This window comes from Pelomonas margarita (assembly GCF_043555875.1).
GTDB lineage: Bacteria > Pseudomonadota > Gammaproteobacteria > Burkholderiales > Burkholderiaceae_C > Pelomonas > Pelomonas margarita.
Genome location: NZ_JBIGHW010000001.1, coordinates 497,704 through 613,046, shown reverse-complemented (window position 1 = coordinate 613,046; position 115,343 = coordinate 497,704). Strand labels below are relative to the sequence as shown.

86 protein-coding genes (1 of these 86 running past the window's edge) are annotated in these 115,343 nt (G+C 68.8%); 23 read left to right on the top strand and 63 right to left on the bottom strand.

The window, feature by feature from the left end; translation table 11 throughout:
• The 36 genes from coaBC to ACG0Z3_RS02505 all read right to left on the bottom strand — a co-directional run.
• Positions 1–328: the start of a bifunctional phosphopantothenoylcysteine decarboxylase/phosphopantothenate--cysteine ligase CoaBC gene (coaBC, locus tag ACG0Z3_RS02680; protein WP_394395032.1), read on the bottom strand. Its footprint begins 875 nt before the window's first position; 328 of the gene's 1,203 nt are visible here — the first part of the coding sequence; its start codon is at positions 326–328; its stop codon lies beyond the left edge, outside the window.
• A complete protein-coding gene (gene trmB, locus ACG0Z3_RS02675; RefSeq protein ID WP_394395030.1) occupies positions 328–1,029 on the bottom strand; it encodes a tRNA (guanosine(46)-N7)-methyltransferase TrmB in 702 nt (233 codons plus the stop codon). Before trmB ends, coaBC begins: the two co-directional genes overlap by 1 nt.
• The gene (gene deoA / locus ACG0Z3_RS02670) at positions 1,029–2,339 is read right to left on the bottom strand and encodes a thymidine phosphorylase (protein ID WP_394395028.1); all 1,311 of its coding nucleotides are present in this window, start codon (positions 2,337–2,339) and stop codon (positions 1,029–1,031) included. Before deoA ends, trmB begins: the two co-directional genes overlap by 1 nt.
• A 9-nt stretch (positions 2,340–2,348) precedes the next feature.
• Positions 2,349–3,113 carry a deoxyribose-phosphate aldolase gene (deoC, locus tag ACG0Z3_RS02665; RefSeq protein WP_394395026.1) on the bottom strand — a complete coding sequence of 255 codons (765 nt, stop codon included), beginning with the start codon at positions 3,111–3,113 and terminating at the stop codon, positions 2,349–2,351.
• The gene (locus ACG0Z3_RS02660) at positions 3,110–3,946 is read right to left on the bottom strand and encodes a purine-nucleoside phosphorylase (RefSeq protein WP_394395025.1); all 837 of its coding nucleotides are present in this window, start codon (positions 3,944–3,946) and stop codon (positions 3,110–3,112) included. Before ACG0Z3_RS02660 ends, deoC begins: the two co-directional genes overlap by 4 nt.
• A gap of 8 nt (positions 3,947–3,954) precedes the next feature.
• Positions 3,955–4,371: a cytidine deaminase gene (gene cdd / locus ACG0Z3_RS02655; protein ID WP_394395022.1), complete on the bottom strand. Its 417-nt coding sequence runs from the start codon at positions 4,369–4,371 to the stop codon at positions 3,955–3,957.
• Entirely contained in the window at positions 4,371–5,336 is a 966-nt protein-coding gene (locus tag ACG0Z3_RS02650; RefSeq protein WP_394395021.1) for an ABC transporter permease, read from the bottom strand. Before ACG0Z3_RS02650 ends, cdd begins: the two co-directional genes overlap by 1 nt.
• Positions 5,336–6,439: an ABC transporter permease gene (locus ACG0Z3_RS02645; RefSeq protein ID WP_394395018.1), complete on the bottom strand. Its 1,104-nt coding sequence runs from the start codon at positions 6,437–6,439 to the stop codon at positions 5,336–5,338. Before ACG0Z3_RS02645 ends, ACG0Z3_RS02650 begins: the two co-directional genes overlap by 1 nt.
• Positions 6,436–7,971, bottom strand: a complete 1,536-nt coding sequence (locus ACG0Z3_RS02640; RefSeq protein WP_394395016.1) for an ABC transporter ATP-binding protein — start codon at positions 7,969–7,971, stop codon at positions 6,436–6,438. Before ACG0Z3_RS02640 ends, ACG0Z3_RS02645 begins: the two co-directional genes overlap by 4 nt.
• Positions 7,972–7,979: 8 nt before the next feature.
• Complete coding sequence (locus ACG0Z3_RS02635) at positions 7,980–8,966, bottom strand: BMP family lipoprotein (RefSeq protein WP_394395015.1); 987 nt, start codon at positions 8,964–8,966, stop codon at positions 7,980–7,982.
• Positions 8,967–9,089: 123 nt separating this feature from the next.
• A complete protein-coding gene (locus tag ACG0Z3_RS02630; RefSeq protein WP_394395014.1) occupies positions 9,090–10,439 on the bottom strand; it encodes an MATE family efflux transporter in 1,350 nt (449 codons plus the stop codon).
• A gap of 146 nt (positions 10,440–10,585) precedes the next feature.
• Positions 10,586–10,927 (bottom strand): hypothetical protein, encoded by a 342-nt coding sequence (locus ACG0Z3_RS02625; RefSeq protein WP_394395013.1) that lies wholly within the window; start codon positions 10,925–10,927, stop codon positions 10,586–10,588.
• 63 nt (positions 10,928–10,990) lie between these two features.
• The gene (locus ACG0Z3_RS02620) at positions 10,991–12,661 is read right to left on the bottom strand and encodes an ATP-binding protein (protein WP_394395012.1); all 1,671 of its coding nucleotides are present in this window, start codon (positions 12,659–12,661) and stop codon (positions 10,991–10,993) included.
• Position 12,662: 1 nt separating this feature from the next.
• On the bottom strand, positions 12,663–13,637 hold the full coding sequence (locus ACG0Z3_RS02615; RefSeq protein ID WP_394395011.1) for a type 1 periplasmic-binding domain-containing protein: 975 nt from the start codon (positions 13,635–13,637) through the stop codon (positions 12,663–12,665).
• A gap of 90 nt (positions 13,638–13,727) precedes the next feature.
• A complete protein-coding gene (locus ACG0Z3_RS02610) occupies positions 13,728–15,812 on the bottom strand; it encodes a TonB-dependent receptor plug domain-containing protein (RefSeq protein ID WP_394395009.1) in 2,085 nt (694 codons plus the stop codon).
• Positions 15,813–15,843: 31 nt separating this feature from the next.
• The gene (locus ACG0Z3_RS02605; protein WP_394395006.1) at positions 15,844–16,653 is read right to left on the bottom strand and encodes a citrate synthase family protein; all 810 of its coding nucleotides are present in this window, start codon (positions 16,651–16,653) and stop codon (positions 15,844–15,846) included.
• A complete protein-coding gene (locus ACG0Z3_RS02600) occupies positions 16,650–17,432 on the bottom strand; it encodes a citrate synthase family protein (RefSeq protein WP_394395005.1) in 783 nt (260 codons plus the stop codon). The genes ACG0Z3_RS02605 and ACG0Z3_RS02600 overlap by 4 nt, the downstream gene beginning before the upstream one ends.
• Complete coding sequence (locus ACG0Z3_RS02595; RefSeq protein WP_394395003.1) at positions 17,429–19,258, bottom strand: thiamine pyrophosphate-binding protein; 1,830 nt, start codon at positions 19,256–19,258, stop codon at positions 17,429–17,431. The genes ACG0Z3_RS02600 and ACG0Z3_RS02595 overlap by 4 nt, the downstream gene beginning before the upstream one ends.
• A 283-nt stretch (positions 19,259–19,541) precedes the next feature.
• Positions 19,542–20,786, bottom strand: a complete 1,245-nt coding sequence (locus tag ACG0Z3_RS02590; RefSeq protein WP_394395000.1) for a M20/M25/M40 family metallo-hydrolase — start codon at positions 20,784–20,786, stop codon at positions 19,542–19,544.
• A 37-nt stretch (positions 20,787–20,823) separates the two neighbouring features.
• Positions 20,824–22,206, bottom strand: a complete 1,383-nt coding sequence (locus tag ACG0Z3_RS02585; RefSeq protein ID WP_394394997.1) for a putative bifunctional diguanylate cyclase/phosphodiesterase — start codon at positions 22,204–22,206, stop codon at positions 20,824–20,826.
• An 8-nt stretch (positions 22,207–22,214) separates the two neighbouring features.
• Complete coding sequence (locus ACG0Z3_RS02580) at positions 22,215–22,958, bottom strand: GGDEF domain-containing protein (RefSeq protein ID WP_394394995.1); 744 nt, start codon at positions 22,956–22,958, stop codon at positions 22,215–22,217.
• The gene (locus tag ACG0Z3_RS02575) at positions 22,951–23,340 is read right to left on the bottom strand and encodes a DUF1987 domain-containing protein (protein WP_394394993.1); all 390 of its coding nucleotides are present in this window, start codon (positions 23,338–23,340) and stop codon (positions 22,951–22,953) included. Before ACG0Z3_RS02575 ends, ACG0Z3_RS02580 begins: the two co-directional genes overlap by 8 nt.
• Before the next feature lie 26 nt (positions 23,341–23,366).
• Positions 23,367–23,936 (bottom strand): SiaB family protein kinase, encoded by a 570-nt coding sequence (locus tag ACG0Z3_RS02570; RefSeq protein WP_394394991.1) that lies wholly within the window; start codon positions 23,934–23,936, stop codon positions 23,367–23,369.
• A gap of 5 nt (positions 23,937–23,941) precedes the next feature.
• Positions 23,942–25,180 carry a SpoIIE family protein phosphatase gene (locus ACG0Z3_RS02565; protein ID WP_394394989.1) on the bottom strand — a complete coding sequence of 413 codons (1,239 nt, stop codon included), beginning with the start codon at positions 25,178–25,180 and terminating at the stop codon, positions 23,942–23,944.
• 141 nt (positions 25,181–25,321) lie between these two features.
• A complete protein-coding gene (locus ACG0Z3_RS02560; RefSeq protein WP_394394987.1) occupies positions 25,322–26,005 on the bottom strand; it encodes a response regulator in 684 nt (227 codons plus the stop codon).
• On the bottom strand, positions 26,002–28,671 hold the full coding sequence (locus tag ACG0Z3_RS02555) for a DUF4118 domain-containing protein (RefSeq protein ID WP_394394985.1): 2,670 nt from the start codon (positions 28,669–28,671) through the stop codon (positions 26,002–26,004). Before ACG0Z3_RS02555 ends, ACG0Z3_RS02560 begins: the two co-directional genes overlap by 4 nt.
• Positions 28,668–29,639 (bottom strand): magnesium and cobalt transport protein CorA, encoded by a 972-nt coding sequence (locus ACG0Z3_RS02550; RefSeq protein WP_394394983.1) that lies wholly within the window; start codon positions 29,637–29,639, stop codon positions 28,668–28,670. Before ACG0Z3_RS02550 ends, ACG0Z3_RS02555 begins: the two co-directional genes overlap by 4 nt.
• 7 nt (positions 29,640–29,646) lie before the next feature.
• A complete protein-coding gene (locus tag ACG0Z3_RS02545) occupies positions 29,647–29,778 on the bottom strand; it encodes a hypothetical protein (RefSeq protein WP_394394981.1) in 132 nt (43 codons plus the stop codon).
• 3 nt (positions 29,779–29,781) lie between these two features.
• Positions 29,782–30,408, bottom strand: a complete 627-nt coding sequence (gene kdpC / locus ACG0Z3_RS02540) for a potassium-transporting ATPase subunit KdpC (protein ID WP_394394979.1) — start codon at positions 30,406–30,408, stop codon at positions 29,782–29,784.
• 11 nt (positions 30,409–30,419) lie between these two features.
• Positions 30,420–31,139, bottom strand: a complete 720-nt coding sequence (locus tag ACG0Z3_RS02535) for a TorF family putative porin (protein ID WP_394394978.1) — start codon at positions 31,137–31,139, stop codon at positions 30,420–30,422.
• Positions 31,140–31,159: 20 nt separating this feature from the next.
• Entirely contained in the window at positions 31,160–33,211 is a 2,052-nt protein-coding gene (gene kdpB, locus ACG0Z3_RS02530) for a potassium-transporting ATPase subunit KdpB (protein ID WP_394394977.1), read from the bottom strand.
• The gene (gene kdpA, locus ACG0Z3_RS02525; protein ID WP_394394976.1) at positions 33,208–34,914 is read right to left on the bottom strand and encodes a potassium-transporting ATPase subunit KdpA; all 1,707 of its coding nucleotides are present in this window, start codon (positions 34,912–34,914) and stop codon (positions 33,208–33,210) included. The genes kdpB and kdpA overlap by 4 nt, the downstream gene beginning before the upstream one ends.
• Entirely contained in the window at positions 34,911–35,003 is a 93-nt protein-coding gene (locus tag ACG0Z3_RS02520; protein ID WP_394394975.1) for a potassium-transporting ATPase subunit F, read from the bottom strand. The genes kdpA and ACG0Z3_RS02520 overlap by 4 nt, the downstream gene beginning before the upstream one ends.
• Positions 35,004–35,181: 178 nt before the next feature.
• Positions 35,182–35,886 (bottom strand): riboflavin synthase subunit alpha, encoded by a 705-nt coding sequence (locus tag ACG0Z3_RS02515; protein ID WP_394394974.1) that lies wholly within the window; start codon positions 35,884–35,886, stop codon positions 35,182–35,184.
• Positions 35,887–36,201: 315 nt separating this feature from the next.
• Complete coding sequence (locus tag ACG0Z3_RS02510) at positions 36,202–37,407, bottom strand: ammonium transporter (RefSeq protein ID WP_394394972.1); 1,206 nt, start codon at positions 37,405–37,407, stop codon at positions 36,202–36,204.
• 144 nt (positions 37,408–37,551) lie between these two features.
• Positions 37,552–37,914: a Spx/MgsR family RNA polymerase-binding regulatory protein gene (locus tag ACG0Z3_RS02505; protein WP_394394970.1), complete on the bottom strand. Its 363-nt coding sequence runs from the start codon at positions 37,912–37,914 to the stop codon at positions 37,552–37,554.
• A gap of 24 nt (positions 37,915–37,938) precedes the next feature.
• Here ACG0Z3_RS02505 and ACG0Z3_RS02500 point away from each other — a divergent pair, with 24 nt between their 5' ends.
• Positions 37,939–38,670: a leucyl/phenylalanyl-tRNA--protein transferase gene (locus tag ACG0Z3_RS02500; RefSeq protein ID WP_394394969.1), complete on the top strand. Its 732-nt coding sequence runs from the start codon at positions 37,939–37,941 to the stop codon at positions 38,668–38,670.
• Positions 38,667–39,401, top strand: a complete 735-nt coding sequence (locus tag ACG0Z3_RS02495; protein WP_394394967.1) for an arginyltransferase — start codon at positions 38,667–38,669, stop codon at positions 39,399–39,401. Before ACG0Z3_RS02500 ends, ACG0Z3_RS02495 begins: the two co-directional genes overlap by 4 nt.
• A gap of 10 nt (positions 39,402–39,411) precedes the next feature.
• On the opposite strand, the gene ACG0Z3_RS02490 is transcribed toward ACG0Z3_RS02495, so the two are convergent.
• A complete protein-coding gene (locus ACG0Z3_RS02490) occupies positions 39,412–40,674 on the bottom strand; it encodes a pyridoxal-dependent decarboxylase, exosortase A system-associated (RefSeq protein WP_394394966.1) in 1,263 nt (420 codons plus the stop codon).
• The gene (locus tag ACG0Z3_RS02485) at positions 40,671–42,260 is read right to left on the bottom strand and encodes an acyl-CoA ligase (AMP-forming), exosortase A system-associated (RefSeq protein WP_394394965.1); all 1,590 of its coding nucleotides are present in this window, start codon (positions 42,258–42,260) and stop codon (positions 40,671–40,673) included. The genes ACG0Z3_RS02490 and ACG0Z3_RS02485 overlap by 4 nt, the downstream gene beginning before the upstream one ends.
• A 121-nt stretch (positions 42,261–42,381) precedes the next feature.
• Here ACG0Z3_RS02485 and ACG0Z3_RS02480 point away from each other — a divergent pair, with 121 nt between their 5' ends.
• Genes ACG0Z3_RS02480 through ACG0Z3_RS02450 form a run of 7 tightly spaced genes read left to right on the top strand, consistent with a single transcriptional unit; the run spans position 42,382 to position 48,195 of the window.
• Positions 42,382–42,636: an acyl carrier protein gene (locus ACG0Z3_RS02480; protein ID WP_394394964.1), complete on the top strand. Its 255-nt coding sequence runs from the start codon at positions 42,382–42,384 to the stop codon at positions 42,634–42,636.
• 4 nt (positions 42,637–42,640) lie between these two features.
• Entirely contained in the window at positions 42,641–43,822 is a 1,182-nt protein-coding gene (locus ACG0Z3_RS02475; RefSeq protein ID WP_394394962.1) for a DegT/DnrJ/EryC1/StrS family aminotransferase, read from the top strand.
• Positions 43,819–44,865, top strand: coding sequence for a GNAT family N-acetyltransferase (locus ACG0Z3_RS02470; protein ID WP_394394961.1), 1,047 nt, complete (start codon positions 43,819–43,821; stop codon positions 44,863–44,865). The genes ACG0Z3_RS02475 and ACG0Z3_RS02470 overlap by 4 nt, the downstream gene beginning before the upstream one ends.
• Positions 44,862–45,662, top strand: coding sequence for a hydrolase 2, exosortase A system-associated (locus ACG0Z3_RS02465; protein WP_394394959.1), 801 nt, complete (start codon positions 44,862–44,864; stop codon positions 45,660–45,662). The genes ACG0Z3_RS02470 and ACG0Z3_RS02465 overlap by 4 nt, the downstream gene beginning before the upstream one ends.
• Entirely contained in the window at positions 45,659–46,519 is an 861-nt protein-coding gene (locus tag ACG0Z3_RS02460; protein ID WP_394394957.1) for a hydrolase 1, exosortase A system-associated, read from the top strand. Before ACG0Z3_RS02465 ends, ACG0Z3_RS02460 begins: the two co-directional genes overlap by 4 nt.
• Positions 46,516–47,268, top strand: a complete 753-nt coding sequence (locus tag ACG0Z3_RS02455) for a hypothetical protein (RefSeq protein WP_394394955.1) — start codon at positions 46,516–46,518, stop codon at positions 47,266–47,268. The genes ACG0Z3_RS02460 and ACG0Z3_RS02455 overlap by 4 nt, the downstream gene beginning before the upstream one ends.
• Positions 47,269–47,280: 12 nt before the next feature.
• Positions 47,281–48,195, top strand: coding sequence for a glycosyltransferase family 2 protein (locus tag ACG0Z3_RS02450; RefSeq protein ID WP_394394954.1), 915 nt, complete (start codon positions 47,281–47,283; stop codon positions 48,193–48,195).
• A 67-nt stretch (positions 48,196–48,262) separates the two neighbouring features.
• Here ACG0Z3_RS02450 and ACG0Z3_RS02445 read toward each other — a convergent pair whose 3' ends face one another.
• Genes ACG0Z3_RS02445 through ACG0Z3_RS02435 form a run of 3 tightly spaced genes read right to left on the bottom strand, consistent with a single transcriptional unit; the run spans position 48,263 to position 51,830 of the window.
• Positions 48,263–49,372, bottom strand: coding sequence for a glycosyltransferase family 4 protein (locus ACG0Z3_RS02445; protein ID WP_394394953.1), 1,110 nt, complete (start codon positions 49,370–49,372; stop codon positions 48,263–48,265).
• A complete protein-coding gene (locus tag ACG0Z3_RS02440; RefSeq protein WP_394394952.1) occupies positions 49,369–50,796 on the bottom strand; it encodes a GMC oxidoreductase in 1,428 nt (475 codons plus the stop codon). Before ACG0Z3_RS02440 ends, ACG0Z3_RS02445 begins: the two co-directional genes overlap by 4 nt.
• The gene (locus tag ACG0Z3_RS02435; protein ID WP_394394949.1) at positions 50,793–51,830 is read right to left on the bottom strand and encodes an NAD-dependent epimerase/dehydratase family protein; all 1,038 of its coding nucleotides are present in this window, start codon (positions 51,828–51,830) and stop codon (positions 50,793–50,795) included. The genes ACG0Z3_RS02440 and ACG0Z3_RS02435 overlap by 4 nt, the downstream gene beginning before the upstream one ends.
• A 225-nt stretch (positions 51,831–52,055) precedes the next feature.
• On the opposite strand from ACG0Z3_RS02435, the gene ACG0Z3_RS02430 reads away from it, so the two are divergent.
• The 5 genes from ACG0Z3_RS02430 (at position 52,056) to ACG0Z3_RS02410 (ending at position 58,462) form a co-directional block, all read left to right on the top strand.
• Complete coding sequence (locus tag ACG0Z3_RS02430; protein ID WP_394394948.1) at positions 52,056–53,033, top strand: glycosyltransferase family 2 protein; 978 nt, start codon at positions 52,056–52,058, stop codon at positions 53,031–53,033.
• Positions 53,033–54,487, top strand: a complete 1,455-nt coding sequence (locus tag ACG0Z3_RS02425) for an oligosaccharide flippase family protein (RefSeq protein WP_394394947.1) — start codon at positions 53,033–53,035, stop codon at positions 54,485–54,487. The genes ACG0Z3_RS02430 and ACG0Z3_RS02425 overlap by 1 nt, the downstream gene beginning before the upstream one ends.
• On the top strand, positions 54,484–55,464 hold the full coding sequence (locus tag ACG0Z3_RS02420) for a glycosyltransferase family 2 protein (RefSeq protein ID WP_394394946.1): 981 nt from the start codon (positions 54,484–54,486) through the stop codon (positions 55,462–55,464). Before ACG0Z3_RS02425 ends, ACG0Z3_RS02420 begins: the two co-directional genes overlap by 4 nt.
• Before the next feature lie 193 nt (positions 55,465–55,657).
• Positions 55,658–56,767: a GNAT family N-acetyltransferase gene (locus ACG0Z3_RS02415; RefSeq protein WP_394394944.1), complete on the top strand. Its 1,110-nt coding sequence runs from the start codon at positions 55,658–55,660 to the stop codon at positions 56,765–56,767.
• Positions 56,768–56,782: 15 nt separating this feature from the next.
• Positions 56,783–58,462, top strand: coding sequence for an asparagine synthetase B family protein (locus ACG0Z3_RS02410; RefSeq protein WP_394394943.1), 1,680 nt, complete (start codon positions 56,783–56,785; stop codon positions 58,460–58,462).
• Between the two features lie 6 nt (positions 58,463–58,468).
• Here the strand turns inward: ACG0Z3_RS02410 and ACG0Z3_RS02405 are convergent, their stop codons facing one another.
• From ACG0Z3_RS02405 to ACG0Z3_RS02380, 6 genes are read right to left on the bottom strand one after another with little or no spacing between them, the layout of a single operon-like run.
• Positions 58,469–59,428, bottom strand: a complete 960-nt coding sequence (locus tag ACG0Z3_RS02405; protein WP_394394942.1) for a polysaccharide deacetylase family protein — start codon at positions 59,426–59,428, stop codon at positions 58,469–58,471.
• Entirely contained in the window at positions 59,428–60,744 is a 1,317-nt protein-coding gene (locus ACG0Z3_RS02400) for a putative O-glycosylation ligase, exosortase A system-associated (protein ID WP_394394941.1), read from the bottom strand. The genes ACG0Z3_RS02405 and ACG0Z3_RS02400 overlap by 1 nt, the downstream gene beginning before the upstream one ends.
• Positions 60,737–61,933 carry a glycosyltransferase family 4 protein gene (locus ACG0Z3_RS02395; RefSeq protein ID WP_419964725.1) on the bottom strand — a complete coding sequence of 399 codons (1,197 nt, stop codon included), beginning with the start codon at positions 61,931–61,933 and terminating at the stop codon, positions 60,737–60,739. The genes ACG0Z3_RS02400 and ACG0Z3_RS02395 overlap by 8 nt, the downstream gene beginning before the upstream one ends.
• Before the next feature lie 5 nt (positions 61,934–61,938).
• A complete protein-coding gene (locus ACG0Z3_RS02390; RefSeq protein ID WP_394394938.1) occupies positions 61,939–63,153 on the bottom strand; it encodes a glycosyltransferase family 4 protein in 1,215 nt (404 codons plus the stop codon).
• A complete protein-coding gene (locus ACG0Z3_RS02385) occupies positions 63,150–64,466 on the bottom strand; it encodes a nucleotide sugar dehydrogenase (protein ID WP_394394937.1) in 1,317 nt (438 codons plus the stop codon). The genes ACG0Z3_RS02390 and ACG0Z3_RS02385 overlap by 4 nt, the downstream gene beginning before the upstream one ends.
• 19 nt (positions 64,467–64,485) lie before the next feature.
• Entirely contained in the window at positions 64,486–66,405 is a 1,920-nt protein-coding gene (locus ACG0Z3_RS02380) for an XrtA/PEP-CTERM system amidotransferase (RefSeq protein WP_394394934.1), read from the bottom strand.
• 223 nt (positions 66,406–66,628) lie between these two features.
• Between ACG0Z3_RS02380 and ACG0Z3_RS02375 the strand changes: the two genes are divergently transcribed.
• Positions 66,629–67,009, top strand: a complete 381-nt coding sequence (locus ACG0Z3_RS02375; RefSeq protein ID WP_394394932.1) for a GtrA family protein — start codon at positions 66,629–66,631, stop codon at positions 67,007–67,009.
• Positions 67,010–67,091: 82 nt separating this feature from the next.
• On the opposite strand, the gene ACG0Z3_RS02370 is transcribed toward ACG0Z3_RS02375, so the two are convergent.
• From ACG0Z3_RS02370 to ACG0Z3_RS02300, 15 genes are all read right to left on the bottom strand, one after another.
• Positions 67,092–68,600, bottom strand: a complete 1,509-nt coding sequence (locus ACG0Z3_RS02370) for an ArnT family glycosyltransferase (RefSeq protein ID WP_394394930.1) — start codon at positions 68,598–68,600, stop codon at positions 67,092–67,094.
• 100 nt (positions 68,601–68,700) lie between these two features.
• On the bottom strand, positions 68,701–69,858 hold the full coding sequence (locus tag ACG0Z3_RS02365) for a TIGR03088 family PEP-CTERM/XrtA system glycosyltransferase (RefSeq protein WP_394394929.1): 1,158 nt from the start codon (positions 69,856–69,858) through the stop codon (positions 68,701–68,703).
• A gap of 20 nt (positions 69,859–69,878) precedes the next feature.
• Positions 69,879–71,753, bottom strand: coding sequence for a hypothetical protein (locus ACG0Z3_RS02360; protein WP_394394928.1), 1,875 nt, complete (start codon positions 71,751–71,753; stop codon positions 69,879–69,881).
• Positions 71,754–71,776: 23 nt separating this feature from the next.
• Positions 71,777–72,715, bottom strand: a complete 939-nt coding sequence (locus ACG0Z3_RS02355) for a glycosyltransferase family 2 protein (RefSeq protein ID WP_394394927.1) — start codon at positions 72,713–72,715, stop codon at positions 71,777–71,779.
• 389 nt (positions 72,716–73,104) lie between these two features.
• A complete protein-coding gene (locus ACG0Z3_RS02350) occupies positions 73,105–74,385 on the bottom strand; it encodes a nucleotide sugar dehydrogenase (RefSeq protein WP_394394924.1) in 1,281 nt (426 codons plus the stop codon).
• A 47-nt stretch (positions 74,386–74,432) separates the two neighbouring features.
• Complete coding sequence (xrtA, locus tag ACG0Z3_RS02345; RefSeq protein ID WP_394394922.1) at positions 74,433–76,007, bottom strand: exosortase A; 1,575 nt, start codon at positions 76,005–76,007, stop codon at positions 74,433–74,435.
• Positions 76,001–77,191, bottom strand: a complete 1,191-nt coding sequence (locus ACG0Z3_RS02340; RefSeq protein WP_394394920.1) for a TIGR03087 family PEP-CTERM/XrtA system glycosyltransferase — start codon at positions 77,189–77,191, stop codon at positions 76,001–76,003. The genes xrtA and ACG0Z3_RS02340 overlap by 7 nt, the downstream gene beginning before the upstream one ends.
• Positions 77,192–77,280: 89 nt before the next feature.
• Positions 77,281–78,330, bottom strand: a complete 1,050-nt coding sequence (locus ACG0Z3_RS02335) for a FemAB family XrtA/PEP-CTERM system-associated protein (protein WP_394394919.1) — start codon at positions 78,328–78,330, stop codon at positions 77,281–77,283.
• The gene (locus tag ACG0Z3_RS02330; protein ID WP_394394916.1) at positions 78,331–79,218 is read right to left on the bottom strand and encodes an XrtA system polysaccharide deacetylase; all 888 of its coding nucleotides are present in this window, start codon (positions 79,216–79,218) and stop codon (positions 78,331–78,333) included.
• Between the two features lie 17 nt (positions 79,219–79,235).
• Entirely contained in the window at positions 79,236–80,333 is a 1,098-nt protein-coding gene (locus ACG0Z3_RS02325) for an XrtA/PEP-CTERM system-associated ATPase (RefSeq protein WP_394394915.1), read from the bottom strand.
• Between the two features lie 86 nt (positions 80,334–80,419).
• The gene (locus ACG0Z3_RS02320; RefSeq protein ID WP_394394913.1) at positions 80,420–81,967 is read right to left on the bottom strand and encodes a TIGR03016 family PEP-CTERM system-associated outer membrane protein; all 1,548 of its coding nucleotides are present in this window, start codon (positions 81,965–81,967) and stop codon (positions 80,420–80,422) included.
• Positions 81,948–82,943: an XrtA-associated tyrosine autokinase gene (locus ACG0Z3_RS02315; RefSeq protein WP_394394912.1), complete on the bottom strand. Its 996-nt coding sequence runs from the start codon at positions 82,941–82,943 to the stop codon at positions 81,948–81,950. The genes ACG0Z3_RS02320 and ACG0Z3_RS02315 overlap by 20 nt, the downstream gene beginning before the upstream one ends.
• Position 82,944: 1 nt before the next feature.
• The gene (locus ACG0Z3_RS02310) at positions 82,945–84,537 is read right to left on the bottom strand and encodes an XrtA system polysaccharide chain length determinant (protein ID WP_394394911.1); all 1,593 of its coding nucleotides are present in this window, start codon (positions 84,535–84,537) and stop codon (positions 82,945–82,947) included.
• A 74-nt stretch (positions 84,538–84,611) separates the two neighbouring features.
• Entirely contained in the window at positions 84,612–85,199 is a 588-nt protein-coding gene (locus ACG0Z3_RS02305; RefSeq protein WP_394394909.1) for an XrtA/PEP-CTERM system exopolysaccharide export protein, read from the bottom strand.
• 284 nt (positions 85,200–85,483) lie between these two features.
• Complete coding sequence (locus ACG0Z3_RS02300; protein WP_394394908.1) at positions 85,484–86,365, bottom strand: ThiF family adenylyltransferase; 882 nt, start codon at positions 86,363–86,365, stop codon at positions 85,484–85,486.
• Positions 86,366–86,479: 114 nt separating this feature from the next.
• On the opposite strand from ACG0Z3_RS02300, the gene ACG0Z3_RS02295 reads away from it, so the two are divergent.
• From ACG0Z3_RS02295 to ACG0Z3_RS02265, 7 genes are all read left to right on the top strand, one after another.
• Positions 86,480–87,559, top strand: a complete 1,080-nt coding sequence (locus ACG0Z3_RS02295) for a nitroreductase family protein (RefSeq protein WP_394394906.1) — start codon at positions 86,480–86,482, stop codon at positions 87,557–87,559.
• Positions 87,559–88,815 (top strand): glycosyltransferase, encoded by a 1,257-nt coding sequence (locus ACG0Z3_RS02290; RefSeq protein WP_394394904.1) that lies wholly within the window; start codon positions 87,559–87,561, stop codon positions 88,813–88,815. The genes ACG0Z3_RS02295 and ACG0Z3_RS02290 overlap by 1 nt, the downstream gene beginning before the upstream one ends.
• Positions 88,816–88,913: 98 nt before the next feature.
• Positions 88,914–89,534: a guanylate kinase gene (gmk, locus tag ACG0Z3_RS02285; protein ID WP_394394903.1), complete on the top strand. Its 621-nt coding sequence runs from the start codon at positions 88,914–88,916 to the stop codon at positions 89,532–89,534.
• 25 nt (positions 89,535–89,559) lie between these two features.
• On the top strand, positions 89,560–89,763 hold the full coding sequence (rpoZ, locus tag ACG0Z3_RS02280) for a DNA-directed RNA polymerase subunit omega (RefSeq protein WP_268166323.1): 204 nt from the start codon (positions 89,560–89,562) through the stop codon (positions 89,761–89,763).
• A gap of 76 nt (positions 89,764–89,839) precedes the next feature.
• On the top strand, positions 89,840–92,104 hold the full coding sequence (locus ACG0Z3_RS02275; protein WP_394394901.1) for a RelA/SpoT family protein: 2,265 nt from the start codon (positions 89,840–89,842) through the stop codon (positions 92,102–92,104).
• Between the two features lie 267 nt (positions 92,105–92,371).
• Positions 92,372–96,244 (top strand): TonB-dependent receptor domain-containing protein, encoded by a 3,873-nt coding sequence (locus ACG0Z3_RS02270; RefSeq protein WP_394394899.1) that lies wholly within the window; start codon positions 92,372–92,374, stop codon positions 96,242–96,244.
• A gap of 21 nt (positions 96,245–96,265) precedes the next feature.
• Positions 96,266–97,807 carry a tetratricopeptide repeat protein gene (locus ACG0Z3_RS02265; RefSeq protein WP_394394897.1) on the top strand — a complete coding sequence of 514 codons (1,542 nt, stop codon included), beginning with the start codon at positions 96,266–96,268 and terminating at the stop codon, positions 97,805–97,807.
• A gap of 460 nt (positions 97,808–98,267) precedes the next feature.
• Here the strand turns inward: ACG0Z3_RS02265 and greB are convergent, their stop codons facing one another.
• A complete protein-coding gene (greB, locus tag ACG0Z3_RS02260; protein ID WP_394394895.1) occupies positions 98,268–98,837 on the bottom strand; it encodes a transcription elongation factor GreB in 570 nt (189 codons plus the stop codon).
• Between the two features lie 264 nt (positions 98,838–99,101).
• Here greB and ACG0Z3_RS02255 point away from each other — a divergent pair.
• On the top strand, positions 99,102–115,343 hold a 16,242-nt coding region (locus ACG0Z3_RS02255), incomplete at its 3' end, for a PKD domain-containing protein (protein WP_394394893.1).

The following is a 115,343-nucleotide window of genomic DNA, read 5'->3' as shown; positions in this document are numbered from 1 at the left end:
TGATGAGGTCGTCCGCCCTGCCCTGTGCCAACGCGGCGATGGCATCGGCGCTGGCGGGCGCCACCAGCATCATGTCGGCCTCGCGGCTGAGCTGGATGTGGGCCATGTTGTTGTCGGGCCGCGCGTCCCACTGCGAGGTGTAAACGGGGCGGCCGGACAGTGCCTGCATCGTCACCGCCGTGATGAAGGCTTCAGCGCCCTCGGTCATCATGACCTGCACGGTCGCGCCGCCCTTCACGAACAGGCGCGTCAGCTCGGCGACCTTGTAGCCGGCGATGCCACCGGTCATTGCGAGCAGGATGTGTTTGCCGTGCAGGGGACTCGTCATCACTTCTTCCTGAACACCAGGTCCCACACGCCATGCCCGAGCTTGATGCCGCGGTTCTCGAACTTGGTCAGCGGCCGGTAGGCGGGCTTGTCGGCATAGCCTGGCGCCGTGTTGGCCAAGGCGAGCTCGGCGGACAGCACCTCCAGCATCTGCTCGGCGTAGGGCTGCCAGTCAGTGGCGCAATGCAGGTAGCCGCCAGGCTTGATGTGCTTCACCAGATTGGCCACGAACGGCGCCTGGATCAGGCGGCGCTTGTTGTGGCGCTTCTTGTGCCAGGGATCGGGGAAGAAGATGTGCACGCCGTCCAGCGCGGCTTCGCCAATCATGTCGCGCAGCACCTCCACCGCGTCGTGCTGGACGATGCGGATGTTGCCGATGTCGCGCTCGCCAATCAGCTTGAGCAAAGCACCGACGCCGGGCTCGTGGACCTCGCAGCCGATGAAGTCATGTTCGGGCAGCGTCTGCGCGATGTCGGCAGTGGCGGCGCCCATGCCGAAGCCGATCTCCAGCACCAGCGGCGCGCTGCGGCCGAAGGTGGCGGCGGTGTCAAGCCGCTCGACCTTGTAGGGCAGCACGAACTTCGGGCCGAGTTCGGCCAGCGCCTTGATCTGACCCGTGCCCATGCGGCCGGGCCGCGTGACGAAGCTCTTGATCGGGCGGTGCTGCGGATCCTGCGGTGGGTTGCTGTTCTGTTCGTCCATCAGCCGATTGTCGCCATGACCATGGGTGCGGCGGCCACATCGGCATCGCCAAGCGCCACGGCAGCCAGGTAGGACGCGATCGCGCGGTCGGCCGCGGCCTCGTCGGCTGCATGGATCAGCGCCAGCGGCTCGCCGGCCGCGACGCGCGTACCGATGGGCTGAACGGCCGAGAAGCCGACGCGCATATCGATGGCATCACCCGCCTGGCGGCGGCCGCCGCCCAGCTCGACGATGGTCACGCCCAGGTCGCGCGTGGCCATGGTGGTGATGACCCCGGCGCGCGGCGCCTTCACGGCCTTCACCACCGGCGCAGCGGCCAGGTAGGCCGACGGGCGTTCCATCAGGTCGGCCGGACCGCCCAGGGCCACGACCATCTGAGCGAACTTCTCGGCAGCGGCGCCGGAGTCCAGCGCGGCCTGCAGCTTCACGCGCGCGGCCGCCGTGTCCGGGGCCAGCTTGCCCAGCACCAGCATCTCGGCACACAGCGCCAGCGTCACCTCGTGCAGACGCGGCTCGCGGTACTCGCCGGTCAAGTAGCGGATGGTCTCCAGCACCTCCAGCGCGTTGCCGACATCGGTACCCAGGATCTGGTTCATGTCGGTGATCAGCGCGCGCGTCTTCAGGCCCGCACCGCCGGCCACCGCCACGATGCTCTCGGCCAGCTCCTGCGCGAAGGCGGGTGTGGACGCGAACGCGCCGTTGCCGCACTTGATGTCCATCGCCAGGCATTCCAGGCCGGCGGCCAGCTTCTTGGACAGGATGGACGCCGTGATCAGCGGCACGCTCTCGACAGTGGCTGTCACGTCACGCGTGGCGTAGAAGCGCTTGTCGGCAGGCGCCAGGTCAGCCGTCTGGCCGATGATGGCGCAGCCCAGCGAGCGCACGAGCTGGTCGAAGCGCGCCGGATCGGGCGTGGTCGTGTAGCCAGGGATGGCTTCTAGCTTGTCCACCGTGCCGCCGGTGTGGCCCAGACCACGCCCGGCAATCATGGGCACATAGCCGCCGCAGGCCGCCACCATGGGCGCCAGCATCAGGCTCACCTTGTCGCCCACGCCGCCACTGCTGTGCTTGTCCAGCACCGGGCCGGGCATGTCGGGCCACAGCATGACGCGGCCAGAATTCATCATCGCGCGCGTCAGCAGCACGGCTTCGTCTCGGCCCATGCCCTTGAGGAACACAGCCATGCCGAGCGCGGCGACCTGGCCTTCGCTCCAGGAGTTGTCGACGAGGCCGCGGACGAAATGGTTGATTTGCGCTTCGTTCAGCGCCTGGCCGTCGCGCTTGGTGCGGATGATTTCTTGGGCAAGCATGGGAGGAGTTCAGTAAGCCGCCTGGGTGGCGGTGGAGGCCGCGCCAACAAGCACGGCCTCGATGTCGGTCAGCAGGCCGCTGGCGCCGAAACGCAGGCGCTGCGGGTTCAGCGCAGCAGCGCCGAGCGCGGCTTCGGTCTGGGCGATGTAGCCGGCGGCGTCGGCCACCGAGCGCACGCCGCCCGAGGCCTTGAAGCCGGCCGACGGCAGGCCGCTGGCCTGGATTTCCTTCAGCATCACAGCGGCCGCGGCCGGCGTGGCGCCGGTAGCGGTCTTGCCGGTGCTGGTCTTGACGAAATCAGCCCCGGCCGCCAGCGCCAGGCGCGTGGCCTGAGCGATGCGCTCGGGCGTGGCCAGCTCGCCGGATTCGATGATGACCTTCAGCGTCAGCGGCCGGCTGGCGAAGCGCACCTCGGACAGGAACTCGGCAACCTCGGTGGACTGCCCGGCCTGCAGGGCGCGCCAAGGCAGCACGACGTCGACCTCGTCACCGCCGGCCTGCGCGATGGCGGCCACGTCGGCAAGGGCGCGCGGCACATCCAGCGCGCCATCGGGGAAGTTGGCCACAGCAGCCACCTTGACGGCAGCCGGCAGCGCCGCACGCGCCTGCGCCACGAAGCGCGGCCACACGCAGACGGCGGCCACGGGGCCGTGCGCTGTCTGCGCGCGGCGGCACAGAGCGTCGATGTCCGCGACGGTGTCGCCGTCGTTCAGGCTGGTGAGGTCCAGGCAGGCCAGCGCCGTGCGGGCCGCCGCCTTCAGGTCCTGGCTCACAGCGCCACGTCCTTCAGGCTGGCCACCAGCGCGGCCAGGAAGGCCGACGCACGCTCGCCGGACATCTGCGCCTGCTTCAGGGTCAGGTCGTGCGTCAGCGCCTCGGCGGACAGGCCGGCGGCCATGTTGGTCATCAGCGCGATGCCCATCACCTTCAGGCCGGCATGGCGGGCCAGGATGGTCTCGGGCACGGTGCTCATTCCCACGGCATCGGCGCCCCAGGCGGCAAACATGCGGATCTCGGCCGGCGTCTCAAACTGCGGGCCTAGCGCCCAGCAATAGGTACCCTCGCCCAGCATCAGGTTCTCGCGCTTGGCCAGTTCGAGCGCGTGCTTGCGCAGAGCGCCGTCATAGGCGTTGACCATGTCGACGAAGCGGTGACTGCCCTGCTCGCCGACGAGCGGGCTGCGCTGCGGCGCGTTGATGTGGTCGGCGATCAACATCAGGCTGCCGGGCGGCATGTGGCCGCGCAGCGAGCCGGAGGCATTGGTCTGCACCAGCAGCTTCACGCCCCAGCGCTTCAGCGTGCGCAGCGCGCCGGCCATGCCGGTGCACTCGCCGCTCTCGTAGGTGTGGGCGCGGCCGCGCAGGAAGATGACGCGCTGCTCGCCAATCTGGCCGACAACGATCTCGTTGACATGGCCTTCCACCTTGGGCTGCGGGAAGGCGGGCAGCTCGGTGTAGGGCAGATTCTTGCCGTCCTGCACATGGCTGACGGCGCCGGCCCAGCCGGAACCCAGCACCACGGCAACTTCCGGCGCGCTGCCGAACAGGGATTGCAGCTTGTCGACGCTCGCGCTGATGGCGACGTCGAGGGTCTTGTTGTCGATCATGGGGAACCTCAGAAATTCAGATGGGATGGCCCGAAGCTGTGGGGCAGCAGTTCGGCCAGGGTCCAGCGTTGGCGGATGCCGCCAGGATCGCCGGCGATGATGATCAGCTCGTCGGGCTCGCAGAACTCCCGGAGCTTCTGGCGGCAGCCGCCGCAGGGCGTGATGATGTCCGGGCCGGGCCCCGTCACCAGCGCCGCCACGGCGCGCTTGCCACCGGCCATAAGCATGGCCGTCAGCGCCGAGGGTTCGGCGCACCAGCCCTGCGGGTAGGACGCGTTCTCCACATTGGCACCGATGTGGATGCGGCCCTGCTCGTCGAGCAGCGCGACGCCGACCTGGTACCTGGAATACGGGGCATGCGCGAAGCTGCGCGCACGCAGCGACTCGGCTAGCAGGCGGTCCAGCAGATCCTGGGACAGGTCCATCAGCGTTCCTTCACGTAGGGCCGGCCCAGCGCCTTGGGCGCAATCGCGGAGCCGATGAAGCCGGCCAGCAGCACGACGGTCAGGAGGTAGGGCAGCGCCTGAATCAGCTGCACCGGCACCTCGCCGATGCCTGGCAGCTGCACACCCTGCAGGCGAATCGCCACCGCGTCCAGGAAGCCGAACAGCAGGCAGGCGCCCATCGTCGGCAGCGGCTTCCACTTGCCGAAGATCATCGCGGCCAGCGCGATGAAGCCGCGGCCGGCGGTCATGTTGGGCGAGAAGGACGCGTTCTGGGCCAGCGTCAGGTAGGCACCGGCCAGGCCGCACAGCACGCCGTTCATCAGCAGCGCCTGGTAGCGCAGACCCTGCACGGACAGGCCGGCAGCCTCCACCATGGCCGGGTTCTCGCCCACGGCGCGCAGGCGCAGGCCCGGGCGCGTGCGCTCCAGGAAGAACCACACGGCCAGCACCATCAGAAAGGCCACATAGACCAGCCCGTTGTGGCTCAGCAGGCCATGGCCCAGCACCGATGCGATCCAGTGGCCCGCCTGCGGCTCAGCAAAGGTTGGCGCGAGCGCCGTCAGGCGCACGTCGGGCGTAATGGGCGGCGTCTGGCCGCCCTGCTGGAACCAGGCGATGCCCAGCACCACGGTCAACCCGGCCGCCACCATGTTGAGCGCCACGCCAGAGACGACCTGGTCGCCCCGGTTGGACACGCAGGCAAAGCCATGCACGAGTGAAGCCGAACAGGCCACCACCATGGCCGCCAGCAGCCCGAACGCGGCCGACTGCGTCACCGACGCTGTGGCCGCGGCCGCGAACGCAGCGAACAGCATCTTGCCTTCCAGCCCGAGGTCGACCACGCCGGCCCGCTCGGACAGCACGCCCGCCATCGCGCACAGCAGCAGCGGCGCACTGACGCGCAACGTGGAGGCCAGCACCGAGGCGATCAGCACTTCATCCATCAGCGGCCTCCCTTCACGGCGACGTAGACACGCGCGAACAGCGGCGCGCTCACGGTGGCCATCGCGCCCGAGAACAGCACGATCAGGCCTTGTGCCGTGACCACCATCTCGCGGCTGAAGCCCTGCAGCTCGAAGCTCACCTCGACACCACCCTGGTACAGAACGCCGAACAGCAGGGACGCCAGCACGATGCCCACGGGGTGATTGCGGCCCATCAGCGACACGGCGATGCCAGTGAAGCCGGCGCCGGCGACGAAGTCCAGCGTCAGCTTGCCCTGCACGCCGGAGATCTCGTTGACGCCCACCATGCCGGCCAGTGCACCGGAGATGGCCATGGCCAGCATGACCTGCGCACGCGGCGCGATGCCGGCGTAGTGCGCGGCGCGCGGCGCGCTGCCCACGGCCCGCACGGCGTAGCCCGCCGCGCTTCTCCACAGGAACCAGCCGACGGCCACGCAGGCCAGCAGCGCGATCACGAGGCTGAGGTTCAGCGGCGAGGACGGCATCTCCACGCCGAAGGCCGCCGCAATCTGGTGCAGCCCCGGCATGCGCGCGGCCTCGGCGAACTCGGCAGACTCAACCGCCATGCTGCCGGCCGGCCGCAGCCAGTTGACGAGCAAGTAGCCGTTCAGCCCGGCCGCCAGGAAGTTGAACATGATGGTCGTGATGACGACATGGCTACCCCGCCAGGCCTGCAGGTATGCCGGCACGGCCGCCCACAGCATGCCAAACAGCGCTGCCGCCAGCACCAGCAGCGGCAGCATGACGACGGCCGGCAGCGACGCACCCAGCCACAGCGCCACCAGCGCCACGCCCACACCGCCCAGCGTGGCCTGGCCCTCACCGCCAATGTTGAACAGGCCGGCATGGATGGCAACCGCCACCGCCAAGCCGGTGAAGATGAAGGTGGTGGCGTAGTACAGCGAATAGCCCAGGCCGCGGGCGCTGCCCAGCGCGCCGTTCAGCAGCACGGTGAGCGCCTGCCAGGGACTGTGGCCGATGACCATGACGACGAGGCCGGCCACGGCCAGCGCGACGGCGAGGTTCCACAGCGGCAGCAGGCCGATGTCGATCCAGCGGGGCAATTGGATAGGCTGGCTCATGCAGCGGCTCGTTCTTCTTGTGCGGCCATCAGCAGGCCCAGACGCTTTTCATCGCAGTCCTCGATGGCGAGTTCGCCGGTGATGCGGCCGCCGTTCATGACGACCACACGGTCGGCCAGCGCCAGGATTTCGTCCAGCTCGCTGCTGACCAGCAGCACCGCGCAACCCGCCTCGCGCAGTACGCGCAGCTGGTTGTGGATGAACTCAATGGCGCCGATGTCCACACCGCGCGTGGGCTGGCCCACCAGCAGCACGGTCGGCTGCTCGCCGATCTCGCGCGCCAGGATGAGCTTCTGCTGGTTGCCCCCGGAGAACTTGGAGGAGCCCAGGTGCTCGTCGCGCGGGCGCACGTCGAAGCGCTCCTGCATCTCGCGGGTGGCGGCTTGCATAGCGGCATGGTTCATGGCCAGGCCACGGCGGTACTTGGGCAGGCCTTGATAGCCCAGCACCGCGGACTCCCAGGCCGGGAAGCTCATCACCAGGCCGACGGCGTGGCGGTCCTCCGGCACATGCGCAAGCCGCAGCGCGCGGGCCTGCGCGGTGTCCAGCCAAGCCTCGGGCGTGAAGCGGCGGCCACCAAGTTCCAGCTGGCCGCCCTCGGGCGAGCGCAGGCCGCTCAGCACCTCCAGCAATTCGCTCTGGCCATTGCCCGACACACCGGCCACGCCAACGATCTCGCCGGCCTTCAGCGCGAGGCTCACCTCGCGCAGCGCCGGCACGCCATTGGCATGCTTCAGACTCAGGCCGCTGGCCTGCAGGCGCACCTCGCCAGCCCGCTGCTGCAGGCCCTCGGGGCGACCCAGCGTGACCTTGCGGCCCACCATGCTCTCGGCCAGCGCCTCTTCGCTCCAGTCGGCGATGGGACGCGTCTCGACCACCTGCCCGGCACGCATCACCGTCACGGCGCTGCACAAGCTCATCACTTCGCGCAGCTTGTGCGTGATGAGGATCAGCGTCGTGCCGCGCTGCTGCAGCTTGCGCAGCGTGACGAAGAGCTGGTCGGTTTCCTGCGGCGTCAGCACGGCAGTGGGCTCGTCCAGGATCAGCACCTTGGCGCCGCGGTACAGCGCCTTCAGGATCTCCAGCCGCTGCAGCTCGCCCACGGGCAGGTCGGCCACCAGCGCATCCAGCTGCACATGCAGGCCGGTCTCGGCCATCAGCGCCTCCAGCCGGGTGCGCACCCGCGCCTTGGACGCTGAGAGAAAGAAGCCCCCCTCGGCGCCCAGCATGATGTTCTCCAGGCAGCTCAGCGTGTCCACCAGCATGAAATGCTGGTGGACCATGCCGATGCCCAGCGCCATGGCCTGCTGCGAGTTGGCGATCTGTACGGCGCGGCCGGCGATCTCGATGCTGCCAGCGTCGGCCTGGTAGTAGCCATAAAGAATGGCCATCAACGTGCTCTTGCCGGCGCCGTTCTCGCCGACGAGGCCATGCACGCTGCCCGCGGCGATGTCGAACGTCACCTCGCGGTTGGCCTGCACGGCGCCGAAGCGCTTGGAGATGCCCTGAAGGCGGACTGCGGGCGTGCCCACGCTGCCGCTCAGTACTTGCAGGCGTTGTCCGCCATGTAGTCGGCCACCTTCACCTTGCCGGCGATGATGTCGGCCTTCACGGCATCGACCTTGCCTTTCAAGGCGGGCGTGAGCAGCTTGGCGTTGTGCTCGTCGGCGGCGTAATCCACGCCGCCTTCCTTCAGGCCCAGCACCTGCACGCCGGGCTTCCAGCCCTTGAGTACGTTGTAGACGGCCACGTCCACGCGCTTGACCATGGAGGTCAGCATCGTGCCGGGCTGCAGGTGGTTCTGGTTGCTGTCCACGCCGATGGCGAGCTTGCCGGCGTCCTTGGCCGCCTGGTAGACGCCCACACCCGTGCCGCCGGCGGCGGCGAAGACGATGTCCGAACCCTTGGCGAACTGCGCCTTGGCCAGCTCGCTGCCGCGCGTGGGGTCGTTCCACGCCGTCGACGTGGTGCCGGTCATGTTGGAAAAGACCTCGATCTTGGGATTGGTCTTCTTGGCGCCCTGCTCGTAGCCGCACTGGAACTTGCGGATCAGCGGGATGTCCATGCCGCCGACGAAACCGACCTTGCCGGTCTTGCTGACCAGGGCCGCCATTGCCCCCACGACGTAGCTGCCCTCATGCTCCTTAAACAGCAGCGACTGCACGTTGGGCAGATCCACCTGCGCGTCGATGATGGCGAACTGGGTCTTGGGGAAGTCCTTGGCCACCTGCTTCAACGCCGACGCCTGGGCGAAACCGATGCTGATGATGGGGCTGGCGCCACGCTCGGCCATGCGGCGCAATGCCTGCACGCGCTGGGTGTCGTTGCTGATCTCGAACTCGAGATAGTTCTTGCCCGCTTCCTTCTTCCAGCGCTCGGCGCCCTGGTAGCCGGCCTGGTTGAAGGATTTGTCGAACTTGCCGCCCATGTCGAAGATCACCGCGGGCTGCTGGGCCTGGGCCATGGCCGACGCGGCCAGCAGCGTCAGGGCGGCCAGGGGCCGTGCATGGGGCAGGAAAGAGGTCATGGGCAGGGCTTGGGCAAGGCGAAAAGCGCGCATTGTAGAAAACATCCCTCAATTTCTACTAACCAGGAAAACACCGCCCCCGCTCCGCCATCGGGCGGCGTAGCCGGGCATCGGCCGTGCGGACTATGCCGCCTTGGCGCGACGCAGCTTGCGGTGAGCAGCGCGGGCGTGAGGCAGCCACCCCAGTGTCGCCCAACGGCGCCACATCAGCAGGCCTCGAATCCACTCGTCAGCGGCATAAGCAATCCACACGCCAACCAGGCCCCAGCCCAGGTGCACGCCCAGGAACCAGCTGCCCCCGGCCAACACCAGCGCCATCGACGCCGCCCCCGCCAAGACCGGGTAGCGCGCATCGCCGGCCGCCCGCAGCGCGTTGATGACCACCATGTTGAACACGCGGCCCGGCTCCACCAGCACCGTCCACCACAGCAGCGTGCAGCCCAGCGCGATGATCTGCGGGTCGGTCGTGAACTGGCGCAGCAGCCACGGGCCAGCCAGCGCAAAGCCGCCCGACACGACCAGCGCCACCATCACCCCCAGCCCAAGTGACTTGCGCACCAGCTTGTGCGCGGCGTGCAGCTCGCCCGCACCGATCATGTGCCCCACCAGGATCTCCACCGCGAACGCGATGGCCAGGCCGAACATCAGGATCACGTGCAGGAACTGCATCGTGTACGCATGCGTGGCCAGCGCCAGCGCGCCGAGCTGGGCGACGGCGGCCAGGCTGGTCATGAAGGCCAGCCGCCAGGAGATGTTCTCGGCCGCCCCGGGGATGCCGATGTGCAGCACGGTGGCCAGCGGCGCGCGCACCAGCCGCCACCAGTCGTGCGGCTGCAGGCGCAGCGCCAGGCGCTGCCGCCACAGCACGATGTGCAGTGCCAGCCCGGCGCCGCGCCCGCACAGACAGGCCAGCGCATAGCCCGGCAGGCCAAGGTGAGGCATGGCCAGCAAGGCCACCACCAGCGTCACCAGCTGGATGAGCACCACCACCACCAGCGCCTCGCGACTGCGCAGGTGCGCACGCATCACGCTGGCCATCGTGGCATTCAGCGCATCCAGCAGCAGCGCCGGGGCCAGCGCCTGCAGCAGCGTGGCGGCCAGCGGCGCCACTTCCGACGGCGCGTTTACCAGCCCCAGCAGCGGCCCGGCCGCTAATAGCGCCACCAGCGCGCCGCCCACGCCCAGCCAGGTGCTGGCGCCCACCGTGGCGCGGGCCACCTCGTCGGCATGCTCGCGCCGGCCGGCGCCCAGCGCCTGCGTGACGGCCACGCTGACGCCCGCGCCGATGACGCGGAACAGCACGAACAGCGCCGCGAACACCTGATTGGCCAGCCCGAAGGCCGCGCCGGCGTCATCGCCCAGACGCGCCGCCAGCATGGTGCCGATGATGCCGATGCCGATGCCCAGCAACAGCTCCAGCAGCAGCGGCCAGGTCAGCGGATAGAGACGGGGGCGAGCGGATGAGGCGGTCACGGCTGCCTCCCAAGGCCGGGGTTCACAAAGGTCACGACGAGCTCGCCAGAAAGAGCCGGCATGCTACGGGAGTAACCGCTCGGAAACCCGCAGTGCGGGCCGCACACGCGTGCGTTCGCCGCGCGCAGGCCCGCGGCGACAGCGGATCAACCCGCGTCGGGCATGAAGATGAGGTGCGGCCGCCCCGCCACCTGGGTGACGACGCGACGCGACGGGTGGGCCGGCGCCGGGACGCCAGCCCGCGTGGCGCGGGCCACGGCCGCCCGGGCGGCTTCCAGCAGGGCCGCAGCCAGCGGCCGTTCGCCGCGGCAGCGGGAGCGCGGAATGACCAGAGCCAGCTCGACGCCACCCTCCCCGCCGGCCCCGGGCGCACCGGTCACGAGCCGGGCATGGACGACCAGCGTCGACGGCGTGCTCAGCCGCACATCGAGGTCAGCGTCCACGACATCGTCATGCGCCACGGGCAGCGGCCGCATCGTCGTCGCCATCGGAGTCTCGGTCGGGTTCATGGCTCACCATGATGCCCGGCCTGTGTGACAACTCTTACTGCGTCAGGGGCTGGGCGTGGCGAGCACCGGCACGGTGATGTCGAACCAGAAGCAGCTGCCCTGCCCCAGCTGGCTTTGCAGGTGGATCTCGCCGCCCATCATGCGCACCAGTTGGCGGCTGATGGCTAGCCCCAGGCCGGTGCCGCCCACGCGCTGCTCGGCATTGCCGGCCTGCTCGAAGGGCTCGAACAAGCGCACGATCTGGTCCGCCGCAATACCCACGCCGCTGTCCTGCACCTCGAAACGCAGCACCACATGCCCGGCCGGCGCATCGCCGCTGGGCTGCAGCGCCGTGCGCAGCGTCACACCCCCCTCATGCGTGAACTTCACCGCGTTGCCCACCAGGTTCAGCAGCACCTGGCTCAGCCGCTTGTCATCGGCCAGCACGGTCACGGGCAATGCCTCGTCCAGCTGCAGGTCCAGCGTGATCTGCTTGCTCGACGCCATCACGCGCAGGATGTCGCCCACCGCGTTGACGCGAGCGGCCAGATCCATGGGCGCGAGCCGCAGCTCCGCCTTGCCGGCCTCGATGCGGGACAGGTCCAGGATGTCCACGATCAACGTCAGCAGGTGCTGGCCGCTGCTGTGGATGATGTCCAGCCCGCTGCGCTGCTTGGGCGTGACGCCATCGTCCATCTTCAGCAGCTGGGCATAGCCCATGACGGCGTTCAGCGGCGTGCGCAGCTCGTGGCTCATGCGGGCCAGGAACTGGCTCTTGGCGCTGTTGGCCACCTCGGCCCGCTCCTTGGCGGCGCTGAGCTCCAGCGTGCGTTCGCGCACCAGCTCCTCCAGATGGTCGCGATGGGCCGCCACCTCGGCCTCGCGCTCCTTGAGCGCCGCGATCATGCGGTTGAAGGTGTGGGCCATCGCCGCGATGTCGCGCGGGCCGCCGGCCGGCGCGCGGGCATCGCCATCGCCACGTTCCACGCGCTCCATGGCCTGCGACAGCGCCACCAGCGGCCTCGTCAGCCGCAGCGCCAGGAAGCGCACCGCGAACAGGAACACCCCCGCGAACGCCAGCGCCACGCCGAGGTTGGACAGGAACAGCGAGGCCTGCACGCGGTGCAGCGTGGCCTTGCTCTGGATGACGCGCACATGGCCCAGCAGCTGCGCCGGCCGCAGCGTGACGTCGAACGGCGACGGCTCCGGCCGTGTCCACACCGGCGCGGCGAAGGCCCAGCTGTCCTCGCCCTCATGGTCCAGCCAGGCCTCGCTGGCGGCGGCTGAGGGAGGCGCCGGCGCGGGCAAGCTGTCGCGCCCCGGCCCCAGCGCCAGCAGCAGCCGGCCGCTGCCGTCACGGATCTCGATGGCGGTCACGTCGGGGAAGGACAGCGAGGCCTGCACGGCCTCGTCGGCGTTGTCGGCCGCTGCGTACAGCAACGCCAGCGAGCTGCTGGAGGCCAGGTTGGAAGCCACGCGCCCCCCCTGATCCAGCATCATCGCGCGCACCTCGCGCCCCCCCTGCCAGGCATTCGCGCCGGCCAGCAACAGCGCCATGCCCAGCGTGCCCAGCGCCACGACCAGGCTCAAGTGGCGGCGGAACGAGGTCTCGCGCAGCCAGCGCACGTAGACGCGCAACAGCCACGGCCGCGGCAGCGGGCCGGCGGCGGGTGGCAGCAGGTCGGCATCCGGCAGGATGCTGGAGGGCTGGCCGTCGAGGGGGTGCGTTGACATCTCAGTGGGTGGGATAGACCAGCTCGAAGCCGGGTGGCGCGGACGGCACGTCCAGCCCCAGGTGCGCGGCGGTACGCACGTTGATGGCGGCGAAGGTCTGGCGCAGCGGCAGCACGCCCTGGGCCGCCGCGCGGGGGGCCGCCGCCAGCCGCTGGGCCGATGCGGCGAGCGCGCGGCCCAGCTCGCGGTTGTCGGGGTACAGCGCGAACAGCGCGCCGCGCCGCACATGGGCGACATGGCTGGAGAACACCGCGATGTGGCGGTTCCAGCCCTCGCGCAGCACCAGCGGCAGCACGGCGTTGTCGTCGACGGTGGTCGGGTCCTGTGGCAGCCAGACGGCGTCGCGGGCCGGGTCGGCACCGGCCAGCAGCGCTGCGTACAGCCGCAGCGCGCCGGCCTGCTCGGTGGCCTCTTGGGCCAGCAGCTCCAGCCCCTCGGCGCGTGCCGCCTCGCGCGCCAGCTTCACCAGCCAGCCGTTCAGCCGCGGGTCGAACACCAGGTGCACGCGCCGCACGCCGGGCCTGAGCCGGCGCAGCCGCGCCATCAGCAGCGCCGGGTCGGGCGCCAGCGTGTGGACCGGGAAGCTGCGCGCCTCCTCCTCCTGCACCGAGACCACGCAGCCCGCCATCACGCTCATCTCGCCGGCCAGCGCGGCCGCGATGCGCAGCCCGCCCCGCCCCAGGCCCACCACCACCTGGACGTCACGGCGGCGAATGTCGTCGGCCACCTGCGCCGGGTTGGTCTGGCCAGCCACTGCGATGCTCGCCACCGGCGAGCCGAGCCGGTCGGCCATACCGTCGAGGATGGCGGCGAAGACCTGCCGAAACGGATCGCCCAGCTCGGGATGCACCACCACCAGCCCACGCGTGGCATCAGCGGCGGGCGCCGCACCGGTCGCCAGCGCCACGGCGCCGCCCAGCGCATGCCGCAGCCAGGTGCGGCGGTGGGGTTCGACGGTGACGTGTGGGTCTGTCAACGGAAAGAAGGGGATGGGCGGGCGCCGTGGCAGGGCATGGCCGGCGGCATTATGGAAGTGCCAGGAAGCGGTTGCCGCACGTCACGTCCGTCAAAAACGGTACAGGCCCTGGACCTGGGCGCCGCGTGGCGACACCGGCAGGTCGTGGACGATGCCGCTGCCGGCCAGGCTGGGCTCGCGCGCATCGGCGCCGGCCAGGTTGCGCAGCATCGCGGCCAGCTCCCAGCCCGAGCCTGCGAGCCGCGTGCGGACGGCCAGGTCCAGCGTCGTGTAGTCGCGCAGCGGCGCCCGCGCATCGCCGGCGGGGCGGTGGCGGCCGGCCACGTGGTGGAGCTGGGCGCTGAGGCTGCTGCCGCGCGCGAACTGCCAGTCGGCCTGCAGGTAGGCCCGCCGCGTCGGGGCGTAGCCGGCATCCACGTCGGTGGCGGCGTCCACCGAGCGCTGCAGCGCGAGGTTGCCCAGCACGCGCAGGCTGCGCGTCAGATCCCACACCAGCTCGAACTCCGCGCCGCGGCCATCCTGCCCGCCGCGGTTCTGCGTCAGGTTGGCCGGTGGCGCGGCCGGGTTGGGCGCGCCGCGGATGATGTCGCGCATCGCATGGCGGAACAGCGTCAGGTTCAGCTGCCAGCCGTCCATCGGCGCCCAGGAGAAGGCCGCCTCCGTCGTGCGGATGGTCTCGGGCCTGACCGTCGGATTGCCGCCGATGACGGGGTTGTTGATGCTGTACTGCTCGTTGAACGATGGCGCGCGGAAGGCACGGCCGTGCAGCAGCTTCACGGTCAGGTCGTAGGCCGCGCTCCAGACCAGCGCCAGCCGCGGGTTGGTGGTGGCACCGAAGTCGCCGAAGTCGTCGTGGCGCACGCCCGTCGTGAGCACCCAGTCCGGGTGCAGCTGCCACTCGTCCTGCAGGTAGGCATGGCTGACCTGGCGCCGCTGCGGCAGCATGAACTTCAGTGTCGTGGCGGAGAAGTCGGTCACGTCGGCGAACGAGCCCGTGCCGATGCGGCTGTAGTTCGCATTGAAGTTCTTGCGCTCGGTGGTCTTGTAGAGATCGAGGTCGTCACGGCCCACGCCCATGCGCAGCTGGTGGCCCGCCCAGCCCGTCCAGGTCAGGTAGGCCGATGCGCGTAGCTGGCGCTCCCATTTGTTGGGCCCGCCGATCAGCCCGTCGGCAAACACATTGCCGGTACCCAGCGTCGTGCCAGCCGGCAGCAGCACGTAGGGCGTGGTGGCCAGGTCGCTGTAGTGCAGCAGGCTGAGTTGCGCGCCGGCGCCCCAACCGTTGCCGAGATCGGGATCGGTCCAGGCGAGGTCGGCGTGGGTCCGCTCGCTGCGCCCGCGGCCGACCGGGTCCAGCGCCGAGGCCACGCCCGCGCCGCTGCCCACGTCGCTGCGCAGCTTGTAGCCCAGGAGGGCCCGCCAGCCGCCGTGGGCCAGTTCCAGGTTGCCGTCCACCGCCTCACGCCCCAGGTTCAGCGGCCCCGGCGAGCGCGTGACGCCGGGCTGGGCCGCATCGCGCTCGATGAGGCTGCGCGCGCCGTCGGTCTCGCCCACACGCAGGTAGGCCGACACGGCCATCGCCCCCAGCCGGCCGCCATGCAGCACCCAGGCATCACGCGTGCGGAAGCTGCCCGTGCGCGCGCCCACGCTGGTGCCGGGCGCGTCCTGCGCGGACTTGGTGACGATGTTGATGACGCCGGCAAAGGCGTCCGCGCCATGCAGCGCCGAGCCCGGGCCGCGGATGACCTCGATGCGCGCGATGTGCTCGACCGGATAGCCCGCCCACAGGTTGCCCTTGTTGCCGACGAACAGCGTCGTCATCGGCACGCCGTTCTGCAGCAGCAGCACCTGGGCATTGAACTGGCTATAGACGCCTCGAAAGACATACAGCGGCGCGTACTGGTTGGCCGCGCGCCCGACGTGCAGGCCCGCCACCGTCTGCAGCACCTCGTCCAGGTCGGTCGCGCCCATCGCGGCGATGGCCTCGGCGGTCACGACGCTGGCCACTGCCGGCGCCTGGCGCAGCGTCTGGCGGCTGCCGGCCGCGATGCTGACCGAGCGCTGGTCGCCATAGGCCTGGGCCAGCTCGTCCTCGTCGGTCTGCGCGGCCACGCCGGAGGCGCCCAGCACGAGCACTGCGGCGAGTCCGACGAGACCTGCTGAACGACTTGGCATGGCGCACCTGACAACGATTGAGGCGCGCGGATTATGTGGGCGCCGCGCGCCCTCTCGCGGTCCAGCAACGTGAGGGATGGCCCTCATACACCACTTGCGAACACGCCGTCGGCATCAGCGTGCCCTCGGGCTTCTCGGCGGCCTCGACCACGCAGGGCGGCATGCCCAGCATGGTCTTGAACACGTTGTAGAGCTGGTACTGGCGTGCCGTCAGGCCCAGGTCGGCCGCCAGCGCCGCCGTGGCGCCGGCGTAGTTGAGCTTCAGGAAGGACTTGCGGCGCAGCAGCACCTGCTCGATGTCCAGCGCCAGCCGCAGGTGCGGCCCGTCGGCCAGGCCCTCGCGGCCAGCCAGCGCCAGCAGCGGCGGCAGGCGCTCGTCCGTCGCGTGGATGGGCCGGCCGTAGCCGAGGATGCGGCGCTGGCGGGCCAGCTCGTCGGCCACGATGGCCTCCACGCCGTCGCCCGCACGCTGGCGTTCGCCGGCGCGCAGCAGGAACTCGATCGCGAAGAAGGCCGGCCCGCCCCCGAACACACGCGCCTCGCTGGCCGCCAGCCCCGCCGCCAGCGCAAGCGACGGCAGGCTGCGCGCATTGGCGGCGAGCGCGGCGACGCGGTTGTTCCACAGCCGCGTGTCGGGATAGCCGGTCAGGGCCCACATGCCGTCCAGCAGGCGCAGCTCGTGGGCGCCGAAGCGACGGCCGGTGATGCCGAACAGGAACAGGTCCATGCTGCCCGCGCCGGCCAGGTCGCGATGCAGGTCCAGCCCGCGGAACACGGCCCGCGTGCCGGGCCAGCAGGCGCCCACGCGGGTGCGCAGCACGGTGGTGTCCGGCAGCGTCATGCGGTGGCCTCCTCGTCCAGCTGCACGGCCGGGAACGGAAAGCGCTTGTAGCCCCGCGCGCCCTGCTCCAGCGCATGCGCGGCCGCGCCGGGCAGGCGCAGCAACAGGAACAGCATCTCGCCCTGCGCCGGGCTGAGGCCCAGGTCGCCCAGCGCTGCGGCCGCAACACCGCTCATCGCCAGCGGCCGCCCGGCCACCGCCTCCAGCGCCTCGCGGTGCTCCGCCAACCAGCGCAGTTGCCGGGCCTGGGGCAGGCCGGCCATCGCGTGCAAGGCCTGCCGCACGATGCCGGCCCCGGCAGGCCCGCGCGGCTCGAAGCCGGCGGCGCGCTCGCGGTCGGGCCAGACGTCCGGCGCCGCAGCGGCAGGCCGGGCCAGCAACCGCTGCCAGGCCGGCAGGTCGGCGCCGCATTCGAGCCAGGCCGTCATGGCATCGAACACGTCGCGCGCGCCGCCGTGCCGGCCGGCCCCGACGGACAGCGCCGCCATCAACGCCGCCGCCGCCGGCGCGCCGCCCACGGCGCTGGCCATGGCCGCATGCACGGCCGCATCGCGCGGGCCGGCATTGGCCAGCGCCACGGCCAGCATCTCCAGCAGCGCGCGCTGCTCGGGCCAGGGCGCCTCGCCCTGCAGCAGCAGGAACAGCATGTCGGCCCAGCCGGCGTGGCCCAGCATCTCGCCGTAGACGTCGTAGCCATGGCAGTGGGCCGAGCGCGCCGCGAGCGGGTTGTCGGGCTCGGGCTGCTCGCGCCAGATGCGGGTCGTCAGCGGTGCGCTCATCGCGCGGTGCCCAGCGTCTTCATGCGCAGGTTCATGGGCGGCACCTCCTCGCCATCGATGCGCACGTCGATCAGCGTGGGGCCGCGCCGCGCCAGCAGCGCCTCGAAGTCCACCGCGTCCAGCTCGGCGGCCGAGCGCACGACGAGGCCGGCAATGCCCATGGCGCGCGCCATCAGCGCGAAGTCCACCTGCGGCAGCTGGAAGCCGATGGGCTCGGCGCCCGCCAGCCGCTGGCCATGCTTGACCATGCCCAACGCGCCGTCGTTGAGCACGACGTACAGCACCGGCAGCCCCAGCTCGGCGGCCACCGTGATCTCCTGGCCGTTCATCAGGTAGCTGCCGTCGCCGGTCAGGCACACCACAGGGCAGCGCCGGTTGGCCAGCGCGATGCCCACCGCCGAGCCGATGGCCCAGCCCATGGGCGCGAAGTCCATGGTGACGCGCAGCCAGCTGCCGTGCCGCGTGCGCCGCTCCCGGCCCGCAGGCAGCCAGGCGCCGCCGGGCGTGCGGCCGCCGCGCTGGTCGCGCGGGGCCAGGTAGTGCACGGCCCAGGCGGCGCTGTTGCCGGCATCGGCCACGAAGCGCGTCTGCGGCGTGCAGCGCTCGGACAAGGTAGCCAGCAGCCGCTGGGGCTTGACGGGCGCATCGTCGCCACACGCGGCCACCGGGTTGTCCACCAGCGCCTCGTAAGCCTTGCGTGCCACCTGCGGGTGCAGGAAGGGCAACAGCTGCGCTTCCGGCGCGCCCTGTGGCGGCGCCAGCAGCGCCAGCAGCTGCTCGCACACCGTCTTGATGTGGCCCCGGACATGCAGCCGCGCCATCGGCGAGCGCATCAGGTTGTCGTCGCTGTCGTCCACGTGCACGAGGCGACTGTTCAGCAGCGCGCGGCTCCAGCCGCCGCTGTTGAACTCGCCGAAGCCGGTGCCCAGCGCGATGACGAGGTCGGGCTCACCCTGCAGCAGCTCGGCCGCACCGGCATGCCCGCCGAAGCCGAACACGCCGGCAAAGCGCGGGTGGCGCGGGTTGACGAGGCCCTTGCCGTCGGGCGTGGTGATGAAGTGGCCGTCGGTGCGCTGCACCAGCTGCATCAGCTCGGCAGCCGCCTCGCCGCAGCCCGCGCCGATCAGCCACACCGGCCGCTGCGCCGAGAACAGCAGGCGAGCCAGCTGGCGCACGGCCGGCAGGTCCACCAGCGCCGGGGCCCGCCGAAGCAGGCCGGCGAAGTCGGGCGCGTCGTGGTCGGCCTGCAGCGGTTCGCGCAGGATGTCCACGGGGATGGACAAATGGCTGGGCCCGCTGGGCGCGCGCTGCGCCTGCATGATGGCGTTGAACAGCTTGGTGGGCAGTTGTTCGGCATGCGAGACCAGCGAGTTGTAGCGCGTGCAGGGGCGGAACATCGCCATCGTGTTGATGCCCGTGCAGCTGGACTCCTGCAGCGCCCCGCGGCCGAAGTTGCGGATTGGCGGCTGCCCGGTGATGACGAGCATGGGCACGTCGTTGTCGTAGGCGCAGGCCACGCCCGTGATCAGGTTGGTGGCCCCGGGCCCCGAGGTGGCGATGCACACGCCCAGCCGCCCGGTCTCGCGGGCATAGCCGTCGGCCATGTAGGCGGCGCCCTGCTCGTTGCGCGCGACGACGGCCTGCGGCCCACCCCGGCGGGCGCTGCGTGCCAACGCGTTGTACAGCGGCTCGATGGCGCCACCCGGCACGCCGAAGACGTACTCAACGCCCAGCGCCTCCAGCGCCTCGACGATGAGGTCGGCCGCGTCACGGGCGGCAACAGGGGACAGATGACGGACAGGCGCGAGAACGGTGTTGGTTTCCACGGATCAAACAGGCAGGGCACGCCGCGACGAGAACAGCAGCTGCTGCCCGCACGACATCGGTGAATGAATGGGGCCACCGCAGTGGGCCCCGTGCATGGCCGACGGACCTCGCGGCCGCGGCCTTCCCTGTTTCAGCTGGGGGCGAGCACCCCTGCGGCATCTGTGTGCCCGCGCATGCTTGCCGTTAGCAGCCGCGCGATGGCCGCAACTGTATCGAGTTGCAACGGGCGCACATCCCCGCAAACGCGGGAACCCCTCGGCGCAGGCGCTTGCCTGCGGGGGGTCAGGGCTTGCCTCTGGCCCCTACCAGCTGTGCCACGGCGGCCAACGTCGTCTGTGCGGCGTTCAGGCCGAGCAGGAAGTCCTTGTCCGAATAAGTCGAGTACAGGTCAGTGGGCTGGTGCCAGTGCGGGTTCCAGCCGGCGCCGATGTGCATGCCGCGCTCGTTCTCGCGTACCGAGACGGCGGGCGCGTGGTCCATGAAGGGCACGGAGTCGGTGTTGGTCATGCGGTTGCCCACGGCGACGGGGTAGTCGGTGGCGTACTTCTCATTGGCCGCACGCATCGCCCAGGCCAGCTTGGCCGAGGCATCGGCTTGCTGGCTGTTGACCTGGAACTCGACATTCACATCGGCCTCGGCGCGCTGCTCCCTGGGGGCTGTGTAGACGGGCTGACCCTTGGCGTCCAGCACGGGCTTGCCGGCGGCGTCGAGCCTGGGTATGGGCCTGCCGTGGTCGAACAGCAGCATGTCGTGCTGGATGACGCCCAGCCATTTCGGCTCGGGGTAGCGGCCCGAGCCCGGGGGCGACTCGATGCCCTGCAGCTCCTTGCGCTGGGCCACGTAGGCATGGGCGCCGTTGAGGCCGGTTTCCTCGTTGTTCCAGAGGATGAAGCGCACGGAGCGCTCCGTCGTCACGCCCGGCGCATTGAGGATGCGCGCCAGCTCCATGACCAGCGCCGTGCCGGAGCCGTCGTCATTGGCAGCCTCGCCAAAGCCGAGGCCGTCCATGTGGGCGGAGACGATGATCATCTCGTCGGGCCGAGTCGTGCCGACCTTGGTGCAGTACAGGCTCTCGCGCGGCCCCGTTCCCAGAGGCGGGAGCTCTGCGTTCAGCGCGCGCAGCCGCTCGTCTGGCTGGGCCAGCGGGTCGAGGTTGACGCCGATGGGGGCGCGCGGGCCGAACAGCGTGCCGCCGCCCTGCGCTGCCGGGCCTGCCGCACGCCGGGGCTGCAGCTGCGCCGGGTTGCGGCGCGCGGGCTCGGTGAACTCGTAACGCAGCCGCTCGGTGTTCGTGCAGCCCTGCTGCTTCAGCTGAGCCTCGATCCAGTCCAGCGCCGCACGATTGCGGGCCGTGCCCTGGCGACGGTCGCCGAACTGCGTCAGGCCCTTGATGGTGGCCGTGTATTTCTCCAGGTCCAGCTGGTCCACGAGCGTCGTCACCGGGTCGGGCGGCGTCTGTGCAGTGACGGGAGCGGACACCGCGATCGCGGCGAGCGCCAGGGCAAGCAGGGAGGTGGGCGTTTGCATGGCGAGGCAGCATAGCGGCCGGGCCCACCCAGCCTCCTCAAGCCGACTCGCAGGCCAGCGCCGGCGCCAGCAGCGCGTCGAAGTGCGCCAGCGGCAGCGGCTTGCCCACCCAGTAGCCCTGCACAAGATCGCAGCCCAGGCGGTGCAGCACCGCCAGCTCGGCCTCAGTCTCCACTCCCTCGGCCGTGACCTCCAGCCCCAGTCCGTGGCCTAACGTGATGATGGAGCAAAGCAGCGCCTGGCGCTTGGCATCGCGGTCCACGCCGTCGACGAAGCTGCGGTCGATCTTCAACTCGTGCACCGGCAGCCGCTGCAGGTAGGCCAGCGAAGACTGGCCGGTGCCGAAGTCGTCGATGGCAAGTCGCACGCCCAGCCGGCTCAGCGACTGCAGCACGTGGATGGGGTCCTGGCTGCCGGCCATCAGGCCGGTCTCGGTCAGTTCCAGCTGCAGCAGCCGCGCCGGCACGCCGGCCGCCTGCAGCAAGGCCTCAATGCGCACGGGCAGTTGGCCGTCCTGCAGATCCAGTGTGGAGATATTGACAGCGATGGCCACGTCGCGCCCCTGCGCGCACCAGGTGGCCAGCGTGGCGATCGCGCGCCTGAGCATCCACTGCGTGATCTGGCGGATGCGGCCGGTGCTTTCGGCGAAGGGCACGAACTCGGCCGGCGGCAACCAGCCGCGCAGCGGGTGCTGCCAGCGCACCAGCGCCTCGGCGCCGGTGATGCGGCCGTCGCGCAGGCGGCGCTTGGGCTGCAGCACCTGGCGCAGCTGGCCCTGGGCGATGGCGGCCTCCAGCTCCGACAGCAGGCTCAGGTGCGACAACCGGTCAGCCTCCAGCTCGGGGTCGTACAGCGCCACCTCGTTGCGCAGCCGCTTGGCCTCGAACATAGCCTGCTCGGCGCGCTGCACCAGCGTCTCGGCATTGCGGCCGTGGGCCGGGCACAGCGCCACGCCGATGGAGACCGTGGCGTCCAGCGTCTGGCCCTGCCAGGCATGGCGGCGGTTGAGCATGGCGTGCAGCCGCTGCACCTCGCCCTGCCAGCCGCCGGCATCGGCCAGCGGCAGCAGCAGCACGAAGCAGCCGCCAGCAAGGCGGCCGCACAGCAGGCCCTGCTCCTGCAGCCGCTCCAGCCGGGCGGCCAGGCCCAGCAGCAGCGAGTCGCCGGCGGCAAAGCCCAGCACGTTGTTGACGGTCTTGAGGCGGTCCACGTCCAGGCACAGCAGAGCCGCCGGCCCGCCTGCGGCCAGCGCATCAGCGGCAGCTGCAACGAAGCAGTCGCGCAGCGCGAGGCCAGTCAGCGCGTCGGTGTGGGCCTTGTCCAGCAGCCGGCGCCGGCGCAGGTCATCGGCGGCCGGCCGCGCTGCGGCGCGCGCGGGCATCAGGGCCAACGAGGCGCGCAGCCAAGCCGAGGGCAGCACGCGGCGCCTCATCCCTGCACGGGCGCCGCCGCAGCGCGCACCTGGTTGCGGCCACCGCGCTTGGCCTCGAACATGGCCTCGTCTGCGCGCGCATAGGCATCACCGAAGCTGCCGCGCTGCGGCGTGGTGCTGACGCCGAAGCTGGCCGTGACCACGCGGCCCGGCAGGCAATCGAACGGCCGGCTGGCGATGGCCTGGCGCATGGCCTCGGCACGCTGCAGGGCGGCCTCCTGGGAGGCGCCGGGCAGCAGGATGGAGAACTCCTCGCCGCCGACACGGCCGATCTCGGCTCCCACCGGCACCGACTGCCGCAACCGATTCACCACCTCGCAGATGACGGCATCGCCGGCCGGGTGGCCGTGGGCGTCGTTGATGCTCTTGAAGCAGTCAATGTCCAGCACCACCAGCGCCAGCGGGCAGCACTCCAGCAGGCGGCCGGCGCGCTCGAAGATGGCGCCGCGGTTGAGCGCGCCGGTCAGCGAGTCGTGGCGCGCCTTGTATTCCAGCTGGCTGGCCAGGCGGTGCAGCTCGCTGTTCAACACGTTGAGCTCGCGCTCCTCGCGGTCGCTGCGGCGGATCAGGCGGCGGCTCTCGCGCATCAGGCGCTCGAAGTGCTGCACCAGATCGGCCAGCGCGGCGCGGCAGCCGGCGGCGGATAGCGTCACGTCGTCGCGCGCGCGCAGCGCCCGTTCCAGCGCGGCGGCCTCCTGCTCGAAGAGGTCGTGCTGGGTTGGTGTGTCGATCTCAGGCATTGACAGCACGGAGTTCGATCTCGAGGTGGGAGAAATCGGCCATCAGCTCTTCGCCGAACTCGCGGATGGTGTCGTCCTCGGCGTCGTGCTGCCAGTCCAGCCGCACCCGGCGGCCGGCCGCGCAGGCCTGATCCAGGAGGTCGAACAGCGAGAACAGCATCTTGGTGCTGGAGCTGTTGAAGTAGGTCAGCGCGACCTCGACCGTGAGCATGTGGCCGTCATGCGGCTGGGCGAGGAACTCACGCAGCGCAGCGATCAGCGGGCCGTAGAAGGCGGCGGCGTTCTCGGGGAAGGACTCGCCACGCAGCGCCAGCGCGTGCGCGTCGAAACGGAAATCGACCTCGGGGGAACTGGGCGTGGCGGGGATGTGCAGGGGATTCATGGCTTGGTGTTCTTGTCGGTTGCCGTTCAGATCGTGGTTTTCAGGAAGAACATGGCGGTAGCCGGGTCCTCCGTGGGCTGAAACTCGAACTCCAGCGGCTCGCTGGCATCGCGCGCCATCGTCAGCAGGCCCATGCCGGCGCCCTTGCTGTCCTCAGGCGTCTCGGCGCGCAGCGTCTCGCGGTAGCTGGCCTTGATCTGCTCCAGCGTCATCGCGCGCAGCGTCTGCAGGCGCTCGCGCAGCAGCTGTGCGACGCCGCCATCCACGGGGTTGGCGCACAGCAGGAAGTAGCGGCCCTCGGCGTCCACGCCGATGCACACCGAGCCGTGGCGCAGCTCATGCTGCGTCTGGGCCGGCGGCGTCAGCGCATCGGCCGAGTAGTGAATGATGTTCTGCGCCATCTCGACGAAGGACGAGAACAGCCGTCGCCGCGTGGGCCCGGCGGTGCCGCACTGCTCCAAGCGCAGCCGAACGGCCTCGGCCATCGCGGTGACGATGCTCTGCGAGAAGTAGCCGACGTAGTAAAAGATGACCTGCTTCTGCCGCGCGAGCTCGCAGAACTCGCGGTATTGCTCGTAGGTGTGACGGGGTTCCATGGGGCTCAGTTCAGTCGGAATCCAAAGAGGGTGAGGTCGTCGCGGCGCAGCTGGCTGCCCTGGTAGCCGGCCAGCTCCTGCATCAGCGCGGCGCCGAGGTCGGCCATGGGCAGCTCGCGGTGGCGCACCAGCGCTTCGCGCAGGCGGCGGCGGCCGAAGGCGATGGCCTTGGGCCCGCCGATCTGGTCGACCAGCCCGTCGGTGCAGGCCAGCAGCACGGCGCCGGGGCGCAGGTCGATGTGCCGGCAGGTCCAGCGTGCGTCGGCCGGCGTGTCGGCGTAGCCCAGGCCCAGGCGGTCGGCGTCGATGATCTCCACGCCGGCCTGGCCTGGCTCCTGCAGCAGCAACGGCGTGCGCGCGCCGGCGAAGCTGAGCCGGCTGCTGGCCGCGTCGAACCACAGGAAGGCCGCGTCCAGCCCGTCGTTGGACGCCGAGCCTGCGCCATCGATTTGGCCCAGCGAGGCCTTGATGGCCTGGCTGACCTCCGTCATCAGCAGCGCCGGGTCACGCGGGCCGTGCCGCTCCAGCGCCTGCTTCAGCGCCGCGTGGGCGATCAGCGTCAGGAAGGCACCGGGCACGCCGTGGCCGGTGCAGTCGGCCACGGCTGCGAACCAGCCGTCGGCATCGTCCTGGAACAAGTAGAAGTCGCCGCCCACGGTGTCGCGCGGCTCCCAGACGAGGCACGCATCGCCGAGCCGGCGCTGCAACGCGGCGCTGGAGACACCCAGCATGGAGCGCTGGATCACGCTCGCGTAGTCGATGCTCTGCATGATGTGGCGGTTGCGCTCGGCCTGCTGCTCGGCGATGACGCGCATCAGGTCCAGCCCGTAGCCCACGCCCGTGAAGCGGCCCTGCTCGGTGATGAGAAAGCCATCGGCCAGCGCCTTCTCGCCCGACTCCACGGTCAGCAGCGCCAGCTGCTCCACGGTGACGGCGGCGTCCACCACCAGCGGCTGCTTGTCCATGAAGGCGATGCAGCTCTTCTTCTCGAACAGCTCCTTGTGGAAGGGCTTGGCAATCTGCGACAGGAACAGCGCGCGGTTGATGAGCCCGATGGGCCGGCCGTCCTCCAGCACCGGCAGGCTGCCCAGCTCGCGGTGGCGGCCGAAGATCTCGAACACCTGGGCGTTGTTGTGCTCCGGCGTGACGGACACGCAGGCCAGCGCCAGATCGCCCGCCACGGGCTGGGCAAAGCGCGCCGGCGGCCGCCGGGTGGGGGAGGCCAGGGGAACGGTGGGGATCAAGGCATGGGCTCCTGCGAACGCGTGATCACGTCAGGCAGGCAGCCTAGAAAAACATCGTGCAACAGCTATGACAAGACTGTCATACGGCGGAAAAAACGCCCCGCACGTGGCGGAGATCACGAAGCTCGGCGCGGGCCGGAGTCAGGTCTTGAGCCGGTAGCCCACGCCGGCCTCGGTCACCAGCCATTGCGGACGGTTGGCGTCGGCCTCCAGCTTCTTGCGCAGATTGGCCATGTGCACGCGGACGTAATGCACGTCCTCGGCATGACCCGGTCCCCACACCGCCTTGAGCAGGTGCTGGTGGGTCAACACGCGGCCGGGCGCGTTGGCCAGCTCCTGCAACAGCCGGTATTCGATGGGCGTCAGGTGCAGCGCCTCACCGGCCCGCGTCACGGTGCGCAGCGCCCGGTCCAGGGTGATGTCACCAAAGCGCAGCACGGGGTCGGCCTCCAGGCCCGCGCTGCGGCGGCGCAATTGCACGCGCACGCGTGCCAGCAGCTCCGCCACACCGAAGGGCTTGACGAGATAGTCGTCGGCGCCCGCATCCAACGCCTGCACCTTGCGGTCCTCGCCCTCGCGGGCCGACAGCACGAGGATGGGCGCTGCGGACCAGCCACGGAACTCGCGGATGAAGTCCAGCCCATCGCCATCGGGCAGGCCCAGGTCCAGCACCACCAGCTCGGGCCGGCGCGTGGCGGCGTCGATGAGGCCGCGCTGCAGGCTCGCCGCGTCAAACACCTCCAGCCCCTCACTCTGCAGCGCCATGCGGACGAAGCGCCGGATCTCCGGCTCGTCCTCGATCATCAACACGCGCGGGGCGCTCACTCCAGGTTCTCCTTCGGGGGTGTTCCAAGGGGCAGCGCGATGCGCACGCAAGCGCCCCCGGCAGCCACATTGTGGGCGCTGATGCGCCCGCCATGCGCCTGAACGATGGCCTTGCAGATGGCCAGGCCCAGACCCACGCCCGGCGTGGCGCTCTCGCGGTCGCCGCGCTCGAACTTGTCGAACAGCTGCTCCTCGCGGCCAGGCGGGAACCCGATCCCGTCGTCCGTCACATCGATCTCGATGTGACGCCCCACCGTGCGCGCGGCAATGCCGATCGCGCCGCAGCCGTACTTGGCGGCGTTCTCCAGCAGGTTGACGAGCACGCGCTCCATCAGCACCGCATCCAGGGCCACCAGCGGCAATTCGGCCGGCAAGGCCACCGCCAGCGCACGGCCGGCCAGCACCTCGTCCAGGCTGGCCAGCGCGCTGCCGACCACCTCCTGCAGCGGCAGCCACTGCCGGTTCAACGGGGCACCACCGGCTTGCAGCCGCGCCATGTCCAGCAGGTTGCCCACCAGCGCGCTCATGCGCTGGGCCGAGCGGCGCATCGCGTCGGCCACTTCCGTCTGTGGCCCGGTCAGCGGCGTCAGCTTCAACGCGTCAGCCAGGCCCACCAGCACGGCCAGCGGCGTGCGCAGGTCGTGCGAGACGGCCGTCAGCACCGAGTTTCGCAGCCGCTCGCCCTCGATCTGCAGCGTGCTCTGCTGTGCCACCTCGATGTAGTGGATGCGCTCCAGCGAGATCGCGATCAGCGCCGCGCAGGTGTCCAGCAGCTCACGCTCATCGGCCAGCCAGCGCCGGCCGCGGCCGGCCACCGCCAGCACGCCACGCAGACGCATCGGCGCCGTCAACGGCAACATGAGGCAGGGGCTGGAGGGCAGCGTGTCGGTGCCCTGCCCCGCCGGCTGCGCATGGTCGAAAGCCCATTGCGCGACGCCCAGGTCAGGCTCGACGCTCGCCCCCGGCAGCACCGCCAGCACTTCATGGCCGGCATCGGCCAGCGGCGGCGCCAGCACGGCCGAGCCAACCCCGAACTCGGCGCGCAGGAAGCGCGCGGCGATCTCGGCCACCTGCACCGGCACCAGCGCGGCGCCGAGATCGCGCGACATGGCGTACAGGCCGCGAACGCGCCGCTCGCGTTCGCGGGCGGCCAGCGCCTGGGCCTGCAAGCCCGCCGCCAGCTGGCCGATCACCAGCCCCACGAGCAGCAGCACGGCGAAGGTCACGAGATATTGGGCATCGCCCACCGCGAACGACCAACGCGGCTCGACGAAGACGAAATCGAAAGCGGCCACGCCCAGCAGCGCCGTCAGCGCGGCCGGCGCGCGCCCCCACCGCAGCGCCACGCCGACGACGTTGAGCAGATAAAGCATGGCGATGTTCGTGGGCGCCATGACACGCAACAGCAGCAGCGACAACGCCGTGGTCAGCAGCACGCCACCCGCCGCTGCGGCATAGCCACGCAGGGATTGAGGCGTCAGCAGGCCACGCACAGGCTCGGCCGGCGGTTCGCGCTCGCGGGCGGCGGGCAGGGCCACCTGCAGCACATCCATCGCCCCGGCCTGTCGGTTCAGCGCCTCGGCCAGTGAGGGGCGGCCCGGCCAGCGCCAGGCGTGTTCGCGGCGGCCGATGACGAGGCGCGCCAGGTTGTGCTCGCGCGCGTAACCGACCAGCGCTGGCGCAACCTCGGGCGCCGACAGCGTGGCGGTGCGCGCGCCCAGGCGCTGCGCCAGCGCCAGCGTGCGCTGCACGCGCTGGCGGGCCGCATCGCTGAGCGGGCGGGCGGTCTCGACATGCACGGCATGCCAGTCCAGGTCCAGTTGCTGGGCCAGCCGCGCGGCGCTGCGCACGACCTTGTCGCTGTTGACAACCGGGCCGACGCAGGCCAGCAGGGATTCGCGGTTGGCCCAGACCGCGCCGGCACCGTTCTCGCGCCGGTAGGCCTGCATCTGGTCGTCCACGCGGTCGGCCGTGCGGCGCAGCGCCAGCTCGCGCAGCGCCAGCAGATTGCCCTTGCGGAAGAAGTTCTTCGCCGCGCGCTCGGCCTGGGCCGGCAGGTAGACCTTGCCGGCCTTCAGCCGCTGCAGCAGCTCGTCGGGCGGCAGGTCGACGACGACCACCTCGTCCGCCTCGTCGAACACCTTGTCCGGCAACGTCTCCCACACGCGGATGCCGGTGATGCCGCCCACCACGTCATTCAGGCTCTCCAGGTGCTGCACGTTCAGCGTCGTCCAGACCTCCACGCCCGCCTCACGCAGCTCGGCCGCGTCCTGCCAGCGCTTGGCGTGGCGCGAGCCGGGCGCGTTGCTGTGCGCCAGCTCGTCCAGCAGCAGCACGCCACCCGGCTCGGCAGTTGCCCAGGCGAGTGCGGCATCGAGGTCAAACTCGCGCAAGATCTGCCCCTTGTGGGCGAGGTCGCGCAGCGGCAGCCGTTGCAGATCACGGGCGATGGCTTCGGTGTCCGCCCGGCCATGGGTCTCGACGACGCCCACCCGCACCGCGCGGCCCTGCTCGTGTACCGCCTGCGCGGCGGCCAGCATCGCGAAGGTCTTGCCCACGCCGGCATTGGCGCCGAAAAAAATCTTCAGCCGGCCACGCCGGGCCCTGTCCTCGTCGCGACGGAGTTGGGCCAGCAGGGCGTCAGGGTCGGGCCGCGCGTCGCTCACAACCAGCGCAGGCGCTTGAAGCGCCAGTACAGCGCACCGCTGACCAGCACGATGGTGGCCAGCGCCATCGGGTAGCCATAGACCCACTTGAGCTCAGGCATCTTGTCGAAGTTCATGCCCCAGATGCCAGCCAGCGCGGTGGACGCCGCGAAGATGGCGGCCCAGGCGGCCAGCCGCTTGGTGACCAGGGACTCCTCCACGCTCACCAGGGTGAGGTTGACCTGCGTGGCCGCGATGATGGTTTCGCGGGCCGCGTCGATGCTGGCCTGCAGCCGGACGAGATGGTCGTAGACATCGCGGAAATACTCTTGCAGCGCCTTGCAGACGACGGGCACGCGCCCGCCGTGCAACCGGGCCGCCACTTCCAGCAAGGGCGTGACGGCGTGGCGCAGCGTGGCCAGTTGCTGCTTCAGCGCGAACAGCTGCTGCACCACGGCCTGGCGGTCCTGCCCCGGCTGGAACATCGTGGCCTCCAGCGCCTCCAGCGCGCCATCGATGTCGTCCATCAACGGGATGTAGCGGTCCACCACGGCGTCCATCAGCGCATACAGCACGAAACCCGGCCCCTGGCGAAGCAGCTCCGGCTCGCGCTCGGCGCGGTCTCGAACGCCCAGGAAGCCCTGCTGGCTGCGGTGGCGCACGGACACGACGAAACGCGGCCCGACGAACACATGCACCTCGCCCACAGCCAGCCCGTCGAGGCCTGTCTCCAGCAGGTGCATGGCAGCGAAGGTGATATCGCCGTACTCCTCGACCTTGGGGCGCTGCTGGCCCTTGCGGGCGTCCTCCACCGCGAGCGGCGGCAGGTCCAGCTCGTGCTGCAGACGCGTCAGCTCATCATCCGTGGGGTCGCGCAACGCGATCCAGACAAAACCCTTTTCATGAGCCTGCAGCGCCTCGGACACGTCGTCCAGCGCTGGCTCGGCCACCATGCGACCATCATCGTAAACAGCGCTGTTGATCAGCATGGGTGTGTCAGGGTAAGCGGGCGGAGCGCCGGATCCTCGCATGGCTGCGGCGCCGTTGCTGCCAGTGCAGCAGCCCCCAGATCACCGCCAGCGGCAGTGCCACGGCCACCAGAGCCGCGGTGGCGTACAACCAGTCCATCTGTCACCTCGCGGCGCCGTATGTGTCGGCGAGGGCAAGATTGAGCGCCAGCACGTTCACGCGGGCCTCACCGATCAAGCCCAGCCAACGCCCTTCGGCGTGCTGCTCGACGAGCGATTGCACCGTCGCCAGCGGCAGGCCGCGCACACGGGCCACGCGGGCCACCTGGTAGTCGGCGGCGGCGCGGCTGATGTGCGGGTCCAGCCCGCTGGCGGACGTGGTCACCAGGTCCACCGGCACCGGCGCGGTGTTGCCCGGGTCGGCCGCACGCAAGGCCAGCACCCGGGCCTGCACGGCCTCCACCAGTGCAGGCGCCGTGGGCGCCAGGTTGGAGCCGGCCGAGTTGGCGGCGTTGTTGGCCATCGGCGCGGTGGCCGACGGGCGGACCCAGAAATGCCCGGCGTCGCTGAACTGCTGGCCGATCAGCGCCGAGCCGACGACCTGGCCATCGCGCTCGACGAGGCTGCCGTTGGCCTCGCGCGGGAACAGCGTCTGCGCGAGGCCGGTGACCAGCAGCGGGTAGGCCAGGCCGGTGACGAGGCTGAGCACGACGAACAGCGTCAGCGCGGGCCGCCACAGCGGCACGTCGGCGCGGGCGGGGGTGGCGGGTGCCTCCAGGGTGGGGGTCATGCAGCGTCTCCTCAGAAGGTCTTCTTCAGGCCCAGCACGACACCCGTGCGGCCCAGGAACTTGGCGCCGGCGGCGCTCGTGTAGGCCGCGCGGCCGGCGTCGGTGCCCACCAGCGCCGCGCTGACGACCACGCCGGACACCTCCTTGGCCAGCGTCAGCGATGCGTCGGTGTAGGACGCCGCGGCATTGCGGCGCACGGTCTGGTGGCCCACGTGCGGCGTCAGCGTGAAGCCGTCGCCGAGGTCCAGGCTGGCCGACAGGTCCAGGTAGCCCGAGCCGCGACTGTCGGCGAAGCCGAACAGCCGCGTCGTGCTGTGCGAGTACCGGGCGGTGAGCGGCCCGAAGCTCAGGCCCGCGTAGGCCTCCAGCGTGTTCGCGCTGGGCTGCAGCCGATTGCCGGGGTAGACGTACTGCAGCAGGCCGACGTCCAGCGTCAGGCCGGGCGCAACCTCGGCCTTGTAGCCGCCGTAGACGTCCAGCTCGGCGCTGGCGTCGCCGCCGGCGTCACGCACCCAACGGATGGTCGACGCCCAGGCGCCGGCATAGAAGCCCGCGGGCGCGGCGTAGTCCACGCCGCCCTGCAGCGCCGGCTGCAGCCGGGTCTGCGAGATGCCGCGGTAGCGGTAGTCGCTGACCGCGCCGGCGTTGAACGACCAGGGGCTCGTGGCCTCCGCGGCGAAGGCGGGCGCCAGCGCGAGCAGCGCCAGCAGAGAGAAAGCAGTCTTTTTCATGGAACGACAGGAAGAAGGGTTCAGGCCAGGCCCAGTGCGACCAGCAGCAGGTCGATGGCCTTGATGCCGATGAAGGGGACGATGACGCCACCCAGGCCGTAGACGAGCAGGTTGCGGCGCAGCAGCGCGGCCGCGCCGATGGCGCGGTAGCGCACGCCCTTGAGCGCCAGCGGGATCAAAACGACGATGATCAGCGCGTTGAAGATGACGGCGCTGAGGATGGCCGAGCTGGGGCTGGCCAGCTGCATCACGTTGAGCGTCGCCAGCTGCGGGTAGGTGGACACAAACGCCGCCGGCAGCACCGCGAAGTACTTGGCCAGGTCGTTGGCGATGGAGAACGTCGTCAGCGACCCGCGCGTCATCAGCATCTGCTTGCCGGTCTCCACCACCTCGATGAGCTTGGTGGGGTCGCTGTCCAGGTCCACCATGTTGCCGGCCTCCTTGGCGGCCTGCGTGCCGGTGTTCATGGCCACGGCCACGTCGGCCTGGGCCAGCGCGGGCGCGTCGTTGGTGCCGTCGCCGGTCATCGCGACGAGCCGGCCCTGCGCCTGGTGCTCGCGGATCAGCGCCAGCTTGGCCTCGGGCGTGGCTTCGGCGAGGAAGTCGTCCACGCCCGCCTCCGCCGCGATGGCCGCGGCGGTCAGCCGGTTGTCGCCGGTGACCATGACCGTCTTGATGCCCATGCGGCGCAGCTGCGCGAAGCGCTCCTTGATGCCGGGCTTGACGATGTCCTTCAGCTCGACGACGCCCAGCACCTGCGTGCCGTCCGCGACGACCAGCGGCGTGCTGCCGCGGCGGGCCGCCTCGTCGACGACCGCCTGCACGCCGGCCGGCCAGCGGCCGCCCAGCGCCTCGACATGCGCGCGCACCGCGCTGCCGGCGCCCTTGCGGATCTGGCGCGCGCCCAGGTCCACGCCGCTCATGCGCGTCTGCGCGGTGAAGGGCACGAACTCGCCGCGCTCGGCCGCTGCGGCGGCTGCACCGAACCTGCGATCGGCCAGCGCCACGATGCTGCGGCCCTCGGGCGTCTCGTCGGCCAGCGAGGCCAGCCGCGCCGCGTCGGCCAGCTGCGCCTCGCTGACGCCGGCCAGCGGCCAAAAGGCGTCGGCCTGGCGGTTGCCCAGCGTGATGGTGCCGGTCTTGTCCAGCAGCAGCACGTCCACGTCACCCGCGGCCTCCACGGCCCGGCCGGAGGTGGCCACCACGTTGGCCTGCAGCATGCGGCTCATGCCCGCCACGCCCACGGCCGACAGCAGGCCGGCGATGGTCGTCGGGATCAGGCACACCAGCAGCGCGACGAGCACGACCAGGCTGACCGGCTCCCCCGCGCCGGCCACAGCGACGCTGAACGCCGAGAACGGCAGCAGCGTGGCGACGACGCCCAGGAACACCAGCGTCAGCGCCACCAGCAGGATGGTTAGCGCCACTTCGTTGGGCGTGCGCTTGCGCTGGGCGCCCTCCACCATCGCGATCATGCGGTCGACGAAGGTCTCGCCGGGGTTCACCGCCACGCGCGCGATGACCCAGTCTGACAGCACGCGCGTGCCGCCAGTCAGCGCGGAGAAATCGCCGCCGCTCTCGCGGATGACGGGCGCCGACTCGCCGGTGATGGCGCTCTCGTCCACCGACGCAACGCCGTCGATGACCTCGGCGTCGGCCGGCACCACGTCGCCCGCCTCCACCAGCACGATCGCGCCGCGGCGCAGCGTGCCGGCCTCGCGGGGGTGCCACTTGATCTGGTCGCGCGGCACGCCGGCGCGCCAGTCATCGGCCACCTTGGCCCAGGTCTCCTTCTTCAGGCTGCGCAGCGACGCGGCCTGAGCCTTGCTGCGCCCCTCAGCCAGCGCCTCGGCGAAGTTGGCGAACAGCACGGTGAACCACAGCCACACCATCACGGCGATGACGAAGCCCGAGGGCTGGGCCACGGCCAGCGCCGTCGTGAACAGGCTGCCTAGGTAGACGACGGCCATCACCGGGTTGCGCGCTTGCGCGCGCGGATCCAGCTTGGTGACGGACGCTACGAGGGCCTCGCTCGCCAGCTTGGCGTCGAACAACGAAAAGGCCCGGCTCATGCGGCGCTCCACAGGATGAGGTGCTCGACGACCGGCCCCAGGGCCAGCGCCGGCACGTAGTTCAGAAGGCCCACCAGCAGCACCACGCCGATGAGCAGGGCCACGAAAAGCGGGCCGTGTGTGGGCAGCGATCCCTCGCCAGCCACGAGGCGCTTCTTGCCCGCCAGCGAGCCTGCCAGCGCCAGCACCGGCACGATGACGCCGAAGCGGCCCACCCACATCACCAGACCCAGCAGCAGGTTGTAAAACGGCGTGTTGGCAGACAGCCCGGCGAAGGCGCTGCCGTTGTTGTTGCCGGCGGACGAGAACGCGTACAGCACCTCGCTGAAGCCATGCGCGCCGGGCGCCGCGATGCCGACGCGGCCGGGCTCGGTCGCCACCGCGACCGCCGTGCCCACCAGCACCGCCAGCGGCGTCAGCAGGATGGCCAGCGACACCATCTTCATGTCGACGGCCTCGATCTTCTTGCCGAGGTACTCGGGCGTGCGGCCGATCATCAGCCCGGCCACGAAGACCGCCAGCAGCGCGAACACCAGCATGCCGTACAGCCCCGCGCCGACGCCGCCGAAGACAACCTCGCCGAGCTGCATCATCACCAGCGGCACGGCGCCGCCCAGCGGCGTGAAGCTGTCGTGCATCGCGTTCACCGCGCCGCAGCTGGCGGCCGTGGTGATGACGGCGAACAGCGACGACGCATTGATGCCGAAGCGCGCCTCCTTGCCTTCCATGTTGCCGCCGGGCTGCGTGGCGCTGGCGGTGGCGTCCACGCCCAGTGCGGCCAGCCGCGGGTTGCCCGCCTGCTCGGCGCCGGTGGCGATGACGACGGCGACGACGAACATCACCGCCATGGCTGCCAGCAGCGCCCAGCCCTGGCGAATGTCACCCACCTGCCGGCCCATGACGAAGCACAACGCCGTCGGGATCAGGAAGATGGCCAGCATCTGCAGCGCGTTCGTCAGCGCCGTCGGGTTCTCGAACGGATGCGCCGAGTTGGCATTGAAGAAACCGCCGCCGTTGGTACCCAGCATCTTGATGGCCAACTGCGACGCGACCGGCCCCAGCGAGATCGAGTGCTGTACGCCCTCCAGCGTCGTCGCCGGCACGGCCGCCGCCAGCGTCTGCACGACGCCCAGGCCTGCCAGCATGACGGCGAATGCGAGCGACAGCGGCAGCAGCACCCACAGCGTGGCGCGGGTCAGGTCGGCCCAGACGTTGCCGAGCGTCCCGGCGCTCCTGCGGGCGAAGCCACGCAGCAGCGCCATGACGACCGCCAGGCCCGTGGCCGCGGACAGGAAGTTCTGCACCGTCAGCCCCATCATCTGCGTCAGATGGCTCATCGTCGTCTCGCCGCCGTAGCCCTGCCAGTTCGTGTTGGTGACGAAGCTGATGGCGGTGTTGAACGCCGAGTCCGGCGACACGGCGGCGAAGTCCTGCGGGTTCAGCGGCAACTGTGCTTGCAGCCGCTGCAGCGCATAGACAGCGATGACGCCCAGCCCATTGAACAGCAACAGGCCCAGCGAGTAGCGGAGCCAGCCCTGCTCCGCACCCCCGACGCCGGCAGCCCGCAGCAACGGGCGTTCCACGCGAAGCAACCACGCAACGCGCCCCTCCATCGCGGCGTGAATCCACGTCGCCAGCGGCCTGGCCAGCACGAGCAGCACGACGAGGAAGGCGGCAAGCTGCGTCCATGCAGAGGAACTCATGACAAGTCCTCCGGGAACAGCAAGGCCCAGAAAAGATAGCCCACCAGCACAACGACGAGCACGGTGGCGGCGAGTTCGAAGCCACTCATGACTTCCTCCCCGCCAGGCGCTGGCAGCCCCAGGCCGCCAGTGCGGTCAGCAGCGCGAGAACCGCGCCCAGACCGAGAAAAACGATGTCCATGACACCTCCAAAAAACATGGAGGTCATTCTGGAAATCGCGCTGTCAAACCGCCGACAAGATCGCGGCGGGCGGCATCAAGAACGCATCAAGATTTGCCGATGGCGAGCTGCGTCAGGTCGATGCCGCGCTCTTTCGCGATGGCCTCCAGCACCGGCAGCAAGGGGCCCAGCTTCTCGTCCAGCGCATCGCGCACCGTGTCGACGACGACCTGCGTGCCGCGGTCGATCTCCAGGTGGATGGCATCGCCGACGGCCTTGTCGGCGAACGTCGTCATGCGCAGCGTCTCGGGGATCAGCCACACCTCGAACCAGCCCGAGCCGTCGCGCTCGCGCTGCGCCTCGGCCACCGTCAGGCTGCAGCCGTTGACGCCGATGTAGCCCTTGGCGAACACGTAGCGCATCCACGGCGCCGGCACGGCGAAGCGGATGACGTGGTTGTTGTCCGGCTTGCGGATCTCGGCGATGTGCGCCGACACGTCGACGTGGCCCGACAGCGGATGGCCGCCGATCTCGGCACCATCCTTGGCCGCACGCTCGACGTTCAGGCCCGAGCCGACGCGCAAGCCCCCCAGCGTCGTCAGCTTCATCGTCTGGCCCATCACGTCGAACAGCGCGACGTCGGGCGACGGCCGCTCGGTGACGGTCAGGCAGACGCCGTCGCAGGACACGCTGGCGCCGATGGCGAGCTCGTCATCGAAGCCCGCCGGCAGCTTCAGCGCCAGCGTGTGCAGCCCCTCGCGGGCGTCAATCGATGCGACATGGGCGACGCCCTGGACGATGCCTGTGAACATGATGAAAAAAGGCCTAGGAGGCTGTCGGGCTGTGGGGTGGGTGCGCGTTGGCCCGCGTTGGGGTTGCAGGCAAGGCGCAAAGCGAAGCCGGGTTGTACACCCGGCGAGCATTTGCAACGCCGCATGCGGCCTCAACGCGGGCCAACCCGAAGGGTCGGGGCGAGTTGCCATGCCATCCGGCGTTGCACCCACCTTGTGGGGACCGCCCCACTGCGGCGGTTGCGCCTTGTCTGGCATGGCAACTCGCCCCGGCGCGCACCCACCCCACAGCCCGACAGCCTCCTAACGGGGCCGTTTTGATGTGTTGCAGCCAGCTTACCAGCTGACCTCGCGGTCCGGCGTCGCGCCGATCTTGTGGATGGACAGGTCGGCGCCCTCGAACTCCTGCTCGGCATCCAGCCGCAGGCCGACGGCCAGCTTGATGATGCCGTAGACCAAGAAGCCGCCGGCCAGCGCCCAGGCCACGCCCGCCAGCGTGCCGATGAGCTGCGCGCTGAAGGCCACCCCGCCCAGACCGCCCAGTGCCTGCTGGCCGAAGATGCCGCAGGCGATGCCGCCCCACGCGCCACACAGGCCGTGCAGCGGCCACACGCCCAGCACGTCGTCGATCTTCCAGCGGTTCTGCGTGAGGGTGAAGAACTTTACGAACAGCCAGCCGGCCACGCCGCCGGTGACCAGCGCTCCCAGCGGGTGCATCACGTCCGAGCCGGCGCACACGGCCACCAGCCCGGCCAGCGGGCCGTTGTACGCAAAGCCCGGGTCGTTGCGGCCCAGCAGCACGGCCACCAGCGTGCCGCCGGCCATGGCCATCAGCGAGTTCACTGCGACGAGGCCGGACATCTTGTCCAGCGTCTGCGCACTCATCACGTTGAAGCCGAACCAGCCCACCGTCAGCACCCACGCGCCCAGCGCCAGGAAGGGGATGCTTGACGGCGGGTGCGCGCTCATCGCGCCGTCCTTGCGGTAGCGGTTCAGGCGGGGTCCGAGCAGCAGCACGGCCGCCAGGCCGATCCAGCCGCCCACGGCGTGCACGACGACGCTGCCCGCAAAGTCATGGAACTCCGCGCCCGTGGCCGCCTTCAGCCAGGTCTGCAGGCCCAGGCCCTGGTTCCAGACAATGCCCTCGAAGAACGGGTAGACGAAGCCGACGATCACCGTCGTGGCCGCCAGCTGCGGGCCAAAGCGGGCCCGCTCGGCGATGCCGCCCGACACGATGGCGGGAATGGCCGCTGCGAAGGTCAGCAGGAAGAAGAACTTGACCAGCTCATAGCCGTTCTTCTGCGCCAGCTGCTCGGCGCCGACGAAGAAGTGCGTGCCATAGGCGACGAGGTAGCCGACGAGGAAGTACGCCAGCGTGGACACGGCGAAGTCCACGAGGATCTTCACCAGCGCATTGACCTGGTTCTTTTTGCGCACGGTGCCCAGCTCCAGGAAGGCAAAACCTGCGTGCATGGCCAGCACCATGATGGCGCCCAGCAGGATGAAGAGCGCATCCGCGCCTTGCTTGATCGATGACTCCAACGCTGTCTCCTGTGTCGGTTCCCGGCTCCAGGCTTGGGCGATACGCACCAAGCCGAGCCAAACCGCACCGAAACAGCAAGTTCAATGCCCAGTCTTGATGCATGCGCATCGCCGGGCACGGGCGCCACGGAGGCACCGGAAGTTTTACTTTGGTGCGGTTGACGCACCTTCTTCGAACATTTGCGCACCGAATCCGAGCGTCCAGCGGCCATCCGCCCAGCGCACGACCGGCCGCTTGATGACGCTGGGTTCGGCCAGCATCAGCGCCGTGGCGGCCGCGTCGTCGACGACGGCGGCCTTGGCGGCGTCGTCCAGCTTGCGCCAGGTCGTGCCGGCGCGGTTGACGAGCTTGTCGCGGCCGAAGGCAGCCAGCCAGGCGGGCAGCAACTCGGCCGGCACGCCCTGCTTCTTGAAGTCATGGAAGGCGACTTCCAGGCCCCGCTCGGCCAGCCAGACGCGGGCCTTCTTGACGGTGTCGCAGTTGGGGATGCCGTAGACGATGATCATGGCGGCGACCGTACCATGGCCGGCATGATTGACTGGCTTGACGACGCCTCGCTGGACTTCCCGCCCACCACCCGCGCGCTGGGGCCCGACACCGACGCCCCCGGCCTGCTGGCCGCCGGCGGCACGCTGACGCCGCAGCGCCTGGCGGCCGCCTACCGGCGCGGCATCTTCCCCTGGTATGGCCCCGGGCAGCCGCCGCTGTGGTGGGCACCCGACCCGCGCATGGTGCTGAAGACGGCCGACTTCAAGCTCTCGCGCTCGCTGCGCAAGACGGTGCAACGCTTCATCGCCACGCCCGGCTGCGAGATCCGCGTGGACTTCAATCGCGCCGCCGTGCTGCAAGCCTGCGCCGAGACGCCGCGCGATGGCCAGAACGGCACCTGGATCGTGCCCGAGCTGCAGGCGGCCTACCTGGCCTGGCCGGCGCTGCACAGCGTCGAGACCTGGATGGACGGCGAACTCGTCGGCGGCCTCTACGGCGTCAACCTTGGGCGCATGTTCTATGGCGAGTCCATGTTCATGCGCCGCACCGACGCCTCCAAGATCGCACTCTGCGCGCTGATCTGCCTATGCCGCCAAGCCGGTATCCCGTGGATAGACTGCCAGCAGAACACCGGCCACCTGGCCTCGCTCGGCGGCGCGGAAGTGCCGCGCCCGGCCTTCGAGGCCCACTTGGCCGCCCATGTCGACCAGCTCTGCCCCACGGCCTGGACCTATCATCTCGACCACTGGCACCGGCTTTTCGACCCTTCGTGACCCACCCCAAAGAACTGCCCCTCGCGCAGATCCAGTTCTACGCCACGGCGGCCTACCCGTGCAGCTATGTGCCGGGCCGCCAGGCACGCTCGCAGGTGGCCACACCCAGCCACCTGATCCACGCCGACGCCTACTCCAACCTTGTCGCCACCGGCTTTCGCCGCAGCGGCCTGTTCACCTACCGGCCATATTGCGATCAGTGCCGCGCCTGCGTGCCGCTGCGTGTGCCGGTGGAGCGCTTCGAGCCCAGCCGCTCCCAACGCCGCGCCTGGAAGGCGCACAGCCCGCTGCAGGCCAAGGTCATGCGGCTGGGCTACTCACCGGAGCATTACGCGCTGTACCTGCGTTACCAAGCCGGCCGGCACTCCGGCGGCGGCATGGATCATGACAGCGTCGACCAGTACACCCAGTTCCTGCTGCAAAGCCGCATCAACTCGCGGCTGGTGGAGTTCCGCGAGACGCTGCCCGACGGCAGCACGCCGCTACGCATGGTGTCCATCCTGGACATCCTCAACGACGGCATCTCGGCGGTCTACACCTTCTATGACCCGGACATCGACGCCAGCTACGGCACCTACGGCGTGCTGTGGCAGATCCAGCAGGCCAAGGAGCTGAAGCTCAGCCATGTCTACCTAGGCTACTGGATCGCGGAGAGCCCCAAGATGGCCTACAAATCCGGCTTCCTGCCGCACCAGATTCTGCAGAACGGCAGCTGGGTCGACGCGACCTGACGCGGCCGCGTCAGACCAGCACCTCGACACAGCCCGGGTGGCCCAGGAAGCCCTCAGGGCTCGCGCTGCGCCCATAGGCACCGCTCTGGTAGACAACGGTCAGATCACCGATCTCGCCCTTGGCCATGTCCATGCGGTCGGCCAGCAGGTCCAGCGGCGTGCACAGCGGGCCGACCACGCTGGCGGCTTCGGTCGACGTCTCGCGCCGGCCTTGCGGCTCCACGGACGCAGGGTAGTTCTTGCGCAGCACCTGGCCGAAGTTGCCGGACGCCGACAGATGATGGTGCAGGCCGCCGTCCGCCACCAGGAAAACCTGACCGCGCGACAGCTTGCGGTCGACGATGCGGCTGACGTAGACGCCGGACTCCCCCACGAAGTAACGGCCGAGCTCGATGACCAGCTTGGCGGCCGGCAGATCGGTCTTGGCGCGCGCCTGCAGCGCGGCCAGGTTGTCGGCGATGGGCGCCAGGTCCAGCCGCGTCTCGCCCGGGAAGTACGGGATGCCGAAGCCGCCACCCAGGTTCAGGAACTTCACCGGTGCGGGCGCCGCCTCGGCCAACCGCAGCGCCAGTTCGTAGCTCTTGAGCTGCGCATCGCAAATGGCCTCGGCCTTGAGGTTCTGCGAGCCGGCAAACAGATGGAAGCCTTCGAAGGCCACACCATCGCGGCTCAGCCGACCGACCTCGGCCAGCACCTCGGGCAGCGCCTCGGCGTCGATGCCGAACTGCTTGGGGCCGCCGCTCATGCGCATGCCCGAGCCCTTGAGCTCGAAGTCCGGGTTCACGCGCAGCGCAACGCGGGCCGGCAAGCCCAGCCGCTGCGACGCGCGCGCCAGCGGCGCGAGCTCGCGCGCGGACTCCACGTTCACGAGCACGCCCGCCGCGACGGCCTGGCCCAGCTCGATGTCGCGCTTGCCGGGGCCGGCGAAGCTGATCTCGTGCGGATCGGCGCCGGCATTCAGCGCCACCTGCAGCTCACCGGCCGAGGCTACGTCGATGCCGTCCACCAGCCCGGCCATGAGCTGCACCAGCGCCGGCATCGGATTGGCCTTCATCGCGTAGTGCAGCTCGATGCCCTGCGGCAGCGCCGCGCGAAGCTCGGCCACGCGGGCCTTCAACAGGCAGCGGTCGTAAGCGTAGAACGGCGTCTGGCCGACGCGCTCCGCGAGCACCGACAGCCGCTGGCCGCCGACGAGCAGCTCGCCATCGGCGTCACGGGAGAACAGGACGGGAGCGTGCTCCAGCACACGCTTGGGGGCAATGGGTTCGCTCATGCAGCGTTTCGTTCGAGCCAGTCGGTCGACAGCGTCTTGCGGTCGATCTTGCCGTTGGGGTTGCGCGGCAGCGGGCCGCCGCGCGGGTCGATGCCGTGCGGCACCATGTAAGCCGGCATGCGAGCCTTGCAGGCGGCGGTCAGTGCGGCCACATCCAGCTCGGCGGCGCCGTCAGGCGGCGTTGCGATGACCTGGATGCTCTGGCCCAGCGTGTCGTGGTGAACACCAAAGGCCACGCATTCACCGACCAGGCCGGTCGCGTACAGCACCTCCTCGACCTCGGTCGGACTGACGCGGTAGCCCGAGGTCTTCATCATCTCGTCGCGGCGGCCGACGAAGTACAGGAAGCCCTCGGCGTCGCGCTTCACCGTGTCGCCGGAGAACACGGCGACCTCGGGCAGCTGCAGGCCGCCTTCACGCCCGCCGACGCCGACGGGCAAGGGCTTGTAGCGCTCGGCAGTCTTCTCGGCATCGTTCCAGTAGCCCAAGCCCACCAGCGCGCCGCGATGCACCAGCTCGCCCGGCTCGTCGGGCGCGCATTCGCTGCCGTCCTCGCGCAACACAAGGATCTCGGCATTGGGAATGGCCTTGCCAATGGAGTCCGGCCGGCGGTCCACCTCCTCGGGCGGCAGGTAGGTCGAGCGAAAGGCCTCGGTCAGGCCGTACATCAGGAACGGCCGGGCCGACGGCGCCTTGGCGCGCAGCAGGTCCAGCGTCGCCCGCGGCATGCGGCCGCCGGTGTTGGCGAAATAGCGCAGGTGCTGGTCGATGGCGGTCGGCCATTCCAGCTGCGTCAGCTGGATGTACAGCGGCGGCACGGCGGTCAGGCCGGTCACCTGCTCGCGCTCCATCGCCTTCAGCACATCCTTGGGCAGCAGGTAGTTCAGCAGCACGACGCGCGCGCCGCTGTGGAAGGCCGTGGTGAGCTGGCTGAACCCGGCGTCGAAGGACAGCGGCAGCGCCGCCAGCAGCGTGTCGCTGGCGCGGTTCTCCAGATAGCTCGCCACGCTCTTGCCGCCCGCCACCATGTTGCGGTGGGACAGCACCACGCCCTTGGGTCGGCCCGTGGAGCCGGACGTGTAGAGGATGGCCGTCATATCAGTGTCAATGACGCGGTGGCCGGTGCGGGCGGGAGATGCCAGCAGCGCCGACCAATCATGCACGGGCACCGGCGCCTCGCCGCCCCCCCGGGTCAGCACGACGTGGCGCAGCGGCGGGCATTGCGCCAGCACCTCGCCCAGCTGCGCCAGTCGCTCCGGTGACGTGACCAGCACGCGCACATCGCAGTCGCGCAAGATGAAGCCCACCTGCTCGGGCTTGAGCAAGGGGTTCAGCGGCACGAAGACCCCGCCTGCGGCCGGCGCGCCAAAGCTGGCGACCACGGTCTCGAAGCGTTTCTCCAGATAGATCGCCACCCGCTCGCCGCGCCCCAGGCCGAGGGCCATCAGGCCGCTGGCGAAGCCGGTGACGGCGGCGTCCAGCATGGCGTAGCTCAGGGTCACGCCGCTGTAGGTCAGCGCCGGGGCATCGGGCGTGCGCTCGGCGGCGACGGACACCAACTCGTGAAGCAGAGTGGATTCAGGCATGGACGGGGTCAGGTCAGAGTGAAAAAAGTATCGCATGCGCCCCCGAGCACAAGGGGTGAGCGCCCAGGGCGCCAGGAGTGGCGCGGCTAAACTGCGCGGCTGCTTTTTTGGACCTCCCAGAATGGAAAACGCCCAGGTGCTCGGCCATGTGCTGAGGCTTCTCGATGACGTGCTCAGCCTGAACGGCCGCGCCCAGACCTTCACCCGCGACACCGCGCTGCTGGGCGCGCTGCCGGAGCTGGACTCCATGGCCGTGGTCAACCTGATCGCCGGCCTGGAGGAGCAACTGGGCCTGGTCGTCGACGATGACGACATCGACGGCGACACCTTCGCCACCGTAGGCTCGCTGGCCGACTTTGTTGCCGCGCGCATTTGATCCCATGACCGGCTCCACCGGCCCCGGCCAGCCGGTCCCGCGCCAGGCAGTGCCGGGGCCTCACAACCAGGACGGCGGCGACGCCGACCTGCCCTGCCTGCTGGACCTGGACGGCGTGCAGTTCACGGCCAGCGGCCGCGCCGCCATCCTTCTGGGCCTGGAGGCGCTGGCGCTGCCGACCGGCGCGCGCGTGCTGGTCCCCAGCTACCACTGCCCCACCATGGTGTCGCCAGCGCTGGCGCTGGGCCTGCAGGTGGGCTTCTATCCGATCACGCCGGAAGGTCGGCCCGACCTCGCCTGGCTGGATCAACACCTGCCGGTTGATGCGCGGGTCATCTGCGTGGCCCATTTGTTCGGCCTGCCGCTGGATCTGTCGGACGTGCAGGCCTGGTGCCGGCGCCGCGGCATGTTGCTGCTGGAGGACTGCGCGCACGCGATGTTCGGCCCCGTGGGCCGCCAGGGCGACATCGTCATCGCCAGCCTGCCCAAGTTCTTCGCCGCGCTGGACGGCGGCCTGCTGCGCAGCCGCGCGCCTGCCGCGACACGGGCACTGCAGCCGCTGGGCGCCCTGCGCGAGCTGCGCGCCTGGCTGGACAGCCTGGAGATCAGTGCCCGCCACGGCCGACTGGGCCGCTGGCGCTGGTGGGCTGGCCCGCTGTTGGCACTCAAGCTGGCGCTGCGCCGCAGCCCCACGCCTGCACCGGCCAAGCCGCCCCCCACACCTGCGGCCCGCCCACAGTTCGATGCCAGCGGCGAGTACGCCCGCATCGACGTGGCCGCCTGCCAACGCGCTGCCTCGGCCACCAGCCGGCGCGCCGCCAGCGAGGCCCGCCGCGGCCCCGTCGTCGCGAGGCGCCGCGCGCATTACGCCGCCTATGCGCAGGCCTTCGCCGGCCGCGCCGGCCTGCGACCCCTGATGCCCGCACTGCCAGGCGATGCCGTGCCCTATGTGTTTCCGCTCTGGATGGACGAGCCCGAGGCCGCCTACGAGGCGGCCCGCGCGCAAGGCCTGCCCGTATCGCGCTGGGACTGGCTGTGGCCCGGCGTGCCCGACCTGCCCGGTGACCAGGGCAAGCGCTGGTCGGTGCACGTGCTGCAACTGCACTGCCACCAGGACCTCTCCGCCGACCAACGCCAGCGCATCATCGACACCCTCCTCCCACCCGCCCCGAGCCCCGCATCTTGAACACCGCCCGCACCGACCGTTGGCAGCTGCTCCCCGCAACGCAGCTGAAGCAGTTCGCCCCGCAATGGGACGAACTGCAGCAGCGCGCCCAGCCGCATGCCTTCCTGCGCGCCAGCTTCCTGATCCACCTGCTGGAGGAGTTCGGCAACGGCAGCGAGCTGCTGGCGTTCAAGGCCGGCCCCGCAAGCTGGATGGGCGCCTGCCTGCTGCAGCCGCAGGGCCGCGGCCGCTGGAGCAACTTCCAGCCCTCGCAGCTGCCGTTGGGGCCGGTGCTGCTGGCCCGGGGGCTGGCGCTGGCGGACGCGATCGAGCAGCTGCTACCCGAGCTGCCGGGCCTGCCGCTGGCGCTGGGCCTGACGCAGCTGGACTCGCTGCACCACCCCGCAACGCTGGACACGCCGCGGCTGCGCAGCCTGCACTACATCGACACGGCCTGGGTTGACGTGGACGGTGGCTTCGAAGCCTATTGGGAGTCGCGCGGCAAGAACCTGCGCCAGAACACCCGCAAGCAGCTCAAGAAGGTCGAGGCCGGTGGCGTGACGCCGCGCATCGAGCTGGTCGAGGCGCCGCAAGCCATCGCTGCGGCCATCGAGCAGTACGGCGTGCTGGAGAGCAGCGGCTGGAAGGCCGAGCAGGGCACGGCCATCTCGGCCGGCGGCGCCCAGGGGCGCTTCTACAGCCGCGCGCTCGAGCAGGCTGCGCGCGACGGCCAGGCCCGCATCTACCGCTACTGGTTCGGTGACGAGGTGGTGGCCATGGACTTGTGCGTGCACCAGGGCGACTGTTTGGTCATCCTGAAAACCGCCTACCAGCAGGCCCACCACGCCGTGTCGCCGTCCACGCTGATGCGGGCGGTGGAGTTCGAGGCGCTGTTCAACGAAGGCCGCTTCAAACGCATCGAGTTCTTCGGCCGCGTCATGGAGTGGCACACGCGCTGGACCGACAAGTCGCGCCACCTGTTCCACCTGACGGCCTACCGCTGGCCCTGGCTGAAGTCGCTGCACGGCTGGCTGCAGCAGCGTCGCGCCAAGCCCTCGGCATGAACGCTCCGCAAGTCTTCTTCCTGCCCAGCGGGGCGGAGCAGCGGCTGTGCATCCACCATGCGCCGCAGGGCGCAGAGCGCGCCCGCGTGCTGTACGTGCATCCGTTTGCCGAGGAGATGAACAAGTCCCGCCGCATGGCCGCGCTGGCCAGCCGTGCGCTGGCCCAGGCCGGCTGCCGCGTGCTGCAGATCGACCTGCGCGGCTGCGGCGACTCGTCGGCCGATTTCGGCGACGCCGCCTGGGCCGACTGGCAGGCCGACGTGCGCCTGGGCCTGGACTGGCTCGCCGCGCAGGGCAGCACCAACGCGCCGCTGTGGCTGTGGGGGCTGCGCGCCGGCTGCCTGCTTGGCGCAGCCGACTGGGGCCTGCCAGTGAATCACCTGTTCTGGCAGCCCATGAGCAGCGGCAAGCTGGCGCTGCAGCAGTTCCTGCGACTGAAGCTGGCCGCCGAGATGGCCGGCGGCACGAGCAAGGGCCTGATGGAGCAGATGAAGTCCGCACTGGCTGCCGGCCAGCCCGTGGAGGTGGCGGGCTACCGCGTCGGCGCCGCGCTGGCCACGGGGCTGGAGGCTGCGCGTCTGGCGCCGGCCGGGCCGGCAGGGCGCGTGGTGTGGCTGGAACTCAGCACCCGAGAGGACGCGACGCTGACACCGGTCAGCGAGCAGGCCATCCAGGCCTGGCAGGACGCCGGCTGGCGCGTGGACGCGCAGCTGCTGACGGGCCCTGGCTTCTGGGCCACCAGCGAGATCGAGGAGGCGCCCGCCCTGGTGCAGGCCACGGTGGAGGCGCTGGCATGAAGGAATCGGTCCTGAACATCGTCTGCGAAGGTCAGTCGCTGGTGGGCATCCTGGCCGAACCGGCCGGCGCGCCCGCCGACGTGGGCGTGCTCATCATCGTTGGGGGCCCGCAATACCGCGCGGGCAGCCACCGCCAGTTCACGCTGCTGGCGCGCGAGCTGGCGGCCCACGGCTTCGCGGCGCTGCGCTTCGACTACTGCGGCATGGGAGACAGCCCCGGCGAGGCTCGCGACTTCCTGGCCGTCGAGGCCGATATCGCCGCGGCCATCGACACCCTGATGGCCGCGCGACCTGCGCTCAAGCGCATGGTGCTGTGGGGGTTGTGCGACGGCGCGTCGGCCGCGCTGCTCTACCTGGACGCGCGCCGCGACCCGCGCGTGGCCGGGCTGGCGCTGGCCAATCCCTGGGTGCGCTCGGCCGCCACGCTGGCTCAGACCCACGTCAAGCACTACTACACGCGGCGCCTGCGCGAGAAAGAGTTCTGGCTCAAGCTGCTGCGCGGCGGTGTGGGTCTGCAGGCCTTGCGCGCACTGGCCGGCAACCTGCGCCTGGCGCGCAGCGCCGCCCGCCCGCGCAGCGACACGCGCAGCTTCCAGGACCGCATGGCCAGCGGCCTGCGCAGCTTCGACGGCCCGGTGCTGCTGCTCATGAGCGGCGATGACTACACTGCCCGCGAGTTCGCGGACTGGGCCGCCACGTCGCCGGCCTGGCAAGGCCTGCTGGCGCGGCCGACGCTGAGCCGGCACGACCTGCGGACGGCCGATCACACCTTCTCCGACCTGGCCGACCAGGACACCCAAGCGCGCCTGTGCCTGGACTGGTTGAAGACACGATGCCTTGCGAGACCCACGCCATGAAGACTTCCGTACATGCACGAGGCATGCCGCTGATGCTGGCCCTGGCCCTGGCTCTCACGGCGCAGACGCCTGCTGCGTTGGCGCAGCAGCAACACGGCAACGGCGCGCCCGCGCCCGCCGGATGTGGCCAGCCCTACAACGTGTACGGCCCGTTCGACTACCGCACGGCCTCCCATCATCAGAAGCACATGGTGGAGCACGCCCACTTCACACGCGGCGTCGAGACCCTCAGCAGAGGTGCCACTGGCCCCTTCGGCCACGACATCGGCTACACGCTGGCGGTTTTCCCCAACCACCCGCGCGCCATCCACTCCATGGAGCGCCTGGCGGAGAAGCAGAAGGCCGACCCGCCGCCGCGGGCTGACATGACGATCGAGTGCTATTACGCCCGCGGCATGAGCTTTGCGCCGGACGACCTGGTCTTCCGCATGCTCTACGTGAGCTTCCTGACGCGAAACAACCGCCTCGACGATGCGCGCCGCTTCCTGGAGTTCGTTGTGGAACGTGCGGGTGACAACCCGCTGACCCACTTCAATGCCGGTCTGCTGTACTTCGACATGAAGGACTACGACAAGGCCCTGGCCATGGCCCACCGGGCCATGGACATGGGCGTGCAACGCGTCGAGCTGCGCGATCGTCTGACCTCCGTGGGCCGCTGGAAGGACCCCGACCCCGCCGCACCGGCCGACGCCGCATCCGCTGCGGCATCGGCGCCCTCGCCTGCCGCCTCCGAACCCGCCCCCCGCTGATCCACAGCTCCAATGCCGCGCGTCAACATCGTCGTCCCTGCCTACAACGCCGAAGCCTTCATCGCCGAGACCGTGCGCTCGGCACTGAACCAGACCGCAGGCGACCTGCAGGTCACCGTCATCGACGACGGCTCCAAGGACGCCACCGCCCGGTGCGCGGCGCTGGACGATCCGCGCGTACGCGTCATCTCGCAGGAAAACCGCGGCATGTCCCGCTCGCGCAACCGTGGCGCGACCGAGGTGGACTCGGAGTTCATCGCCTTGCTGGACGCCGACGACCTCTGGCATCCCGAGAAGCTGCGCCTGCAGCTGCAGGCGCTGCAGCAACGCCCCGACCACGACTTCTGCTACACGGACTTTCACTTCTGGCCCGGCGACCCACGCCCTGGCTACTTCGACGAGCCGCGCAACGGCAGCATCGACGAGTCGCTGTCCGGCTGGATCTACCCGCGCCTGATCCTCGACAACCATGCCCTGCCCTCCTCCGTCATCTGGCGGCGCAGCGCCTGGGATCGCATGGGCGGCTTCCTGGCCGACGACCAGCAAACCGACGATTGGGAGTACCTGGTGCGCGCCAGCACCCAGCACCGCTTCATCCGGCTGGGCGAATCCTTCGTGCTGTACCGCCAGCATCCGGTGTCACTGTCGCGCCGCCTCCCGGCGCAGCACACCACCGAGCTGATGCGCTCCAACCTGATCGGCCGCTTCGGCATGGAATCGCCGCCCGGCCACGCCATCGACCCCGTGGCACTGCGCGGCTTCCAGCACAACAGCTGGTGCAATTTCGCCGATGCCCATTGCGCCCGCGGCGACCTGGCGCTGGGCCTGAAGACCTTCGGCCGGCTGCTGCGCACCGGCCCGGACCGCCGCCACACGCTGACCAAGTGCGCCAAGTCGCTGGTGCGGCGCTGGATCCCGAAAAACTAGGACTGCCGCTCACGGGGACGGCGATGCGCCTGCGAGCGGCCCGGGGCTCGGCCCGAAAGGCCTGCTTTCAACCGTGACGCGCCAGCACCTCGCGGTAGACCTCGAAATGCCGCGCCACGCTGCGGCGCCATGAGAAGCCGCGCGCCCATTCGGCGGCCGCGGCGGCCTTGTCGGCGCGCACGGCGGCAGGCAGCGCCAACACCTCGCGCAGCGCCGCCAGCCAGGCATCGAAGTCCTGCGCCTCATTCGTCCAGGACAGCGGGCCCACGAGGTCCACCAGGCTGCTGACCGGGCTGAACAGCACCGGCGTGCCGGCCGCCTGGGCCTCCACAGCCGGGAAGCCGAAGCCCTCGTACAGCGTCGGGTAGATGGCCGCCACGGCACGGCGATACAGCGTGACCAGTTCGCCGTCCTCCAGGAAGGGCGCGAAGTGCACACGGCCGCGCAGCGAATCGGGAATGCGGTCCAGCGGCGCGGTGCCCGCGCCGAAGCCGCAGCCCACCAGGTGCAGGTCGTCGCGGCCGCTGCGGGCCAGCAGCTCCAGCGCCCAGCCGAAGCGCTTGCGCTCCTGCGCGCCGCCCAGGTAGAGCAGATAGGGCGAGCCCCCCAGCGCCTGCTCCAGCACGGCGGGCAGCGGCATGCGCGAGTCGCTGAAGAACTCGTCGGCGATGCCGTGCGGGATGATGGTCAGCCGGTCGGCCAGGAAGGGCCAGCGCGCGGCGATGTCGCGCCGCGACGACTCGCTGATCGTGATGACGTGGGCGCAGCGCCGCAGCGCCAGCTTCTGCACGTCGTGCAGGTAGTGGCGGTCCAGCCCCTGGATGTCCTCCTCCCAGGGCACGGTGTCGTGGATGGTCACGATGGTGGGCAGCGGCTGCCAGATGGGCGCGGTGTTCTCGGCGCAATGCAGCAGCTGCGCGCCGCCCCGGCGCAGGCGCAGCGGCAGGCCCAGCTGCTCCCACAGGCGGAAACGGTCGCCGCGGAAGTCGAACACGTCCGCCTGGCCGATCAGTCCCTCGGGCACGCGAAAGGGCAGCGCCGGGTCGTGGCCGTAGGCGGTCCAGCGCAGCTGATCCTCGGGCCGCGTGTTGCGCAGCAGCTCCTGCACATAGCGCCCCGTGCCCCGCAGATGGCGGACGTTGAGGGTGCGGGCGACCATGGCGACGTGCAGGTTCATTGGCGCGATGCGGAAGAAGAAGCCCCGCCCTGCAGATGCGCAGCCATGCGCAGTGCCAGGGCGGCAATCGTGAGACCGGTGTTGGCGATGCCGCTGGCGGGAATCAGCGAGCCGTCACAGACGTAGAGGTTGACCATGCCGTGAACCCGGCCGTCGGTGTCGCAAACGCCCGTGTCGGCCGTGCGGGACAGCCGCGCCGTGCCCGAATGGTGGGCCGCGCTGCGCAAGTCCTGGTGCCAGTCGGCAAACACGCGCGAGCGCCGGGTAACCGGGGCCAGCCAGGCCAGCACGGCCTGCACCGCGGTGTCCAGGCTTTGCAGATAGGCCGGCGTCAGCGTCCAGCGGCGTTGGCGCGCCGCGTTGCCATCGTTCGCATCGGGCGCGCTCCAGACGGCCCGTTCCGGCGTCGTGGGCATCTGCGCGCACAGCAGCAGCGTGTAGTGCCGCGTGGGCAGCTTGATGCCGAACTTGAAGGACAGGATGTCCAGGATGTCGTCCCAGTGCCGCAGCAGCCGCGCGTACAGCAGCAGGTTCCAGGGCCGGCGGCGCAGGTCGTTGAGCACGCTGCCCACCCGCTCGCGACGGCTGTTGCGGTAGTAGTTGGCTGCCGGGCGCAGCTGGAAGGACACATGCTGGCCGCCCGAGCGCACCACCAGCGGCAGGCGCAGGTTGCCGTCGGTGCCGGGAACCCGGTAGTTCCACAGCTTGTACAGCGGCACGCTGACCTGCACCTCACCGACGAAGCCCATGGGATGGTCCTCGTAATACGCGCCGGCATGCTGCAGCGCTGGCAGCGGCAGGCGCATCTGCAGCGCTTGCAGCAGCACCGGCGAGCCCAGGCCGCCGGCGGCCAGCACAAAGACATCACCCGTCAGCGCGCGCCGCTGCCCGGCCTCGTCCACCATCAGACTGCGCACACGGTCGGCACCGTCCAGGTCGAAGTCAACCACGTTGCCACGCACCAGCTGCACCCGGCCCTGCAGGCCCAGGCAGTCCCAGACATTGCGCGGCCACAGCGGGTAGTACAGGCCCTGGAAGAGCCCGTCCGCAAGACCGAAGCCCAGGTAGCGCCGGCGCAGCACCTGGATGGCCGCCTGCACCTGCGACAGCCGGGCGCCGGACAGCAACTCGAAGGCCTCAGCGTAGTAGGGATCGAGCTCGGCCTTGGCGAACGGCCAGTGCGCCGCAAAGACCTCATCCTCGATCTCGATCAGGCCGTTGTGCCACAGGCGCGTGGAGCCGCCCGGGCCGGCGCCGACATGCGGCGCCCAGCCGGCTGGCCAGCCCACGTCCTGCACCGGCCAGCGCGCCTCGTCGTCGCCCTCGCCGCGCTCGACGATGACGACCTCGTGCGAGTCCGCCAGCCCTTGGGCCAGCAGGCAGCCGCCCAGGCCGGCGCCGACGATGACGGCGCGCGGCTTCATCGGACCAGGTGGCCCCGGGTCTGCAGCCAGTCGCGGCTCAGCGCCACGCCTTGCTCGAAGTCCACGCGGGGCGACCAGGCCAGCAGCTGCTTGGCCTTGTCATTGGTGAAGCTGATGGGGAAGGTCTCGCGCAGCACACGGCCCAGCGGCGGCCAGGGTGCCTGGGGCGGGGGGCCGCCAACCAGGCGCCTGAGCTTGCGCAGCACGCGCGTGGCCAGGCCACCGACAAGCTCGGGCGGGTGCTCGACCCAGTAGCGCCGCGCCTCGGCCGAGGACACCGGCACGAAGCGCGGCGCCGGCTCCACCATGGCGGAAAAGCGGTGGATGAACTCGCCCCAGGTCACCGACTGGTCGCCGTTGATGAACATCGCCTGGCCCAGCGCCTCGTCACGCACCAGCGCCGCCTCGATGGCGTCGCACACGTCGTCGACGAACACCGCGTTGCACAGGCCACGCCCCTCATCGAACAGCAGCACCTCGCCGGCCTTGGCCTGGGCCAGCACCTGCATCTCGAAATGCCCGCCCAGCCCGTAGACCACCGTGGGCCGCAGAATGACAGCGGCCAGGTCGCCGCGGTCTATGGCGGCCTGCACGATCTCTTCCTGCTCGGCCTTGGCGTCGGCGTAGTCGTTGCCGTAGCGGCCGATGCGGGCCGTGTCCTCGCGCGCGGCCGAGGCGTCGGGCTCGGGGCCATGGACCGACATGGTGCTGATGTGCACGAAGCGGCGCACCTTGTGGCGCACTGCGGCGTCCACCAGCAGGCGCGTGGCCTCGGGGCCGCCGTCGCCATGGGCCAGGTGGATGACGGCATCGCAGCCCTGCAGCGCCTTAGCGGCCTGGCCGGGGCGCAACAGGTCGGCGGTGATGGCCTGGCGGCCCTGCTGGCGCAGCCGCGCCGCCACCTCGGCCGAGCGCGACATCGCCACATAGGGCTGGCGTCCCTGGGCGTCCAGCCGCTCGCAGAGGCGGCTGCCGATGTATCCAGCGGCGCCCGTGATCAGGCAGCGCGCAGTGCGCGAGTCGGCGTTGCTCATTCGGTGCAGGGGCATGCAAGGTTGGGCGGCGCGGCCCATCGGACCCCACCGCAACAGATGGCGGGCGATCATAGGGGAGCCCCGTCGCGCCCCAGGCCGGCGCGGGGCGCCCGTCTGCGGGATGCGCACGGCCGGACGCCTCCCAGCCGCGAACTACACTTCGCCGCGCTTCGAGCCCCCGGGGCATCCGCGACCTCTGTTTCCGCCCATTCCGTGCCCCACCGCATGCCCGTGCACATCGCCGTCATCATCTGCACCTGGAACCGGGCGGCCGTGCTCAGCGACACGCTGGACAGCTTGGCCGCCCTGCACTGCCCTGCGGACACCCAGGTCGAGGTGCTGGTGGTGGACAACAACTCGACCGACACGACGCAGGACTTGCTGAGCGCCCGCATGACCGGCTGGGCGCCAGGCCGGCTGCACGCGTTGTTCGAGCCGCGCCAGGGCAAGCAGTTCGCACTGAACGCCGGCATCGCACAGGCCCGCGCCCTGGGCTGCCAGGTGCTGGCCTTCACCGACGACGACATCCTGTTCCAGCCCGATTGGCTGGCCCAGATCGCAGACGTGTTCGGCCCCGGCGGCCCGGCGCTGGCCGGCGGCCGCACAGCGCTGCAATGGCCCGACGGCGGCCCGCCAGCCTGGTACCACGAGCGCATGGCCGCCATCGTGGGCGGCGTGGACTTGGGGCCTGAGCGCCTGGCACCACCGCCGCCCGACTATTCGCCAGCCGGCGCCAACCTGGTGGCGCAGATCTCGCTGTTCGACCGCGTTGGCGGCTTCTCCGAGACGCATTTCCGGCACATGGATTTCGAGTTCGGCCAGCGCTGCCTGCGCCGCGGCGAGGCGGTGGCCTACGAGCCCGGTCTTTGTGTCACCGCGCCGGTGGACCCGGCCATGCTGACGCGGCGCTATTTCCGACGCTGGTCGCTGAAGGCCGGCATCTCGCCCTGGACGGAGATGCAGCCGGATGTGAAGCATGTCGCCTGGGTGCCTCTGTGGCTCTACCGCCGTGCACTGCAGGACGCCGTCTTCTGGCTGTTGGCACCGCTGCACGGCACCAGTGAGGCCGAGCGCTTCGCGTGCGAGCTGCGGCTGTGGCGCGCATGGGGAACGGTCGCCAGCCGCTGGATCTCGCGGCTTCGCCCGGCCGCCTATCCGGACTGGGCGGCCCAGCGCTCGCAGAAAAAGAAAAACGTTTATTGATGGCCACCGTACGCCGCTCGCTCGGCTTCGCCTTCCTGGAACGCTATCTGCTGATCGCGCTGCAGCTGCTTTCGTTCACGCTGCTGGCGCGGCTGCTGACGCCGCAGCAGGTCGGTGTGTACTCGGTGTCCATGGCACTCGTCAGCATGGCGCAAGTGGTGCGCGACTTCGGCCTGGCCAACTACCTGATCCAGCGGCCAGCGCTGGAAGCGGCCGACGTGGGCAGCGCCCTGGGCACCTCGCTGCTGTTGGGTGGCGTGCTGTTCCTTGGCATCAACGCCGCAGCGCCCTGGATCGGCGACTTCTACGGTGACGCGGAACTGGCGCACATCGTGCGCATCATCTCGCTGAACTTCCTGATCCTGCCCTTCAACTCGATCTCGCTCGCGCTGCTGCGCAGAGACCTGCGCTTCGACCTGCTGATGCGCATCAACGTGGCAGCGGCCGTGGTCGGTACGTCGACGACGCTGACGCTGGCGTGGGCAGGCGTCGGCGCGCCGAGCCTGGCCTGGGGCGAAGTGGCGGGCAGCCTGACGACGGCTGCGGCCCTGGGCCTCGCAGGCGCACAACGCCGCCTCGTTGCGCCGCAGCTGCAGCGCTGGCGCGAGATCCTCCGCTTCGGCGGCCCGGTCACCGCAGCCAACGTCGTCACCTCGGTTTCCATGGATGTCAATGACCTGGCCGTAGGCAAGCTGCTGGGCTTCACCCCGGTCGCCATCGCCAGCCGCGCGCAGGGGCTGATGAACCTGTTCCACCGCGACATCATGGGCACGGTGCGCTCCGTGGCCTATCCGGCCTTCGCCAAGGCCCACCGGGAAGACGGACAACTGGAGCAGCGCTTTGTGCAGAGCCTGTCCGCCGTGAGTGCGGTCGCCTGGCCGTTCTACGGTTTCGTCGGCCTGTTCTCGCTGGAGGTGCTGCGGCTGATGTTCGGCCCGCAGTGGGACGCGGCCGCCCCCCTCGTGCCGATCTATTGCGCCGCCGGCGCCGTCAGCGTGCTGAACAGCCTGATCCCCACGCTGATGCTGGCCGCAGGCCATTCAAAGCTCGTCGCGCTGGCGGACCTCATCATCCAGCCCGTCAAGGCGGCCCTGCTGGTCGCCGTGGTCTGGCACTGGCGAGCGCTGGAGCCCCTGGCATTGGGCGTGCTGGCGATGGCCATCGTGGCTGTGCCGTATTTCTATGCCTTCAAGCAGCGCTGCCTGCCCAGCGACTTCCGGGCCATCGGCCGAGAACTGGCTCGTAACGCCGCACTTGCGGTGCTCAGCCTGCTGCCCGCCACCATCGTCGTGACGGGCTGGCGCACAGCGGGAGAGCCGATGGCGCTTGCGCTGTGGCTGGGCTGCGCAGGCCTGACCGGGCTGTTCTGGCTGGCCGGCCTCTGGCTGCTCTCCCACCCGTTGCAGGCCGAGCTCCTCGGCCTGCTGCAACGCCACCGCCGCACCACCCCATGAACGTCTTTGCCGTCATCGTCACCTTCAACGGAGCGACATGGATACGCGGCGCCCTGCAGTCGTTGCGCGAGGGCAGCCATGCCTGCACCGCCATCGTCGTCGACAACGCCTCCAGTGACGACACCTGCGCCATCGTTCGCCGCGAATTTCCGCAGGCCGTCCTCATCGAGTCCGGTGCCAATCTGGGCTTTGGGCGTGGCAACAATCTCGGCATCGAGTACGCGCTCCGTGCCGGCGCCGACGCCGTCTTCCTGCTGAACCAGGACGCCTACGCCACACCCGACGCCCTCGCTCGGCTGGTCGGCTTCCTGAATCAGGCGCCAGACTTCGACATCGTCAGCCCACTGCACTGCAGTCCGGACCTGACACGCGTCGACCCCGCGACACAGAACGGCTACCTGCAGCGCCATGCGCCCGGCTATTTGTCCGATGCCTGCCTGGGCCGGATACAAGCGCACTACCCCATTCGCGGCATCAACGCCGCAGCATGGCTGCTGCGCGCCGACGTGTTTCGCCGTGTCGGCGGCTTTGACCCGCTGTACTTCATGTACGGCGAGGACGACGATCTGATCGAGCGCTTTGCCCACCACGGCGTGCGCACGGCGCTGCTGCCGGCAGCGCTCATCGTGCACCTGCGCGCCAAGGCGCCTGCGCCGAAGCCGAGTGGCGTGAGGCAATGGCGTGCGCGCAGCGAGCGGCCACGCTCGGAGCTGCTGTTCGAGTTGAAGCGTCCCGGTGGAAGCTGGCCGGGCGGATTGCTGCGGCTGCTGGCCGCCGGTGTTCTGCACCCCTTGGCCGACCTGTTGGCCAATCACGACCTGCGGCGTTTCCTGGCCTATCTGCTGGCCAGCCTGCGCGTGCTGTCCGTCATCGGCCGCATCCGCAGGCACAGCCGTCTCTGCGAGAGCGCCGGCGCGCATTTCCTCAACCTGCAGGCAGTCTCTCCGGACCTTGCTCACCGCCAACCCAAGCCGTGAGATGCACTGAACCGGCGCCAATGACGGGGCGGGGCGTTGGACGGGGTCGTGCAGCATGCCGGACGCCGGCTGGGCGATGCCTGCGCTCGATTCAAGGCGGCGCGAGGCATGAGCCCGTCTGCGCGGCAAGGTCTGAACCAGACACGCCGTGCGCCGTGGGTTGCGGCCTGCGGGCCAGCTGAGCGCCGACGCCATGGCACAGCGCAGCGGCGCCACCGTGAAGACCTTCGGCCATCCACACGAGCTGCCGGAGGCCGCGCAGGCGCTGCTGCGGCGGCACGAGCAACGCTATGTCGAGTTCGGCGCCGACTGGTTCGGGCTGCTGGCAGACACGGTGTTTGGCAAGGACGCACAGGTGCGCCTGTACCTGCTGTCGCGCCAGGGTCGGCCGCTGGCCGTGCTGCCCATCGTCAGCACCGGCGCGCCGGGGCGTCCTCAGGTCGGCGCGCTGGCCAACTTCTACACGACGCTGTATGCGCCGCTGCTGGAAGACGGGCTCGCGCCCGAGGACTTGCTGCCCTTGCTGTTCGCGCTGCGGCGCGACCACGCCGGCACGGCGGCCTACCGCTTCGCGCCCATGGATCCACAGTCACCGGAGTTTGCGCTGCTGCGCCGCGCGCTGCGCCTGGCAGGCCTGCAGCCCTTCGACTACTTCGCCTTCGGCAACTGGTATCTGCCGGTGGATACCGACTGGCCCACCTACCTGAGCCAGCGCAGCGGCCAGCTGCGCAGCACGATCAAACGCATGGGCAAGCGGCTGGCCGCGGAGCCCGGCGGGCGGCTGGAGATCCTGGGCCAAGACGCCCACCAGGGCGACGTGGAACGCGGCATCGCCGCCTACCAGGCCGTTTACGGCGCGAGCTGGAAGCAGCCCGAGCCCTTCGTCGACTTCATGCCCGGTCTGATCCGCCTGTGCGCGCAGCGCGGCTGGCTGCGCCTGGGCCTGGCCTGGCTGGGCGACAGGCCCATCGCGGTGCAGCTGTGGATCGTCAACGCCGGCCGGGCCCACATCTACAAGCTCGCCCACGACGAAGCCTTCCAGTCGCTGGCGCCCGGCACGCTGCTGACGGCCCTGCTGATGCAGGAGGTCATGGAGCGCGACCAGGTGCAGGAGGTGGACTTCCTGGTGGGCGACGATGCCTACAAGAAAGCCTGGATGAGCCAGCGCCGCGAACGCCTGGGGCTGGTGGCCTACGACCTGCGCACGGCGGGCGGCCTGGCCGGCCTGTTGCGCCAGACGCTCGGCACGGCCTACAAGCGCCTGCGCGCGCCGGCGCTTCCGGCAGACAATCCCGCGTCCTGACACCGACCCACCCGCATGCAATCACACGCCCTGCCGCCCGACACGCCCTTTGCCGCCGGCCATCCCCGCTTCGCCGCCACCGCCGCCGACGACGCGCTGGCCGCCTGGCAGGCTGCCTATGCCTCGCGCGGACCGGCCTGCGCGGCCGATGTGGGCGGCGAGTTTGCGGTCGCGCTGGCGCTGCCCGGCGGTGCCAGCTACCTGGCGGTGGACCGCTTCGCGGTGCATAGCCTGTGCTACGCGGTGCACGACGGCCGGCTGCACTACGCCACCCGCGCCGACGAGCTGGCGCGCCGGCTGGGACTGCGCGAGCTGGACACCCAGGCCATCTACGACTACCTGTTCCACCACTGCATCCCGTCGCCGCGCACCATCTATGCGGGCATCCACCGCCTGCCACCGGCGCACTACGCGCTGTTCGAGAACGGCCGGCTGACGGTGGCGCCGTACTGGGCGGCGCGCTTCGACGAGCAGCCCGCGCCCAGCTTCGATGCGCTGCGCGACGAGTTCCGCGACATCCTGCGCAGCGCGGTGAAGGAGCGCCTGGGCGCCGACGGCAAGACGGCCTGCTTCCTGTCCGGCGGCACGGACAGCTCCACCGTCTGCGGCCTGCTGCGCGAGGCCACGGGCCAGGCGCCGGCCAGCTACTCCATCGGCTTCGAGGCCGAGGGCTACGACGAAATGGCCTATGCGCGCATCGCCGCCAAGGCCTTCGGCGCGGACCACCACGAGTACTACGTCACGCCGGCCGACCTCGTGAAGGCCATTCCCGACGTCGCAGCCCATTACGACCAGCCTTTTGGCAACTCGTCGGCCGTGCCGGCCTTCTACTGCGCGCGCAAGGCGCATGACGACGGCTACACGCGCATGCTGGCCGGCGACGGCGGCGACGAGCTGTTCGGCGGCAACGTACGCTACGCCAAGGAGCGCGTCTTCCACGTCTACACGCAGCTCCCGTCGCCGCTGCGTGAGGGCCTGCTGAATCCGCTGTTCATGAACCCGTTGACCGGCCGCATTCCGCTGCTGAAGAAGGGCACCAGCTACATCACCCAGGCCCGCGTCCCCATGCCAGACCGCATGCAGAGCTACAACCTGCTGGACCGCCTGGGCCTGCAGGAGGTACTCACGCCCACCTTCCTGGCGACCGTGGACGCCGGTGCGCCGCGCGAGCACCAGCGTGCCACCTGGGCGACCACGCCGCACGAAGCCAGCCTGCTCAATCGCATGCTGGCCTTCGACTGGCGCTACACGCTGGCCGAGAACGACCTGCCCAAGGTGGTGGGCACCACCGCGCTGGCCGGTGTGGACGTGAGCTTCCCGCTGCTGGACACGCGGCTGCTGGACTTCTCGCTGAAGCTGCCCACCAGCTACAAGCTCAAGGGCCTGAAGCTGCGCTGGTTCTTCAAGGAGGCCCTGCGCGGCTTCCTGCCCGACGAGATCCTGACGAAGAAGAAGCACGGTTTCGGCCTGCCCTTCGGCCCCTGGGCCGTCAAGGACGCGGCGCTGAACGCGCTGGCCGCCGAATCACTGCGCGGCATCGCGGCCCGCGGCATCGTGCGCAAGGACTTCGTCGAGAGCCTGCTGACGCAGCGACTGCGCGAGCATGCGGGCTACTACGGTGAGATGGTGTGGATCCTGATGATGCTGGAGCAGTGGCTGCGCCGGCATGCGCCGGACTGGCGACTTGGCAGCTGAGCGGCTTCAGCCGAACATGTTGCGCGCCAGCCGCAGGCCGAAGCGGCGGCGCTCATGGTCCCAGGGCGTGAAGCGCGGGATCTGGAAACGGTCCTCGCTGCGGCGCGCGGCCGCCCAGCGCGTGGAGACGGCACCGTCGAAGCCCAGTTCGCGCACGATGGCCGGGTGCACCTCGGGCAGGTAATCCGTGCCGGGCTTGCCGTTGGGATAGGCGAACAGGCCGACCTTCTCGCCCAGCAGGCGCTGCAGCGTGTCACGGCTGCGGCCGATCTCGTAGGCGGCCTGCTGCGCGTCCAGCGTGGCCAGGATGGGGTGGTTGACCGTGTGAGCGCCGACCTGCATGCCTGCACGGCGCAACGCGCGCACCTGCTCGCTGCTCATCATCAGGTCGTCCGGCGGCCGCACCTCGGCGCGCTGGGCGATGGCGTTGACGCACGCCAGCCGCGGCTCAGGCGCCAGGTACTTCACCCGCTCGATCAGCGGGCCCAGCAGCGCACGGCGGGCGGCGGTGTCTCCCAGCGGGTGGCGGCCCAGGTCCTGGCCACTGCCGTCCGTCAGCCCGCGCAGATCCAGCGCCGGCAGCGTGCTGCGGCGCACCGACTCGATCAGCGTGTCGTTCCACATGCGGCCGCCGTCCAGGAAACCGGTGGCGACGAAGAAGCTGCACGGCAGGCCGTGCTTGCGCAGCAGCGGCAGCGCCACGTCATGGTTGTCGGCATAGCCGTCGTCGAAGCTCAGCGCAGCCGCCCGCGCCGGCAGGCTGCCATCGGCCAGGCGCTGGATGGCTTGGTCCAGCGGCAGCACGTTGAACCAGGACTTGACCCAGCCCAGCAATTCGTCGAAGCGCGCTGCATGGACTTCGTCCGGGAACAGTGGATCGGGCTCGGGCAGCACGCGGTGGAAGATGAGCACGTTCAGTCGTGCACGAGCCCCCGAGGGCGACAACAGGCTGAAAAGGGTTTTCATCACAAGCTCGGCACACGCTTCTTCTTGTCGAAGCGCTTCTTGATGAAGGCCGGCACGTAGACGACCGGCTCCTCCTTCTCGTGCAGCCACTCCTTGCGGTCCAGCCAGCGCTTGCCGACCACGGCCAGGATCAGCAGGTTGTAGGGCAGATCCCAGTAGCTCAGGCTGAGGAAGGCGCCACCCACCGCATAGCCGGCCAGGCTGACCTGCAGCATGCTGCCCAGGTCGGACAGCCACTGCGTCTGCGGCCGCGCCTTGCCCTGGATGCGCAGCTTGCCTGCCGTGAAGAAGACCATGGTGAACAGCGTCAGGAACAGCAGCAGTCCGACGAAACCCTGCTCACCCATCACCATGAAGTAGATGCTGTGCGCAGCATGCACGCGATCGGGCTCGGGCCCGTAGATGGCGAAGATGGAAGCCGTCCAGATCATGAAGCCGCCACCGAAGAGGCGGTCCTTGGCCAGGTTCCAGGCCATGCCCCAGGCGTTGATGCGCCCCAGCGCGGAGTCGTCCTGCTGGTAGGTCTTGATGGTGTTCATGCGCTCCCACCACTCGGCCGGCATGACGGACAGCAGCGCGATGCCCAGCACGACCATGACGACGGCGCCCACCATCTTGTTCTTGCCGCGCCACCAGAGCACCAGGGCCATCGCCGCGATGGCCAGCAGCGCACCGCGCGAATGGCTGCCCAGCGCCGCCATGGCCATCAGCACCATGCAGACCGTCATCGTCACCCTGGCCCATTTGGCCTGCATCTGCAATTGCAGGAAGCGCATCAGCGGGATGACGATGACGATGGCCAGTGCGATCTCGTTATTGCCCTCGATGTAGGTGTTCTCCGGCCCCCAGACACGATAGCTGCCGCCGGTGGCCAGCGTGAACGCGCCGCCCTTGACGCCGAAGAAGCCGATGGAGATGACGAGCACCCAGGTCAGCAGCATCAGGTGGCGCTTGCTGTACAGCAGCACCATGGACACCAAAATCATGAAGTCGATCTTCATGACCCGCTTCCACAGCTCGAACGACGGGTTGAACAACATGGAGAACGGCAGCGTGAGCGTCATCCAGGCCATGAAGATCAGCAACACGATGTTCTCGCGGCCGAGCGAATAGTCGCGCCGGTCCTTGGTGATGATCAGACCGATCAGCGTGGCCCCGCCGATGGCAGCAGCCAGGGGCAGGCTGCGCACCGACCAGGTGAGCTGGTGCGGATTCATGATGCTCATCCAGGTCCAGCCCAGGACGCCTATCCAGGGCCGCTTCAGTGCCTGCAGCACGATCCAGGCGACGATGGCCAGCAGTGCCAGGTCACGCATGAGCAGCCTCCCCCCGGATGGCATGGAACAAGGCCAGTTGCCCGGCAGTGGTGGCCTGCCAGCTGAAGCCTTCGGCATAGGCACGCGTTGCGGCGCGCTCCACGCCGGCCGCCAGCAAGGCCTCAATGCCGGCTGCAAAGGCCGGACCGCTGCGCTCGGCCACCAACCGGCCGGCCTCCGGCGCCGCCACGACCTCCGGCGTCCCCCAGATGTCGGTGGCGACAACAGGCGTACCGCAGGCCATGGACTCCAGCAGCACATTGGCCCAGCCCTCGCGACTGGAGCACAGCAGCAGCAGATCGGCAGCGCTGTACCACTTCAGCAATTCGGTGTTGGGCAATGCGCCGGTCAGGCGCACCTTGTCGGCCACGCCCAGGCGCTGCGCCAGCGCCTGCAGCGCGGCGCGTTCCTCGCCCTCGCCGATGATCACCAGCCGCGCCCCCGGCCGCTGCGGCGCGAGGCAGGCCAGCGCCTCGATGGCGATGTGATGGCCCTTGCGCTCGATCAGGTGCCCCACCGACAGCAGCAACGGCTGGCCATCCACGCCCAACTCGGCCCGCATGGCGTCCTGCGGCAGCGGCCGAAAGCGCGCCAGGTCCACGCCGTTGCGCAGCGTGTGCAGCCGGGCCGGGTCATGCCCCCAGCCGCGCAGCACCTCCATCAGCGCCGCACACACGCCGATGGAGCCAGCGGCGCGGCGCGCTGCCCACTCGATCATGCGGCGTGGAGCGGCGTACTGCGGGATGAGGTTCAGGTCGGTACCGCGCGCCGTGATGGTCAACGGCCGCTTGAACCAACGTGACAGCAGCGCCGCCGCCACGCCGTCGGGGTAGTAGTAATGCGCATCGATCAGGTCGAAGTCGAAACCCTCGTCGATGAGCTGTTGCATGGCCGCACGCGCGCCCAATGCCAGCGTCAGCGGCGCCGTTGTCATGCCAATCTTGGGCGCCAGCAGATAGCGCGGATGCAGCACGTCCAGCCCGTTGCGCTGCTCCCGCCGGGGCGTGGCGGCGAACTTCGCGTAGTCGCCCCAGCGTTGGTCCGTCGACGGGAACCAGGGCACGGGCGCCACGACGCGCGATTCGACTTGCCCGCTCTTGAGCAATTCACGCAGCCGCGTCTCGACGAAGATGCCGTGCCCGGGCCGCACGCTGCTGGGAAACAGCGTGGAGAACGTGAGGATCTTCAGCGTCTTCACGCGGCGGCCTCCACGGCCTCGGCGAGGATGCGGCCGAACACCTCGGCCGCGACGCGGTGCCCGAAGCGAGCCTCCACCAACTCGCGGGCTGCCTGCGACAGGCGCAGCCGCAGTGCGCCGTCGGCCAGCAACCGCAGCGTGGCATCGGCCAGCGCATCGGCGCCATCGGCACGCAGGAAATGAACGTCGTCATCGACCTCCAGGCCCTCCATGCCAATGGCCGTGGAGACGACCGGCAGGCCCATGGCCATGGCCTCGAAGGCCTTGATGCGGGTGCCGCCGCCGACGCGCAGCGGGATGACGAAGGCCTGGGCGTCGCGGGCGTGGTCACGCACGTCTTCCACGAAGCCGGTGAAGTGCACACCCGGCACCTGGCGCTGCACCAGCGACGCCGGCGGGTTCTTGCCCACCACGCGCAACTGCGCATTCGGCACCTGCGCGCGCACGCGCGGCCACACGTCCTCGATGTAGAAGCGGATGCCGTCGACATTCGCTTCCCAGTCCATCGAGCCCGTGAAGACGACGACCGGTGCGCCGTCCGCAGGCGCCTGCCAGGAGAAGAAATCGAGATCGACGCCGGTCGGGATGGCGCGTGCCGTCGTCAGGCCATCAGCCTTGAACTTCTTGGCGTCGCGTTCGGACACGGCGACGACGCGGGTAAAACGCGCCAGCGCCTCACGCTCGAAGCGCCGCATCTTGGTCGCCTGCGAAGCCCACAGCCAGCGCAACGGCGCGCTCGCGGCGGTGGTGGCATGGCGCTCGAAGATCTCCGCCTCAACGTTGTGCGTAAAGCAGACCGTCGCACCGTTGAGCTTCTCAGGACGCAGCACGGCGGCGTGGACGAAGTCGAACACGACCACGTCGAAGGCCTCGGCCGCCAACAGTTGCTCCACGGCCGCGACGGCGGCTGGCGTGCGGTCGGCCGCCACGTTGATGGGCAGCGAGGACAGCAGGTCCGGCGCGCGCTGCCAGCGCGGGCGCGGCGGGCTGGGCGCCCAGCCGACGAAGCGATGGCATTGCTTATCCAACTCGCCCTGCCAGTCGCGTTGCTGCTGACCGGAAGCCGGCGACAGCAGCGTGATGTCGAACTGCCCGCTTTCCTTCAGGCCGCGCAGAATGTTGCCCGTGCGGATCTTGCCGCCCGCATCGGCCGGGAACAGGAAGACCGGCGAGATGAAGGCGAGCTTCAGGCGGCGCTCGGGCTGGCTCACCAGCAGATGCCCTCGTATTCGGCAAAGCCGGCATCGCGCAGGTCGGCATAGCCGTTCAGGTCGACGACGCGCGCACCCTTGGCCAGCGCGATGATGCGCTGGCGCGTCTCGGCATCGGCGTGGCCGACGACGACGACCTCGGCGCGTGTCAGCACGGCGTCGGGCGTCTCGTGCAGCAGCTTGTCGAGGTGAGGAATCTCGCGGTCGATGTATTCCTTGTTCTTGCCCAGCAGTCGCGCAATCTTGACAAACTTGTCGTAGATGGCGAGATCGAAGCCCTTGCCCAGCAGCTTCTCGGCCAGCACCACCAGCGGCGAGTCGCGCAGGTCGTCAGTGCCCGGCTTGAAGGCCAGGCCGAACAGCGCCACCGGCTTGCGGCCGTTGGCAGCGATGAGCTCGTAGGCCCGGCCGATGTGGGCATCGTTGCTGTTGAGCAGCGAGCCGAGCACGGGAATGTCCACGCCGCGCTCGCGAGCGATGGTCAGGAATCCCTTGACCTCCTTGGGCAGGCAGGAGCCGCCGAACGCGAAGCCGGGGCGCAGGTAGGCCTTGGAAATGTTGAGCTGCTTGTCCTCGCAGAACAGCGCCAGCACGTCACGGGAGTCCAGGCCTGTTTCCTTCAACACGGCGCCGGCCTCGTTGGCGAACACGATCTTCAGCGCATGGAAGACGTTGCACAGGTACTTGACCGACTCGGCCACGCCCACGTCCGCCGCGACAAAGCTGCCGGGCACGCCGGAGTACAGGCGCTTCATGACCGCCACACCGGCCTCGTCGAGGCTGCCGACGATGGTCTGCGGCGGGTTGTGGAAGTCCGCTACTGAAGACCCTTCGCGCAGGAACTCGGGGTTGAACACCAGCGACAGCCGGTCGCCGATCTTGCGGCCGGCAGCCTGCTCCAGCAGCGGTGCGATGCGCGCGCGCGTCGTGCCCGGCGCCACCGTGCTGCGGATAACCAGCGTGTGGTGGCCGTCCTTCTTCGCGATCTCGGCACCGATCTGGCCGACGACGGCATCAAGCGCCGTCAGGTCAGGCATGTAGTTGGGCAGCGATGGCGTGGCCACCGAGATCAGCGACACCTCAGTGCCCTGCACGGCGGCGGCCACATCGTTCGTCGCCGTCAGCTTGCCAGCCTTGACGGCGGCACCGATGAGTTCCTCGATGCCCTCCTCCACCACGGGCGACTGGCCCGAGGCGATCAGCTGGACCTTGAGCGGGTTGATGTCCACGCCGATCACGTCGTGGCCCAACTCGGGCAGGCAGGCGCATGACACGGCGCCCACATAGCCCAGACCGAAAACCGAAACCTTCATCTTGTTGTCCTTGTCGATATCAGGCGGCAGCGCGCGGGGACGCCGCACCCAGCCCCGCGTTGCGCAGGAATGCGTCGAACATCAGCAGCACCCACAGCGGCTGGGCATGGTCCATGGCGCCGCTCTCGTGCTGATCCAGCAAGCGGCCGATGGTGACGGGGTTGAACCAGCCGGTCTGCGCCAGCGCGCCCTGTTGCAGGGCCTGGCGGGTCTGCTGACGCAGCGGACCGCGCAGCCAGCGCGCCAGCGGCACGGCAAAGCCCATCTTGGGCCGGTACAGCACATCGTGCGGCAGCATGGGCTCCAGCGCCTTCTTGAAGATGTACTTGCCCTCCTGGCCGCGCAGCTTGAGCGCCGAGGGCAGCGTGGCGGTCCACTCCACCAGCTGGTGGTCCATCAGCGGCTCGCGCACCTCCAGACTGTGGGCCATGCTGGCGCGGTCGACCTTGGTGTTGATGTCGCCCGGCAGGTAGGTGTGGATGTCCAGGTACTGGATCAGCGCGAGCGGATCGTCCGTGCCGGCGCGGCGTGCGTGGTGGTGGAACACCTCGCTGGCATGCCAGCCCTGCAGCTCACGCTTGAAGCCGTCGCTGAACAGTTCGCTGCGCAGCGGGTCGCGCACCAGGCCCATGGTGTTGAAGTAGGCGTCGACCGAATTGCGGGCGATGGCCTGGAAGGTCGTCTTGGCGCGGAACACGCGCGGCGCCCAGTCGGCCTTGGGGTACAGGCGCGCCAGCGGACCGAACACCCCCTTGCGCAGCGCCAGCGGGAAGGCGCTGCGCATGCGCTCTTCCATCATGTGCATCTTGTAGCGGCGGTAGCCGCCCAGGCTCTCATCGCCGCCGTCGCCGGATAGCGCCACAGTCACGTGCTTGCGGGCCAGCTCGCAGACGCGGTAGGTGGGGATGGCGGACGAGTCGGCATAGGGCTCGTCATACAGGTGGGCCAGCAGGTCCACGAGACCGAAGTCGTCGCTGTTGACGGTCTCGACGCGATGGTTGGTGCGGTAGCGGTCTGCCACCATCTGCGCGAACTCGGTCTCGTTGAACTTGGGGTCGTCGAAGCCGATGGAGCAGGTGTTGACGGGTTGGTCGTCCAGCTGCGCCATGGCAGCGACGACGGCGCTGGAGTCCACACCACCGGACAGGAAGGCGCCCAGCGGCACCTCGGCCTTCAGCCGCAGCTTGACGGACTCGGTCAGGCGGCGGCGCAGCTCCTCCGCAGCCTCCTCCTCGCCGATCTTCGCGTCCAGTGTGAACTTGACGTCCCAGTAACGCTGCGGCTCGCCGATGGGTTGGCCGCGTTTGACGAGCAGGCGGTGGCCGGGTGCGAGCTTCTGCGCGTGACGGTAGATGGTCCAGGGGTCAGGCACATAGCCCAGCGCGAAATAGGCCTCGACGGCACGCGGATCGATCTCCTGGCGCAGGCCGCCATGGGCCATCAGGCTCTTGAGCTCGGAGCCGAACAGCAGCCAGCCATCCTCGGTCATCGCGTAGTGAAGCGGCTTCACGCCCAGCCGGTCACGCGCCATGAACAGGCAGTCGCGGCGACGGTCATGGATCATGAAGGCGAACATGCCGCGCAGGTGGTGCACGCAGTCCTCGCCCCAGTGCTCCCAGGCGCGCACGATGGCCTCGGAGTCGCTCTTGGTACGGAACACATAGCCGTGGCCGCGCAGCTCGTCCATCAGCTCGAGGTAGTTGTAGACCTCGCCGTTGAAGACCAGCGCCACCGTCTTGTCGTCGTTGAAGATGGGCTGCTGGCCGGTCGCGATGTCGATGACCGACAGGCGCCGGTGACCGAAGCCCACGCCGGGCTCGATGTGCAGGTCACCTTCGTCCGGGCCACGGTGATGCTGGGACTCGTTCATCCGGTGCAGGCGCTCGCGCTCGGGAAGGCGCTGGCCGCGGGTGTCGAAGAGTCCGGTGATGCCGCACATGCGTTGGAACCTGGTTCAGCCAATCAATGGAATGGCCGCGCGGGGCTGCGCGGCAGAGCTCGGATTCTTACCGAGCTTGATGACGTCCCCGACCGTCGAGCCCGCCCACCGTGACATGACGCACAGGCACACCCCCCGGCCGAGGGATGCCACGCACACTCGTGGAGCCGGTCGCCACCTGACAACGCCGATACTGCGTCGCCAAAGTCTTGCCCCGCCCGCCTTGCTCGCCCAGCTCTGTTCCTTCCTGTCCGTCGGCGCCCTCGCTACCGGGCTGCAGTACCTGCTCACCCTGATGATGGTGATAGCCGGCGCCATGTCGCTGGTCGCCGCGTCGACGCTGTCGTTCCTGATCAGCGCCGCGTTCAACTACTGGGCCAATGCCCGGCTGACCTTCGCTCGGCAGGGCCGTCCAGCCAACGACCGTGCACAGCAGCTGCGCTTCGCGCTGATGGTGGCGCTGGGCTGTGCGCTCAATGCCTTGCTGCTGCGGCTGGCGCTGAGCCTGGGCCTGCACGGCGTGCTGAGCCAGTTGCTGGCCACGGCTGGCGTGCTGGCGAGCAACTTCGCCATCAGCCGGCTGTGGGTGTTCCGCAAGCCCTGACCCGCGTGCCACAGGAATTGGCGGCGCAACCCTGCGGCCATCCACAACAGGCACGGGCCACGCGGGTGCTGTGACTCCTGGATCAGTCAACTCGCGGCGCCTCCGGCGTCTCGGTGCCCCGCCCACGATACAAAGCGTAGCCACCGAAGGTCGTAACGCGCGTCATGTGCGTGTTGAGCCAGCCTATGCGATCCCAGTCATGGGCCCAGATCACGTCTGACGGCTGCATCAAGTGGTAGTCGTCCTGTGAGGTGCGCTGAGCGGGTTGCCACCTTCCGACGACACGGCCATCGAGGTAGGTCAGCGGGTAGGCGGATGCCGCATTGAACGCCGTCACCTTCGCCGATTTCGGCAACTCTGCGAGGTACCGAGCCATGGCTTGCTGATCGGCACGCTGCGCGCCGTAAGGGCCAGGCCGTGACACCCCCATACCGCGGGCCGACTCGTAAACAAGCATGAGCGCGTCCCCCACGGCCAGCATGCGCACATTGAGCAGCCCCTGCGCCACGCACGAGACCACCACCACTGCGTGGGCGATCCACAAGACACGCTGTCGCGTGACACCGGCGAATGCCGACGTGGCCAGCAAAATTCCGGCCAGCCACAACAACGGAATCGCCGGCCACAAGTAGCGGATGTGCGGAATAGGCGCCTTCACGAGCCACGCCAGCCAACCAGCGACGCCGGCCAGCAGCAGGAAGCTGCACAGCCGGAGCGTCAGGTCAACCTCACGGCCTGCAACAAGCCGACTGCAGGCCCATCCCACGAGGACAAGGATGGCAAGCATCGGCACGATGCCTTCGCCCACAACGACATAGCTCAGACGCAGCAGCACCCCTTCATACGCACGGGTGACGCCACTGGAGGCTCCAGCCGCGTTCAGGGCATCGCGCCACGGCGCATCGGAAAATGCCACCACGTACCCGGCGACACACGCTGCAAACACACCGCCAGCGATAGCCACGGCGAGCAACGGGTGCACCAGCCGTTCTCGCCATCCGCGCCCGGCAAACAAGGCCCACAGCGGCAGCGCCGGCAACATGGACAGGCAGGTCATGCGGGTTGCACACGCCAAGCCAAACAACACGCCCGCCGCCGCCGCACCGAGCACGCTCCGGTGGCCAGGCCCTGTCCAGAAGAGTGCGGCGAGCAGGAACGCCGTCGTGGCGATGATCTCCGACGTGGCAAGCGATGCCTGCAGCAAGAAGCCGGGGGCGGTGACGAACAGCGCCGTGCCGGCAGCCGCCAGCGCAACCTGGCCGACGTGGCGCCGCAGCGTGACGAACACCAGGGCCAAGAGCCCAAGCGTGGTGACCACCGACACCAGCCGGTGCAGCAGGACATCTCCGCTTCGCACCGACGCGACGGCGCCATGCAGCAGGGCGTGCAAGCCACCGGTCGTCGTCACCGGGGCATCAACTGCCGTGGTGGGTGGCACGGGGAGGCCAAACGCCTTCATGGTGCTCATCAGGTTCCAGACCTCGTCTGGCTCCACCGTCAGCAGCGCGACACCGGCCAGGAAGGTCAGGAAGATCCCGACAACGAGGGTGGCGTGAACGGTCGCAGGCAGCGAAAGCTTGTTGGATTTCATGGGTCAGACCGTTGTATTCACGAGCAGGAGAGCAACTCAAGCAAAAAAACCCGCACGGGCGACACGCCGCGAATGCTTGTCAGGGGGGTCACGCGGGCCTTCATGGCGCGGTGCTAGCCAACGGCCCATCCGCAACGGAACGACCGGCGTACAGCGCCCCATAGGCGCCGATCATGGCCGCGAGGCTGAACTGCGTCCGCACGCGGGCCAGGGATGCCTCGGCCAGCCGTTGACGCAGTGCCGGCTCGCGTGTCAGCCGCGCCAGTGCTGCCGCCAGCGCAGCACTGTTCTGCGCCGGGACAAGCAGACCGTTGGACTCGGGCTCCACCAGTTCCGGATTGCCCCCCACGTCGGTCGCCACCGGTGCACAGCCGCAGGCCATCGCTTCCAGCAAGGTGTTGCTGATGCCCTCGGCCTGCGAAGGAAGCGCAAAGATGTCGAACTGCGGCAGCAACTCCGCCACATCACTGCGATCACCCGGCAACCAGGCCTGCCGTGCCGCGCCGGCGGCGGCCAGCCGCTCCCTGGCGGCCTCCAGCAGCGGACCGCCTCCCAGCATCACCAGCCGCAGCCGCGGCCAGTCGACGGGACACAGCTCGCGCAGGTGCAGGAAGGCGTCAACAAGGTTGAGTGGATCCTTGACCGCCTGCATGCGCCCCACCGCGCCGATGACGATGTGCTCACTGCGCCGATAGGGCCAGGCGCCGGGCACCGTGCTGGCGGGCGCGAAACGGTGCGTATCAACCCCATTGCAGATGCGTTGCACTCGATGCGGTGCCAGGCCCACCGCCCCGGTCAAGTAGGTCTCGATGGCACGTGACAGCGCCACGAACCGGTGGGTGCCGATGCCGTAGATGCGACGCAGGCGTTGATTGGTCACGCTGACGCCGCCCAGATCGTTCATGTCCCACCCATGTTCGCTGTGCACGCGCAGCGGCACGCGCGCCGCCCAGGCGGGCAGCTGGAACTCCATGGCTCCCAGGTTCCTGGTGTGCACGACAGCAGGACGCAGTTCACGCAGCAATCGATAGACCCGCGGATACAGCCAGAAGCCCTGCCCTGGTGGCTTGTTGAGCGCGATGAACTGCGTCCCTGGCGTCCTCACGCGCTCCTTGAAGGCGGTGATATCGGTCACAGCAACCACTGCATGCCGAAACCCCGGCAGGTGATTGATGAGATTGACGACGCCATTCTCCAGCCCGCCCGTGTCAAAGCGATGGAGCAGATGAACAACGAGAGGCGGTGTTTCGTGTTGCATGGGTTCATGCGCTCCAGCGGTCACAAGGCGGGCGCTGCGCGACGTTCACAAGGGAGCCCGTCACCGGTGCCGCGGCGCAAGGTCACCCGAGACGGCGGGTGGTCAATCGCGACAAAGGGACGCGCGCCAGGCACCAGGTCCACGGGCTTGACCTCGCCCCCTTCCAGGCTACGCAGGCCCGGCACCCAGTGATAACGCAGCACCACACGATCACCCTGCACACCGTCGAGCTCCAGACGGTTGTGGCAGCGCGCCTGCACGCGTGCCACGCCTTCCGCGACCCAGCCGGGAACCGCTGCGCGCTTGAAGGCGGTGACCGGCCCGAGATCCGCCACCTTCGCGACGCCCGGCAGACGGGACATGGCCTGTCGGCAGGTGTCACGGTGGCACAGGATCCAGCGCACGTTGTAGGCATCCAACCGCTCGACCAGTGCCGTCGGCGAGAAGCTCGCCAGCGGTTGACCAAATGCCACGTCGTCCCAGGCATTGGCCACGTCGACCCCCGGGTAAGCACCGCCAATGAGCTCACGGTCGCCACGCAGGGCAAGCAAGCCTGCAATGTGAGCGCCGTCGTGTATGCGAGCCAGCGAGTTTTCAAACAGCACGCGCCCGGAGCGATCCGTTTGCTCTTGCAGGAAAGTCGTCAGGCTGCGAAGGATCGCCCCGTCGCCCTTCACCTCGGGCGGGGCGACCCCATAGCGGGCATGGCCTGCAGGCAGGGCGAACTCGCGCACCGTCTCCCGCACAAAGAACGCGACCACGACAGCCGCTCCCCCCAACATCAAGCCCAGCACCCAGCGTCGCGCACGAGACGCATCCCGCCATTGCGCCAGGGCTGCATCCAGGCCGACTGCCGCCGGCAGGACCAGCACCAACCAGGCCAACATGCTGAAGCGGTTGGGTTGCAATCGTGCGATCCCTGACACCAGCCCGCCGACTGACGCCCAGGTCATCAGCGCGAAGGCGCCTAGCATCAGGCCCACGAGCACGCGACGGTGCGCCACCCGAGGCAGCACCAGCAACAACACAGCACCGATCGCCAACGCGAGTGCCAAACGCGTGCCGCCACCTGCCGTACCCGCCCGGCCCAGCATCTCCCAAAATGGCAGTCCGACCTGGACGCCGGCCTGGTACTGCAACCCGTTGCTGATGCCCGTCTTCTCGCCGACCGTGGGCAACACCCAGGCTGCATTGAGTGCCAGCATGAGTGCCGCAACACCGACCAGTGCCATCACGCCCCAGACCGGGCGGCGCCATTCAGGCCAACTGGCCAGCAACAGTGGCAGCCCCAGCAGCACCGCAGCCACCGGGAACAAAGGGTGCAGCCAGAAGCCCAGGGCCGCCAGCAGCCCAAGCCCAAGAGCCACTCCTGTACGAGGCAGCATCGCCAACTGCGCGGCCGCAATGGTGAAAGGGATCACCAAATAGGCCATGGCCACATAGCTGACCAGCCCGGCAGCGTGGTACCAGCGCAAGCCACCGGTCCACCACATGAGCACCGCCAGCACGGCCACAAACACGGTGCTTCGCAAGCTCAATCCCAGCAGCATGCAAGCCACGACCAGCGCGGCCGGTGCGATCACGCCCAGCGCGAAACTGCTGGCTTTGTACAGCGGCCACACCGATGTCGGCCGCCCGTCTGCACAGGCCAGACCTGCCTGCAACTTGGCACTGGCATTACCCACGACGCCTGCCGGCTGCCCCGCACCGAAGTACGGGTCCCACCCCTGCAATTCGCGCTCAGAGCACAACTGCCTCGCCACTTCCATCTGGTAGGCGTGATAGGGCGCATCGATATGCACCAGCGGCTCTCGACTGACAAGCGCACTCAGTGGGAAGAAGATCGACTGCAGCAGCCCCTGCAGCAAGAGTGTTGCCAACAGGACCCAACGCAAGGATGCGGCGGGAGCCGTGGGCATTACACCGTGGCCTCGATGAAGAAGCGCGGGCGACGCTTGGTTTCGAGATAGATCTTGGCAACGTACTCACCGAGCACGCCCATCGACAGCATCTGAATGCCCCCCAGGAAATAGATGGGCACCACCGTGGACGCCCAACCGGGCACGACGGCCTGCAGCACGAGCGTGACGTAGACGACAAACAGAATCATCAGGAAACTGGCCACCGAAATCACGAGGCCCAGCAGCGTGATGAGCCGCAGCGGCACGACGCTGAAGGACGTGATGCCCTCCAGCGCGAACGTGAGCATCTTGCGAAGCGGGTACTTCGACTCGCCGGCGAAGCGCTCGGCACGGTCGTAGCGCACCGTGGCAGCGCGGTAGCCAACGAGCGGCACGATGCCCCGCAGGAACATATTGGTTTCGCCGTATTCGCGCAGCGCCTCAACGGCACGTCGTCCCATGAGGCGAAAGTCAGCGTGGTTGTGCACAAGATCCACGCCCATCTTGCGCATGAGCCCGTAGTAGGCCAGTGCTGTGTTGCGCTTGAAAACCGTGTCCGTCGCCCGCGAGTCCCGCACACCGTAGACAACCTCGGCACCGGCCGCGTGCTCATCCACCATCTTTTCGATGACGGTCACGTCATCTTGGAGGTCGGCATCGATGCTGACAAGGGCATCGCCAGGCACAGTGAGCAAGCCCGACATCAGCGCAGCTTGATGACCACGGTTGCGCGACAACTTGATGCCATGCACACGCCCGTCCCCCTTCGACAAGGCTTCGATCAATGGCCAAGTCTTGTCACGGCTGCCGTCGTCAACGTAGTGAATGGCGCTGTCGGGAGTGACAGCGCCACGATCCTGCAGGCGCGTGAGCACCTCCAACAGGCGTCGATTCGTCTCGGGCAGCACTTCTTCCTCGTTGTAGCAAGGAACGATGATCGCAAGTTTGATCGCCATGGGTCACTCCGCAATGGATGTTGGCGGCTGGGTACGGCACCCCCCGGCCGAAATTGAGATAGCGCTGCGCTAGCGAGGAGACCACCGTGCTTGGCGCGAGGGCTACGGCACCGGCCTGAGAGGTTCTCAGATCCACCTGCATCAGCGCGCAGATGATGGAAACGTTGAACAGCGACGCTGAACGCAGTGTTGCCGATTCCGACCTCCAGAAAGCGCACGGCGCCCGGGCTGAACAAGCGCCGGATCAACGACAAAAGAACTCCCATGTCGCACCGGCGGGCACTCCGTACCGAATGGCAGCCCGGCAGATGCCCCGTTGGCATGCGGGCCTCGCACCCGCGCACCACCGCATCTGCGGTCAGGGAAAGCGCCCTGGATGAGTACGCAGATCAGAGGCGCCACACCCGGAAGCCGGCGCCTTGCAGCGCGACAGCGTCAAACGCCGCCTTCACATCGATGAAGGCGCCGCCCTTGATGAGCTTCTTGCCAATCTCATCGACCGACAACGCCGCGTACTCACGGTGCGACACCGCCGCCACGATGGCATCCGCTCTCGGCAGCTCGTCGAACGGCATCAACCGCACCCCGTACTCGTGCATCGCCTCGTCAGCCTCGGCCTGCGCATCGGTCACGAAGATCTCGACGCCATAGGTCTTGAGCTCGTTGATGATGTCGATCACCTTGGAGTTGCGCAGGTCGCCGCAGTTCTCCTTGAAGGTCAGGCCCAGCACGTTGATGCGCGCGCCCTTGACGGGGCTGCCGCTGGCGATCATTTGCTTGATGGTCTGCTCGGCGATGAACTTGCCCATGCCGTCGTTGATGCGACGGCCTGCCAGGATGACCTGCGGGTGGTAGCCCAGCATGTCGGCCTTGTGCGTCAGGTAGTACGGGTCCACGCCAATGCAGTGGCCGCCCACCAGGCCCGGCTTGAACTTCAGGAAGTTCCACTTCGTGCCGGCGGCCTCCAGCACCTCGGAGGTGTCGATGCCCAGCTTGTCGAAGATGATGGCCAGTTCGTTCATCAGCGCGATGTTGAGGTCGCGCTGGGTGTTCTCGATGACCTTGGCCGCCTCGGCAGCCTTGATGCTGGACGCGCGGTGCACGCCGGGAACGATGATCTTCTCGTAGACCTTCGCGACCACGTCCAGCGTCTCGGGCGTGTCGCCGGAGACGATCTTCAGGATCCTGGTCAGCGTGTGTTCCTTGTCGCCGGGGTTGATGCGCTCGGGGCTGTAGCCGACGAAGAAGTCCTGTTTCCACTTCAGGCCCGACTCGCGCTCCAGCACCGGGATGCAGACTTCTTCCGTCGCGCCGGGGTAGACGGTGCTCTCGTAGACGACGATGGCGCCCTTCTTCATGTGGCGGCCGACGCTGGTGGAGGAGCCGATCAGCGGGCGGAAGTCGGGGATGTGGGCCTCGTCCACCGGCGTAGGCACGGCCACGATGATGACGTCGGCCTCGGCCAGCATCCTGGGGTCGTCCGTGTAGACCGCATGCGTGGCAGCCTGCACTTCCTCGTCGCTCAGCTCGCGGCTGGGGTCGGTGCCGCGCCGGCAGGCCTCGACCTTGTTCTTGGCGATATCGAAGCCGATGGTGCGGATCTGCTTGCCGAACTCCACCACCAGGGGCAGGCCGACGTAACCCAGGCCGATGACTGCGAGCGTGTTCATGGTCGTTTTCTTCTCGTTGCTGTCGTTGTTGGGATCGCGGCGGATTGTCAGGGTTGGCGCGCCGCGCCCCGGTCGCGGACCCCACTCAAAGCGGTGTCGAATGTGCGCCAGTGCGCGGACAGGAAGGCGCGCAGCCGCATCTCGTCCGGGCCGGCGCCGTCTTTCTCGGCATACACCAGCAGCACGGCGGCGTCGTCACCCTGCCCTTGCAGCTTGCGCCAGGCGCCGTAGAGCTTGGCCTGCCAATCGCTGGTGAAGGGGCGCCCGTTGATCCAGTAGATCTGCCAGACACGCAGCCGCGGCGCCAGGCTGCCACCACCGCTGACCTGGCTGAGCGCCTGGCCGCGCAGCTCGCCGACCCGCCAGCCGAGCCTGCCGGCATCGGTATCCAGAACAGCGAGCGTCGAGAGCGTTCGGGACCAATCACGATCGGTCTCGACATCGACCAAGCTGTTGACGGAGGTGACGAGTTGGCGCCCCGGCCGCTGGTCGCGGTAGTAGCCGATGTAGACACCGATGGCATCGCCGCCCGCCTCGGGTTCATAGCGGCCATGCAGCGTGGCGGCCGCATTCGCAAACGCCGGGCGCCAGCTGGCCAGGGGCTCGGCACGCCATGCCCAGCCCGGCAGCTGCGGCACCACCAGTTCGGGCTCGCCATGGGCGCTGCGCTCGTCGGCATGCATGCGCAAGACGGAGGGCAGGACCAGCAGCAGCACGGTCGCGGCGATCGCGGCCGACCAGCGCGACGACAGCGCGGCATGCACACCCGGCGCGACGGCTGGTGCCGGTTCAGGGGCGGCATCCGGCTCGGACCAGCGCGCGCCGATCATGAACATGGCCAGCATGATGACGCCGAAGAACACCCAGCCGTAGATGAGGTGGTCCACGCCCACCGCCAGCGTGTTGCCGGACAGGTGGCCCAGCATGACGATCATGTAGGCCCGCAGCCAGTTGGCCACCAGCGGCGTGACGATGGCGACGCCGACGAAGACCCACCGTCGCGTGTGCGAGCGGTAGTTCAGGTAGGCGAACAGGGTGCCCACCATCACCGAGGCCATCAGGTAGCGGATGCCGCTGCAGGCCTGCACGACCGACCAGGAGCCCGAGGGAATGACGAACTCCAGCCCTTCGCGGAACACCGGAATACCAGTGGCGCGCAAGGCCAGCACGGTGAAATCGGCAGTGCGCTCCATCAGCCAGGGCGTCAGGAAGTCGCCGAAGGGCACGGCAAAGAACAGGAAGCCGAGTGGAAACGCGATGCGGCGCGCCACCTCGGTGCCCAGCAGTGCCGGCACCAGCAACACGAACATGCCCATCACGGCGAACTGCGTGGCCGCGTTGGCCGCCGCCAGCTCCCCCATCAGCCACAACAGCCCCAGCGGCAACAGGCCCCACAGCCAATGCAGCGCAGGCCAGGGCTGCAGTGGCGCCAGGCCCGCACGCAGCCGCCACACCAGCCAGGCCGAGATGGGCGGCACGACCCAGGCATGGGCAAAGGTCTCCGAGCGGTCCCAGATGGACACCATGGCGCCGATGGTGCCGTGGTACAGCAGCGCCAGCAGCGCCCAGGCCAGCACCAGCACGAGCAAGGGCAATCGCCAGGGTTTGGGCATGTTCAGCATGGGGTTTCCAGATAGCGATCAAGGCCGGCCAGGTGGGCGCCCCAGCTGTAGGCGCCGACGACGAAGTCACGCGCGCGGCGGCCGGCCGTGTCGGCAGCGGCCGGGTCCGCCAGCCAGAGCGACAGCTGCTGCACGTAGGCGGGCGCGTCATCGGCAGGCTGCAGGCCGGGCTGGGAGGCGTCGGTGATCGCACGCACGCAGCTGCCGGCTGCAACGACCGGCCGGGCCATGGCCATGGCTTCCAGCACCTTGTTCTGCAGGCCGCGTGCCAGCCGCAGCGGCGCAACGACGACGGCAGCGTGTTGCAGGTAGGGACGCACGTCGGGCACGGTGCCCGTCACGTTGACGGCCGGCCCGGCCAGGGCCTGCACGGCCGGCGTCGGGCTGCGCCCGACGATGTGAAAGCGCAGCGCCGGAAAGCGCTCGCGCAGCGCCGGCAACATGTCGCGCACCAACCAGGTCACCGCATCGACGTTGGGCCAGTAGTCCATGGCGCCGGTGAACACCAGCGGCAGCTCACCGGCCGTGAATGGGCTGGCGCGTGCGGCATCCGGCGCGAAGAAATCGGCGTCCACGCCGTTGCCCAGCGCGGCGAGCTTCATGGTCTGGCCGGGCCCGAGGTCACGGAACAGCGCGACCTCGTTGTCGGTGACGAAGAAGCTGCACTGCGCCGCACGGGCCGTGCGCTGCTCAAAGGCCAGCAGCTGGGTCGATTCACGCCGGTAAAGCCAAGACATCGGCCAGGCGTGCTCAGGCGCGTAATCACGCCATTTGGCGGAGTCGACGTCCACGAAGTCCACCAGCATGCGCAGCCCCGGCGGCACGTACTGGGCCATGACGCCGCTGAACACCACCACGGCGTCGAACCCCACCCGGGCCGCCGCCTCGGCCACCCATGCCTGCAGGCCGGCGTCGCGGTAGTAGGGCAGGCTCAGGGCTTCGCCCGTCAGCAGACCGCGCAGGCTCAGCAGCTTGGCCGTGCGCGGGTTCAGGCGCGCGACATGCAGGCCTGCACACAGGGCCTGCACGCGGGGCAGGTGCTGCTCGTCGTCGGGGTCGTCGATGAAGGTGCCGAGGTGCACCTCGTGCCGCGCCGCCAGATGCTTGAGCAGGTGGTAAGAGCGCACCTTGTCGCCCTTGTTCGGCGGGTAAGGCAGGCGGTGGACGAGATAGAGGATCTTCATGTCAACGCCACCCGGCCGCCCGAAGACGCTGACGCGCCGCCTCGGGAGGCAGCGAACGAAGTGAGCGCGGGGGCGGCATGCATCCGACCTCAGCCCAGGTTCTTGACGATGAACGGCCCCAGCCAGTTGGCCACGCCCACGGGCAGGCGGCGCCAGGCCTTGATCATCAGCTGGTACTTGGGGTTGTTCGGATTGTTCTGGGGGATCGCGTCCCGCTTGAACAGCCGGTACTCGTAGCTCAGCGGCTGCGGTTCGAAACCCCAGTTCTTCTTGAACGCGTAGGGCCCCGTGCCCTGCTTGCTGCGCCCGTAGTCGAAGACCTTGAGGCCGCGCGCGCAGGCGCGCCGCATCAGCTCCCAGTACTTGAAGTCATTGGCCGCGAGGTCGCGCGCGGCCTCGTCGTCGCCAGCGTAGTAAGGCAGCACCTCATCGCGGAAGTAGAAGCTCAGCACGCTGGACAGCGGCCGTCCATCAGCTGCCGTGACCGTCAACACCTCGGCGTCCGCACCGAACTCGTCCAGCAGCGCCTGGAAGTACCGCTTCGGCATCGCAGGCGTGCCGTGGCGCAGCACGTTGTCGGCGTAAAGGTCAAAGAACCGGTCGACGTTCGGATCGATAGCGGCCTTCAGTTCGTTCTTGATGCCCTTGCGCACCATGGCCCGCTGCTTGCGCGGAATGGCCAGCATGTTGGCCTCCTCGTCCGGCAGGATCTCCTTGCGGAAGGTGACGTACAAGTCCTGGCGCGGCCAGTCCGCATGGCGTGTGGCGCCGAGGTAGCGGTACTCGAGATGTTCGGCGCCCAGCTCACGCGCGAAGCGCTCGGCCTCGGCCTCCAACGCAGCAGCGGCTTCGTCGTTCAGCGCGGCCACACCACCGTAGACGGCAAACGGCAGGCTGGCGACCGAATGGCCGAACAGCCGGCTCTTGATCTGCGCCAGCGGCAGCACGCCCTCGATGACACCGTCACGTTCGGCGTACAGGAAGAAGCACGCGTGGCCGAAGCTGCGCTCGATGACGCGCAGCCAGCCGCTGCGGTGGAAGAACGTGGCTTGCGGATGGGCCAGCACGAACGCGTCCCAGCGGGCGGACGCAGCCCGGTCTTGCGCGGTCAGCCGCGCAATGCGGAGGGAGGCACTCATTCAGGCGGCGCTCAGCGAGGGCGCCGCGGCGCGCGGGCTGGCCTCGCGGCCCAGGAAGATCTCGTCCATGCGCCCCCAGCGGAAGTCGCCCAGCAACCGCGCGATGCGGCCCTGGGTGCGCGCCAGGTTGACGTAGTGGCGAAAGCGCGCCTTGGCATCGATGCCCGGCACACGCGGCTGCTCGGGGTCGATCTCCCAGGGGTGGAAATAGAAGACCGCCGATTGGCCATCGACCTCGTTGACACGGCGGATCATCCAGCGCGACAGCGCATAAGGCAGCAGGCGGAAGTAGCCGCCACCGCTGCTGGGCAGGTTCTTAGAGCCCATGCGCAGCGTCGTCACCGGGATCTCGAGCAAGCCCTCGCGCACCGGGTAGGCAAAGCGCGGCGAGTCGGGCATGCCGTAGTGGTCGTGGGCAATGGGGTAGACGCTGCTGGAGTAGCGATAGCCGGCGTCGCGCAGCACATCAAAAGCCCACAGGTTGCCCTTGCCGATCGAGAAGCTCGGCGCGCGGTAGCCGACGACGGGCACGCCGCCCAAATCTTCCAGCAGTTTCTTGGCGCTGGCGATGTCTTCGAGGAAGGCCGCCGGGCTCAGGTCACTGGCACGCTCGTGGCCGTAGCCATGGCTGGCCAGCTCATGGCCGCCGGCGACGATGGCCCTGACCACCTGCGGGTAGCGCTCGGCAATCCAGCCCAGCGTGAAGAAGGTGGCCTTGACGTCCTTCTCGGCCAGCAGCGCGAGGATGGCGGCGATGTTGCGCTCGACACGGCATTCCAGCCCGTGCCAGTCCTCGCGGCGGATGTAGGGCGCGAACGCGGACACCTGGAAGTAGTCCTCCACGTCGATGCTCATCGCATTGCGCAGCGGCGGGACAGGGGTGGGCATCAACATGATCTACAGCCTCAGTGTTGCTTGACGGCATCCACCAGCTTCTGCAGCAGCGCCAGGGTCTGCAGGTTGATGCGCTCCAGGCGCATCATGCTGCGCTCCAGGCGCTGCAGGCGGTCGGTGTGGTGGTCGGCGCTCAGCGCAGCGATCTCGCTGGAGAGGCCGTCGACCTCGGCCACGCTCAGCTTCAACTTGGCCACGTCCAGCGCACCGGGCGCACTGTCCAGCGCCGCCGGGCGGCTGTCGGGCAGCCTGGCGGGCACGCTGTCCAGCGGGCTGACGTCGCTGTGGCGCGGCGTCTCGCTCTCCTGGGCGATGTCGCGCAGCACCTCCTTCACGTCGGCCAGCGTCAGGTGAGAGCGCCCCTGCATGAAGCCCAGCAGCAGCAACCGGTCGCACAGGCGGTTGATGCGGCGCGGGATGCCGTTGCTGGCCTTGTGGATGGCCGGGAAGGCGTCGTGGTCGAAGGTGGGCTTGCCGGTGGAGCCCGCGCACTTCAGGCGGTGCTCCATGTAGCGCTGCGTCTCGTCCTCGTCCAGCGGGCCGATGTGGCAGGTGGCCGCCACGCGCTGGCGGAACTGCTCCATCTCGGGCTTCTGCAGGATGCCGCGAAACTCGGGCTGGCCGACCAAGAAGGTCTGCAGCAACGACTGGTTGGCAAACTGGAAGTTGGACAGCATGCGCAGTTCCTCCACCGCGCGGGCGGTCAGGTTCTGCGCCTCGTCGACGATGAGCAGGCAGCGCTTGCCCTGCGTGACCTGGTTGACGAAGAACGCTTCCAGCGTCATCAGCAGCTCGGACTTGGGCGCGTCCTTCACGCGCACGCCGAAGGCCGCGCCGACCATGCGCAGCGTGTCCTCGGCGTCCAGCTGCGTCGTCACGACGTTGCCGATGACGACGTTGCTGCGGTTCAGGCTGTCCAGCAGGCCGCGCAGCAGCGTCGTCTTGCCGGCGCCGATCTCGCCGGTGATGACGATGAAGCCGTCATTGCGCAGCACGCCGTAGTCCAGGTAGGCCTTGGCGCGCCGGTGCTGCTTGCTGCCGAAATAAAAGTTCGGGTCAGGGCTGAGCTGGAAAGGCTTGCTGCTCAGGCCATAGAAGGCTTCGTACATGTCAGTGGCTCCCGGCCGTCCGGCGGCGCCGATGCGCCGCGCCGGGCGCGCGCTTGCGAAGCAGGCATGGGGGCGGTCGTTTCATTTCAGAACTGCTGCGTCAAGGTGAGCAACACGGCATTTTCGGTGTAGCTCGTGACACCTTCGAAGCGGCTGTGCCGCGCGCCCAGCTGGGCGGCCAGCTGGTTGCCCAGGCGTGCCGTCCAGTTGGCGAAGTAGCTGGTCAGCTGCGTGGACTGGCGACTGGTGTCGCCGGCCGACTCCTGGCGCGTGGCGATCAGCGTCAGGCCGGAGGTGGCGCCGAGCTGGTAGCTCGCGGAGAGCGACATCGACCGCTGCTCGATCTTCGAGCTGTCGGCCAGGCTGCCCTGGTTCACATTGCTGCCCAGCCTGCCAGACACCGAGCGGTTGAACTGCCCCGTGAGGCTGGCTCGCACCCCTTGCAGCGTGACGGCCAGCTGCTGGTTGCGCAGCCGGCTGGGCCCGGTCGACAAAAAGCCGCCCGCGACCGGGGCGTCGGCAGACAGGCCCTGCGATTGAAGATAAGCCCGCACAAAGGTGTCGCGCTTGACCGGGTCGGGCTCCTGCGAGGCGAACAGCAGGAAAAACTGGTCGTAGTTGCTGCGCGCGCCACCGGCCGAGCCGGTGTTGCCGACCACCGTGCTCTGCTGGTCGGAATAGCGCCACACCGATCGCGCCAGCCGATGCTCCAGCGTGAGACCGTGGCTGTTGCCGTAGGCGTGGCGCTGCAGGTCCAGACCGATGCGGGTGCGCGTCGACGGCGTCCAGCTCGCGGTGGCCCCGGCCGTCGTGCCGCTGCTCTGCGCGTTGCCGAGGTAGTTGCTGCGCTCCTGCCCGGCGTTGGCGGAGAACACCCAGTCGGGATCGGGCCGGTAGTTCGCGCCCAGCCGCAGGCTGGTGCTGCGCGGGGCGCTGGCGCTGCCAGACGAACGGGTCTCGTGGGTGTTGAGCTGCAGCCACCAGGCGAACGCGCGCGCGCCTAGCTGGTTCACCTGCAGGGATGTCCCGCGGCCGCGGCTGTCCCCCAGCTCGCTGCCGCGCGCATCGCTACCAGAGAACTCGCCACGCAGCACGTAACTGGCCAGGCCACCGAGCTTGCCCTGCAGCACGGGCGAGACCGAGTAGGTCAAGGTCTCGCGCTGGTTGCTGTTGGTCAAGCTGCTGACACCGCCTTGGCCGCCCTGCCCATCCAAGCTGGGGGCGCTCTGCAGCCCGAAGGCCGAGACGCTTTGCTGGCCGATGCCTGCGCGCATGTCCACGTACAAGGCGTCTGCCACCAACTCCGCCCGGGCCGTTGCCGACAAGGCGTTCTGCACCCGCGACGGTTGGTCCGTCTTGGCGTACAGGATGCCGTTCATCGCGTAGTCCAGGCTGCCTTGCAACGCCCCGGTCCGGCTGGTGATGCTGAGGCCGGGCGACAACGTCGTAATCAGCGCCGCATCCTTGTCGCGCTCGGTCAGCTGCAGGTTGTCCGTCAATGTCTGTGTCGCGCTCAGGCGCGGCGACACCGAGAACACGCCGCCGCGGCCGCCCGTCCCCTGCGCCTGGGCCAGCGCCGCCCAGGCCAGCAGAACGAATGCGATGCAGCGGGGCTCAGCTCTGAGCCGAGTCATTGCTGCCATATCCGTAGCCGTAGCCATACCCGTAGCCATAGCCGTACCCGTAGCCATAGCCGCCTGCGGCGTTGGGGCTCGCCTGGTTGAGCAACATCATCTTGACGGGGCAGTTCTCAATCGCGGCCAGCGCCTGCTGCACCGCGCTCTGCGGCGTCTTCTCGGCATGCACGACGATGACGATCTGCCCCATGTGCGAGGCCAGCACCCGCGACTCGGTCGTCAGCAGCAGCGGCGGCGAGTCGAAGATGATGATGCGGTCGGGGTAGCGCTTGGCCATCTTCTCGAGCAACTGGCTCATGGAGTCACTGGCCAGCAGTTCGGTGGCGCGCGAGTGCGGCGTGCCGCTGGGCAGGATGGTCAGCTTCTCGACGTTGGTGCGCAGCAGCACCTCGGACATGTCGACGCGCTCTTCCAGCACGTCCAGCAGCCCCGGCCCCTGCGGCAGCCCCAGCATGCGCAGCACCGAGGGCCGGGCGACGTCGGCATCGACCAGCATGACGGTGTTGTCCAGTTCCGCCGCGATGCTCAACGCGAGGTTGATGGACGTGAAGCTCTTGCCCTCGCCCGCCAGTGCGCTGGTCACCATCAGCAGATTCGCGTGGTTGATGGTGGCCGCGCCCTTGCCCATCGCATTCTTGATCAGCGGCCGCTTGATGACGCGGTACTGGTCGCCGGTCTGCGAGCGCGGCGTGTGCGGCATCAGGAACCCCTGCGCTGCCAGCGCCACGACATCCAGCTCCACCCGCTTGGACGATGCATGCGGCCCATCCTCCACGACAGAGATGCCCATCTGGGGCGGCTCAGGCGTGATCGGGGCCAGCTGGGCGACGGGCTGCGCCACAGGCGCCGGGGCCGCCATCTTCGGCACGGCGGCTTCAGCAGCAGGCGAGACCTGCTCGTCACCCGGCAGCACCACGCCGGCCTGGCGGAGTTGTTCGAGCCGCTGAGCGGCCTGTTCTATCAAGCTCGTCATGTCAAACCACCTGCCGGCTCAACTTCACCGCCAAGACCGTCAAGGCGACCGCAAACATCACCAACAACCCGCCCGCCCCTGCCGAGAAACGGATCAGGTCCACTCGCTGGCGCGCCCGGTCGGCGTCAGTCACCAGGCGGGTCACGACACCCAGGATGGGCAGCTCGACGCGTGCCCGCAGGTCGTTGGCGTCATGGAAGACCGGCCGCAACTGGCTGGCCGCGAAGGTCGTGAACACACCGATGCCCAGGGAGGCGGCCATCACGCCGGCCAGCATCAGCAGCCGGTTCGGCGCGACCGGCTTGGGGTTGGCCCGCGGCGGGTCGATAACGCGGAAATCAGCGACACCGGAGGCGACGTCCAGGTCACTCGAAATGGAGGCCTGCTCGCGCCGCTGCACCAAATCCTCGTAATTCTTCTTGTGGATCGCGTAATCGCGATTCAGCTGTGCCGCCTCCGCCTCCATCTGCGGCGCGGTCTTCATCGCAGCCATGGCGTGCGCATAACGTGCCGAATATTCGTCCACTCGCGCTCGCAGCGAGGCGACCTGCACCTCGGTGGTCGCGAGGATGCGAACCAGCTCCTGCACGACGGGATTGCCACCGGCCTGACCGACTGAAACCGTCGGCATGCTCATCGCCGCCTTGCGCAGCTCGGCGATCTCGCGCTTGCGCTGCTCTTCCAGGTCTTTGATGAGCTTGCGCGTGGAGATGATGTCCGGATGCTGGTCGGTGAACCGCTGCAGCAGCCCGTCGAGGTTGCGCCGGTACTCCGCCAGCCGGGCATCCAGCTCTGGCGTGCTCACATTCGCCGTCGACTCCTGAATGAGGCTCTGCGCCGTGCTCTGCGCGCCGCCCTTGCCGGACTTCTCGGCGTCCAACTGGGCCTTGGCGGCATCACGGGCATTCACGGCCTCCCGATATTCCAGGCGGGCCCGCTCCAACTGGCCGCCGACCTCGGCAATCTGCGCGGCCGAATCCTTGCCATCCGCCGAGATCGACAAATTCTTGAGCCGAAACTCCTTCAAGCGCGTTTCGGCCTCCTCAAGCTTCGCTTCGTAGACCTTGATCTGCTCATTGATGAAAGTCGACGCCGTTGAACTGTCCTTGCGCGTAGCCCCCAAACTGGACTCCACGAAGATGGACACCAACGACTGCACCACCCGCTTGGCGGTCTCCGGGTCGCTGTCGCGATAACCCAGGATGTAGAGGTTGTCGCCACGCCCACTGCTCTGGATGGAGAGATTGCTGGTGACCGCCTCAATGGTGGCCTCCTGCTGGGCCTTGGACTGACTCTTCAGGTCCAGGTCTGCCATGCGCACCAGCTTCTCGACGTTGGGCCGGCTGATCAGCGTGCGGCTGAGCAAGGACACCTGCTGGTCGACATTGGGCTGAACCGCGAGGCCTGCCATCAGCGGCTTGAGCGTGGACTGCGTGTCGACGTGAATGCGCGCACTGGCCTCGTAGCGATCCGGCAGCACGAAGACGATCACCGCCCCGACCACCCCAGCCACCCAGGCCACCACCAGGCCAACCCAGCGGTACTTCCACATCCGCCGGACGATGATCAGCAGCTGAGCAATCAGCAATTCCATCTGCAACAGTCTCAGTTAAGGCTTGTGCGGGATTGAGGTGCCGGCCCGATGCCGAACAGCCCCTGACCCATGACTCAGAACAGGCTCTGCGGAATGATGAGGATGTCACCCGGGCGCATCTCGACGTTCGCCGACACGTCGCCACGCTTGATCAAGTCCTTCAGGCGCACCGAATACTGTTTGTTGCCCTCGGCCGTGCGCAGGATGGTGGCGCTGTTGCCCGAGGCGAAATCCGTCAGGCCGCCCACGGCGATCATCACGTCCAGCAACGTCATCTTCTGCTTGAACGGCAGGAACTGCGGGCGCGCCGCCTCGCCGACCACGCGGATCTGCTCGCTGTAGGGGCCGACGAAGCCGGTCACGATCACGGTCACCACCGGATCACGCACGTACTTGCTGAGCTGCTTCTCCACGTCGCGCGCCACCTGCACGGAGGTCTTGCCCTGCACGACGATCTCATCGACCAGCGGCGCCGCGATCTTGCCGTCCGGACGCACCGGCACAGACATGGACAGCTCCGGGTTGCGCCACACCTGGATGCTCAAGTTGTCGCCGGCACCGATGATGTAGCTGTAGTCATCGTTGGCCACCGTGACCGGCGCCGCCGGATGGTTGTTGCTCGCGCAGCCGGCCAGCAACGCCATCGCGAGCCCTGCCAGCATCACACCCAGACCGGACCGCCCGCCTGCACCGGGCGAAGCCGACGCACCGGCGGCCGACATCGTTTGTGCACCATGGCGAGCTTCAGCGTGATTGGAGTCCAAGGCAATTCCTCTTTGGGTCTGTTCGTCGAAAGAGCGCAAGCAGCAGAACCTCCCCCGCCAGGCGGGAGCAAGCGCGCCGCATGATGCCATAGGCATGGCCCTGCGCTGCCCGCCGAAACAGGGGCATGCGCACGGTGCGACGTGCAATTTCACACCGTTGACTGCCCAGCGCGGCGGCTCGCTCAAACCACCTTCGCGCGCCCTTCGAGCAGGGGTCGGATGAGCATCAGCATCAGCTGCTGCATCGGGTTGGCATTGCCGAACGGGCGCCAGGTGAACTTGATGCGCTGGTGGTAGGCATCGAACTGCATGGCCCAGGGTGCGGCGCGCAGGCGCCCTCGCCCCAGCAGCACCTTCAGCGCCGCCACGCCCATGACACCAGCACACAAGTCACAGGACATCATCGTGGAGGGCCCGCGACGCTGCTGGAAATTCACGGCACCCGGCTCGACCAGATAGTTGCGCTGCAGCATGGCCGGAGACAGCCCGGCGATGAAGCGCGCATATTGTTCGTTCTCACTGCGGCCTTCCACGCGGAAGTACTGCTCGAAACTCATGCCGCCCGGCTTGAAATACATCAGCGCCACGCCCATGCCCAGCGGCGCCGCCGTCAACGCGGGAATGCCGCGCTCATGACAGGCCTTGAACAGCATGCGGCGCGCCGGCAGCGCAAAGAAATCGATGCCGTCGACATACAGGTCGACATCACGCAGGAAATCATCGAGATTGGCCTCGGTGACACCCTCCGGAAAAACACGGACATCCATCTCGGGATTGATGTCGCGCGCCATATCGGCCAGCACCCTGGCCTTGGGCTGGTCCACCGTCGACATGAAGGCACCGACCTGCCGGTTCATATTGTGGACACCGAATTCGTCGAAGTCGGCAATATTGAAACGGCTCACGCCCAAACGGCTCAAGGTCAGCAGATGCGCGCCGCCCACACCACCCAGCCCGGCGATGGCAATGCGTGCCGAACGAAGTTTTTCCTGCTCGGCCGGGGTCACCCAGCCGATGTTCCTGGAAAATGCGGTCGCGTAATCAAACGTCGCAGCTTGGTTCATGTTCCCCCTTTGCGGCGGGGGCAGCCAACATACGGCTTGAGCTGCCGTTCGGGCCGACCCGCCATGGTGTTGCAGCCACGCGGCAATCTTCAATTCCAGAAAAGGTCGTCAACCATGGATTCCCAGGCCACGCTCCTGCAGATTCTCGATTTTGCACGATGGGCCCCCAGCGGCGACAACACCCAACCCTGGCGTTTCGAAATCACTGGCCCCGCCAGCGTCGCCATCCACGGCTTCGACACCCGTGAGCACTGCGTCTACGACCTGGACGGCCATCCCAGCCAGATCGCCATCGGCGCGATGCTGGAGACGGCGGCCATCGCTGCGAGCCACCACGGGCTGCGGATGCAAGCCACACGCCGCAGCGGTTCGCCCGATGCACGCCCCGTCTTCGACCTGCACTTCACGCCCGACGCTGCCCTCGCGCCGGACCCGCTGCTGCACAGCATCAAGACCCGCAGCGTCCAGCGCCGGCCACTGAAGACCCAGCCGCTGACCGCGCCGCAGAAGCAGTCGCTCGCCGCTGCCGTCGGGCCGGGCTACACCGTGACTTGGCAGGAAAGCGGCGGCCAGCGGCTGCGCATGGCCAAGATGCTGTTTCACTCGGCCAAGATCCGGCTGGTCACGCCGGAGGCCTACCGGGTGCACAAGGACATCATCCAGTGGCAGTCGCAGTTCAGCGAGGAGCGCGTGCCCGATCAGGCGCTGGGCACCGACCCGATGACCACGCGGCTGATGCGCTTCGTCATGCAGAGCTGGGCGCGCGTGGAGATGTTCAACCGCTTCTTCGCCGGCACCTGGGCGCCGCGCATCCAGCTGGACTTCGTGCCCGGCGTCGCCTGCGCGGCCCATTTCCTGCTCATGGCCGAGCGCCCCGCCCGCACGCTGGACGACTACGTGGCCGCCGGCCGCGCCATGCAGCGCTTCTGGCTGACCGCCACGCACCTGGGGCTGCAGCTGCAGCCGGAAGTCACGCCGCTGGTGTTCACCCGCTATGCCCGCGACGGCATCGACTTCTCGCGCACGCCCGGCGCGCATGACATGGCGCGCCGGCTGGAGCAGCGCTTCGTCGACCTCGTCGGCGAGCATGCCGTGGCGCATGCAGTGTTCATGGGCCGGGTGGGCCATGGCGACGCACCGCGCTCGCGTTCGCTGCGCCGGCCGCTGGACAGCCTGATGATCCAGGGCGCGTGATGACGTCGCCCGCCCGCCCCCTGCGCATCGCGCTGTTCTGCGAGGCCGTCACGCTGGCCCATGTGGCCCGACCCCTCGCGCTGGCGCGTGCGATCGCGCCGGCCGGCCACCAGTTGCTGCTGGCCTGCGACCCTCGCTACGCTGCCTTCACGTCCGAGGGCCCGTGGCAACAGGAAGCCCTGCACAGCATCCCCAGCGCGCAGTTCAACGATGCGCTCGCCCGGGGCACGCCGGTCTACGACGAGGCCACGCTGCAGCGCTACGTGGACGAGGATCTGCGCCTGCTGCGCGCCTTCCAGCCCGACCTGGTGGTGGGCGACTTCCGGTTGTCGCTGTCGGTCAGCGCACGTTTGGCCGGCGTGCCCTACATGGCCATCGCCAACGCCTACTGGACGCCGCAGTACGCTGGCGGCTATGCGCTGCCCGTCATCCCGCTGAGCCGTGCGCTGCCGCTGCCGCTGGCGTCGGCGCTGTTCCACACTTTCCGGCCGCTGGCCTTCATCCCGCACTGCCAGCCGATGAACCGGCTGCGCGCGCGCCATGGCCTGGCCTCCCTGGGCAACAACTTGCGACGGGTCTACACCGACGCAGACCACCTGCTCATCCCCGACCTCGCCGAGCTGTTCCCGCTGAGCGGGCCGGCGGACGCGCACACCTTCGTCGGCCCGCTGATGTGGGCGCCGTCGCCGCCGGCGCCGGCCTGGTGGGACGAGGCCGTCGATGCACCGCTGGGCAGCGTCTACGTCACCCTGGGCAGCTCCGGCCAGGCCGGCCTGCTACCCATGATCCTGGAGGCGCTGCAGGGCCTGCCGGTGCGCGTCATTGCGTCGACCGCCGGTGCGCCGGCGCCGGCCGTGACGCCGGCCAATGCCAGGCTGGCCCCCTACCTGCAGGGCGACGAAGCCGCCCGGCGCTCGCGGCTGATGATCAGCAACGGCGGCAGCCTGGGCACGCAGCAGGCGCTGGCGGCCGGCATCCCCACGCTGGCCCTGGCCAGCAACATGGACCAGTTCCTCAACATGGCCCCGCTGGAAGCGGCCGGCGCCGGCCTCACGCTGCGCGCCGACCGGCTGAGCGTGGCGCGCATCCGCGACGCTGCCGAGCAGCTGCTGCACTCGACAGCCGCGCCCGCCGCCGCCGGCCGGCTGCAGCCGAAGCTGCTGACCGCCGCCGCAGGCGTGGCTGACGCCTTCGAGGCCGCCGCCCGCCTCAACGGCCACCGCCCCGCAGCGACGCCGCCCGCAACATCCGCCTGACGAAAGGCGCTCGCCGACCTGCCTCGGCCCTGCATGAACCATGCGCGACCACGCATAGGGGCAGGTGACAATCCCGCCTTCACCGCAACGACCCGCACATGGAATACCCCGGCAATCTCTTCGTCGTCGCAGCGCCCAGCGGCGCGGGCAAGTCCAGCCTCGTCAAGGCCCTGCTGGAGCTGGACTCGCGCCTGGCCGTGTCCGTCTCCCACACCTCGCGCGCGCCGCGCGGCCAGGAGCAGCACGGCCGCGAGTACCTGTTCATCTCGCCGGAGGAATTCCGCGCCATGGCCGCTCGCGGCGAGTTCTTCGAGTGGGCCGAGGTGCACGACAACCTCTACGGCACCTCGCGCGCCGGCATCGAGGCGCGGCTGCAGCACGGCGAGGACGTCGTGCTGGAGATCGACTTCCAGGGTGCGCTGCAGATCAAGCAGCTGTTCCCCTACGCCGTGCTGATCTTCATCCTGCCGCCCAGCTGGGACGAGCTGCGCCTGCGCCTGAACCGCCGCGGCGACACGGCGCCGGAGGTCATCGCCAAGCGCATGAACACCGCGCGCACCGAGGTGGCACAGGCCCAGCACTTCGATTTCGTCGTCGTGAACGCGGTGTTCGACACCGCTGTTTTCGACCTCAAGACCATCGTGCACGCACAGCGGCTAAAATACGCGGCTCAGCGGCGCAACCGCTCTGCCGTCTTTCAGGCGCTCGATCTGCCCTGATCGCGCTCAACCCTCTAGGAACACCATGGCCCGCATCACCGTCGAAGACTGCCTGACCAAGATCCCCAACCGCTTCCAGCTGGTGCTGGCCGCGACCTACCGCGCCCGCATGCTGAGCCAGGGCCACAGCCCCCGCATCGAGAGCAAGAACAAGCCCGGCGTGACTGCGCTGCGCGAAATCGCCGCCGGTGAAGTGGGCGTGGAAATGCTGCGCAAGGTGCCGGTCTGATCCACCAGCTGCACTGAGCATGAAACGGGCGTCCTCGGACGCCCGTTGCCTTTCTGGCATCGGATAAATTCGGGCGATGGCCCAACGCTCCCTCACTGCCTGGTTCACCCTGCCCGGGCTGCGCGACAAGGCGCCGCCGACGCCGGCGGAAGCCGCCTCCTTTGATGCACTCCTGCCCAAGCTGGGCTACCTCAGCAAGGCCGAGGTCAAGCGCGTGCGCGAGGCCTATAAGTTCGCCGATGAGGCCCACCTGGGCCAGAAGCGCGCCACCGGCGAGCCCTACATCACCCACCCCATCGCCGTGGCCGGCATCTGCGCCGAATGGCGGCTAGACGCCCAGGCGCTGATGGCGGCGCTGATGCACGATGTCGTCGAGGACTGCGGCATCTCCAAGGCCGAGCTGATCGAGAAGTTCGACGCCACCACGGCCGACCTCGTCGACGGCCTCACCAAGCTGGACAAGCTGCAGTTCTCCACCAAGGAGGAGTCGCAGGCCGAGTCCTTCCGCAAGATGCTGCTGGCGATGGCGCGCGACCTGCGCGTCATCCTCGTCAAGCTGGCCGACCGCCTGCACAACATGCGCACCATGGGCGCGATGGCGCCGCACAAGGCCCGCCGCATCGCACGCGAGACCTTCGACATCTACGCGCCCATCGCCCACCGCCTGGGCCTGAACCAGACCTTTCGCGAGCTGGAAGACCTGTCCTTCCGCTACTTCCACCCCTGGCGCTACACCGCGCTCAGCAAGGCCGTGGCCAAGGCGCGCGGCAACCGGCGCGACCTGGTGTCGCGCATCGAGGGCGAGATCCGCACGGCCTTCACCAAGGCCGGTCTGCGTGTGCAGGTGCAGGGGCGGGAGAAGACGGTCTACTCCATCTACAAGAAGATGCGCGAGAAGGGCCTGATGAGCTTCGCGCAGGTCAGCGACATCTTCGGCTTTCGCATCCTCACCGAGGAACCGCTGCAGTGCTACACCGCCCTTGGCGTGCTGCACCAGCTCTACAAGCCGCAGGCGGGCCGCTTCAAGGACTACATCGCCAACCAGAAGGACAACGGCTACCAGTCGCTGCACACCACGCTGATGGGCCCGCTGGCCACACCGCTGGAGTTCCAGCTGCGCACCGAGGGCATGCACCAGATCGCCGAACAGGGCGTGGCGGCGCACTGGATCTACAAAAGCCGTGGCGGCAAGCAGGCCTCGGCGTTGATCGCGCAGCAGGCCAACGCGCGCTGGCTGCAGAGCCTCATCGACATCCAGGACGAGACGCGCGATGCCAACGAGTTCCTGGAGCACGTCAAGATCGACCTGTTCCCCGACTCCATCTACGTCTTCACGCCCAAGTCCAAGATCATGGCGCTGCCCAAGGGCGCCACGCCGGTGGACTTTGCCTACGCCATCCACTCCGACGTCGGCGATCACTGCGTGGCGGCCCAGGTCAACGGCGAGGCCGTGCCGCTGCGGGCAGCCCTGCGCAGCGGCGACATCGTCGAGATCATCACGGCCCCCGGCGCCAGCCCCAACCCGGCGTGGCTGAGCTTCGTGCGCACGGGCCGCGCGCGCTCCAAGATCCGCCACTACCTGAAGGACCTGGAGCAGGAAGAATCCCGCGAGCTGGGCGAGAAGATGCTGGCCCAGGCCATGCGCACCGAGGGCCTGGGCCTGCCCAGCCTGGAGCTGGACGCGCCCGAGGCGCCGCTGTGGCATGCGCTGGCCGACTGGGCCGGCAGCGCCAGCACCGAGCAGTTGCTGGTGGATATCGGCGCCGGCCGCAAGATCGCCGCCATCATCGCCAAGAAACTGGCCCGCCTGATGGCCGAACAAGGGCAGCGCCCCGATGCGCTGGCGCTGACACTGGGCCGCTTCACCGAAGGGCCCGTGGACGACCGCGCCAGCGTCACCATCGATGGCAGCGAAGGCGCCTCGGTGCAGCTGGCCACCTGCTGCCGCCCCATCCCCGGCGACGAGGTGCGCGGCTACCTGGGCCGGGGCGAGGGCCTCGTCGTGCACACCTGCGAATGCGCCGTGGGCAAGCGGCTGTTCCAGCGCGACAGCGAGCACTGGATACGCGTGGAATGGGCCGAGGAGCTGTCGCGCGGCTTCGAAGTCGGCGTGTCGCTGCTGCTGACCAACGGCAAGGGCGTGCTGGCCCAGGTGGCCCAGGCCGTGGCCCAGGCCGAGGCCGACATCACCCACATCGCCATGGGCGATGAGGCGCCGGCGCTGGAGGAGGTGGAAATGAACCTGCTCATCGCCGTGCGCGACCGCCTGCACCTGGCCGACGTGCTGCGCGTGCTGCGCCGCACGCCTGCCGTGCAAAGGGTGTCCCGCACCAAGCCCTGACACCGTTGTCGGTGTTGCCCGTTTGCACCGCCGCCGCTCACCGCCGTGAGTGTTTCTCGACGATTCCACGGGTTAACCATTGTTTCTGGGCCCGGTATTCCCTGACGAGATAGGAAATCCGGGAAATCGTATTTCTCGCCATGTAACCCCATGTTTATGGTCCGCTCCGACGCCTGAATCGGAGTGATCTGACACCGCTCCGTGACGGGCCCAAAACCCTGACAACAACGACGGCCGGACCGGGACCGGCCAACACGGAGAGAGACCATGACCAGCACCCCCTTGCTGCGGCGTGACCGCATCGGTACCGCCGTTTCCTTCGCCCTGGCGCTGATGGCGCACGAGGCCGTGATCGCCCAGACACCGGCCGCGCCTGCGGCTGCGGCGTCCGCACCAGCCGCCAAGCCTGCCGAGGCGGCCAAGCCCAAGGCACCGGTCAACGAGCTGGAAACCGTGCTGGTGGTCGGCACGCGCCAGTCGCAGCAGTCGTCCATCAACCGCAAGAAGAACGCGGCGACGGCTCAGGACTCCATCGTGGCGGAAGACGTTGGTGCCTTCCCAGACCGCAACATCGGCGAAGCCATCTCGCGCATCGCTGGCGTGTCACTGGAACGGGGCGACTTCGGCGAGGGCGTCACCGTCTCAGTCCGCGGAAACGGTCCTGACCTGACTCGCGTCGAAGTGGACGGCATGGGGGTGGAATCGGGTGCCGGCACCAACCTGCTGGGCCGCGGCGCCGAAGGCGGCGACGGTCGGGGCACCGAGTTCCGTGAACTGCCGGCTGACCTCATCAAGAGCGTCGACGTCATCAAGGGCTCCACCGCAGCCATGACCGAAGGCTCACTGGGTGGCGGCATCCAGATCCAGACCCGCACCGGCCTGGACTTCGACAAGCCCTTCTACATGATCAAGGGCGAGGCCACGCAGAGCGACCTGGTCAAGCAGACCACGCCTCGCTTCAACGTGATCCTGGCCGACAAGTTCTTGGACAAGAAGCTGGGCGTGCTGCTCAACGTGAGCAAGGCGCGCACGAACAGCGAGATGCACGCGATCACGCAGGGCGGCACCAACAACCAGCAAGGTTTGGTGCGCCAGCTCGACCTCGACAACTCGCCCGAGAAGACCTTCTCCTTCAACCCCAGCACGCTGGACCAGACGCAGCCTTCCGCGACTGCGGTCTTCCTGTCCTCGCCGCTGGTCGGGGGGGGTACGTTCAACTCAGCCACGCCGCTGGAACTGCTCACCAAGTCCGCTGCTGCACAGACCAAGGCCGATTGCTTCACGGCCTTCCCCAACCTTCCGGCGTTGTTGACCACTCCCCCTGCTGCCGGCCAGCCTGCCGCGAACGGCTCCATCGTGCTGGGCACGACCAACTCGACGCGCAACACTGCGGTCAACGCCGCGATCAATCAGCGCAACTCAGAGCAGATCACCTGCCTGAACCAGTGGAACGACTACACGCCGTCGAACGCCGGTGGCATCCGCTACAACCTGCGTCGCCAGGAAGATAGCCGCGACAACGCCGACGTCCGCTTCGACTTCAAGGTCAACAACGACCTGACCGTCTACACCAAGCTGGCCAGTGCCAAGCGCCAGGTGAACGACTGGGTGACCTTCCTGGGCTTGGGCAGCACGCCGCAGTTCAACAGTGCCTACACCGAAAACATCCCGGCCACGTACGGAGCGGCGACCCGCACGCTACCGCCCGCCAGTGCGAACTTCACGGGCAGCCTGCTGCCCAACATGTACTCGTACCCCGCGGCAACGGCAAACAACGGCGTCACGCGGCCGCTCACCATGGGCGCCACGACCACCATCCTGCCGGGCTACACGGTCGACTCTTCGCACCATCTGACCAGCTACTCGATCGACAACGCCGGCTACACCACCGACACCATCTTCAGCACCATCGACACCACGACGAAAACGCTGGTCACAGGCGCCGAGTACAAAAAAGATCGACTGAAGGCCCAGTTCATGGCGGGCCTGGTCAAGAACACGGCGATGCGCTATGACCGCCGCGCTTCGTTCGGTTACAACGCCGGCATTGCCAATTTCGCCATCCAGCCAGACGGCCTTTGGGCCTTCTCGATGCCTGGTGGCACCGATCAGCTGAACTTCCCGCGCTACGCGACGCTGAATCCGGCTGTGCAGCAGGCCGCAATTAATGCCTCTGCGACAAACCCTGTTTCATCGCCCCTGTACGCTGCCGACCGGACTGCGCAGTACACCAACACTTCGGTGCTGCAGGTCATCCGCTCCTACGACTCCGAGAACAGCGAGCGCAACGGCAAGCTGGATCTCTCCTACAACCTTGTGGACAAGGTGCCCTTCCTGACATCGCTCAAGGGTGGCGTGCAGTACCGCACCAACAAGGGCGACTTCTGGGGCGGCGGCGGCAGCACGATCAAAGAGCCCGTTGGCACGTTCGGTAACGCCGGCTTCGTGCCAGGCGTCTACATGGAGCCGGTCAACTCGCGCTGGAATCTCGTCGGCTGCGAGAACACGCCGGGCTCGCTGATCGTGGGCACAACGAGGCCTGGCAAACCCTGTGCGTACGGCTACGTGCCCAACACGACGCTGAACAAGGGCATCGCCAGCAACAACGTGGGCGGCACCACCACGCTGACCAAGGCGCAGTTCGAGGAGATCGTTCGCCAGACCATGACCATGGCTCCCGCCAGCCAGTTCTACAGCGGCTCCAAGGATCGACCATCCACCCTGCTGAACGGCTGGTACAACCTGGACATCGACAAGCTGTTCCAGCTCGCCGGCGTGCCGGTGCAGCTGGACTGCCTGCGCCAATGCACGGCCAGCGATGGCAAGGTCTACGACACCCCGGTACGCCGCTCAAAGGAAACGGTGACCGCCGCCTACCTGATGACGGACTTCGAAGTCGACCGCGTGCCGTTCACGAACTGGTCCCTGCCATTCGGTATGGAAGTCGCTGGTAACTTTGGCGTCCGCATGGTCAAGACCGATGTGGATGCGACGGGCTTCGTGACGCTGCGCTCCAACCGCGTCATCGCCAGCAGCTTCAATCCCGCTGACCCCTACAACGCCGCCGGCCTGCAGAGCTACACGCAGACAACCAACACCTCCGTCAAGGGCAGCAACACTGACGTGATGCCGTCGCTGAACCTGGCAACCTGGGTCGTGCCTGACAAGCTGGTGACACGCTACAGCGTTGGCAAGACGGTGGCCCGCCCTGGCATCTCCCGGTTGCTGCCCGAAGGCACCTGCAACATGTACGAGTTCGTCTATTCAGCGGCGTCGACGGACGACGACGGTGACGAACCCGACCAGGGTTGCGGCCGCTTCGGCAACCCGGATCTCAAGCCCCAGACCAACGTCAATCACAACCTGTCGCTGGAATGGTTTGCCAACCGTGACACGATGTTCTCGTTGGCCTACTACAAGCAACGCGGCCTGATCGGTGCGCCAACCCTGACCGTCTCACGCCAAAACGTGCGACTGTTCAAGGACAGCACTGCTGTCGACCCGTTCACCGGGCAGTCGCTGGCCGACCAGGAGTTCACCTACACCACCTGGGACAACCAGCCGGCCTCGACGCGCAAGGGCATTGAGTTCAGCATGAAGACGGCATTTACCTTCCTGCCGTCCATCCTGCGCCACACCGGCCTGGACGCCAACTTCACGAAGGCCAAGGACAAGCAAGGTCGTCCGACGCTGGATCTGATCAGTGGTGACGTGTTGCCGCCAGCCGGCGTGCCCAAGTATTCCTGGAACGCCTCGCTGTGGTACGACGACGGCGCCTTCCAGGCGCGCGTCGCGATGCAGGTGGTGGCCGAGCGCTACAGCCGCTTCACGCCGGGTGCTGACAACAGCGCCATCCTGGTCAACAACTACCCATCCGTTGGCACCAACACCTGGCGCCTGCCGTACAACCCTGGCGCGCCGATGTTCTCTCCGCGCACGGCGTTCGTTGATGCGAAGGTTTCCTACAAGTTCAAGAACGGCCTGGAGATCTTTGCCGACGCACGCAACCTGACCGGCGAGCGCAAGCAAGTGAACACGGGCGGCTACCAGGATTACGCCGGCGGCATCCCCAACATCTACACCGACGACTACGCCGGCCGCCGCTACACGGTAGGCTTCACACTGCGCAGCCCGCGCTAAGCAACAGAACAGGGAGACAAAATGACCGGCACCGACCGCCCATTTCTTCAACTGAACTGGGCGGCACGGGCCGTCCTTGCCCTGGCCTTCGCGGCGCCGCTTGCCGGCGCCCAGCAGGCCGACGGCGCCAAGCCGTCGAACGCGCCTGCGCCGACACAGGCGCTGAGCTCGGTCCAAGTGACCGGCAAGCGCAACGGTGGTGTCGATCCTTCGATCATCACCGCCGCCAAGGACAAGATCCTCGGGCGAGGTTTCGCATCGTCCTGCGGCTTCTTGAGTGGATATTCGGCCGCGGATGACGATGTCACGTTGGCCTACATGCGCGACATGGGCCTGCTGGACAGTCCGTCCAACGAAGCCGAGCGCTTCAGCGACCTGAGCCCGGCCGGCAATGCCAAGACGGGCACTGCGGGAAGTCCGCTGGATCCCACCACCACCGACCCCGACGACATCAGCGGTACGTCACCGGCCGTCGCCTGCGGCGCCAGCGACAAGCGTTTTTCTGCCGGCCGCAACTGGATCGCGCGCAAGGACAAGTCGCTGACCCAGGCCTTTGAGGCCTACGAGGCCGGGAACTACGTGGAGGCTCGCGCGAAGTTCGAGGAAGGCTGGAAGAAGCTCGGCTACGAGGAGGCGGCCATGATGCTGGGCCGGCTTCATCTGCTGGGCCTGGGAACGCCCGCCAGCACGCCAAAGGCCGTCGAATGGCTGAAGGAAGTCGTCGACGCGCGCTACGACCCCGTCAAGGACCGGCTGAAGTTCGACCCCAAGCGCCCCGACAACATCAACACCCGCGTCGAGGCCGCACTGCTGCTGGCCCGCATCCACCTGACGGGACAGGGCACCAAGCGTGACCCGGCCCAGGCCTACAAGTGGTGGACCAAGGCACTGGACTACGGCTTCGAGCCCGCCGGCACGCTGCTGGCCCAGGCCAACCTCAGCGGCGTCGGCACCAAACGCGATGCCAAGCAAGCGCTTGAGCTCTTGCAGACCGCCAGCGAAGCGGGCGACGTGAAGGCCCTGTACATGCTGGGGCAGCTCTACCACCATCAACTGCCCAAGCAGCCCGAGGGTGTACCGCTGGACCTCCAACGCGCCGGCGCTTATTACAACGCCGCCGTCAAGGCGGGCCACCTGGAAGCCACCTACGCCGCTGCGCGCATGCTGGATCTCGGTGAAGGTCTGCCGGCACCGGCACCGGAACGCGCCGTGGTGCTCTACAAGGACGCCGCGCTCAAGGGCCACGCCGACGCGCAGAACGCACTCGCCACCTACTTCTACAGCGGGGAAATCGTCGGCCAGAACCTCACCACCGCACGCCAACTGTTTCAGGCTGCCGCGCAGCGGCGCCAGCCCGATGCGATGTTCAACCTCGCCGTCATGCTGGCCCAGGGACAAGGCGGTAACAAGGATATGGCAGCCGCCTACGCCTGGTGCTCGCTGAGCAAGGGACTGGGCCACGAACAGGCCAGCGCCGCTCTGCCTGCCCTCGCAGCCAAGCTCAGCCCCGAGGAAAAGGCCAGGGCCGAGGCGATGCTGAAGCCGGCACCGAAGAAATCCTGACCCGCAGGGGGCGGGAAGGCGGGAGCTCCCGCATCTTCATCCAGAGAGCGCCAGATGGCACGTGTTGCCCTGGCGCTTTTTTTGCTGCTACCCGATCCCGATGCAAGGTCGCAAGCCATCCTGGCTAACGTTATTCCCAGGCTGACAAAACCCAAATGCTCGACAAAGACAGGGTTGTGCCGGGGTTTGATGTGCATCAGCAGGGCGCGCAACAAGTAATCCTGATCCATCGACGGCCACTGGAGACAAGATGAACTCACTCACACCTCATCGAGTGGCGCATGGCTCACGGCCAGGGCGGGGCCAACGATCTGGCCACCGCTTATGCATGGTGCAGCCTGAGCAAGCGTCTAGGCCATCAGCGGGCGGAGGCTGCGCTGCCCGTCATCGCCCCCAGCTCAGCTCCGAAGAAAAGGCCCGCGCCGACTCGCTGCTCAAGCCCGCGCCGAAAAAGTCTTGATCAGCCCCCAGCCGCAGGCGCCGGGTACTGCACCTCGACGACCTCGATGCTCTCCACGCCCACCGGCGTGACGAGCTTGAGTTCGTCGCCCACCCGTGCCTTCAGCAGCGTGCGGGCGATGGGCGACACCCAACTGACCTCGCCGGCCAGGCTGTCCGACTCGTCGATGCCCTTGATGGTGATGGTCTTCTCGTCGCCGCGCGCGTTCGCGTACGTGACGGTGGCACCAAAGAACACCTGCTCGCTGCCATGGTGGGCGCTCGGGTCCACCACCTCGGCAATGTCCAGCCGCTTCGTGAGAAAGCGCAGCCGGCGGTCGATCTCACGCAGACGCTTCTTGCCGTACAGGTAGTCGCCGTTCTCCGAGCGGTCGCCGTTCTTGGCCGCCCAGGACACCGTCTCCACCATCTTGGGCCGCTCCACGTCGATGAGCTGCATGAACTCCGCCCGCAGCCGCGCATAACCGGCGGGCGTCATGTAGTTGCGCGTGCCGGCCGGCAGCGCGGGCAGCGCGGGGCCATCGCCATCGTCGTCTGCGGCCTCGGATTCCTTGGTGAACGCCTTGCTCATCCGGGCATTCTCCAACGTCGCGAAAGCGGGCTTGAACTGGCGCCATAACGCCCCGAAACCCCGCCAACCAATCCCTAACTTGACGTATGGAAAGACCCCCCCCGCGAGCCAGGGGATTTCAGCAGCTAGTGATTGAAAGCGCCATCGCGCACCACGTACAAGCTCGCCTGGATTCATGGCTTCGTGCGCCCATGCGCACGCGGCCGGCCGGCGCAATGCCGGCATGGCGCCACATCGGCGCCGCAAAGCACACCGGAGACCGCCGTGATCTTGTCCAACGAAAAGCGCATCAACACCTTCCGTGCCGGCGAGCAGAGTGCCAGCCACGTCGCGGTCCTGGCAGACGGCAGCTACGTCGTCGTCTGGCAGTCCAACGGGCAGGACGGCAGCGGTTGGGGCATCTACGCGCAGCGCTTCACAGCCACCGGTGCGGCGCTGGGCGCCGAACTTCGTGTGAGCAGCACGGCGGCTAACACGCAGGAGGCTGCGCGCGTGCTGGCCACGAGCGACGGTGGCTTCGTCATCGGCTGGCAGGACAACAACGGCATCGACGGCTCGGGCTGGACGGTGCTGACCCAGCGCTACAACGCAGCCGGCGTTGCGCAAGGCAGCAACACGGTGGTCAACACCATCACCAACAGCACGCAGGCCGTCTTCGACGGCGCCGGCTACACGGGTGGCTACTCCACGGTCTACACCGGCTATTCCCCAGACGGCACCTACAACATCTACCTGCAACGCTGGAACAACGACGGCAGCCGCAACGGCGCCGAGGTACTGGCCGGCACGGCCACGGGTGCAGGCGCCACGGCGGCTCAATCCGGTCAACAGACGCAGCCGCGCGTTGCGGGCAACGCCTCGGGCGCGCAGGTCATCGTGTGGCGGGACGAGTCCGGCAATGACGGCAGCGGCTACGGCGTCTACGGCCGCCGCTTCGACGCCAGCACGGGCACCTTCGGCGACACCTTCCTCGTCAACACGGCCATCGCCGGCCATCAGTACGAACCCAGCGTCAGCGTTGCGGCTGACGGCAGTTTTGTCGTTGCCTGGCGCAGCGACGGCAGCGACGGCAGCGGCTCGGGCGTGTACGCCCAGCGCTTTGCGGCCGACAACACCAAGCTGGGTGGCGAGTTCCTCGTCAACAGCGGCGTGACCGGCGGCAACCAATTCCAGCCGTCCGTGCTGATGCTGTCCACCGGCGGCTTCGTCGTCGCCTGGTACAGCGACGGCAGCGCCGAGGGCAGCAACCAGGACCTCTGGGTGCGCAGCTACAACGCCGACGGCAGCGCCGCCGAGCTGCCTACTCGGATCACCACCAGCCTCAGCCGCGTAGAGAGCGAGCCCCAGCTGGCTGACCTGGGCGGCGGCCGCTGGACCGTCACCTATAGCGCCTACGTCGACGCCACCCTTGGCTACGACGTGATGCAGCAGATCTTCGGCTCCAGCCCCGCGCCAGCGCTGCAGCAGGCCGCGCCGACGCTCGGTGACTGGGAGAGCAGCGCGCTGGGCGGTAGCGTCACCTTCAACGAGAACCTCGTCAACGCCGGGCCGCAGATCATCGACGCCGCCGTCAGCCTGACCGACCTGGACAGCAGCAATTTTGACGGCGGGCGGCTGGAGCTGTACTACGTGCAGGGCGGCAGCGCCGAAGACCAGCTGGGCGTGCGCAGCGTGGGCACGGGCGACGACCAGATCTCTGTCGCGGGCAGCACCGTGCTGTTCGAGGGCACGGCCTTCGGCACGCTCAGCGGCGGCAGCAACGGCAGCGGCCTGGTGGTCACGTTCAATGCCAATGCGACGGTGGATGCCGTCGAACACCTCATCCAGCACCTCACCTACGCCAACACCAACGCCAGCCCGGCCACCAGCCGCACCATCGGCCTGCGCGTGAGCGACGGCGACGGCGGCTCCAGCCCCGGCTACGCCAAGGAGATCCTCGTCACTCGCGAGGCCGATGGCCAGCCCGCGCTGTACGGCGAGCAAGCCGTCGACAGCGTGCGCGCCGCCGATCAGCGCCACCCCGACGTGGCCGTACTGGCCGATGGCAGCTATGTGGTGGTCTGGCAGGGCTACAACCAGCACGAGGCCAACTGGGACATCTACAGCCAGCGCATGTCCGCCAGCGGCGAGCCCATCGGCCCGGAGATCACCCGGATCAACACCGCCCGCGGCAGCACGCAGGAAATGCCGCGCGTCACAGGGCTGTCCGATGGCAACTACGTGGTGATCTGGGACGACGTCGGCGCCAGCGCTGATGGCAGCGGTGACGGCGTCATCGGCCAGATCTACACCGCCAGCGGCACGCCCGTGGGCAGCAATTTCACGGCCAACACCTTCACCAGCGGCACGCAGCGCTACAGCGACGCCGTCAGCTGGGCCGGCGGCGGCTCGGTGGCTGCGGGCTTCGGCGTCGTCTGGGCATCCAGCGGCAATGCCGGTGGCAGCAGCTACGACATCTACCTGCAGCGCTTCGACAACGCCGGCAACAAGATCGGTGGTGAGCTGCGCGTCAGCGACGGTGTGGGCGGCAGCGCCGCGCAGACCGGCGCCCAGTACCTGCCCGAGATCGCCAGCCGCGCCAACGGCGACCTGGTCATGGTCTGGCGCGACGACGGCAATAACGACGGTGCCGGCAGCTACGGCATCTTCGGTCGCACCTACAACGCCGCTACCGGCAGCTTCGGCGCCACCTTCCAGGTCAACACGACCACGGCCGGCACCCAGAACGAACCCGCCGTGGCCATGTTCGCCGATGGCAGCTTCGTCGTCGTCTGGCAGGACGAGAGCACCAACGACGGCAGCAGCTACGGCGTCTACGGCCAACGCTTCGACGCGGCCGGCAACAAGGTCGGGGCCGAGTTTCTCGTCAACGAACGCACCATCGGAGGCCAGTACCAGGCCCAGGTGACCGCCCTGTCCACCGGCGGCTTCGTCGTCACTTGGTACAACGACAACTACGACGTCAGCGGCGGGGGCACGACGAGCGATGTCTACGTCCGCGAGTACGACGCTGCCGGTGTGGCCGTTGACAGCGAGCGCAAGCTGCTCTCACCCACCAACAGCACCGAGTTCGAGCCTGCCGTCGCCGACCTCGGCCAGGGCAACTTCGTCGTTGTCTACGCCGACTACGACACCGGCGTCACGGGCGGCACCAACAGCTACGGCATTGCGCAGCAGATCTTCGGCAGCGCGGCCGAACTGCCGCGCCAGGCGCGCCCCACGATCGGCGACTTCGCCAGCACCGTCACCATCGCCGAGAACGCCGCGAACGCGGGCCTGCAGACCCTGGATGCGTCGCTGAGCTTCAACGACGTGGATTCCACCGACTTCGCGGGCGGCCGCATCGACCTGTACTACGTTAGCGGCGGCGAAACCACGGACCGCCTGGGCGTGCGCAACGACGGCACCGGCGCCGGCCAGATCGGCGTGGCCGGCAGCACCATCAGCTATGGCGGTGTCGCGATCGGCACGCTCAGCGGCGGCAGCAACGGCACCAACCTGCGCATCGACCTGCTGCCCGCGGCTACGCAGGACGCCGTGCAGGCACTGCTGCAAAACCTCGGCTATGCCAGCAGCTCGTCCAGCCCGGCGGCCTCACGCACCGTCGGCCTGCGCGTGGCCGACGGTGACGGCGGCACCAGCGAGGTGTCGCTGCTCACCATCAACGTCACGCCCGCGCTCGACGGCGCGCCGCTCGTGCACGGCGAGGAGCGCGTCAACACCTACTCGGGCAGCACCCAGGAAGACCCGCACATCGGCGCGCTTGCCGATGGCGGCTATGTCATCGCCTGGGCGTCCAGCGGCCAGGACGGCAGCGGCGACGGCGTTTACATGCAGCGCTACAACAGCGTGGGCGTGGCCGTGGGCGGCGAGGTACGGGTCAACACGCAGGTCAGCGGACACCAGAACTACCCGCAGGTCGCCGGCCTGACCGGTGCGGGCGGCGGCGGCTGGGTCGTGACCTGGCAGGACGACACCAGCGACGGCAGCAGCTGGAGCCAGTGGGCCCAGCGCTACGACGCCAATGGCGATGCCGCCGGCAGCGCCTTCCGCGTGGCCACGGCCACCACCAACCAGCAGTACCACGGCCAGGTGGCCAGCTACGGCGGCGGCTTCGCCGTCGTCTGGTCCTCGCAAAGCAACGCCGGCGGCAACGGCTTCGACATCTACCTCAAGCGCTATGACAACAGTGGCGCCGTGATCACATCGGACCTGCGCGTCAGCGACCTGGTCGCCGGCGTCGCAGCGCCCGGCACGCAGGACGTGCCCGACGTGGCCGCCTGGGCCAACGGCAACCTCGCCATCGTCTGGCGTGACAACACCAATGACGGCAGCGGCTGGGGCGTCTACGGCCGCCTGTACGACGCCGCCGCCGGCACCTTCGGCGCCACCTTCCTCATCAACACCACCACCGCCGGCACCCAGCTCAATCCAGACGTCGCCGTGCTGTCGGACGGCAGCTTCGTGGTCGTCTGGGAAGACCAGAGCGGCAACGACGGCAGCAGCTACGCCGTCTACGGCCAGCGCTACAGCGCCGCCGGCGCCAAGCTGGGCGACGAGTTCATCGTCAACCAGCGCCGCGATGGCGGCCAGTACGACGCCCATGTCGTGGCGCTGCAAAGCGGCGGCTTCGTGGTCGCGTACTACAACGACAACTACGACATCAGCGGCAGCGGCAGCACAGCCGACGTCTACATCCGCGAGTACACCAACGCCGGCGTGCCCATCGACGGCGAGCGCAAGCTGGTCTCGCAGACCAACAGCACCGAGCAATATCCCGCCATCGCAGCGCTGACCAGCGGCAATTTTGTCGTCGCCTACAGCGACTACAACGTCACGCCGGTGCTTGGCAACGGCGGCAACACCTACGAGATCGCGCAGCAGCTCTTCGGCAGCGCGGCAAGCCTGGCACGCCAGGCCAACCCCGTCATCGGCGACGTCGCAGCCAGCGTCACGTTCGCCGAGAACGACGTCAACGCCGCACCGCAGCTCATCGATGCCGCCGTCAGCGTCGTCGACGTTGACTCTGCTGACTTTGCCGGCGGCAGGCTGGACCTGTTCTACGTGCAGGGCGGCCAGGCCACCGACCAGCTGGGCGTGCGCCATGTCGGCAACGGTGCCGGGCAGATCGGCGTCGCCGGCGGCACCGTCAGCTTCGGCGGCACAGCGATCGGCAGCATTGCTGCCGCCGCGACCGGCGCCAATGGCGCCGCCCTGCGCGTCGAACTCAATGCCAACGCCACCGCCGAGGCCGTCGAGGCCCTGATCCAGAGCCTCACCTACGCCAGCACCTCGTCCAGCCCCGACGCCATCCGCACCGTGGGCGTGCGCCTGTCCGACGGCGACGGCGGCAGCAGCACCGCCAGCGCCGTGACCATCAACGTCACGCCCAGCCTGGACGGCGCGCCCGCCGTGGGTGGCGAATCCGCGGTCGTCAACACCTACCGCGAGAACCACCAGGAGGCGCCCTCCGTTGCCACGCTGGTCGACGGCAGCTACGTCGTCGTCTGGCAGTCCGCCGGCCAGGACGGCAGCGGCGACGGCGTCTACGGCCAGCGCTTCAGCGCCAGTGGCGCCGCCCTTGGCACCGAGTTCCGCATCAGCACCAACAGCAGCAACGACCAGGAGTTCCCGCACGTCGAGGCCCTGTCCAACGGCGGCTTCGTCGTCACCTGGCAGGACAACGTCACACCCAGCGCCGATGGCAGCAGCTGGGCGCAGGTCGGCCAGTTCTACGGCAGCAACGGCGCAGCCGTCGGTGCCAACGTCGTGCTCAACACCAGCACCACCAACGGTCAGTACCACGGCCAGCTGGCCGGCTACACCGGTGGTTTTGCCATCGCCTACGCCTCTGAATCCGGCCCGGCGGGCGCTAACGGCACCGACATCTACCTGCGCCGCTTCGACAACGCCGGCGCGCAGACGGCCGCCGAGGTCCGCATCAACGTCGTCTCCGGCACAGCCCAGGCCGGCACGCAATACCTGCCCGATGTGGCTGCCCAGGCCAACGGCGACCTGTTCATCGTCTGGGAGGACCGCCAGGGGCTGGACGGCAGCGGTGTCGGCATCTTCGGCCGCACGCTCAGCGCCGGTGGCGTGCTGGGCAGCACCTTCGTCGTCAACACCACCAGCGGCGGCAACCAATCCACGCCCAGCGTCGCCGCGCTGGCCGGTGGCGGCTGGGTGGTCGTGTGGGAAGACCAAGCTGGCAACGACGGCAACAGCTACGGCGTCTACGCCCAGCTGATCGACGCCGCCGGCAACAAGCTCGGCGGCGAGTTCATCGTCAACGAGCGCCTGACTGGCGGGCAGTACGAGGCCCAGGTCACCGGCCTGTCCACCGGCGGCTTCGTCGTCACTTGGTACAACGACAACTACGACATCACCGGCGCCGGCACCACGTCGGATGTCTACATCCGCGAGTTCAGCAGTACCGGCGTGCCCATGGACGGCGAACGCAAGCTGGCCTCCGACACCAACAGCACCGAGCGCACGCCGGCCGTCGCCGACCTGGGCAATGGCAACTACGTCATCGCCTACGCCGACTACAACACCGTCAATGAGTCCGGCCAGAGCACCTACGAGATCCGCACCCAGCGCTTCGGCGATGCCGCCGGGCTGGCGCCCACGAGCGCCAGCCCGGTGCTGGGCGATGTGCGCGCCCAGCGCCTCTTCAGCAACGCCCCGGCCGACAGCGCCAACTACGCCGGCGTGGCGCGCGCCATCGACTTCGACGTGCTGGTGTCGGACGCCGACTCCGCCAACTTCGACGGCGGCCAACTGTTCGTCAACTTCCTGTCCAACGGCAGCGCCAATGACGCGCTGGGGATCCAGAACCAGGGCAACGGCGCCGGCCAGGTCGGCGTCAGCGGCAGCAGCATCAGCGTCGGCGGCACCGTGGTGGGCAGCTTCACGGGCGGCGGCGCCGGCATCGGCGCGCTGACCATCACATTCAACGCCAATGCCGACGCCGCGGCCGTGCAGGCGGTGGCACAAGCCATCACCTACCTGCACACCGCGCCGCCGGCGGGCACCACCAACCGCTACGTGGGTCTACGCCTCACCGACGGTGACGGCGGTGCCAGCAACGCCAGCCAGGTGGCCATCACCATCCAGAACAGCGTCAGCACCAGCGCCCTGGTGCTGGACGATGTCGCCAGCAGCGTCACCTTCACCGAAGCTCAGGTCGCGGCCGGCGCCGTCATCGACGGCGCCCAGCAGCTGGTGCATAGCGCCGCCGGCGGTTTCCTGAACGGCAAGCTCACGGTGAGCTACCTGTCCAGCACCAACCGCGCGGACGACCAGCTGCGCATCCGCCATGAGGGCGGTGGCGCCGGCCAGGTCGGTGTCAGCGGCAGCGACGTGCAGTTCGGCGGCGTGTCCGTCGGCACCATCAGCGCCACGCTGGACGGCGCGGCCGGCCGCAGTCTCGAAATCACCTGGAAGGCCGCGGCCACCGAGGCCATCGTCGAGCGCGTGCTGGAGAACCTCAGCTACGCCAGCACCTCCGCCCAGCCGCTGCCCAGCCGCACGGTGCGCCTGAACCTGACCGACAACGCCGGCAACAGCAGCGGCAGTGACGACATCGTCATCAACATCACGCCACAGGCCGATGCGGCCGCGCTGGTGGCGCTGCGCCCGCAGGAGCAGGTCAACAGCTACGAGGTGGGCCAGCAGACCGCCCCAGTCGTCGGCCGCCTGATGGGCAGCAATGACGGCGGTTATGTCGTGGTGTGGCAGTCCGAGGCTTCGCAGGACGGCGACGGCCACGGCGTCTTCGCCCAGCGCTACGCCAGCAACGGTGCGGCCGTGGGCGCTGAATTCCAGGTCAACACCACCACGCTCAACAACCAGGCGCAAGCCGCCGTCGGCGGCCTCGCCAGCGGTGGCTATGTGATTGCCTGGCGGGCCCAGGGGCAGGACGGCAGCGGCACCTACGGGGTCTATGCCCAGCGCTACCTGGCAGACGGCACGGCCGCCGGGCCGGAATTCCGCGTCAATACCACCACCACGGCCGATCAGTACGAACCGGCCGTGCTGGGCTTGGCCGATGGCAGCTTCATCGTCGCCTTCCGCAGCGACTACAACAATGCAGCGGGCAGCCACACCTATGACGTGCTGGCCCAACGCTACGACGCATCGGGCAACCCGCTGGGTGCCGAGTTCGCGCTCAACACGACCGGCGGGGCCACGCAGTTCCAGCCGCAACTCGCGGCGCTGGACGGTGGCGGCTTCGTCGCCCTCTGGGGCGACACCAGCGGTGACGGCAACGGCTACGGTGTGGCCGCCCAGCGTTTCGACAATGCCGGCAACAAGGTCGGCGGGCTGATTGCGGTCAACACCACGATCGCGTCCAACCAATACGGCGCCGACATCGCCGCCCTGCCCGGTGGCGGCTTTGTCGCCACGTGGTGGAGCAGCGGCGGCCAGGTCTATGCGCAACGCTTCGCCGCCGACGGCAGCAAGCTCGGCGGCGAGGTACTGGTCAGCACGCAGGACACCTCGGCATCCAACGACTACGCCCGCATCGCCGTGCTGGGTGACGGCGGCTTCATCGTCACCTGGGACAGCAACGCCAGCAGCGCCGTCGGCGGCAATGGCTACGACGTCTGGGCCCAGCAGTTCAACGCCAGCGGCGCCAAGGTCGACGGCCCGCGCCTGATCAACACCACCACGGCCAGCACGCAGTACCTGCCCGATGTGGTGGGCCTCAACGGCAACAACGCCGTCATCGTCTGGGCCGGCTACGACCAGGAGTCCAGCACCCAGAACACCTATGCCGTGTTCCAGCAGCTGCTGGGCACGGCAGGCAGCATCACCACCTCCGCCGCCCCGGTACTGACCGATGTGGTGTCGGCCGTGAGCTTCGCGGAAAACCTCGTCAACGTCACGCCGCAGCTCATCGACACCGGCGTGGGCATCGTCGACCCCGACAGCGCCAACTTCGACGGCGGCACGCTGTGGGTCAGCGTGATCTCCGGCTACGGCAACATTGAGACTGCCCAGCTGGCCGACCCCGCCGCGCAGCAGGACCAGTTCGGCATCCGCCACCAGGGCAGCGCCGCCGGTCAGGTGGGCCTGGTTGGCCTGACCGTCACCTATGGCGGCGTGGCCATCGGCAGCATCGCCGGCAACGGCCAAAACGGCGCGGACCTGGTGGTCACCTTCAACGCCGCTGCGACCGCCGCCGCCGTGGAAGCGGTGCTGGAGAACCTGACCTATCGCAACACCTCGTCGGCGCCGGTGGCCAGCCGTACGGTCAGCATCGGCCTGTCCGACGGCGACGGCGGCACCAGCGTGCCGCGCCTGGTGACCATCAACGTCACGCCCGACGTCGACGGTGCCGCGCCGTTGTTCGGCAACGAGCGCGTCAACACCTACGGCCTTGGCAACCAGGAAGACCCAAGCTCGGCCGCCCTGTCCGACGGCGGCTACATCACCGTCTGGGCCTCGGATGGCCAGGACGGCTGGAGCTCGGGCGTCTACGCCCAGCGCTTCGACGCCAAGGGCGTGCCCGTGGGCGCCGAATTCCGCATCAACGACGAGACGAGAGATGTTCAGTCCGAGCCCGCCGTGACCGGCCTGGCCGGCGGGGGCTATGTCGTCACGTGGCGCAGCAACAGTCAGGACGGCAGCAGCGCCGGCGTCTACGCGCAGCGCTTCGACAACAACGGCACGCGGCTGGGCGATGAGTTCCGTGTCAACACCGACACCGACAGCAACCAGTACCAGCCCGCCATCACCGCGCTGGCCGATGGCGGCTTCGTCGTCGCCTGGTACGACGATGGGTCGACCACGCCGACCAACAGCGAGTACTACGACGTCTTCTTCCAGCGCTACAACGCCGCCGGTGTCGCGCAAGGGCCTCAGACGCGCGCCAATCCCACCGGCACAGGCCAGTACGACGCCCAGTACGAACCCGCCGTGGCGGGCCTGACCGGCGGCGGCTTCGTGATGTTCTGGCGCGATGACAACGAGGACGGCAGCCTGTCCGGCGTCTACGGCCAGCGCTTCGATGCCAGCGGTGCGGCCAGCGGCGCGGTCTTCCGCGCCAACACCACCACGGCCAACTACCAATGGAACCCGTCGACCACCGGGCTGGCCGATGGCGGCTGGGTGGTGGTGTGGAATTCGCGCGACCAGGACGGCAGTGGCGACGGCGTGTTCGGCCAGCGCTATGCAGCCGACGGCAGCCTGGTGGGCGGCGAATTCCGCGTCAACACGGTCACCACCAGCACCCAAGGCCTGCCCAACGTGACGGCGCTCTCGCACGGCGGCTTCGTGGTCTCGTACACCAGCCAGGGTCTGCAGTACGTGCAGCAGTTCGATGCCTCGGGCGCACGCCTGGATGGCGAGCTGCGCGTCGACACGATGGACAACAACGGCAACGCGGAGACCAGCAGCGTCGTGGGTCTGGCCAACGGCGGCTTCGTCGTCAGCTTCCGCGACTACGACTACTCCCAGGGCACGACCTATAACGTCTACCAGCAGTTCTTCGGCAATGCCGCCACCGACACCCGTCAGGCCAGCCCGCAGCTGGTGGATGTCAACGCCAGCGTGAGCTTCGCCGAGAACACGGTGAACAGCACGCCGCAACTGCTGGACGCCACCATCGGCCTGTCCGATGCCGACTCCGCCAACTTCGGCGGCGGCTCGCTGGAGGTGAACTACCTCACCGGCTATGCGCTGCAGGACCAGCTCGGCCTGTCCGGCCTGTCCGTGCAAGACCAATTGGGCCTGCGCCACCAGGGCAGCGGCGCCGGCCAGGTGGGCGTGAGCGGCAGCACCGTCAGCTACGGCGGCACGGCCATCGGCACCATCACCAGCGACGGCGCCAACGGCAGCAAGCTGAGCATCAGCTTCAATGCCAACGCCACCGTGCTGGCGGTGGAGCGGGTGATCGAGAACCTCACCTACGCCAACACCTTCAGCGACCCGGCGGCCACCCGCACCGTCAGCATCCGCGTGACCGATGGCGACGGCGGCGCCAGCGAGGCGCGCACCATCCAGATCAACATCACGCCTGAGGCTGACGGCGCCCAGGCCCTGCACGGCAACGCGCAGGTCAACAGCTACGAGCCCGGCACCCAGACCAGCCCGGCCACCGCACGACTGTCGGATGGCAGCTACGTCACCATTTGGGAAAGCCAGACCACGCAGGACGGCTGGGAGTACGGCGTCTACGGCCAGCGCTTCGACGCCAACGGCGTGCCCATCGGCACCGAGTTCCAGGTCAACAGCTACACGCCCTACTCGCAGACCGAGCCGGCAGTTGCCGCGCTGAGCGGCGGCGGCTACGTCGTCGTCTGGCGTTCGGCCAACCAGGACGGCAGCGGCGCAGGCGTCTACGCGCAGCGCTTCAGCAACAGCGGCACGCCGCTGGGCGGCGAGTTCCGCGTCAACACCAGCGTCGACAGCAGCCAGTACCAGCCCACCGTCACCGGCCTGTCCAACGGTGGCTTCGTGGTCGGCTGGTATGACGATTCCTACACCAACCCCACCAACACCGAGCACGGCGACGTGCTGTTCCAGCGCTTCGACGCCAGCGGCGTGGCTCAAGGCGTGGAGACCCGTGCCAACCCTGCAGGCACCGGCACGTTCGAGTACCAGTACGAGCCGAATTTCGTAGGCTTGTCCGCAGGGGGCTTCCTGGCCTTCTGGCGCGACGACACGGAAGACGGCAGCTTGTCCGGCGTCTACGGCCAGCGCTTCGACAACAGCGGCGCCACGGTCGGCGCTGCCTTCCGCGTCAACAGCGAGACCGCCAACTACCAGTGGGATCCTGCGGCAGCGGCCCTGGCCGACGGCGGCTGGATCGTCACCTGGACGTCCCGCGCGCAAGACAGCAGTAGCGACGGCGTGTACGCCCAGCGCTACGCGGCGGACGGCAGCACCGTGGGCGGCGAATTCCGCGTCAACACCACCGTCAGCGGCAACCAGTCACAGCCGGCCGTCGCGTCGCTGACGCACGGCGGCTTCGCCGTCACCTGGTACGACCAGGGCAAGATCACCGTCCAGCAGTTCGCTGCGAATGGCGCCCGCATCGACGGCGAGCTGCAGGCCGATCTCGCGCCCAACGGCAGCAACTACGGCGATGCGCCCACCATCGCTGGCCTGGATAACGGCGCCTTCGTCGTGTCCTTCCGCGACTACGACGACAGCACCAACGAATACAACGTCTACCAGCAGCTGTTCGGCACGCCCGCCAACTTCGTGCGCCAGGGTGACCCGCAGCTCGTCGACGTGGCCAGCAGTGTCACCTTCGCCGAGAACACCATCAACGCCCTGCCCCAGCGCATCGATGCCGGCGTAGGCCTGCAGGACGTGGACTCGCCCAACTTCGATGGCGGCGTGCTGGAGGTCAACTACCTGACCGGCTACGGCGCACAGGACCAGCTCGGCCTGCAAGGCCTGGACGCGCAAGACCAGCTGGGCATCCTCAGCGAGGGCACGGGCGCGCAGCAGGTCAGCGTGCTGGGCAACACCGTCAGCTACCAGGGCGTGGCCATCGGCACCATCACGCACAACGGCGCCAACGGCAACAAGCTGGCTGTGCAGTTCAATGCCAACGCCACGGTGGCGGCGGTCGAGCAGGTCATCGAGAACCTGACCTACGCCAACACCGCCAGCAACCCACTTGCCAGCCGCTCGGTCAGCATCCGCGTGACCGATGGCGACGGCGGCGCCAGCGAGGCACGCACCGTCACCATCAACGTCACGCCCGAGACCGATGGCGCGGTGAAGTTCGGCATCGAGAAGGTGGTGAACACCTCGCGTGGCGGCAACCAACTGGAGCCTTCCGTCACCCGCCTGGCCGACGGCGGCTACGTCGTGACCTGGCAGGACGAGAGCGGCCAGGACGGCAGCAGCTACGGCATCTACCAGCAGCGCTACGACGCCAATGACGCCGCCGTCGGCGGTGAAGTGCGGGTCAACACGACCACCAGCGGCGCCCAGTACGAGGCCCAGGTCGCTGCGCTGTCCAACGGCGGCTGGGTGGTCGTCTGGCGCGGCGACGGCCAGGACGGCAGCGGCGCTGGCGTCTACAGCCAGCGCTACAACGCCGACGGCAGCACGGCCGGCGGCGAAGCCCGCGTCAACACCAGCGTCGACTCCAACCAGTACCAGCCGGCGGTCACAGCCACGGCGACGGGCTACATCGTGGCGTGGTACGACGATGGCGCCACCGTCGCGGGCAACACTGAGTTCTACGACGTGATGTTCCAGCGCTTTGACGTCAACGGCGTCGCGCTCGGGGCCGAGACCCGCGCCAACCCGGTCGGCACCGGCCAGTTCGTCGCGCAATACCAGCCCACCATCACCACGCTGACCAGCGGCGACTTCGTCGTGCTCTACCGAGACGACAGCCGCGACGGATCGGGCGCCGGCATCTTCGGCCAGCGCTTCGATGCCAACGGTGTGGCCCAGGGCGCATCCTTCCAGGTGAATGCCTACGTCAACAGCACGCAGGCGATGCCGTCGGTCGCCGCGCTGAGCGGTGGCGGCTTCGTGGCCGTGTGGGAATCCGAGGGCCAGGACCTGTCCAGTACCGGCATCTACGCCCAACGCTTCGACGCGCTGGGCAACCCGCAGGGCACTGAGTACCGCGTCAACACGACGATCAGCAGCACGCAGTCGCAGCCCGAGGTGACCGGCCTGGCCAATGGCGGCTATGTCGTCACCTGGAGCGACAGCAGCAGCACGGGCTGGGACGTCAAGATGCAGCAGTACGACGCCAGCGGCCGCGCGGTCGATGGCGAGACGCTGGTCAACAGCTACCAGCCCCATGTGCAGTCCCAACCGGCCGTGGCCAGCATGGCAGATGGCGGCTTCGTCATCGCCTACGCCGGCTACATCTACAGCAGCGACCAGACCGGCGACGGCATCCCCGACGGCGGCAACGACACCTACGAGATCCGACTGCAACGCTTCAGCAACACGGCGCCCAACGTCAGCGACGTGCTGGTCAACGGCACCGAGGAACAACTCATCACGCTGACCGATGCCTTGTTCGAGGGTGGCTTCGTCGATCCCGACGGCCAGAGCCTGCAGGCCATCAAGATCATCACGCCGCCGGCCTCCGGCGAACTTCGCTTCAACGGCACGCCGGTCACCATCGGCCAGGAGATCAGCATCGCCGACCTGGAGGCCGGCCTGCTGACCTACCAGGGCAACCCCGATTTCTTCGGAGCCGACCAGTTCCGCTGGACCGGCAGTGACGGCATTGCGTTCGCGTCCACCCCGGTGTTCACCAACATCGTGCTGGACAACATCAACGACGGACCGCGCCTGGCCCTGATCCCGAACGGCAACGGCAGCGAAGGGAGCACCTTCTCCGCCACGCTCAACATCGGCGACCCGGATCCCGAAGGCCATCGGATCACCGTCAACTGGGGCGACGGCAGCGCCGACACCCAGTTCACCACCAGCAGCGCCACGCCGCAGATCAACCACGTGTACGCCGACAACGGCGCCTACACCGTCACCGTCACGGTCAACGATCAGCAGGGCCTGCCCAACAGCATCGAGCAGCGCAGCTTCACCGCCACCATCGGCAACGTCGCGCCCACCATCGGCCTGGCCGGCAACAACACCGTTGAGCAGGGTCAGGTCTACACGCTGGATCTTGGCAACCCCGCCGACCCGGGTGCCGATACCGTCAGCGAGTACCGCGTGGACTGGGGCGATGGCAGCCCGGTGCAGACCTTCACCGCCGCCACGCTGCCGGCCAACGGCATCGTCACCCACACCTACCTGACCACGGGCAGCAAGACGATCCTCGTGGGCCTCACCGATGAGGACGGCGCCTACAACCCGGCGGGCAGCAAGACCATCGCGGTCAGCGCACCGGCCGAGGTCATCACCGTCGATGCGGGGGCCGACGCCACCGTCAACGAAGGCGCGTTCTTCACCCGCACCATCACCTTCGACGACCCGACCGACCAGTCGCCCAACGGCCGCAGCTACACCGTCACTTGGGGCGACGGACAAACCTCTACCGGCTTCCTGGCCGCCGGGCAGACCAGCTTCAACATCGGCCATGCCTATGCCGACCAGGGCGGCCCGTTCGCCGTCACTGTGACGGTGGACGACTCCGGCCTCATCACCCAGCAAGGCAGCGACAGCTTCCTCGTGACCGTCAACAACGTCGCGCCCACGGTCAGCATCAACGGTGCCGGCTCGATTGCCGAAGGCAGCAGCTACACGATCACGCTGGCCAAGAACGACCCGGGCACGGACGTCGCCACCGAATACGTCATCGACTGGGGCGACGGCTCCGTCGCGCAGGTGGTGCCGGCCGCGAGCTTCCCTGCCAACGGCCAATTCACGCACACCTACGCCGACGGCAACATCACGCGACAGATCCGCGTGCAGGTCACGGACGAGGACGGCACCTTCGTCGATGCCGGCGTTTCCAGCGTCTTCGTGGCCAACGTGGCCCCCACGGCGCCGGTCAGCGGCGCCAACACGGTGGTCGAGGGCACGGCCTACACGCTGAACGTCGGCACCGTCGTCGACCCCGGGCAGGACACCATCGCCGGCTACAGCATCAACTGGGGCGACGGCACGCCCAACAGCAACTTCACGGCAGCTGAATGGGCCGCTGCCGGCGGTGTCTTCACGCATGTCTACGCCGACGGCGTGGGCGCCGGCACGCCGCGCACCATCAGCGTCACCGCGTCTGACGAAGACGGCAGCTTCACGATCGGCAGCAAGACCATCGGCATCGTCAACGCCAACCCGGGCCTGAGCCTCGCCGGCGCCGCTGCCACCAACGAAGGCGCAACGTACGCGCTGGCCATTACCGGCTCGGACGTCAACGCCGACACCTTGAGCTACAGCATCGACTGGGGTGACGGCAGCCCGGCTCAGGTGGTCACCGCAGCACAACTCGCCACGCTGGGCGGCAGCGTCGGCCATGTCTTTGCCGACGACCAGGATGGCCCCGTCAACACGACGGCGCGCACCATCACCGTCACGGCCAGCGACGAGGACGGCGGCTCCACGCAGGCCACCCGCGTCGTCGATGTCAACAACGTCGCACCCACGCTGGCGCTGGGCGGCAGCGGTGCCGCCACCGCCGGCCAGGCCTACACGCTCAACCTCGGCGCCCGCGTCGACCCGGGCCAGGACACCGCCACCAGCTACATCATCAACTGGGGCGATGGCAGTCCGGCGCAGACTGTCGCGGCCGCCACCGGCAGCGTCACCCACACCTTCGCCAGCGCCGGCAACGCGACCATCTCGGTCACGGTGGTGGACGAGGACGGCAGCTTTGCCGCCGGCTCGCAGGCCGTGGTGATTGCTGCGCCCACGCCCACGGTCAGCTTCGAGGCCGGCGGCAATGCCGTGCTCAGCGAAGGTGCAACCTTCGCGCGCACCATCAGCTTCAGCGACGGCCAGGACAACGGCGCTGCCGGCTGGACCTACACCGTCGACTACGGCGACGGCACCGTCATCAACGGCAGCACCGCCACGCCCAGCATCGAGCTCAACCACCTCTAC

What these genes read in the sequence shown, in the direction of transcription:
- trmB (WP_394395030.1), bottom strand. Translation starts at nt 1,029, where the DNA reads ATGGACGAACAGAACAGCAACCCACCGCAGGATCCGCAGCACCGCCCG.
- deoA (WP_394395028.1), bottom strand. Translation starts at nt 2,339, where the DNA reads ATGCTTGCCCAAGAAATCATCCGCACCAAGCGCGACGGCCAGGCGCTG.
- ACG0Z3_RS02660 (WP_394395025.1), bottom strand. Translation starts at nt 3,946, where the DNA reads ATGATCGACAACAAGACCCTCGACGTCGCCATCAGCGCGAGCGTCGAC.
- cdd (WP_394395022.1), bottom strand. Translation starts at nt 4,371, where the DNA reads ATGGACCTGTCCCAGGATCTGCTGGACCGCCTGCTAGCCGAGTCGCTG.
- ACG0Z3_RS02650 (WP_394395021.1), bottom strand. Translation starts at nt 5,336, where the DNA reads ATGGATGAAGTGCTGATCGCCTCGGTGCTGGCCTCCACGTTGCGCGTC.
- ACG0Z3_RS02645 (WP_394395018.1), bottom strand. Translation starts at nt 6,439, where the DNA reads ATGAGCCAGCCTATCCAATTGCCCCGCTGGATCGACATCGGCCTGCTG.
- ACG0Z3_RS02635 (WP_394395015.1), bottom strand. Translation starts at nt 8,966, where the DNA reads ATGACCTCTTTCCTGCCCCATGCACGGCCCCTGGCCGCCCTGACGCTG.
- ACG0Z3_RS02625 (WP_394395013.1), bottom strand. Translation starts at nt 10,927, where the DNA reads ATGGCGACGACGATGCGGCCGCTGCCCGTGGCGCATGACGATGTCGTG.
- ACG0Z3_RS02620 (WP_394395012.1), bottom strand. Translation starts at nt 12,661, where the DNA reads ATGTCAACGCACCCCCTCGACGGCCAGCCCTCCAGCATCCTGCCGGAT.
- ACG0Z3_RS02610 (WP_394395009.1), bottom strand. Translation starts at nt 15,812, where the DNA reads ATGCCAAGTCGTTCAGCAGGTCTCGTCGGACTCGCCGCAGTGCTCGTG.
- ACG0Z3_RS02605 (WP_394395006.1), bottom strand. Translation starts at nt 16,653, where the DNA reads ATGACGCTGCCGGACACCACCGTGCTGCGCACCCGCGTGGGCGCCTGC.
- ACG0Z3_RS02600 (WP_394395005.1), bottom strand. Translation starts at nt 17,432, where the DNA reads ATGAGCGCACCGCTGACGACCCGCATCTGGCGCGAGCAGCCCGAGCCC.
- ACG0Z3_RS02590 (WP_394395000.1), bottom strand. Translation starts at nt 20,786, where the DNA reads ATGCAAACGCCCACCTCCCTGCTTGCCCTGGCGCTCGCCGCGATCGCG.
- ACG0Z3_RS02580 (WP_394394995.1), bottom strand. Translation starts at nt 22,958, where the DNA reads ATGCCTGAGATCGACACACCAACCCAGCACGACCTCTTCGAGCAGGAG.
- ACG0Z3_RS02575 (WP_394394993.1), bottom strand. Translation starts at nt 23,340, where the DNA reads ATGAATCCCCTGCACATCCCCGCCACGCCCAGTTCCCCCGAGGTCGAT.
- ACG0Z3_RS02570 (WP_394394991.1), bottom strand. Translation starts at nt 23,936, where the DNA reads ATGGAACCCCGTCACACCTACGAGCAATACCGCGAGTTCTGCGAGCTC.
- ACG0Z3_RS02550 (WP_394394983.1), bottom strand. Translation starts at nt 29,639, where the DNA reads ATGCTGATCAACAGCGCTGTTTACGATGATGGTCGCATGGTGGCCGAG.
- ACG0Z3_RS02545 (WP_394394981.1), bottom strand. Translation starts at nt 29,778, where the DNA reads ATGGACTGGTTGTACGCCACCGCGGCTCTGGTGGCCGTGGCACTGCCG.
- kdpC (WP_394394979.1), bottom strand. Translation starts at nt 30,408, where the DNA reads ATGACCCCCACCCTGGAGGCACCCGCCACCCCCGCCCGCGCCGACGTG.
- ACG0Z3_RS02535 (WP_394394978.1), bottom strand. Translation starts at nt 31,139, where the DNA reads ATGAAAAAGACTGCTTTCTCTCTGCTGGCGCTGCTCGCGCTGGCGCCC.
- kdpB (WP_394394977.1), bottom strand. Translation starts at nt 33,211, where the DNA reads ATGAGCCGGGCCTTTTCGTTGTTCGACGCCAAGCTGGCGAGCGAGGCC.
- kdpA (WP_394394976.1), bottom strand. Translation starts at nt 34,914, where the DNA reads ATGAGTTCCTCTGCATGGACGCAGCTTGCCGCCTTCCTCGTCGTGCTG.
- ACG0Z3_RS02520 (WP_394394975.1), bottom strand. Translation starts at nt 35,003, where the DNA reads ATGAGTGGCTTCGAACTCGCCGCCACCGTGCTCGTCGTTGTGCTGGTG.
- ACG0Z3_RS02515 (WP_394394974.1), bottom strand. Translation starts at nt 35,886, where the DNA reads ATGTTCACAGGCATCGTCCAGGGCGTCGCCCATGTCGCATCGATTGAC.
- ACG0Z3_RS02505 (WP_394394970.1), bottom strand. Translation starts at nt 37,914, where the DNA reads ATGATCATCGTCTACGGCATCCCCAACTGCGACACCGTCAAGAAGGCC.
- ACG0Z3_RS02500 (WP_394394969.1), top strand. Translation starts at nt 37,939, where the DNA reads ATGATTGACTGGCTTGACGACGCCTCGCTGGACTTCCCGCCCACCACC.
- ACG0Z3_RS02490 (WP_394394966.1), bottom strand. Translation starts at nt 40,674, where the DNA reads ATGAGCGAACCCATTGCCCCCAAGCGTGTGCTGGAGCACGCTCCCGTC.
- ACG0Z3_RS02485 (WP_394394965.1), bottom strand. Translation starts at nt 42,260, where the DNA reads ATGCCTGAATCCACTCTGCTTCACGAGTTGGTGTCCGTCGCCGCCGAG.
- ACG0Z3_RS02480 (WP_394394964.1), top strand. Translation starts at nt 42,382, where the DNA reads ATGGAAAACGCCCAGGTGCTCGGCCATGTGCTGAGGCTTCTCGATGAC.
- ACG0Z3_RS02475 (WP_394394962.1), top strand. Translation starts at nt 42,641, where the DNA reads ATGACCGGCTCCACCGGCCCCGGCCAGCCGGTCCCGCGCCAGGCAGTG.
- ACG0Z3_RS02465 (WP_394394959.1), top strand. Translation starts at nt 44,862, where the DNA reads ATGAACGCTCCGCAAGTCTTCTTCCTGCCCAGCGGGGCGGAGCAGCGG.
- ACG0Z3_RS02460 (WP_394394957.1), top strand. Translation starts at nt 45,659, where the DNA reads ATGAAGGAATCGGTCCTGAACATCGTCTGCGAAGGTCAGTCGCTGGTG.
- ACG0Z3_RS02455 (WP_394394955.1), top strand. Translation starts at nt 46,516, where the DNA reads ATGAAGACTTCCGTACATGCACGAGGCATGCCGCTGATGCTGGCCCTG.
- ACG0Z3_RS02450 (WP_394394954.1), top strand. Translation starts at nt 47,281, where the DNA reads ATGCCGCGCGTCAACATCGTCGTCCCTGCCTACAACGCCGAAGCCTTC.
- ACG0Z3_RS02445 (WP_394394953.1), bottom strand. Translation starts at nt 49,372, where the DNA reads ATGAACCTGCACGTCGCCATGGTCGCCCGCACCCTCAACGTCCGCCAT.
- ACG0Z3_RS02440 (WP_394394952.1), bottom strand. Translation starts at nt 50,796, where the DNA reads ATGAAGCCGCGCGCCGTCATCGTCGGCGCCGGCCTGGGCGGCTGCCTG.
- ACG0Z3_RS02435 (WP_394394949.1), bottom strand. Translation starts at nt 51,830, where the DNA reads ATGAGCAACGCCGACTCGCGCACTGCGCGCTGCCTGATCACGGGCGCC.
- ACG0Z3_RS02430 (WP_394394948.1), top strand. Translation starts at nt 52,056, where the DNA reads ATGCCCGTGCACATCGCCGTCATCATCTGCACCTGGAACCGGGCGGCC.
- ACG0Z3_RS02425 (WP_394394947.1), top strand. Translation starts at nt 53,033, where the DNA reads ATGGCCACCGTACGCCGCTCGCTCGGCTTCGCCTTCCTGGAACGCTAT.
- ACG0Z3_RS02420 (WP_394394946.1), top strand. Translation starts at nt 54,484, where the DNA reads ATGAACGTCTTTGCCGTCATCGTCACCTTCAACGGAGCGACATGGATA.
- ACG0Z3_RS02415 (WP_394394944.1), top strand. Translation starts at nt 55,658, where the DNA reads ATGGCACAGCGCAGCGGCGCCACCGTGAAGACCTTCGGCCATCCACAC.
- ACG0Z3_RS02410 (WP_394394943.1), top strand. Translation starts at nt 56,783, where the DNA reads ATGCAATCACACGCCCTGCCGCCCGACACGCCCTTTGCCGCCGGCCAT.
- ACG0Z3_RS02405 (WP_394394942.1), bottom strand. Translation starts at nt 59,428, where the DNA reads ATGAAAACCCTTTTCAGCCTGTTGTCGCCCTCGGGGGCTCGTGCACGA.
- ACG0Z3_RS02400 (WP_394394941.1), bottom strand. Translation starts at nt 60,744, where the DNA reads ATGCGTGACCTGGCACTGCTGGCCATCGTCGCCTGGATCGTGCTGCAG.
- ACG0Z3_RS02385 (WP_394394937.1), bottom strand. Translation starts at nt 64,466, where the DNA reads ATGAAGGTTTCGGTTTTCGGTCTGGGCTATGTGGGCGCCGTGTCATGC.
- ACG0Z3_RS02380 (WP_394394934.1), bottom strand. Translation starts at nt 66,405, where the DNA reads ATGTGCGGCATCACCGGACTCTTCGACACCCGCGGCCAGCGCCTTCCC.
- ACG0Z3_RS02370 (WP_394394930.1), bottom strand. Translation starts at nt 68,600, where the DNA reads ATGAAATCCAACAAGCTTTCGCTGCCTGCGACCGTTCACGCCACCCTC.
- ACG0Z3_RS02365 (WP_394394929.1), bottom strand. Translation starts at nt 69,858, where the DNA reads ATGCAACACGAAACACCGCCTCTCGTTGTTCATCTGCTCCATCGCTTT.
- ACG0Z3_RS02355 (WP_394394927.1), bottom strand. Translation starts at nt 72,715, where the DNA reads ATGGCGATCAAACTTGCGATCATCGTTCCTTGCTACAACGAGGAAGAA.
- ACG0Z3_RS02350 (WP_394394924.1), bottom strand. Translation starts at nt 74,385, where the DNA reads ATGAACACGCTCGCAGTCATCGGCCTGGGTTACGTCGGCCTGCCCCTG.
- xrtA (WP_394394922.1), bottom strand. Translation starts at nt 76,007, where the DNA reads ATGCTGAACATGCCCAAACCCTGGCGATTGCCCTTGCTCGTGCTGGTG.
- ACG0Z3_RS02340 (WP_394394920.1), bottom strand. Translation starts at nt 77,191, where the DNA reads ATGAAGATCCTCTATCTCGTCCACCGCCTGCCTTACCCGCCGAACAAG.
- ACG0Z3_RS02335 (WP_394394919.1), bottom strand. Translation starts at nt 78,330, where the DNA reads ATGAGTGCCTCCCTCCGCATTGCGCGGCTGACCGCGCAAGACCGGGCT.
- ACG0Z3_RS02330 (WP_394394916.1), bottom strand. Translation starts at nt 79,218, where the DNA reads ATGCCCACCCCTGTCCCGCCGCTGCGCAATGCGATGAGCATCGACGTG.
- ACG0Z3_RS02325 (WP_394394915.1), bottom strand. Translation starts at nt 80,333, where the DNA reads ATGTACGAAGCCTTCTATGGCCTGAGCAGCAAGCCTTTCCAGCTCAGC.
- ACG0Z3_RS02320 (WP_394394913.1), bottom strand. Translation starts at nt 81,967, where the DNA reads ATGACTCGGCTCAGAGCTGAGCCCCGCTGCATCGCATTCGTTCTGCTG.
- ACG0Z3_RS02315 (WP_394394912.1), bottom strand. Translation starts at nt 82,943, where the DNA reads ATGACGAGCTTGATAGAACAGGCCGCTCAGCGGCTCGAACAACTCCGC.
- ACG0Z3_RS02310 (WP_394394911.1), bottom strand. Translation starts at nt 84,537, where the DNA reads ATGGAATTGCTGATTGCTCAGCTGCTGATCATCGTCCGGCGGATGTGG.
- ACG0Z3_RS02305 (WP_394394909.1), bottom strand. Translation starts at nt 85,199, where the DNA reads ATGCTGGCAGGGCTCGCGATGGCGTTGCTGGCCGGCTGCGCGAGCAAC.
- ACG0Z3_RS02300 (WP_394394908.1), bottom strand. Translation starts at nt 86,365, where the DNA reads ATGAACCAAGCTGCGACGTTTGATTACGCGACCGCATTTTCCAGGAAC.
- ACG0Z3_RS02295 (WP_394394906.1), top strand. Translation starts at nt 86,480, where the DNA reads ATGGATTCCCAGGCCACGCTCCTGCAGATTCTCGATTTTGCACGATGG.
- ACG0Z3_RS02290 (WP_394394904.1), top strand. Translation starts at nt 87,559, where the DNA reads ATGACGTCGCCCGCCCGCCCCCTGCGCATCGCGCTGTTCTGCGAGGCC.
- gmk (WP_394394903.1), top strand. Translation starts at nt 88,914, where the DNA reads ATGGAATACCCCGGCAATCTCTTCGTCGTCGCAGCGCCCAGCGGCGCG.
- rpoZ (WP_268166323.1), top strand. Translation starts at nt 89,560, where the DNA reads ATGGCCCGCATCACCGTCGAAGACTGCCTGACCAAGATCCCCAACCGC.
- ACG0Z3_RS02275 (WP_394394901.1), top strand. Translation starts at nt 89,840, where the DNA reads ATGGCCCAACGCTCCCTCACTGCCTGGTTCACCCTGCCCGGGCTGCGC.
- ACG0Z3_RS02270 (WP_394394899.1), top strand. Translation starts at nt 92,372, where the DNA reads ATGACCAGCACCCCCTTGCTGCGGCGTGACCGCATCGGTACCGCCGTT.
- ACG0Z3_RS02265 (WP_394394897.1), top strand. Translation starts at nt 96,266, where the DNA reads ATGACCGGCACCGACCGCCCATTTCTTCAACTGAACTGGGCGGCACGG.
- greB (WP_394394895.1), bottom strand. Translation starts at nt 98,837, where the DNA reads ATGAGCAAGGCGTTCACCAAGGAATCCGAGGCCGCAGACGACGATGGC.